Source organism: Pedobacter suwonensis, from assembly GCF_044762335.1.
In the GTDB taxonomy this organism is placed as follows: Bacteria; Bacteroidota; Bacteroidia; order Sphingobacteriales; family Sphingobacteriaceae; genus Pedobacter.
Window position 1 is genome coordinate 1 of record NZ_JBIWEB010000009.1, and the last position, 115343, is coordinate 115343.

Here is a 115343-nt window from a genome sequence, read left to right on the forward strand (position 1 = left end):
CCTTTTTGCACAACAACTTCTGCTTTTTTCAAGCAACAACTCTGGGGGTCAATTTGAAATTGGCGAAAGGGGGTCAAATTTATTGGTATATGCACTCAACCCACCAATTAAGGCTGAAACTTGTCGCCATAAATTTATGCCATTAGGTTATCAAAGAAAAAAATCTATTCCCATCATATTGGCAATTGTACGTGCCAATTTGTAAGGACTGATTAAGCCATATATTTCCTCGCTTTGTAAAAATTTACCGGCTTGGTAAGCGGAAGCGTTTTCAATGGTTACAGAAAATCAATTAATTTTTTTCAAAAAGCTATCCCGGTAGGTAAGCCCGATGGTGCCAAAACCACCATATGTTTCATGCCCATTCCTACATCGTTTTTGTAAAATATTCGTTGCGCCTGCCATTATCGTATGTTGTTCATTACAAGTGTGTATATTCATATCATCAAACATTAAATCGTTTTACCGCTAACCAAATACATCACATCTATAAACATTAGTGTTAACTATGAAAAAGAAAATTACCATTGAGCCAGTAGAATTACATTCCTACGGACTAAAATTGAGCAACAAAAAAAGACTCTTAGCAAGCATTTTCGCTTTCAGCTGTTTATTTACTGCCTGTAAAAAAGATCAAACAGACATCGCACTGTTATCACCTGAAAAAAGTGCTCTCAACGCAACATCCAATACGGTGGCAGCCCTTTCCATACCTGCTAAAAGTGAGGCCTTATTGGCCATGCAGGTTTATAACAACCATTTTTATAATCAATACGGCACATACGGGCCTTCATATAAGGCATATTACTGGAAAGATGATAACCATACCGGCAGAATGGATTTCTGGACCCAGCAGGAAGCGATTGAAATGCTGATAGATGCCTATAATATCAATCCCGGCACCGATTTAAAAGATAAGATTTCTTATTTATACAATGGCGTAAGAGATGGTTATGGTTTACTATGGACCGACAATAAATTTAATGATGATATTGTTTGGGGAGCCCTGATGTGTGTAAGGGCTTTTAAAATAACCAATGATGGCGGCATGCTGGATATGGCAAAAAATAACTTTAACATGATGTGGAACCGCGCCTGGGATACCCAATCGTTAGGTGGTGGCTTATGGTGGACTACCGATAATCAAACTAAAAATACCTGCGTAAATGCGCCGGCAGTGATCTGTGCGATGCTGCTATACCAGGCAACAGGTGATGTAAGTTATAAAAACAAGGCTAAACTTATTATGGATTGGATGGTGAACAGACTTTACGATTCATCAAGCGGTGAAGTTAAAGGGGCGATTAACAAGGCCGGTACCATTACCGAGGGTGCGCTTTCTTATACACAGGGAACTTTTATTGGCGCTTGTGATTTATTACGTGCTGATTTCCCTGCAATAAACTACCTGGCGATGGGTACCAAAGCGATGGATTATGCACGCAACAGCCTTTGTAATACGCCCGGAGGAATTTTAAAAGATGAGAATGGCATTGCTGATACACAGGGCATGAAAAGTATTTTTGCACGCTGGGCCTGCCTTTTTGTAAAAAATACGGGTACAGCAAGTAATTACGGGCCCTGGCTTGATGCTAATGCAGCACAGGCATGGTCTATCCGCAATAACCAGGGCCTGATGTGGAATATATGGGGAACTCGCACGCCGGAAAGCACACGTAACGCTTTTGAAACTACCTGCGGCGTTGCGATGGTTAACGGTATTTACTATTATCGTTAATGATTAAGGCGTAATAAAATGCAAGGGCTACGGCGCCCGCTGTAATGGTACAGCGGGCTAGCGATGCGATTATTGAGCTACATCAAATCTATGGAAGTTTGGATTAATTATCGCCGGACAGGGATGGCGCTTTAAAGCTGATGCGCTTGAGAAAATATAACAGCACTTTTTCTCCCTTCTCCCTGTCCTCCGCTTTGTATTGAATGCTTCCTGATATTCCCTTCGATCCTTTTCGGTCGGAAATAAAGGAACTGTAGTATTCATCACCGTTCTTAAGCGACATGATCAGGAACCTGGTATTGTTAATCTTGATGAGCTCCGCCCTGTTGATATTGGATTTTAATTAGATTGCCTGAAGTTCATTTTTTTTTTAAATGAATAGCGGTTAATGAATGATTAACCACATTAATATCAGTCATTAAATACACACATATAATATCAAAAAAAAACTAGTAGCGATTTCTTTTGCGAACATACACTCCTCATAAAAAAACTTACAGTAATATAACAGGTTAAAGCTCTTGATTAAGCCCCACCCCGGCATTGCTAAAGCCTTCTTTAGCCCGAGCATTGCTAAGCAATTGCCTGAAACAGATTTGAGAAATAGGTTTTTAGAGAATATACAGCCCTTGCTTCCATTGCGAACAATAATGGGTTTGAATATATGAGGAGGTTATAATATCATTTAAAAAATATGATGAAAGGCACTGAAGGAAGAAAATGGCCGGTTTAAACTAAATGTTTCCGTAAAAAAAGGTTTAATGAAATGTGGTTCAGAAGCTGCATAGTCAAAAATAAATCATGGCCGCACTGCTGTTTTTTATACTTAGAAGATAGCGGGTTTATACACCTCCTTAGCTGCTAAACCCCTAATCATTTCTATTTACAATCCGGTAACCAGACCTTTATCGTACCCATAATGATCTATTTTGACTTTAATTCTGTAATGATCTCGGCAGCTTTTTGTGCGTAGGATTTATCAAGGAACTCGTTGTTATACCAGAACTCCAGCTGATCTACTATTTGAGGCAGGTAGCGGTAAAAACGTTTATCTACATTGTCTTTTAAGATTTCGTCTGCTTTTAGCTTATCGCCTAACAATCTCGCAATCATCACTTCATTTGCCCGGTTAAAATGTTCATACAAGCAAATTTTCCATTGGTTATAACCCTGCTCACTCATCTGCTTTTTAATGGGCTCAAATAAAGGAGCACTGGCACTGATGATTTTTTCATCAACCAGATCTATTGCCGGATTGACAAAGGCATGCCCAAATTCATGGACGGCTATGGTGCGTAAAGATAAACTATTGTCAAAACCAAGTTTCAGCTGCTTGATATCATCAACTTCTTTTGGTTGGTTAGTGCTTGCAAATATATTTCCTATTGTATTTTGACTTCCTACCGCAAAACCGGAACTGAAGGGCATGGTTAAACTTGGGTAAAGCACATAATGTTCTACCTCTTTTCCAAAAAGATTCTCCATTTCTACAATGAAGTTTGAGGCAGGCATGTTCAACTTAATTTCTTTCTGGACAGTTTCATAATAAGGCTTAAAATCCACCAAAAATTTCTGAAAATTTATTTCCAGGAAAAAGCTGTTAAATGCAGCTGTAAATCTTTGTGCATCTGACAAACTGGAAAAGGATTTCATAAAACGGTTATCTTTTTCTACTGTGGCATTCGGAAAATCCGGTAGACTCATAACAAAGTTTGCATAATGCGCATAGAAATCTTTATCGAAATAGGTTTTGATCACCTTTAGATTTTCTGATTTTAAAAATGATTTAAAGGTGTTGGCTATTTTGGTAGTTAGGGCATAAAGCGCTTTAACTTTTACGGGTTGACCATTAATTTCAAATGACTGGTCATCAGAAAAGCCTGTAAAATCATCATAGTTTGCTAAAACATAACTCAGTGCCAATAATTCGATATTGGAATTATAGCGAACCTCAATATTTTTTTTAGTAAATTGAGGATAATTTAACCGAAAAGAGCCTTTGGCGTGGTTTCCTGCCAATTTTATCAGCAGTTTATTTTTTAAATCCAGCTTATGGTGGCTAACCGGATTAGGATGAGTTAACCTTTTCTCATTAGCAAAAAGCTGTAATGATCCCGAAGTTGTAGCCAGTTTAGCATTAAGATATAATATGTGATCTTTATGAGGGGGAAATTTTAGCTTTTCATTCCCGCTAAAATCCTGAAACGTTGCCTCCCACGATTGTTGGGTTTGCTTGCTATTCCACTGCTTGCTTACCGTACACGCAGTGAACAATAATGAACCTGATAATAAGGATAAAACTTTTTTTAACATGGTTTGATCATCTTTTACACAAAAATCAATGTTATAACCTTCCAGGCCACTACACTTTAGTGTAAATTTACATTAACACGAACATAGACCTGAATAAACATCGGGGCAGCACCTTTTAACAAAATACAAAATTACAATCATTAACGGGGCTGATCAATACCGAATCGAAACCAGACGTCAACTAAAACCGGCCAATAACCACCAGACCTGTTATGGAATTCCCCACTTTACCGCATCCTATGTAAAACCTCAGCCCATGAAAAACCTGCAATTGATTTTGACCGAGCCATGCTTACAGCAATGGAGCGAGATTGAGCAGCCAGACGGCAAACATCACTGCAGCAAATGCGCCAAACACATCGTAGACCTCACTACCAAATCTGATACGGAACTGGCAGAATTTTTCAGACATAAAAGCGATAAGGTATGCGGGCGCCTGCTGGCCAGCCAGATGAACCGTAACCTGTTAAGCCCCTCTGCAACGCCAGGCTGGCAATGGCTCATGCCACTTGCCCTGGCCGCACTGGCCATCAGCCCGGCACAGGCACAAAAGACACAGCCGGCGGTGGTGCAAACCGCAGTACCGCATAAAGACGCTAAAGAAACCACACCATCATCTGCCAGCCTTAATACCTTACCAATCACCGTAAAAGGAACCGTAGTTGACCAAACAAATGGCAAAGCACTTGCCCAGGTAAAAGTAAGGAAGATAGGAGAAGAAGACGCATTGGCGATAACGGATTCCCTTGGCAGGTTTGAGTTAAACCTGGCTGATGGCGACAAGCTATCCAAATTCATCATCAACCTGCCAGGGTATAACCCCATGGAGACTTATCTGAATGATAACATGGTGATCAGACTAAGCGCCGAGAGAAGGATCATGCTCGGCGGTATATCGACAATCTCCCTGAACAGATCACCACTTTATCTGATCAAAGCCGGCAATAAAAGCTGTACAATCGAAGCCACTAAATTTGGTGAGCTATCGCCAGACTGGATTGAAAAGATAGAAATACTCAAAGATGCAAAGGCTACGGCCATTTACGGCGCAAAAGGCGCTAACGGTGTGATCTTGATCGAAATCAAAAAAGCCTACCGGAAAAAGATCAGGTTTTCGAAATGAACACGGCCCGAATCTTAGAGACAGATAAACGAAACCTGGTATTTGTTTTTCAAGTCTTGTTAATATTGATTTAAACCTCACAGCTGTTTTTTATTTTAATAACGGGAGGTGACCTTTCCGGCGGATGTATAACAGTAAGTTACCGGCTAAATTAAAATATTAAATGCTTTGTTATACTTCATGAATCTTTGATGAGCGTTAACATTCTTATGTGAAGTATTTTCTATTATTTCACTTCCAAACTAAATCTGCATTCCGGATGCACGATTAAATTGGTGTATGTAAGTGATTTCGGGTTTTGCCAAACCTACTTGGCTAATTGCTGTTGCTAATGGTATACAATGGCTAAGTAATGGAGAAAAAGAACAATACCAATACGATACGGGTAAAGGGTGCGCGGGAACATAACCTGAAAGATATTTCTGTTGAGATACCCCGGGATAAACTGGTGGTATTTACCGGCGTTTCCGGATCAGGAAAATCATCACTTGCATTCGGTACACTTTATGCCGAGGCGCAACGGCGTTACCTGGAATCTGTTTCGCCTTATGCCCGCAGGCTTTTTAACCAGATGGATGTACCGGAAGTAGACGCTATAGAGGGATTGCCCCCCGCAGTTGCCTTACAGCAGCAGCGGTCAGGAACCTCCACCAGATCGTCAGTTGGTAGCGTAACCACTTTATCGAACCTGCTCAGGATGCTTTTCTCCCGAGCGGGAGACTATCCTCCCGGTCAATCCATCATTTATGCCGAGGGTTTTTCTCCGAATACACTTGAAGGTGCCTGCAGCGAGTGCCACGGTATGGGCAGCGTATTTGAGGTGAATGAGCAAACCATGGTACCCAACGATACGCTGAGCATCAGGGCAGGCGCCATCGCCTCCTGGCCACGGGCATGGCAGGGCCAAAACCTGCGCGATATCCTGGTATCGATGGGTTTCGATGTGGATACGCCATGGAAAAAATTGCCAAAAAAGCAAAGGGATTGGATACTGTTTACTGAAGAAACGCCTACAGCGCCCGTTTATCCTGGCCTTTCGCCAGAAGAAACCGCTGTAGCGGTTGCCAAAAAGCAATCGCCGGATTATATGGGTACCTTTATTGGTGCGCGCGCTTACGTATTGAAAACCTTTGCATCAAGCCAGTCTGAACTGATGAAAAAAAGGGTTTCGAAATATATGATCAGCAAGGCATGCCCGGTTTGTGAGGGCAAGCGGCTAAAAAAAGAAGCACTGTCTGTAAAATTTAAGGGCAAAGATATTGCGGAAACTGCCGGATTAACATTAGCTGAACTTTCTAAGCTTTTTAGTGAACCTGCCTCGAATAAAAAGGAGGTAAAACAGGAAGAAAAACAGCTGGTGATACAAAGAATTGCGGCTGACATATGCGCCAGGATCAGTGTGATGCTGGAGCTGGGTTTGGGTTACCTTACCCTCGACAGAAGTACCCCTACCCTTTCGCCGGGCGAGTTACAGCGCCTGCGTTTATCAACCCAGGTACACTCCAATCTTTTCGGTGTGGTTTATGTGCTTGATGAGCCCTCGGCCGGATTACACCCGGCAGATACCGAAGCTTTGTTAAGCATACTGGAGAAATTAAAAAGCGCAGGGAACAGCATATTTATAGTGGAACATGAAATTGAGGTGATTAGGCGCGCAGACTGGATTATTGATGTAGGGCCCGGTGCAGGGGCGCAGGGCGGGCAGATTATGTACAGCGGCACGGTTGCCGGGCTGAAGAAAAACACCGCCTCTGTTACCGCAAGGTTTCTTAACGGCGCTGACAGCCGTACCGAGCACCAGCCCAGAACACCCAAAGGGCAGCTCTGCTTGCGGGGCGCTACAAGACACAATTTGAAGAATGTGGACGTTGACTTTCCGCTGGGTGTGATGACCACGGTGACGGGAATTTCGGGCTCGGGAAAAAGCAGCCTGGTGAGCCAGGTACTGGTGGAGTTACTTGCAAAGCAATTGGGAATGCCGGCTGAACCCGATAGCGAACTTAAAGATGAAGGTGCTTTAGCAGATAGCGCAAAGCCGGTGGGAGGAAAACTAACGGGCGGGGCCGGGCAGCTAAGCAGATTGGTGGTAGTAGATCAGCGCCCCATCGGCAGAACCCCCAGATCAAACCTGGCTACCTATACCGGAATTTTTGACCACATACGCAAACGCTTTGCCGACACACCTGCGGCCAGAAAAAAGCGCTACGATGCCGGACGCTTTTCTTTTAACCTGGCCAAGGGCCGTTGTGCCAATTGCCAGGGCGAAGGCTTTGTAATGGTAGAACTGCTGTTTTTACCGAGTGTATATACCCCCTGCCCGGCCTGCGGAGGCACCCGGTACAACCCCGAAACTTTACAGGTAACCTATAGCGATAAAAACATTGCGCAGGTTTTGGAAATGACGGTTGAGGAGGCCTGCCACTTTTTTGATGAGGACCAACACATTTACCAGGGCCTGAATGTGGTGCGGGAGGTTGGCCTTGGTTACCTGAGGCTCGGCCAGTCGGCCACTGAACTATCTGGCGGGGAGGCGCAGCGCATTAAATTAGCAACTGAACTGCAAAAAAATAATAAAGGCTCTTCACTGTACATCCTTGATGAACCCACAACGGGACTCCACCCGGCTGATGTGGAGCTGCTATTGTTACAGCTGAACAGGCTTGTAGATAGCGGAAACACCGTAATTGTGGTGGAGCATGATATGCAGCTAATTGCGCAAAGCGACTGGGTAATTGATATTGGCCCCGGGGCCGGAAACGAAGGCGGAAAGGTGGTGTTTGCAGGCCTTCCCGAATCGCTATGCGAAAACCCGGATAGTAAAACCGCCAGGTACCTGAAGGCGTACAAAAACCAGTAATCCCGGAAAAATCCGTTTTCAGATTAAAAAAGCGGGTACCACCAGAATTAATATCGATGATATTGTTTTTAAAGGCACAGGTGACCCGGGTATTATGTTAGGCGCACCGGATACCGACCCAACAGACAATGGCAATACCGGAACTGCTGCACCGGGCAGAGGTACGCCTGATGCCGGTGCAGATGCACCACCAGCAGGCGGCGACAACTCAAACCTGTTGTTTGGCAATCCTTCTGGTGCACAGGCCAATATTGTCTCAGCAGAAAATTACCTGATTGATCAAAAATATTATGTAGAGAGCTATAGCATGACCCGCGGTATACCGAATTGGGTAAGCTGGCATTTAGATCCAAATAATTTTAACGGGGCTGTAACCAGGAAAGATGATTTCGCTTCTTTTACCGGCCTGCCGACCAATTGGTACCAGGTACAGAGCAACAGCTACTCGGGTTCGGGTTTTGACAGGGGGCATAACTGCCCAAGCGGCGACCGTACCAGTTCCAGCGGCGCCAACTCGGCCACATTTCTGATGACCAACATGATCCCGCAAGCACCAAACAATAACCAGAAAACCTGGGAATCGTTTGAAAGTTACCTCCGTGCGCAGGCCTTAAACGGGTATGAGGTTTATGTAATGATGGGTAGCTACGGCACCGGCGGCATTGGCTCAGCAAGCGCATCGGTAATCAGTACCATCAACAATGGCAAAGTAACCGTTCCGGCCAATGTATGGAAAGTGGCCGTACTGTTAAAAACAGGCGATAATGATTTAAGCCGCGTAACGCCATCGACCAGGGTAATTGCCATTAATACGCCTAACGTAAATACCATTGGTGCCAACTGGAAAGATTATATTGTAACAGTAAGGGATATTGAAAGCGCAACGGGCTATAACCTGCTTTCTAACCTGCCGCAAAATATCCAGGATGTGGTGGAGAAAGTGAAAGACCCGGGTAACTAATTTAAATAAGATAAACACCCAAAAGCATAAGTGCATTCAATACCATAACAGCCGTATCCCTAAAAAAGATGCGGCTGTTGTTGTTTTGGAGAATAAACAGCCAAATGGTTTTGCTATTTGCAAACCGTATATCGAACCTGACCTGCCTTTAACACATGGCGCCCGGCAGTAATTGCCGTTACATACACATGCTGCCTGCTTATTGACGATTTATGCCATGTGCTGCGGGTAGCAGGCTATAACACCGGATTTAACGCCTGAGATTCAGCACCTGTAATACAGCAGGTTCCGCATTCCTGCATACCAAATTAAAAAAACCTATCCCTTATTTTATTGTTAACCATAAAGCTTAGTTAACAAAACCACTATGGAAACAGATCCGCAGCACCCGCATCCCGAAGGGATGGAAACCCATTTAATTACCCTGAAGATAAATGGAAAACACGATAGCATCAATATCCGCCCCTGGGTGAGCCTGTTAGACTGCTTACGTGATCATTTGGATCTGACCGGAACGAAAAAGGGCTGTGACCACGGGCAGTGCGGCGCCTGCACCGTAATATGTGATGGAAAACGCATTTTAAGCTGCCTGAGCCTGGCGGTGATGAAAGACGGGGCAGAAATTACCACGGTGGAAGGAATTGCAACGGAAAACGGCCTTCACCCCCTGCAGCAGGCTTTTATAGACCATGATGCCTTCCAGTGCGGCTATTGTACACCAGGGCAGCTGTGCAGTGCTTTAGGCCTTTTATCGGAAGGCAGGGCCTCCTCGCGTGAGGAAGTGAAGGAACTGATGAGTGGCAACCTTTGCCGTTGCGGGGCCAATGTGGGCATTATAGATGCGATTATGCAGGTAAAAAGCGGAGGAAGTGATGAATAGTTTCAAGTTTCTCACCGCGCCCGATGTTCCTGCTGCCATCCAGCTTACCGATGATCAGCCCCTAGCTGCTTTCATTGCCGGCGGCACCAACCTGCTCGACTTATGGAAGTACAATCTCGTTAACCCTACAGCGCTGATCGACATCAGCCAGCTGGCCGCGCTCTCAGCATTGCGTGAACTCGAAAATGGAGGGTTTAGGCTGGGTGCTGCTGTAAAGAACGCCGAAACCGCCTACCACCCTATCATCGAATCCCGATATCCCCTATTATCAAAGGCCATACTGGCAGGTGCTTCGGCGCAGATCCGCAACATGGCCAGTAACGGGGGCAACCTGCTGCAGCGTACGCGATGTTATTATTTTTATGACCACCAGGTACCCTGCAACAAAAGGGTACCGGGATCGGGCTGTCCGGCCAGGGAGGGTTATAACCGGATGCATGCTATACTGGGTGCTAGTGAAGCCTGCATTGCCGTGTTCCCATCGGATATGTGTGTAGCATTGGCCGCACTGGAGGCCCGGATAAATGTAACGGGTATAGATGGCGAACGCAACCTGGCATTTTCAGATTTCCACCGCCTGCCCGGCGAAAGGCCCGAGCTTGACAACAACCTGAAACCTGGTGAACTGATTACCTCGATAGATCTGCCCGAAAAAGGCTTTCCGCTGAACTATTCCTACCTCAAACTCCGCGACCGCCACTCTTATGCTTTTGCGCTGGTTTCGGTAGCTACCGCACTTGAAATGGATGGCCCTACCATTAAGGAGGCCAGGATTGCCCTTGGCGGGGTGGCCCACAAACCCTGGCGTTCGCTGGAAGCGGAAGAATTTCTCCGCGGAAAAACGGCATGCCGGGAAAACTTTGCGGCGGCGGCAGATATGATCCTTCAGGGAGCGATGGGACTTGAATATAATAATTTTAAGATTAAACTGGCAAAAAATGCCATTATACGCAACGGCATGATGGCACTCGATCCGGATGCACAGCTTCCAGGCGCACAACCCTCCTTGTAATCAAACACCTAACAAGATCAACATGAATACTAATAAAAACGTAGGCCGGCCGATTAGCCGTTTGGAGGGAAGGGAAAAAGTTACCGGAGCGGCCAGGTATGCTGCTGAATACCCATTGGAAGGCCTGCTCCACGGCTATGTGGTGAGCAGCCCGATTATCAAAGGAAAGATTGTGGAAATTGATACCACGGAAGCCACGGCCATACCGGGCGTGGTGGATATCCTCTCGCACCTCAACCGGCCCAAACTGGCCTGGTTCGATTTGCAGTATACCGATATGGACGCCCCTCCGGGAACCGTGTTTAAACCACTCTATGATGAAAACATCCTCTACAATGGCCAGCCTGTTGCGCTGGTGGTTGCCCGCGACTTTGAGACGGCCAGGTATGCATCCACCAGAATAGTTTTCCGTTACCAGCAGGAACCGCACCAAACGTGTTTGGAAAAACACCTGGATAAGGCCAGAGCGCCTAAAAAAGGATTGGCTACCGCACTTAAACCACCACCCCCGCCGCCAACAGGGGATTTTGAAAACGCGTTCGAAAACGCGGCAGTAAAGGTAAGCGCCACATACCACCACGGCACAGAACACCATAACCCCATTGAACTTTTTGCCACCACAACCCTTTTTGAAGGGGATGGAAAGCTGACCATTTACGATAAAACCCAGGGCACCATCAATAACCAGCTTTTTATTGCCAATGTGTTCGGACTCCGTTATAAGGACGTAAGGGTACTTGCCCCGTTTGTGGGCGGTGCATTCGGTTCGGGGCTCAGGCCACAGTACCAGTTGTTCCTGTGTGTAATGGCAGCCCTGCATTTAAAAAGCAATGTACGTGTGGTACTGGACAGGAAGCAGATGTTCTCTTTTAGCCACAGGCCGCCGGCGGTACAACAGATGCGTTTTGCCACCGACATTAACGGAAGAATTACCGCACTTGGCCACAGCACTTTTGCAGAGACCTCGAATTTTGAAGATTATACCGAACCCACCTCCAACTGGAGCCATAAACTCTACCCTGCCCCCAACACGCTTTTTGAACATCAGGTTGTACCATTGGACGTTTATACCCCGATGGATATGCGCGCACCCGGTGGTAGTACGGCACTCCATGCCATTGAATGCGCCATGGATGAACTGGCCTATAAGCTTAAGATAGATCCACTGGAACTCCGCCTGCTCAACTATTCGGATATTGATCCATCGGCAGGAAAACCATATACCAGCAAAGCGCTCAGGGAATGCTACCTGGAGGCGGCAGCAAAATTCGGATGGGACAAACGTAGTGCTGAACCACGTAGCATGCAACGCGGCAACAAACTTGTTGGTTACGGCATGGCGACCGGGATCTGGGATGCCTTCCAGTTTCCCTCGAGGGTGCAGATTATGATCAACAGCGAAGGGAAAATGGTGGTTGACAATGCCACTACCGACATTGGTACGGGAACGCTAACGGTAATGACTCAGATTGCAGCAGATGAACTGGGACTGGAAATGGCTGATGTGGAATTCAGGTACGGGGACAGTAAAAAACCTTTTTCGATGTTTCAGGGCGGATCAGCGATCACCTCATCAACAGGGGTTGCCATTGTGGTTGCCGCCAGATCGATGCGTAAAAAACTTTTAAAAAAGGCTGCGGAGATGGACGGTTCCCCTTTTAGGAAGGCAAAGGAAGAAGAAGTCGTTTTTTCTTCGGGCCATATCCATCTTAAAAATGATCCGGCCATCAAAATAAGCCTGAAGGACATTGTTGCCTTTAATAAAGGTGCGGCCATTAAAACCACAAAAATGGGCAGGCCCCACATGCTCAAACTGCGGAAATACAGCCTGGCCACACACAGTGCTTCGTTTGTGGAGGTAGAGGTTGACCGCGACCTGGGAACCATCACCCTCACCCGGGCAGTAACCGCTGTTGCGGCGGGGAAAATCATCAATCCCAAAACAGCTAAAAGCCAGATCCTCGGCTCAATGGTATGGGGTATCAGTAAGGCACTGCATGAGGAATCGATTATGGATCCGCAGCTTGGCAAATACATCAATGCCAACCTGGGAGAATACCATATCCCCGTACATGCCGACATTGGTGAACTTGAAGTGATATTTGCCGATGAAAAGGACAACCTGATCAATGAGCTGGGCACCAAGGGTGTTGGTGAAATCGGATTGGTAGGCATGCCGGCCGCAATCTCCAATGCCATTTACCATGCCACCGGCAAACGTATTTACAAACTTCCGATCCATTTCGATGAACTGATCTGACCGCTGGCGAGAACGCCACGGAAAAGGATAGCGAAAGTGACAGGATATGGATAGCAAGAGACTGAAGGATTAAATGGAAAGAAATGATATCAAGGCCGGGCGTTTGCACCAACCCTTAAGAAACGACCGCTGTTAAAGACCTTTTCATTTTTTAAACCAAATCAATAAAAATGAGTATACAGAACATAGATTACCTGAGTTCCCTTTTAAATGCAGATGAGCTGAACTCACTTAAAAAAGCGGCAGAACGGCATTCGCAGCAGTCGAATATGGATTTCAAAATCGTTTCTGTTGACGATAAGATGGTAGAAATAGAGACCAGTCAAGGGGAGACCGCCTCAGGAAAATACGCTACCCAGCAGGTGCTACTGAAAAGAACAGCAGAACTGTTCAAAAAAAGGCTATCAGGATTGGAGCTGCAGATCACGGCAAATGCTGTTCTACCCTCTCCGGCCGATGTGGTTGATGTTTCCTGGATTGATCAGAAAATGCAGGAAAAGGGACTGCGGATCAAGCAGATTGCCTTTGAAACCGGTATTGACCGCGAAAGTATTTCGGACTGGGTAACGGGTAAAAAAGCTATGGGCAAAACCGTTAAGGCGATGTTTTATTTTTACCTGTCGAGATAATTTGCAGATCAGCCAATCCAAACGGAGAAATTAAACCAAAAAACCTATACAATTGATCAAAATGAAAGAACAAGGCAAAAGCATCCAGCCGTTTGAGATGGATATCGATCAGGATGGTGATCGTAAAATAATCAGTATACAGGAGGAAAACGGTGTATTTGAGATTATTCATGAGGGAAGGTTGATCGGTGCACTCAAGCCACCAGGGGAAGAATGGCAGCTACTTGATTATAGGGAAATTACCGGGAAGATTGCATTGTTTGAACCTGACCTTGAAGCCGAAAAAAAAGGGATCGAACTGCACTCACCCCTGGTCAATCAGATCGTTGGTGAAATCGAGAATCACCTGAAATAGCCGCTAAGTTATCGTAATAGTGGCCAGCTTGACCGGAATACAGTTTGGAGGCTTTGATTAATAAAAGAATATCGGAGCTACTGGAGATCAACCTGGAATTTAACCGGCCGGAACGATTATATAAAAAGAGTTTAGCAACGATAAACGTGCATCATATTGCTATGGCAAATTAGAAATTCAGGAAAGACATTAAAAAAGGTGATGATAAATACTCTGCAACAATCAACACATTTTGAATGGATATTGGCCTGTGCTACCTTTACTCGCCAAAGAGAGATTGCAGCTTAAAAATTAGTCGGGATGAGAAGATTCGAACTTCCGACCTCCAGCACCCCATGCTGGCGCGATACCTGGCTACGCTACATCCCGTTTAACAATTCAAGCGACCGCAAATTAAAATAAATACATCAATATCTCTTAAAATTCCGAAAAAAATGTTGGATCAACCAAACCTCAATAAGTCCATTGAATCCATCGAATCAAACGCCATCGATAATCATGAAATGGTCTGCCAAACGCTTCATACCTGTAAAGATTTAGTAATTCGGTAACAGGATTAGCTTTGTAAACGGCTAATTATACCTGATGCGAATAAACATGAATGACCTTCCCTTAAAACGCAATTATTTAAGCTGCGTAACGGCTTCGACAAGGATAATTGCCATTAATACCCCTAAAAGCAAACCCTATCGATACCGATTGGTAAGATTATATCGCAGCGGTAACCTGCTTTTTAACTGACCACGAAGTATTCAGGATATATGGAGCAAGCTAAAAACCTTGATAGCTCATTTAAACCATATAGAGACCCAGGCATAAGCAGAAAATCATAACAGTAGCATTACCACATCTTTCAGGCCTCCGCCTTTTGTTGTTCGCAGCAGTCGTAGCGAGATGCGAAGACCAAAACGGAGGGAAGAAAAATAGTATCCATAAATATTAACGTAATTATATTACTGATTGACTTCTTGTAGGCAACCTAAAAAAATCAGAAAATATCACAAAAAAAATTACTGTATAGTTCACTATTCATAGCTGGTAATCGCAAATCTTAAAATTGGAGTAATTGTGTCAACACAATTTAAATTTTCTCACGTTTCTACTTCACTATCACTTTGTTCAAACATAGGAGGTAATTCCTCATAATAGCCAGGTTTTAGCTTATCAAAATCATCGCCAGTTAACGCAACACTATATTCGAATAAATCGAAATTAAAAGTGAAGGGTATCTCATTGTCAAAAAATTCTTTGTGTTTATTGTACAGGTCTGGTTCAATAAAGTAACTCATTGCGTCATCAAATAAAAATCTTTCATTCGTGATTTGATCGAAAAAAAGTTCCTCGAACTTTTTGTAAGAAATATGAGAGATATTAATAAAGCCAAATACAAGATCTGATCCATTTAAAACGACCTCTAAATGAACCTGGTAATAATATTTTTTTTTCACCATCTTATATTTTTGACTTGCGCCCTCATTAAATGTAAATTTAGGTTGTTAATATATTTTATTCAAATTAAACATCAGTGTACCCTACTTATCTTAATTCCAACTGATATCACTGTAGAAGCATCGGCACCAAGGCCAGGCTAAAGTAGATTTTTAAAGTAAAATCACCTAACGCATTACCAATCTGGTCTTAGCCAAAGCGTAAGAACTAGTTATAGTAATCATTTTTCATTTATTAATTTTTGTTCTTTATGTTTGAACCTCAATTAAGTACTGACATCCTTTAAAACATCTTAACATAAATGTCTTATTCATAGCCAAAAAATGTCAGAATTCAAAACATGGTTAAAGACAAACTCCTCAAGCTGGCAAATTCAATGACGCAGAATGTCAACCCAGTAAAACCATGATAGGCTAAATCAATATATAATGAACAAAGAGCAATTATTTTGGGATTGGTTTAAAGCAAATGAAGCCAAGTTTTTTTTTCTTAATCAGATTAGTGATACTGATGAGAAGGAGAGGATTTTAGAAGAATTTCTTCATCATCTACACAAATATTGCGACCAGTTGTTTTTTGAAATTGGTGGTCATCCAAATGACAAGCAAGACCTCATTATTACTGCAGAAGGTAACAGCGCTCTTTTCGACAAAGTTGAAACACTTGTAAATCAAGCACCTTTGTTAGAATACTGGAATTTAATTGCGCTTAAACCAGCTATTGGAAATGGTACCATTGAATACAACGAGATTAAACTTGATCCACATACAATATACTTTATCCCGCTAAGCAGTAATGCTTCAAAAAAAATCGGCATAAGACTTTATATAGAGGATTATGACCCGGCTAACCTAAAGGATTTTTTAACCGCGGCTTACTTACTCTTAGACAACATTTTAGGAGAACGGTCAAACGCATTACATGTTGGCCATTTAGAGATTGAAAGTCTCAATGTTCATACGAAAAGAGAAGAATTAATAGAACTCGTCAAACTTCCTAAGTATATTAAATGGAAGAGGGCTCAGGCAGAAACCTAACAACGTGAGCGATTTTTTATTTCATCCAATAGTGTGAGAAAAATGTTTTTTATCAGAGAATCCTGCATATCCCAGACCGATGCATGGAGTTATATCACCATCAGCGATATCTGATGAAAATTACGCAACGATTTGGTCCTGGTGTTCCCGTTATCAGCAATGATTTAAGATTAACTGAAAGATGCCCGGAACTCAACCGGAGTGAAATCGGTTTTACTTTTAAATAATTTGCTAAACGACTGGGGATAGTCGAATCCCAGCGCGAAAGCAATTTCCCCAACGGTAAGTGTGGTGGTGGAAAGTTTTTCTTTTGCTTTTTCAATGATCTTCCCGTGGATGTGCTGCTGTGTATTCTGACCCGTAAGTGCCTTCAAAATTCCACTTAGGTAGTTGGGAGAACAATTGAGAACTGACGCAATATATTGTACGGTTGGCAATCCTTTATTGATGATGTTTTCATCATTAAAATAGTCGTCTAAAATTTTTTCCAGTTTATCCAGGATTTGACTTCCGGATATTTTGCGGGTAAGAAACTGACGCATATAAAAGCGGTTTGAATAATTGAGGAACGATTCAATCTGAGAAATGATGATCGACTCACTGAAGGTATCGATGTGTGAATGATATTCCTGCTCAATATTCCTGATAAAACTTTTCAATACCATTTCTTCTTTTTCAGAAACAAACAGTGCTTCATTTACCGCATAGTTGAAAAACTCATATTTTTTGATGGCCTTGGCCAATGGATTTCCCCACAGGAAATCAGGGTGAATGAGCATCATGCTTCCTGCACTCCTGAAGTCATCATCTGCTTTGAATGAAAATACCTGATTGGGAGATATAAAGAATAATATGCCCTCATCGAAATCGTATTTTTGCTGCCCATAGCCATACTGTACATCTCCGGCCTCCACCTTTTTGAGCGAGATCATATAAAAATCGAACACTACCCTGATACTTTCCTCGCTCCTGTAGGGTGTGATTTCAGCGAGATCGATCACACTGATCATAGGATGTTCAGGATGGCCGATACCAAGTATTTTATGATATTCCTTGATGGTTTTTATTCTGTAGGGTTGTTGTAAATTCATTCGGGTAGCTTACAAGTTTTAAAGATAAGATTATTCCACATTAACTTTTTCAAAAGTCAGCCCGCGGTTTAATCCAAAGAAAGAAAGTCCCCAAAAACCTTTGATATTGAGGTCACCACTTTTGGTAATGGTGAGATAAGAATCATAGGTATTTCCCTTTTGTCCGTCATAATCATAGAGCTTTCCCTTCCAGCTGTTCTTTTTATCGTTGAAAGTAATGTCTGTTAATAACAAAATTCCGACTAAGGGCCGTTTACGTTTTTCTTTATCGGGATTATTAACGTCTAAAACAGGTTTACCTTCATGATCGAGAGCATGTTTTAGATAGGTTAACCTGCCATAATAATGGTTACCGCTTTTATATATCTGTACATTGCCCTCTTTTACCGGACTGTACCATACCCCAACAATATCATCGGCTTTTGACTGTGAAAATAACATGGTAGAAAAATTTAGAAAGAGGATGGTTATAAATAACTGTCTCATTGTTCGTTATATTTTAAGGCGAATGCTTTTGCAAAATCATTTATTTTTGTTTTACCCAAAATAGCTGGCCTGTTTTTGAAATAATCCTCAAACAGACTACCATTATGCATCGCCGCATTCATTTCGGTAAATGCTTTGGCTATTTCAGCCGATGCCCCGATTTGCATAAACGCATCAGTCATTTGCCTGTTACTGATCAGCACCCATTTTAGGTATGGCTTTCCAATGGCTTTTCCTAAAGCAGTGGCTATTTCCTGACAGGTAAGTTCTTCACTGGCAACATACCTCACTTTCTTTCCTGCTCGAAGAGCACTAATCTCCCCGGCAATAGCGAATGCAATATCTATGGGCGATACCCAGGCGATTTTGTCGGTTCCACCATAATTAGACAATATAATGCCTGAATATCCTTTGAAAAGACCTTTTAAACCATAATGCCTAAGGTAAAGTAATTTGCCGATAAAACCTTTCAAAAAGCCTTTGCCCTTAACCATATCCATAAAGGCGTACAAATTATAATCGAAAGAGCCCGGGCGAAGATGGGTAACAACTACATCCTCAGGAAGTTGTTTAAAAACGCTTTCTGCAATATGATGAAAAACCAGAACCCCAGCCCCGGTGGGCCTTTCAGCACCCACACTGCTCAGCTGTACTACTCTTTTTATCCCCGCGTTTTGAATCGCCTGAACATAATTTGTGCTGATGTTAAGTGCCTGCTTCTGATAATCAAGCGTTTGATCCCCGAAAAAGTTAAAGGGCGGAAGCATACAGTAGGCGGCATCATGACCATCAAAGGTTTTAGTTAAAAAAATGGGGTCCTCTAATTCTCCGATCGCAGCCTTTGCACCCAACTGCTCTATTGCTGCTTTCCTCTCGGCTGAGCTGCTGACTACGGTAACCTGATGCCCTTGTTCAATCAACAGCAACACCAGCGGTTTACTGACATTTCCTAATGAACCTGTCACGACTATTTTCATATTAATTTAATATTTATTTCCAATGCAAAGCTCAGTCAATTGAATTGAGCCAACGTATTCAAATCCGCTTTTCTTGTGTTCAAAAACACGCTGATACACTTTGCAGCGAAATACTGAATGCTAGAAATCGTCTGAATAACCCTGATGCAACTACTGGTTGCGTTTCCACCAGTCGGCCCTTTTAAAAACAGACGTACCCAGTACCCGCCCCCGCCGCCCCATCAGCCTGTCCCAATCAGCATCTGGTGCAAACCATGCGCTGACCCTTGAAAAATCAGGGCTGTTTTCCCCTTCAAGTTCACTCAGTTCTTCCATAAACTTATCCCTAAAAGCGATAAAATCAATCCGTGTATCGTCTGTATGTTCCAGAATAGCCTTTACCTTGTTCAGGTCATCAAACAGCGCATGCAATTCAAATGCTTCCCAGTAATCTGCTTTAGATAAACCAGGTTGAGGTTTTTTGTTACCGAAAAACGAATTGAACATAGGGCGTAAAACCAACAGTATGAGCAATAAGATGATGATTTCCATGATATCCGGTTAAGAAAGCAGATTCAATATTCGTGGTTTTTGCAGTCAACACCGCCAATATAGTTCTGATTTTGCCTTTAACATTCCAGCCGGCAGGTTTGGCCACAGCATGATAAGTTTGCCAGGCTAACTAACATGCTGGTCTTAGCAGCGATTTGTTGACCGAAGATGAAGATGATAAAAAATATTTCCCAGCTCATCTTTTGATGCTAAAATAATCAGGAAAATGCTCCTTTGTTGTTCCTTAAACCAAAAAAATGATAATTTGCAACATCAGATGCCAGCTCCGGCGGTTTTCTGGAAAAAACTGTTAATTAAAATCATGAAAAACTGGATGTGGATAGTAATAGGACTGGTGATTGTAGTAGCCGTATTTTACCTGATCAGATGGAAAAATGCTGGTGTGCTGGAACGCAATAAAGTGCCATTGGATCAGGCGTACCTGGATTTTCAGGAGATTAACGAACACTACCAGTCAAACCTGTTTAAAATCGAAAGACTTTGTACCGTAGCGATGCGCAGTGCCTCATCACCTGAGCCTATACGTGTATTCCCGACTGTAAATCAGCAACTGATTATTGATGCGGATCCTGAGGTAGACGAAGAAACCAAACATGATTACCGCTATTATAAACTGGATCAGCAAGGAAAGCTGGTAGATTCTATTTATATCAGATATGAAGGTTACTGGCCAAAATTTATAGACCGTTTTATGGTTTTCAGTAACGACCAAAAAGCCTATTACACCACCTGGCCGCTGGATGGAGATACGACCCGGCATCATTTTGTTAGCTTAAACGCCGACTTTAGCTGGCCAAAAGATAAGATTGATCAAAAAATCAGGGCGGTTAAAAAAAGTGGTAATTATTACTTCTTCAGTGCTTTCAGGGATCATGGAAAAGACTTTAGATGGATGGCGTTTTACGAACAGCAGCAATGGTATATGCTTTGGGAAAAGATGCCGGGTTATACGCAGGTTGCTGATGAGGATTCGGGCTATCGTTATCGTTCAGATGTGTTTCATACGGGAACACCCGATCCGGTGATACCTGAAGACGTGAGGCTGATACATTTCTACCCTGAAGAAAAAATGGAATATAAACACGTAATTGGAGGAGGAGCGCTCCCTTCTTCAGCTACGAACTGGCGTGGCAAAGGTTTTTTTTCAACTGATATTGCCGGCAGGAATTTTTCTTTCAAGGTAGATCAGCTGGTGGTGGAGAAAGAAAAATATGACAGGTTTAAAACGCGTTTGTATACCTTGGCGGAACCAGGCGGGGCGGCCCGGATTTACGAGCCCGCTTTTTACCGTTCGGAACATGGTTTTGCGCTTTATTCCGGTAATTGGGATGAACTTTATATCATCAAACCTCAACAATAACTTATCTACGCTGTGCCAACAATAGGGATTGGAGGATTTTCCTGTTGAGCTGATAAATGCCTGCCATCAACTGTAAATCTCAAATAAGTCTTTACCCGAGCTTTATATAACTTAAACACCTTTCGAATGGGTTTTGGCTGGCGTCAACTTACGAACCAGTGGATAACGCCAATTCCCGAGCCTGACGAACTGTTGATATATTGCTCCATGGTATAACCCATAATAGAGTACGACATCGTTCTAGCCGAGCCGTCACCATCAGACAGTATTAAATTGAACAATTATACAACACGAACAACAGCGTGTAAGCTGTGGTTAAGCCTTCCAAAGAGCAGGCTAACTTAAGATTTAGCGGGAACAGTATACCAGCACTAAAAATAGGTCAACTTACTCAAAATCTCCTCCACCGAAAACTTAGCCCCACACACAAACTCATCGGCCGCACCATAATAAATGGTCAGTTCATCGCCATTAATCAGGTGGCCATTGGTAAATACCACCTCGCCAAAAAAACCATGCAATTCATAATCTTCCTTTGGGATCATAATCGGGCTTTCGGTTCTGGCCAGTACTTTAGATGGGTCATTCAAATCCGTTAAAAACGCGCCTAAAGCATACTGGTGTTTTTCGTTGGCACCATGGTAAATTTCGAGCCAGCCGGCTGCGGTTTTGATGGGTGCGGCCCCGGCACCTACACGGGCACTATCCCAAAGGTTGGCCCTGGTTTTAATAATACACTGGTGTTTGCCCCAATGGATGCCATCTGGCGATTCGGACAGCCAGATATAATTGCCACCCAACGCTACGCTGCTGGGGCGGTGCAGCGCATAAAATTTACCATTAATCCGTTCTTCAAACAGGGCACAATCCTTATTGTGCGGAGGGATGATCATGCCATGATGCTCGAATTTTTTCCAGTCTGTTGTGGTTCGCAGCCCTACGCCCACGCCATGGGCCGAAACCGCGGTATAGGTTAAATAATAGGTTTGGCCAATTAAGGTTACACGGCAATCTTCAATGCCAAAGGTTTCATCTTTGCGTTCGCCCTGTAACAGCGGGTAACCTTCGGGTTCATAAAAATGAATACCATCATCACTGCACACCAGCCTTAAATGTGATAGGGTAGTTAAATAATCGGCGCCTTTATAATTAATTATCCTGGGGTCGGTGGCATTTAGTTGGGGATCGTTTTCTTCAACGGCCAGAATTTCAATGCCAGCTTGAGTTAGAATAGGAAAAGAGATGATACCAGGGCTTTGTTTAGGTCTTTCGGCTACCCGGATGAGTAACCATATTTTCCCCGCAAAAGTGAAAACACCAGGATTGAGTAAACAGGCAATTTCCAGCCCTGCCCTGCTGGGTGGTAAATTTTGAGGGATAAGTATGGGATTTTGTGTAAACCGTTGAGCGATATCGGCCATAAAAAAAGATTTTTAAAAAATACAGGCGACCAAAAAATTGATCGCCTGTATTTGCTAATGAATGGATATTATAAGGAGTTGATCCACTTTACCAGTTCGTCTCTTCCTTTGCCTGTTTTTTGTTGCAGCCTGCCCAACAACTCATCATCCTGCCCCTCATCGTGCTTTAAATCGTCGTCAGTTAAATCAGCATAGGCTTGTTTAACTTTCCCTTTTATTTCGTTCCACTTTCCTTTCAATTCTAACTTATCCATAGCCGTATTTTCTTATAGTAAATATGATGTATTAATATATAACTTAACAGTTTCACCGCTGCTTTGTTTGGTTTTTTAGCATAATACACAAACAATCAGCCTATTTCATCTTATTCCCCTAGGTTTTATGTATGTTTTTAATTATATTAAGGGTATTATTTGTATCCATTACTAAACATTACTAACTAAAACCAACAATTTGATGAAAAAACTACTCTTTAGTATGATTTTATCTGTCGGATTAATTTCGTTTGCTTTCGCTCAGGGCAAAGTTATTACCGGGAAGGTAACGTCGGCCTCGGGACCAATTCCGGGTGTTAGCGTATTTGTAAAAGGCTCGCCAGCCAACGGCACACAGAGTGATGCCACCGGGGCCTTTAAATTAACCGTTGCAAACGATGCTAAAACGCTTGTTTTTAGTTTTATCGGTTACAAAATCAAAGAAGTGCCCATTACGGGGCCAACACTAAATGTAAACCTGGAAGAGGAAAATAATACCTTATCTGATGTGGTTGTGGTGGGTTACGGTACACAGAATAAACGGGATGTAACGGGATCAATTGCAAAGGTTACCGCAGCTGATTTTAAAGACAGGCCCGTACCTACAATTGAAGGCGCACTTCAGGGTAAAGCACCTGGTGTTTTCATCAACTCGGGCAGTGGCAAACTGGGCCAGGCACTTCAGATCAGGGTAAGGGGTATTTCTTCTATTTCGGCAAGTAACCAACCCTTATTTGTAATTGATGGCGTTCCGATTGTAAGTGAAGCATTGGGTACCTATACCGAAGCCGATAACCCGCTTGCGGCGATAAGTCCGGATGATATCGAATCGATGGAGGTATTAAAAGATGCGGCTTCTGCAGCTATTTATGGAGCAAGGGGATCGAACGGGGTAGTACTCATTACCACAAAAAAAGGAAAGCAGGGCAGAACCAACATTGATTTTGGCTATTATGCCGGATTTAGCGACCCTACAAAAAAGGGGCAGTTTTTAAATGCCGACCAGTACCGCCAATTGCTTGATGCATCTTTTAAATATAACAATTATGATGATGGTGACTATGCCAATGCCGCAGAGATGTGGAAAGATTATACCGGTACTGATGACTGGACAAGCAACAACAATACGAATTGGGTTAACGAAGCTTTTAGAAGAGGGCATACACAACAATATAACCTGAACATTAATGGCGGTGATGCAAAAACCCGGTTCATGTTATCAGGAAACTTCAATAACAATGATGGAATTATTGTGAGCAACCGCTATGTACGTACCGGTGGACGCTTAAGTGTAGACCACACCGTTTCTAAAATTTTAGACGTTGGCGGATCCATCAATGTTTCAAAGGTAGATAACTATCGTATCCCTACGGATAACGCCTTTTCTAATCCCTTACAACTAAACGCCTTACCCCCTATCCAGCCGGTACGTGATGCATCTGGTCAGCTAAATGGTTCTACGGTTTATTACAACAGCTTAATCGATTATGATAATGGCAAAAACCTATCAACCACTTACCGAACCTTTGCAAATGCTTATGCAAGCTTAAAAATTACGCCAGACCTGGTTTTGAGAAGTGAATATGGTTTTGATTTTAATAACCTGGAAGAAGAACAGTTTTTAGGGTCGAAAACACAGGACGGTGGTAGTACAGGTGGTTCTTCAACTGATTACATGGCCAAATCTATCAACTTTAACACCAACAATACCCTTAACTACACCAAAACTTTTAGTGAAAAACATAACTTAAATGTATTGGCTGGTTTTGCCTTTCAGGATACAAAATTCAGGTATTCATCGGTAACAGGAACCACTTTACCATCAGACAGTTTTACCAAAATTGCAAGTGCGGCGGTAATTGCTGCAGGAGAATCTTCAGAAACGAGGCATACTTTTGTTTCTTACCTGGCCAGGGTAAATTATAAATACGAAGATAAATACCTGTTCAGTGCATCGATAAGAACGGATGGTTCATCAAGATTTGGTGTAAACAACAGATATGGAACTTTCCCCGCACTTTCGGCAGGCTGGATTATTAACCAGGAAGATTTTTTACAAACCAGCACCTGGCTAAGCCTGTTAAAATTAAGGGGCAGTTATGGTTTAACCGGTAACGCCGAGATCGGTGATTTTGCTTCGCGTAACTTGTACCGTGGCGTTAATTACGCAGGAGTTGGCGGTACGCGCCCCAGCCAACTGGGAGACCCGAACCTGAGCTGGGAGAACACTACAAATTATAATATCGGTTTAGATTTTGGCCTATTCTCCGACCGGATTTCGGGTACTGTTGAATATTATAAAAAGAAAACAACCGATTTATTGTTAAATGCCCCGATTGCCGCAACAAACGGTTTTTCTTCAATTACACAGAACATTGGCGATATGCAGAACAAGGGTTTTGAATTCTCTTTAAATACCAGGAATTTTGTTGGAGAGTTTAAATGGTCTACCTCTTTCAACATTTCGTTAAACAGGAATAAGGTTTTACGCTTAGTGGATGACCAACCGATTTATACAGGTGGAAGATTTTTGGGCAGAGTGGCCGTTGGAGAACCTTTAGGTTACTTTTACGGAAAAGCTTATGCAGGTGTAGACCCGGCCAATGGTGATGCCCTTTATTACATTGATGCATCGAGAACAGCTACTACCAACGACTATTCCCTTGCGCAAAACCAAAAACTGGGAGACCCGAACCCTAAATTCTTCGGGGGTTTTGGAAACCACTTTTCTTTCAAAAACTTTGATCTGGACGTTCAGGCACAGTTTGTATCCGGCAATGATATTTATAACATGGCAGGCGTTTTCCAATCAGCCAATGGCGATTATTTTGACAACCAGACCATTGATCAGTTAAATTACTGGACACCTACCAACAGGAATACACCTATCCCACAACCGAGGTTTGGTGAAGGAAATGGAACAAGCCCCTCATCCAGATGGATTCAGGATGGCTCTTACCTCAGGATAAAAAGTGTGGTTTTTAGTTATAATATCCCTAAAACATTTGCCAATAAATATAAATTACAGAATGTTAAATTATTTGCATCAGCCCTTAATCTGTTTACCATAACCGGATATAAAGGTTACGATCCTGAAGTAAATACCCCTAGCGGTGGCAATCTCCAGTCTGACAACATCCAGCTGGGCCACGATTTTTATACGCCACCACAGGCAAGAACCATTACTTTCGGCGTAAACATTGGCTTATAAAACATTGAGTATATGAAAAATTATAAAAATATATTGGCTGGATTTTTCCTTTTGTTAAGTATATCCAGCTGCAAAAAGCAATTAGAAATAGATCCCAAACAGAACATCGACGCCAATGTGGCACTCAATACCACAGCAGATGTTCAGAATGCCTTAATAGGTGCATATACTTTTATGGCCACAGGAGATCTTTATGGAAACAACCTTGTATTTATACCAGATCTGTATGCCAGCGACAATTACCTGACCTGGCGTGGCACTTTTACTACCTACCGCAATATTGCAAGCAAGGCCATCGTAGCAGATAATGCTGATGTACGGAGAACCTGGATCACCGCTTACAGTGCCGTTAATACCGCAAACATTGTGCTTTCTGCATTAAATGTAGTTAGTGATGCCAATACAAAAAACGTTATAGAGGGCAAAGCATTGTTTATCAGAGGCATTATGCACTTTGAATTGGTAAGATTGTTCGGTTTACCTTATGATGCCAGCGGATCCAACACCAACCTTGGCGTTCCTATCATGACCAAAGCAGTAAAAACCATAGATAATGTAACCAATTCGGTGGCTAGAAACACAGTTGCCGAGGTTTATGCTGCAGTGGAAAACGACTTAAAATCGGCCATAACAAAATTGGCTTCAGTTGATGATCAATATGCAGCAAAAGCTTTTTTGGCCAGGGTTTACCTGCAGGAAGGAAAATATGCTTTGGCAAGAGATGTCGCAAATGATATTATTACCAACAGTCCATACCGCTTAATTACCAATTCACTTGAAGCACCGTTCAGGACCAAAAACTCAAGTGAGGGTATTTTTGAAATCAAACAGAACGAACAAAGTAATGCAGGTACCTCTAACGATGGATTGGCAACTTTTTATGCCAGTTACCAAAATGCTACCGGTGGAAATGTAGGCCGGGCTGATGCATTGGTAAACACCACATTTTACAATTCGTTTGAAACCGGAGATAAAAGGCAGACAGAAATGATTTACGAAGGCACCGGCGCCAGAACAGGCTTTTTCACTAAAAAATGGTATAGCTTTTATGATAACATACCAGTTTGCAGAATTACCGAGCAATACCTGATCCGGGCAGAATGTAATTTTAGGTTAGGCACGAGCATTGGCGCTACCGCTGCTGATGACATTAATACACTGAGAACTCGGGCCGGATTGGGAAATGTGGTTCCAACCCTGGATATTATTTTAAACGAACGAGAAAAAGAACTGGATTATGAAGGTTTCAGGCTGCATGATTATAAACGTACCAAACGCACTATCGGTACTTTTGCTTATGATGATCCTAAATTGGTTTTCCCGATTCCTGATCGTGAAATAAATGTAAATAAAGCTTTAAAACAAAACCCGGGTTATTAGATGAACTGCTTATAAACCAAAGCCTCCGGATGTAATTCCGGAGGCTTTGTTGTTAAATTGTTTTTTATTAAAGTTTCTTCGCAGCTTCAATAATTTCTTCTACCACACCCGGATCAAGCAAGGTAGAAGTATCGCCTAAATTGCTGGTATCGCCTTCGGCAATCTTGCGTAAAATCCGGCGCATAATTTTGCCCGAACGTGTTTTAGGTAAACCAGACACAAATAATATTTTATCAGGCTTGGCAATCGCACCAATTACACGCGTAACGGTCTGTAATATATCTTTTTTAGATAATTCTGCTTCGCCATGCATATCAGGATAAATCACAAAAGCATAAATGCCCTGCCCCTTTACATCATGCGGATAGCCCACCACGGCGCTTTCTACCACCCCAGCGTGCATGTTAATGGCATTTTCTACCTCTGCGGTACCAATTCTATGCCCCGAAACATTTAATACATCATCAACGCGGCCGGTAATCCGGTAATAACCATCCTCATCGCGCAAACAGCCATCCCCGGTAAAATATAAATTCTCGTAAGTAGAGAAATAAGTCTGCTTGCAACGCTCGTGGTCGCCATAAGTGGTACGCAACATACCTGGCCACGGGAACTTAATGCAGAGATTTCCCATCACCCCGTTTCCTTCAATTTCATTGCCGTTTTCATCTACTAAAATGGGCTGGATGCCAGGTAAGGGCAAGGTAGCAAAACTGGGTTTGGTTGGGGTTACGGTTGCTATAGGTGAAATCATGATTCCGCCGGTTTCGGTTTGCCACCAGGTATCCACAATAGGCGCTTTGCCATGTCCGATCTTCTCATCGAACCAATGCCAGGCTTCTTCGTTAATCGGCTCTCCTACCGAGCCTAAAACACGGATAGAGCTTAAATCTTTGCCATTAAGCGGATCATCGCCATAACTCATTAAAGAACGGATAGCCGTTGGTGCCGTGTATAAAGTATTTACTTTGTATTTTTCTACAATATCCCAGAAACGTGATGGTGTAGGGTAAGTGGGGATACCCTCGAAAAGCACCGAAGTTGCACCCTGCGAAAGCGGTCCGTAAACAATGTAGGAGTGCCCGGTAATCCAGCCGATATCGGCCGTACAGAAATAAACTTCGCCGGGTTGATAATTAAATACATTGGCAAAGGTATAGCCCGCATAAACCATGTAACCGCCACAGGTATGTACCACACCTTTGGGTTTGCCTGTAGAACCTGAAGTATACAAAATGAAGAGCATGTCTTCAGCATCCATTTCCTCTGCTTCGCAGATATCGTTTACGTGCTTCACTTCATCTTCCCACCATACATCACGTCCTTTCAACATCGAAACAGGCGTACGCACATGGGTTAACACAATACATTTCTCTACGGTTGGACAGCCGATCAATGCATCGTCAATTACATCTTTTAAAGGAATCTGTTTGTTGCCACGGTAAGAACCATCAGCGGTAATCACCACTTTGCATTGCGAGTCGTTAATCCTGTCGGCAATGGATTTGGCAGAGAAGCCGCCAAAAATAACCGAGTGTACCGCACCGATGCGCGCACAGGCCAAAACAGCGATAGCCAGCTCGGGTACCATGGGCATATAAATGCAGATACGATCGCCTTTTTTGGCACCATTGCGTTTTAACACATTGGCAAAACGGCAAACACGCTCATGCAACATTTTATAGGTATAGGTAACACTTTCTTCTTCCGGGTTGTTCGGTTCCCAAACAATGGCTGGTTTATCGCCATTGACAGCAAGGTGCCGGTCCAAACAATTTTCGGTGATGTTAAGCTTTGCCCCTTCAAACCATTTGATATCGGGTTCGTTAAAGTTCCAGGATAATACCTTAAACCAGGGTTTGCGCCATTGGAAGTTTTGCGCCACTTCGCCCCAAAACTGCTCAGGGTTTTCTACGCTTTTCTTATAATCTTCTTCGTATTGCTTAAAAGAGGTAATTTGCATCGCTAGTTTTATATTTTTGGATTTAGTGGCAGCTAATTTAACTAAATAATACCAATGAAAAATAGTCTTATCGTATCAAAATGGAGATCAAATGTTAAGCAGACTGTTTATTTAAAAGCTGATAATTTAAATATCCGGAATAACGAACATGGCATGAACCTTTACCGGCTGCAAATATTAATTATAAAAAAATAATTAGCTAGGCTATTGCTGTTTACAATTATTATTCAGATATTTGCAAACTCTTAAAAAAATTAAGCGGACGATATTAACAACTATATTTACAAGTCATGTCAAGAGTTTGTGATTTAACAGGAAAAAAAGCAATGGTAGGTAACAACGTTTCTCACTCGAACGTTAAAACCAAACGCAAATTTTACCCAAACCTACAACTTCAGAAATTTTATATTCCTGAAGAAAACCGTTGGATTACGTTGAAAGTTTCTACTTCAGCGATTAAAACCATCAATAAAGTGGGCATCAGCGAAGCAATTAACCGTTTCGTAAAAAAAGGATTTTTGTAAAAACATTAACTGTTGAGATTAACAGTTTTCAATTTATATTAAAATGGCAAAAAAAGGTAACAGAGTTCAAGTTATTTTAGAATGTACTGAACACAAAGAAAGTGGCATGCCGGGTATGTCTAGATATATTTCTACCAAAAACCGTAAAAATACTACTGAAAGATTAGAATTGAAAAAATTCAATCCAGTATTGAGAAAAGTAACCGTACATAAAGAGATTAAATAGGTTAAGATAAAAGACCAAAGTTTAAAGACTAAAGCATTTGCAAGTCTCAAATCTAATGTCTGATATCTCAAATCTAATAAAATTATAAAAACATGGCAAAGAAAGTAGTTGCAACCCTTAAAACAGGTACAGGTAAAGAATATTCGAAAGTAATTACAATGGTAAAATCACCAAAAACCGGTGCTTACTCATTCAAAGAACTTATCGTACATAACGACCACGTAAAAGATGCTATCGCATCTAAATAAGGTTAATATTTTTTAATATAAAATATTACAGGCCGTTCCGTTTTTAACCGGAAGGGCTTTTTTTGTTATATCAAATTTAGATATGGGTTTATTCGATTTTTTCAAAAAGAAAGAAACTGCGCCTGAAGCTCAGGAAGCGCTGGATAAAGGTTTAGAGAAAACCAAAGACGGTTTCTTTAATAAAATTACCAAAGCTGTTGCCGGTAAATCGACTGTTGATGATGAAGTTCTTGATAACCTGGAAGAGGTTTTGGTTACTTCTGATGTGGGTGTAAGTACCACCTTAAAAATCATCAAACGCATTGAAGAGCGTGTAGCCAAAGATAAATACCTGAATACCGCTGAGCTTAATTTTATCCTTCGTGATGAAATTCAATTACTGCTATCCGAAAACAACAGCAATGATTTCCGTCAGTTCGAATATGGCGATCATAAACCCTATGTAATTATGGTAGTTGGCGTAAATGGCGTGGGCAAAACCACCACTATTGGTAAACTGGCACATAAACTTAAAGAATCGGGTTTAAAAGTTGTTTTAGGCGCAGCCGATACCTTTAGGGCTGCAGCCGTTGACCAGATTAAACTTTGGGGCGAACGTGTTGGCGTAAGGGTGGTGGCACAGGCCATGGGCTCTGACCCTGCTTCGGTTGCTTTCGATACCCTGCAATCGGCCGTGGCCAATGGCGAAGATGTGGTGATTATCGATACCGCGGGACGTTTGCACAACAAAATTGGTTTGATGAACGAGCTGGGAAAAATTAAACAGGTGATGCAAAAGGTAGTACCAGGTGCGCCGCACGAAATTTTATTGGTATTAGATGCCTCTACCGGCCAAAATGCCTTTGAACAGTGCAAGCAATTTACCGAAGCTACCGATGTGAATGCGTTGGCCATTACCAAATTAGATGGAACAGCAAAAGGCGGTGTGGTGATCGGGATTTCTGATCAGTTTAAAATTCCGGTTAAATATATTGGCGTTGGAGAGAAAATAGGCGATTTACAGCTTTTCGATAAAAAAGATTTTGTGAATAGTTTGTTTAAATAGCACTTCGTGTATGATTCCACTGATTTAGGGGATCACACGGATTAGTAGATTTCATCGATTTTATATAGATTTAATAACGATCAAATATAAAAAAGATACGCTAACACAAAAGATCATCGGCTGCTGTTATGAAGTTCATAATCAGTTAGGACCAGGTTTTTTGGAAAAAATATATGTGAATGCATTAAAAATTAAACTCAAACAAAAAGGTTTAAATTACATTGCAGAAAAGGAATTTAATGTAATATTTGAAAATATTATTATTGGGAAATTCAGATCCGATCTTTTTGTTGAAAATAAGGTAATTGTAGAATTGAAATCCGTTACGGGGTACCAACCTAAGTTATTTCAAAGTCAACTTATATCATACTTAAAAGCCAGCAAAATTAAAACAGGATTATTGATTAACTTTGGCAACACAAGCTGCGAAGTAAAAAGACTGTCCGTTTAAATAATATATCATCGGTATTTCACCTGATCGGTGTAATCATTTTATATCGGTGCTATTACACATAACATGAATACCAAAACGATAAAAAAAACAACAATCAAACAACCTAAAATCAACGTGATTACCTTAGGCTGTTCTAAAAACATATACGATTCGGAAGTATTGATGGGCCAGTTGCGCGGCAACAACCTCAACGTTACCCACGAATCAGACAAAATGGGAAAAGATGATATCGTGGTGATTAACACCTGCGGTTTTATTGATAATGCCAAACAGGAATCAATTGATACCATTCTGCAGTTTAGCGAACTGAAAGAAGCCGGCAAAATTGGCAAAGTGGTGGTTACGGGCTGCCTTTCTGAGCGTTATAAACCCGAACTGGAATCGGAAATTACCAATGTAGATGCCTTTTTTGGCACCAACGATTTACAAAATATTTTGCACGAGCTGGGCGCCAATTACAAACATGAACTGATTGGCGAACGTTTGCTCACCACCCCATCACACTTTGCCTACTTCAAAATTGCCGAGGGCTGTAACCGTCCATGCTCGTTCTGCGCTATTCCTTTAATGCGTGGCAAACACATGAGTAAACCGATGGAAGAATTGGTTAACGAAGCTAAAATACTGGCTAAAAACGGCACTAAGGAATTAATTTTAATTGCGCAGGATCTTACCTATTATGGCTTAGACCTGTATGGCGTGCGCAAGCTGGATGAGCTGATGCGTCGCCTGTCAGATGTACCGGGTATCGAATGGATCCGCCTGCAATACGCCTACCCTTCTGGCTTCCCAATGGAAATTTTGGATGCCATGAATGAGCGCGACAATATCTGTAAATATCTGGATATGCCCTTACAGCACATTACCGATAACATGTTAAAATCAATGCGGCGCGGCACCACTAAGCAAAAAACCATTGACCTGGTTAACCAGATCAGGGATAAAGTACCAAATATTGCCATGCGTACCACTTTAATATGCGGTTACCCTGGCGAAACAGAACGCGATTTTGAAGAAATGGCGGCATGGGTTGCCGAAACCAAATTTGATCGTTTAGGCTGCTTTACTTACTCGCATGAAGAAAAAACACATGCACACACATTGGTTGACGACATCCCTGAGGAAGTAAAACAACAAAGGGTAGACGATATCATGGAAATCCAGCAGGGCATATCATTTGATATTAACCAGGAAAAATTAGGCAAAACCTTTAAAGTACTGGTTGATAAAAAAGAAGGTGATTTCTTTGTAGGGAGAACCGAATTTGACTCGCCGGAGGTGGATAATGAAGTGTTGATCGATGCGGCAACAGGTTACGCCGCTAACGGAAGCTTTGTTAATGTGAAAGTTGACAGAGCCGAAGATTTCGATTTGTACGGAACGATCGTTTAAAAAAATATAGTCAACAAAAAGTCCTGAATGTTAACTTTTGGGACTTTTTTAAGTTTACGGTATTTTGTAGCGAAAAACCAGGTTTATCCGTTTAGGCTAAAAACCGAAAAACCATGAAAAAAATTCTGATTGTTCTCTCCCTCCTCTTTATCATCAATTTGGGCTGTAAAAAAGAAAACATTGGCGGAGGTGGATTGTGCGCCTGTTCGCCAATAACTCCTCCTCCTCCTTTAAGCCTGGTAATTAAAAATAATGCAGATGTTGATTTACTCAATCCAAAAACAACAGGTTACTTTGATAAAAGCCAGATACAGCTTTATGCAAGGGATGCAAACAATGCGATCAAACAGATCAGTTTTGAGATACGTCAGCCTTTTACTTATACTGCTAATCTGAAATTGGATTACTACCAGCTTATCTCCAGCGAAATACCCTATTTAGCCAAAAGTGCTGATCAAACTTTCTATTTAAAACTAGGCGACAATATGCTCTACGAGCTTAACCTAAAAGTAACCAACAACATAGTAGATAAATTATTGATTGATAAGAAAGAAGCACTGAAGGAGTTTCAAACAGGAAATAATTCTTATCCAGACGCTATTTTCAGGTTGAAAATCTCATAGCTTTAAGTAGTAAAAACCTCTTTACACAAAAAATCCCGGTCTTGGACCGGGATTTTCGTTATGATTTAATTCTTAGAAGCTGGCCTGTTTTTAATCTGACTAGGTTTTAACCAGATTTTAGCGCCTTTAGCGTTTACATAGTATTTCTCGTTCTTTCCATTGATATAAACATCAGAACCATCTGGCGCCATTTTACCTTTCCAGGTTTTATCAGCTACCTTCGAACTACCTTTTACCGCTACTTCAGCCGTTTTATTTCCTACTGATTTGGCACCTTTACCAATGGCTTTCCCGGTTTTGTCTAATGCTTTACCTACCTCAGTTTTTTTCTCTTGTGCGTTTACGCTAAGGGTTACACCGCCAAATAAGGCCATTGTTAATAAACCCATTACTAATTTCTTTTTCATGACAGCTATATTTTTTATTTAAACTGATAACAGTTGATGGTAACATTTGTTTTATTTCTGTTACATGAGTAGAGATAAAGTTTTAAATATTATTTTTTGACCATATAAAATCAAGTGTGCGTGATAGGAAAGGGTGATGTCAGCTAAAAAGCAGCAAGCCCTGATTTACAAATAATTTTTATTCTTTTTCGGAGCGCAAGGCTTGTAGCAAAGATTAAAGCCTGTTCCCGTGCTTCGCTGTATCCCTCGATGCGCTTCGGGGATGCCGCTACGCCCGGGGCTAAAAACTCAGTTGATGCGAAGAACAATGTCTAAACTTTCAATACCAGGCAAAATACTTCTTGGTTTCTTATTCTGTCTCCCGTTAAATAAACCTTATTGAAGCGGCTATCCTTTTTGGTGCGGAAACAAAAATATACCTACAAATCCTCACAAAAAGATAATAGCGGAAAGAAGGACTCCAATAACCGAAAGGCAAAGAAACTTGCTTTACAATGATTTTTATCCTTTTTTGGAGCGCAAGGGTTGTAACAACGATTAATGTCTGTTCCCGTGCTTCGCTTTATCCCTCGCCGCGCTTCGGGGATGCCGCTGCGCCCGGGGCTAAAAACACAGTTGCTGCGAAGAACGAAGTGCAAGATGGCTGATAATCTGCAAAGCTCAGGTTGGTTTTTCACACTGTCCCCTGTTCAATAAACCTTATTGAAGCGGCTATCCTTTTTGCAGCACAAACCCAAATGCTCCCTCTAAACCTTCGCAAAAAGATAACAGCGGAAAGAAGGACTGCTGTAACCGAAGAGCGGCGAACCCTGATTTACAAATCACTTCTATTCTTTTTTGGAGCGCAAGGGCTGTAGCAACGATTAAAGCCTGTTCCCGTGCTCCGCTATATCCCTCCGCCGCGCTTCGGGGATGCCGCTGCGCCCGGCCCGGGGCTAAAAACTCAGTTGATGCGAAGAACAATGTCTAAACTTTCAATATCAGGCAAAATACTTCTTGGTTTCTTATTCTGTCTCCCGTTAAATAAACCTTATTGGAGCGGCTATCCTTTTTGGTGCGGAAACAAAAATATACCTACAAACGCTCACAAAAAGATAATAGCGGAAAGAAGGACTCCACTAACCGAAAGGCAAAGAAACTTGCTTTACAATGATTTTTATCCTTTTTTGGAGCGCAAGGGCTGTAACAACGATTAATGTCTGTTCCCGTGCTTCGCTGTATCCCTCGCTGCGCTTCGGGCATGCCGCTGCGCCCGGGGCTAAAAACACAGTTGCTGCGAAGAACAATGTATAAACTTTCAATATCAGGCAAAATACTTCTTGGTTTCTTATTCTGTCTCCCGTTAAATAAACCTTATTGAAGCGGCTATCCTTTTTGGTGCGGAAACAAAAATATACCTACAAACGCTCACAAAAAGATAATAGCGGAAAGAAGGACTGTACGAACCAAAAAGCAGCAGGCCCTGATTTACAAATAATATTTATTCTTTCTTTCAAGCGCAATGCAACAATCGGCATTAAAACTATTGCCCGGTTACTTGAATCTAAAAAGTAAAGCTAATCTTTATTCTATTTAACTCAATTTCTCGGCTAACAACTTCATTTCGATCTGTGGGGACCGTTTCTCGTAAATAATGTTATGAACGGCCTTACAAATTGGCATATCTACATGATACTCCTGGTTTTTGATGTGCATACATTTAGCAGCATAATAACCTTCGGCAACCATATTCATTTCCAGCTGAGCCGATTTTACCGTGTAGCCCTTGCCCACCATATTACCAAAGGTACGGTTGCGGCTAAACTGCGAATAAGCCGTAACCAGCAAATCGCCCAGATAAGCTGATTCTTTAATGTCGCGGTCTATTGGGTGAACCACATCTACAAAGCGTTTCATTTCGCTTATGGCATTACTAATCAGCACAGCCTGAAAGTTATCGCCATAACCTAAGCCATGGCAAATACCACTGGCTACCGCGTAAATATTTTTTAAAACCGCAGCGTATTCGGTACCGAAAATATCGTCAGAAACATTGGTTTTGATATAGCGTGTACTTAAAAGAGAGGCAAATGCAGCTGCTTTTTCTACATCGGTACAAGCTATGGTAAGGTAAGATAGTTTTTCAAAGGCTACCTCTTCGGCATGGCAGGGACCGCTTACCACCAAAATATCATGGTACGGGATGTTGTATTTCTCGTACAAAAATTCACCGATAATCAGGTTATCTTCCGGCACAATACCCTTAATGGCTGAGACTATTTTTTTGCCTTTTAAATCATCTGGTGTTATGGTAGAAAGTGTTTCTTTTAAAAATGCAGCGGGTACATTTAAAATCACAAAATCAGCCGATTCTATAATCGATCGTATATCGGACGAAATATGGTCATGATTGAGCTTTAACTCAACAGAACTGAGGTAATGCGGATTGTGTTTAAATTTTTTAATGTGCTCGATGGCTGTTTCATTACGCATCCACCAAAAAATCTCTTTTTCAGACAAATTATCTGCAAGCATTTTAACGATAGCAGTAGCCCAGCTCCCGCCCCCTATCATTGCTATTTTAGGTACCATGAATATATAAAAGGTTTTAGGTAAAAGATGTAAGGCAAAGGGTGTAAAACTTAAGGTTTAAAGCGAATGCCTTAAACCCTAAACCTTACACCCTAACCTTAGGAATACACCTTAAAGACGGCAAGTTACTATTTCTTACAGACATTTACGAGAAAAGTGTGAGGCGGACAGGCAAAACCTTACACCTCACACTTTTAGCCTTATACCTTAAAAGGCTACTTCTTACCGTCTTTGCTGAACAATTGGTCTTTAGCAGTTTTTTCTACCACCATTCCATCTTTCAATTTGTTCTGAATAGCCGAATACGGACCGGTTACAATTTCCTCACCGGCTTTGATACCCGATTTTACAATGATAAACTGATCGTTCTGGATACCGGTAGTGACCTCTGTTTTTTTAACTTTTTTACTCTTGGCATCGTAAGTATAAACATATTGCTTTACCTTTTTGTCAGTCAGTTTCGATTTCTGCTTATCGGTATTTTCCTGGTTGCCCTGATTATTGTTGTCGCCCGATTTCGCATTATCAGTGAAAACCGCCTGAATTGGAATGGCCAGTCCGGTTAACGACTCACTTTCAATATCAACCGTTGCCGACATGCCCGGGCGGAAAATAGACTGTTGCTTACCCTCCATTTCTTCGCTGATGCGGATTTTTACCGAGAAGTTGGTCACCTGATCAACAGAAGTAGATGTTGTGGTTCCGACAGCTGTTGACGAACTTGCAATTTCGGTAACCACACCTCTGAACTTTTTATCAGAAAAGGCATCCACTTCGATCGAAGCTTTATCGCCAATTTTAACACGGGTAATGTCGTTCTCGTTTACATCAACATTCACCTCCATTGATGAGAGGTTAGAAATACGCATAATTTCGGTACCCGCCATTTGCGAAGTTCCCAGAATACGGTCGCCAAGTTCTATTGATAGTTTAGATACTACACCATCAACTGGTGCGTAAATAGTGGTTTTGGCCAGGTTAGCACCTGCTTCTTTAACATTTGCACCCGTTTGCTCTAAAGTAAATTTGGCACCGGTTACATTCTCTTTGGCACTGGCTAAATTGGCTTTAGCAGTTAAAAATGCTGCTTTGGCTGCATCGAACTCTGAAGCTGAGATCACCTTTTTATTAAAAAGCTCAACATTACGTTTGTAGGTAGCTTCTGCATTGATAAAATTAGCTTGATTTTGGGCAAGTTGTTGTTGCGCCGCGGCTACACTGGCTTTTTGCGCGTTAAAAGTAGCTACCGTTCTTTCATAACCCGATTGCAATACATCCGGACGTACTTTACAAAGTAATTGGCCTGCTTTAACAACATCACCTTCTTTTACCTTTAATTCTACTACCTCACCGGATACCTCAGAACTCAATTTAACCTCGGTTTCCGGCTGGATTTTCCCGCTTGCCGTAACTGTTTCCACAACAGTTTTATCTGATGCTTTTTCGGTAGTTACTTTTTCGGTTTTGTTTCCACCGATCACGCCGGTCAGTTTTAGCACCACCAGAAGGGCTACGATAGCAACTACGGTAATAATAATATGCTTCAGTTTCATAATTTGTATTGTATTTCGTTTGTTTCGATAATGTTGTAATATTTAAAGGTTGAAAGGTGGATCATCCTGGCTATCCGCTCAGCTTTGGTCTTTTACCTTTAAGCTTTGTTCTTTTAGCTTTAACCTTTCAGCTTTGGTCTTTAGTCTTTTAGCTTTAACCTTAAAAAACAATCTGTTTGCCCAAATAGTAATCAATTACCTTGGCCCTAAATAATAAGTCGTATTTAGCCTGGATAAAGTCAATCTCTGCTTTATTTCTATTGGTTTGCGCTGTACTATAATCAAGTGAATTAACAAGGCCAACATTATAACGTTGTTCCACAACATAAAAAGCATCCTTTTGGGCATTAAACGCATTCTGCGTTGAACTGTAGCGACTTTCGGCAGCCCTTAAATCAGTTGTCGCTTGAAAAATAACTTTATTCAAATTATTTTTGGCCAATTGCTCCTGCGTTAAAACATTGTTATAATTAATTTTCGCTCTCCGCACATTTGACCTGGCAGTAAAACCATTAAAAATAGGGATCTGCAAACTCATTCCAATACTTTGACCTAAGCGTTGATTGATTTGATCAGCAAATGAGGATTGTGGAAATTGACCACTGTAGTTGAATTGATAAGAATAAGAAGTATTTAATCCAGCTCCCAGACTTAGCGATGGGTAATACGATCCTTTTGCAACAGCTATCGCTTGCTTTGCAGCCAATGAACGCAAACTGGCCAGTTTGACATCAGGAAAGATGTTTAACGCATTGTTATAAATTTCCTCTGCACTTTGGTTTGTGGGCGCTGTTTTAACATTATCAATCAGCGGCGCTTGAACAACGAACTTTTGATTAGGCTGCATTTCCATGAGCTGTCCTAAAGTTAAGTATGAAATGGAAAGCGCATTTTGTGCATTGGTTAAATTTAATTCAGCCGTAGCCACTTGAGATTTCGCCTGCGATACATCCGCAAGGGTCTTATTTCCTGCATCTAATAACGCATTCTCCCTTGCTAAAGTTTTATTAGCAATATCCAGCTGTTCTCTAGATGCCCTTTCTAAATCGGTATTGTATAAAACCTGTAAATATGCCGTAACAACATTTAGAACTAAGTCATTTTTTATTTTTTCGACATTACTTTTGCCAACTTCGAAGAGTGTTTTATTCTGCCGAATCTGATTAACTTTAGCAAAGCCTCTAAATACATCAACATTTGTACCTAGGTTTGCACTGGTAAATAATGAGGTTTGATTGGTTACCTGAAAGGTTGTTTGATCCAAACCGCGACCAAACGTCAACGTTGGACTTACAGAAGCATTAAGGTTCGGATAAAGCGCATATTTAGATTGTGTTAAATCCTCATTTGCTAATGCTGCGCTGAATTGAGCCTGTTTAATCGTTAAGTTATTATTTAACGTGTTTTCAACCGCTTGTTGAATGGTGATAACCTGCTGCGCATTTACATCAACAGCAAAGTTCAATAATAATACTAAAGCAGATCCGGTAATTAACTTTTTATTGGTAAACATCTTCATAATTTGTTTCGATTCTAATATAAACAACTTTTAATCATTTCAATCTGTTCAGGCATTTACTAACTTTGAAGCTAAATGTACCTGATCAAATCACCGCTTCTGCTAAAATGGTATTATCCATCGCTGTTATGGAATAAATCCCGCACCGAAAAAGTTATTTATCTGACCTTTGACGATGGACCTATACCCAATGTTACAGATTTTGTATTAAAAACTCTGAAAGTCTTTAATGCTAAAGCTACTTTTTTTTGCATCGGCGATAATATTGTTAAACATCCCGGTGTTTTCGAACGTGTAAAAACCGACGGGCATGCCATTGGCAACCACACTTTCAATCATTTAAAAGGATGGAAAACCGATGATGAAACCTATCTGGAAAACACGCTTAAGTGCCAGGAACTTACACAATCTAACCTTTTCCGCCCACCTTATGGGAGGATCAAAAAAAGCCAGATTCGTAGTTTAGAGCTTGGAGCTTGGAGTTCGGAGTCTAACGCGCCAAACAACCCACAACTCACAACTCATAACTCCAAACTCGACATCGTCATGTGGGATGTACTCAGCGGCGATTTCGACATTAATCTCTCGCCCGAAAAATGCTACCAGAATGTGATCAAACATACCGAAAACGGTTCTATCATAGTTTTTCATGATAGCTTAAAAGCATTTGATCGTTTAGAATATGCATTGCCCAGGGTTTTAGCCTATTTTACCGAAAAGGGTTTCACTTTCGCTACGCTTTAGCGATTGTTGTGCCAATTCAGGCATGCCTGCTCCAGTAAGTTGAAACAGGATTTCTGTCAGATTACCAATGAGAAGCTGTTCGAAAACGGACAAAACTGTACGGAATTGAACGATTAACTAAAGTAAGCGAACTGTTCCCCTAAACTGTATACAACAATTTAACCAATCTAGTTGTTTAGAACAATTCCAAATTACGTAATCACCTACTCATGTCCGATAAAAAGATTGCTTTTTATTATTTTTGTTCCATCCAAAAAATTCACTTTTTTGGCCTATAACCACAAATTAATCACAATTAATAGTATTCTTTGGGAAAGTGTATTAATATACAACACTCCGCGAAAAAGGATAAATAGCTAAGATGAGTATTTATAACGATTATATTAAAGAGATTGAAGAACGTAAAATCCAGGGTCTTCATCCTAAACCTATTGATAGCGCCGAATTATTAAGCGAAATTATCGATCAGATCAAAAATGTAAATAATTTTAACAGGGCAGATGCTGTTAATTTTTTCATATACAATACCTTGCCGGGTACCACGGCCGCAGCAGGTGTTAAAGCCCAGTTCTTAAAAGAAATTATTGCAGGTGAAACTGTTGTTGCAGAGATTACACCTGATTTTGCTTTCGAGCTCTTATCTCACATGAAGGGCGGTCCTTCCATTAAGGTTTTGTTGGATATTGCCCTGGCAGACAATGGTGATAAAGCCAAAAAAGCTGCCGATGTGCTTAAAACACAGGTATTCTTATACGATGCGGATACCGATCGTTTAAAAGAGGCTTACCACAACGGCAATGCCATTGCCAAAGAAATACTGGAAAGTTACGCCAAAGCTGAATTTTTTACCGGATTACCTCCTGTTGCTGAAGAAATTAAAGTAGTAACCTTTATAGCAGGTATTGGCGATATTTCTACCGATTTATTATCTCCGGGTAACCAGGCGCACTCGCGTTCTGATCGTGAATTACACGGCAAATGCATGATTACACCAGAGGCACAACAGGCCATTAAAGACCTTCAGGCACAACATCCAGATAAAAGCGTGATGCTGGTAGCCGAAAAAGGTACCATGGGCGTAGGTTCTTCACGTATGTCGGGCGTAAACAACGTGGCCCTTTGGACAGGCAAAAGATCAAGTCCTTATGTGCCATTTGTAAACATTGCACCAATTGTTGGTGGCACCAATGGTATTTCGCCTATTTTTTTAACCACGGTTGATGTGACAGGTGGTATTGGTATCGACCTTAAAAACTGGGTAAAGAAAACCGATGAGAATGGAAATGTAGTGCGCAATGAAAATGATGAACCGGTTTTAGAAGAAGTATATTCAGTAGCTACCGGAACGGTGCTTACCATTAATACCAGAACCAAAAAATTATATAACGGCGATCAGGAGCTGATTGATATTTCAAAAGCTTTAACGCCGCAAAAAATGGAATTCATTAAAGCGGGTGGCTCTTACGCCATCGTTTTTGGCAAGAAAATCCAAACCTTTGCGGCCAAAACTTTAGGGATAGAAGCTCCGGTTGTATTTGCTCCGGCTAAAGAAGTATCTGTTGAGGGTCAGGGTTTAACTGCTGTAGAGAAAATATTTAACAGAAATGCGGTAGGTTTAACACCAGGTAAGGTTTTACATGCCGGTTCTGATGTGCGCGTAGAAGTAAACATTGTAGGCTCTCAGGATACTACCGGTTTAATGACGGCTCAGGAACTAGAGGCTATGGCTGCAACGGTGATTTCACCGATTGTTGACGGTGCTTACCAGTCAGGTTGCCACACGGCATCTGTATGGGATAAAAAAGCACAGGCGAACATCCCAAAACTGATGAAATTCATGAATGATTTCGGGGTGATTACGGCGCGTGACCCTAAAGGTACTTATCATTCAATGACTGATGTTATCCATAAAGTATTGAATGATATTACAATTGATGAATGGGCAATCATCATTGGTGGCGATTCACACACCCGTATGTCAAAAGGTGTGGCTTTCGGCGCCGATTCTGGTACAGTGGCGTTGGCACTAGCTACCGGCGAAGCCTCTATGCCGATTCCGGAATCAGTAAAAGTAACTTTCAAGGGCGAAATGAAAGCACACATGGATTTCCGTGATGTGGTACATGCCACACAACTGCAGATGCTGCAACAGTTTGATGGAGAAAACGTATTCCAGGGCAGGATCATCGAGGTACACATCGGAACTTTACTGGCCGATCAAGCCTTTACTTTTACCGATTGGACTGCCGAAATGAAAGCAAAAGCTTCGATCTGTATTTCGCAGGATGATACTTTAATCCAATCGCTGGAAATTGCGAAAAACCGTATCCAGATCATGATTGACAAAGGTATGGACAACCATAACCAGGTGCTTCAGGGATTGATTAACAAAGCAAACAAACGCATCGAGGAAATTAAAACCGGTATTAAACCCGCTTTAATGCCTGATACAAATGCTAAATATTATGCAGAGGTAGTAATTGACCTGGATTTAATCAACGAACCTATGATTGCCGACCCTGATGTGAACAATGCCGACGTTTCTAAACGTTATACACATGATACCATCAGAGATTTAACTTTTTACGGTGGTGATAAAAAAGTAGACCTTGGTTTCGTTGGTTCTTGCATGGTACATAAAGACGATTTGAAAATCGTTTCACAATTATTAAAAAACGTAGAGAACCAAACCGGTAAGGTAGAGTTTAAAGCACCACTGGTAGTGGCTGCTCCTACTTACAATATTATTGATGAACTGAAAGCAGAAGGCGACTGGGAATACTTACAGAAATACTCAGGATTTGAGTTTAGCGATGCCTTGCCTAAAAGTGTAGCGCGTACCGAATACGAGAACATCATGTACCTGGAGCGCCCTGGGTGTAACCTTTGTATGGGTAACCAGGAAAAAGCTGCTAAAGGTGATACTGTGATGGCTACTTCTACCCGTTTATTCCAGGGGCGGGTGGTAGAAGACAGAGACGGCAAAAAAGGGGAATCATTACTGGCTTCTACCCCTGTTGTGGTTCTTTCAGCTATCCTGGGTCGCATTCCAAGCATCGAAGAATATAAATTAGCAGTAGATGGCATTAACTTAACCAAGTTTACCCCTATTTCTACAAAACAATAAGAAACAAAAAAGCATATTATTTGTTAACTTTTAGAAAAGGCTATCGGAGAAAATCTGATAGCCTTTTACTTTGCATAAATAATTGCATAGAATGGTTTTAAATAAGATATTATGACAAATCTCGAAAATAAATCTGTTTAAAATTGTTTACTTTAGAGAGTACCTTATTGATAATAATTATAAAAATTTAAGTATGGCTTTTGATATAGACATGATTAAAAAGGTGTATGCAAACTTCGGTAGCCGCGTAGAGGCTGCACGTAAAGTTGTGGGCAGGCCTTTAACATTATCTGAAAAAATATTATATGCACACCTTTGGGATGGAGATCCTAAAAAGGCGTTTAAGCGTGGATCTGATTATGTAGACTTTGCACCAGACCGCGTAGCGATGCAGGATGCTACCGCGCAGATGGCTTTATTGCAATTTATGCAGGCGGGCCGTCCGAAGGTTGCAGTGCCTTCTACTGTACATTGCGATCACTTAATTACAGCCAAAGAAGGCGCGGCCATAGATTTACCTCACGCCAAAACAGAAAGTGCAGAAGTTTTTGATTTCTTGTCATCTGTATCCAACAAATATGGTATCGGTTTCTGGAAACCAGGCGCTGGTATCATCCACCAGGTTGTACTGGAGAATTATGCTTTCCCGGGTGGAATGATGATCGGTACCGACTCGCACACGGTAAATGCCGGCGGTTTAGGCATGGTGGCTATTGGCGTTGGTGGTGCTGATGCCTGTGATGTAATGGCGGGTTTACCATGGGAACTAAAATTCCCTAAATTGATCGGTGTAAAACTAACCGGTAAATTAAACGGCTGGACGGCTGCTAAAGATGTAATCCTAAAAGTAGCTGGTATTTTAACGGTAAAAGGTGGTACAGGAGCCATTGTAGAATATTTTGGCGATGGCGCTACCTCCATGAGCTGTACAGGTAAAGGTACCATTTGTAATATGGGTGCCGAAATTGGTGCAACAACTTCTACCTTTGGTTACGATGAAAGCATGGAGCGTTACCTACGTGCAACCAACAGAAACGAAGTGGCAGATGAGGCGAATAAAATTGCCGCTTATTTGACCGGCGACGCTGAAGTTTATGCTGATCCTGAAAATTATTTTGATCAGGTGATCGAGATTGATTTAGATACTTTGGAGCCTTACTTAAATGGTCCTTTTACACCAGATTTAGCTACCCCGGTTTCGCAAATGAAAACGGAAGCAGAAAAAAATGGCTGGCCATTAAAAGTAGAATGGGGCTTAATCGGTTCTTGTACTAACTCTTCTTACGAAGATTTATCAAGGGCAGCTTCTATTGCTAATCAGGCTATTGCTAAAGGTTTAACCACCAAAGCGGAGTTTGGCATTAACCCGGGATCTGAGCAGGTACGCTATACCGCAAACCGTGATGGTTACCTAAAAACTTTCGAAGATTTGAATGCAACAATATTCACCAATGCCTGCGGTCCATGTATTGGTATGTGGGACCGTACAGGTGCAGAGAAAGCTGAAAAAAACACCATTGTACACTCATTTAACAGAAACTTTGCTAAACGAGCCGATGGTAACCCGAATACTTTCGCTTTTGTAGCTTCGCCGGAAATGGTGGCAGCCATTGCCATTTCGGGTAATTTAGGATTTAACCCATTAACAGATACCTTAACTAACGATAAAGGTGAGCAGGTTAAATTAGACCCGCCTACCGGCTATGAATTGCCAACCAAAGGTTTCGCAGTAGAAGACGCAGGTTTCCAGGCACCAGCAGCTGACGGCTCCCAGGTACAGGTTTTGGTTTCGCCAACTTCGCATCGTTTACAATTGTTAGATCCGTTTGCGCCTTGGGAAGGCACCGACCTGAGAGGGCTGAAACTCCTGATCAAAGCTAAAGGTAAATGTACTACCGACCATATTTCTATGGCAGGCCCATGGTTAAAGTTCCGTGGCCACCTGGACAACATCTCTAATAATATGCTAATTGGTGCGGTAAACTATTTCAATGACAAAACAGATACCGTTAAAAACCAGTTAACTGGCGAGTATGGTCCGGTACCAGCTACACAACGCGATTATAAAGCTGCTGGTTTGGGCTCAATCGTAGTGGGCGATGAAAACTACGGCGAAGGCTCATCACGTGAGCATGCAGCCATGGAGCCACGTCACCTGGGCGTACGTGCCGTATTGGTAAAATCTTTTGCCCGTATTCACGAAACCAACCTCAAAAAACAAGGTATGCTGGCCTTAACTTTTGCCGATAAAGACGATTACGATAAAATTTTAGAAGGTGATACGGTAGACATTTTAGGCTTAACCGATTTTGCTCCTGACCAACCGTTAACACTGGTATTACACCATGAAGATGGTACTACAGAGCAGTTTGCTGTTAACCATAGTTATAATGCACAACAAATTGAGTGGTTTAAAGCTGGTGGTGCGTTGAACATCATCAGGGCTGAAGCAGCGGCTAAGGCAGCGTTATAGTCTGAAGTCCGGTGTCGGAGGTCCGAAGTCCGCATGTAGGATATCAATCCCGTTTTGACTTAACAAAACGGGATTTTTTGTTTTCATAAAAGAATCGTTCTCTCGACTGAAACGCAGTGAAACGGAGATCTATTTAATTGGATTTAGCTTCGCTGATCACTTGTCTTGTTCTGAACTTTCTTACCAATATAACGGCCGCATAGCTAATGGCCGTTTCTTTTCGCTAACCATGTTAGGAATTCAGTAGTTTTTACCCACCTGCACTTGCAGACAGAGCGAAGTCTATCTATACAGATTTCTCGACTCCGTTGCACTCCGCTCGAAATGACGTTCCTCTTGAAGCTTATACTGTTCATTTTAACTCCGTTGTTTTTTTAAAAATGGTTGCCAGTAGTTACGATGGAATAGATAACAAGATAAAATCTACTCAAACTCATATCCACAATCATAACAATGATGGCACTTATTGGCTTTAATTGGGGTAGTAAAAGTTAAAAAAGCTAGTATAGTAGCCCAAAGACTATATTTTTTATCGGTTGCCATACCATAGCCTACGTTGGTAGAGCCGCATTTTTCACAAACGGTTTTACCTTCGACTGATTTTTCTTCACCGGTAATTTCATCTGACGATTCAAAATCCAAACTATTGTCTTCAGCCAACAAAGCATTAATGGCTTCCACATCCCGTTCAAAAACAATGAGTTTAACACCGCCAATGGCCTGGTTATAGAGCGGCTGGATTGTAGAAACATTTTCGTCGGCCAGGAAACAGGCAAATCCACTATCTTCGAATTTGGCTTTTATGATATTGGCCTCCATCGGGTTGTAATAGGTGCTATAAACTACGGTTCTATCATCCATATTCCAAACATAAGAATTTGTTTTATAATCAGAACGGCTGAAAATCAATTATGTTTTGAGAAATTCTTTCCACCAGTAGCCCGAATCTTTAATGGTACGTTCCTGGGTTTTAAAATCATTGTAAATCAACCCAAACCTTGCTGTAAAGCCCTCTGCCCATTCAAAATTATCCATTAATGTCCAGGCCATGTAACCCGCGATATTTACTCCTTCATTTTTTAGCTTGAGCAGTGCCGAAAGGTAAAGTTTAAAATATTCTATCCGTTCTGGATCATTTACACGCTTATCAATCAATTTATCATGGTAGGCAGCGCCATTTTCGGTAATGATAATATTTTTGATCGCCGGATAGGCTGCAAACTGTTTTACAATATTGTAAAAGCTATCGGCATTAATTTCCCAACCCATTGCCGTATGCGGTTTTTTTCTGCTCTTGGCTTTCACTTCCCAGGCCTGGATGACAGGGATGAAAGCATTGTATTTCACCGTTAACGGAAAATAGTTTTGAAGACCGACAAAATCAAAGTCGAATTTCATCCTTTCCTGCAATCGCCAGGTACCATACTCAATCTGGAATTTTTCAAGTACATCCCAATCTGCCGTAGGAAAACCCATGCCTAAGGTAGGCTCTACAAACAAACGGTTCATCAAACAATCTATCCGCTTTGCAGCCAGTACATCATTATCGCTTTCGGTGTAAGGGATTATTTCTGAGCAGGAATATGTAGTTCCGATGTTAGCATTGGCCACCTCGGCGCGTAAAATTTTGCCGCCCTCGGCCTGTGCTAAAGCCGTATGCAATACTGCAGGAAAAAAATTGGTCAAGCCTGTTTTCCCCGGCGCATGTATTCCAAGCATATAACCCAAAGAAGTATAACCAAAAGGTTCATTCAGTACGATCCAGTTTTTTACTTTATCGCCATATTCTAGTGCACAGATCATAACAAATGCATTAAAGGCTGCATTAATGCTAAAGCTCGTCCATCCACCCTCATCTTCTAAGGCCTGGGGCAAATCCCAATGATAGAGTGTAACATAAGGTGTGATTCCTTGTGATAAACATTCATCAATAAGATGATGGTAAAAACGGATGCCTTCCTCGTTTACTTCTCCTCTTCCATTGGGCAAAATCCTTGCCCAGGCGATAGAAAACCTAAACACTTTAAATCCCAGATATTTAACGAGCGCAACATCTTCGGCATAACGATGATAAAAATCGCAGGCAGGATCTAATTTATGGTTCTTTTTAATCTTGCCGTTTTTTGCCGTAAAGGTATCCCAGATGGATGGGCCTTTACCGTACTGTGTTGCTGTACCTTCTATCTGCGCCGCAGCAGTAGCTACTCCCCACAAAAAATCCGATCCAAAATCACTTGCTTTAACCATTGTTTACCGATTAATTGCCGTAAGTTGCGAGTTTAATATTAACAAATCATTAACAAGCAAAATGATTCGAAATAAAAACAATTTTTAATATTTTTACCCATGCGCTACTCCTTCATTTCTTTTCTATTGGTATCATTAAATCTCGCTGCCTTTGGAAAATTTGCACCACCTCTTAATGATGAACTGATAAATGCCGTAAATATTACCAATACGAGTGCATATTGTAGTGCGGATGCCGAATTTAACAATTTAGAAGCTACAGCAAGTAACCATAATAAAGCCCTAAACTGGCCATCAGTTGGAAAAGATGTATGGTATAAGTTTACCGCATCCAAGTTTGATGTTAATATTTCTGTTAGCGGAAAAATTGATGCCGCTAGTAAAAATACCCTGATTGCCCCATTGGTGGCCCTATATTCTTTTGATGCGGCAACAGGCTCGATAAGCGAGCAGGCTGGCTCGCAAGCCACATCAAATAATGTTATTTCATTATACAAAGGCGCTTTAACAGTGGGCCAGGTATACTATGTTAGGGTAAGTGCAGCGAACGATGCTACCGGTACCTTTAAACTTTGTATTGATAATTATTTCCCACCCATACAACCGGGGCAAGATTGTGGAACCTTCTCGGTACTATGCACAAAAGAAACCTTTACACAGCTTAATGTAACGGGAGCAGGAGCTAACAATCAAGAATCGGCCGGAACCTGCCTGGGTAAAGAATCTAACTCCGCCTGGTATATGTTTAAAGCTTCCAAGCCCGGTGATTTGACTTTTATTATCACGCCGACGGTAACCTCAAATGATATTGACTGGATTTTTTATGATTTAGGTATAAACGGAGATTGCAGTAAAGTAAGTGGCGCAACAGCTATACGTTGTGCATCGGGCAGTGGTGTAGATTGCAGTCCTTCTTATTATAAAACCGGCCTGAGCATGACGGAAACAGATTTAACTGAAGCATCAGGATGCCCTGCTGGCCAAAATGGCTTTGTGAAATACGTAGAGCTCGAACAGGATCATGTTTATGCGTTACTCATCGATAATTACTCGGGAGGGAATAATGGCTTTACTTTGGAATTCGGGGGCACGGCAGATTTTGCAGGGCCAACCGCGGAGATCGATGTTAAAAAACTAAATCCATGTACCAACAGCCAGACGTACATTTTTGAAAGCAGAGCATCAAACTTTGCTACCTTAAAATGGTCTTTTGGCGAAGGGGCAAGCCTGACTTCTGCCACCACAGCAGGACCATTTACCGTAACATACAGCACTCCGGGAGAGAAAATTGTGGTTTTAGAAGCCAAAGGTACAAACGGTTGCAATGTAGTGACCACGCAAACTTTTATTGTAGCAAATACACCTGAAAAACCAGCAATAAGTGCGTCAAATGTTAATTTATGCCAGGGAGATGTACTAAAATTGAGCACACCTTTTTTAAATTTAGCCAGCTACCACTGGTCAGGCCCAAACAATTTTAATTCGACAAGCCAAAATCCCGAAATTCCGGCAATCGGACCTGAGATAGCTGGTACCTACAAGCTTTATGTTCAGGTTGGGGATTGTGTGAGTGAGATAAATTCGGTGGAAATCTTATCGGTTGATTTAAAACCTGAAGCAATGTTTTCGATTGAGGTGAATAATAAGTGCGAAACCGATCAATCCTTTTCCTTTATCAATGCCTCTAAAAATTATACAAAGCTTACCTGGGATTTTGGCCAGGGAATAAAAAGCCAGGTTGCCACGGGTAACGACAGCAAAACAATAAACTTTACTAACCCTGGACTTAAAACAATCACGCTAACAGTTGAAACCAATAATGGCTGCCTATCAACTTTTAAAAAAGACATTTTAGTAGAAGTGAAGCCGGAAAAACCAGAAATAACTATTAATCAACCTGCTTTTTGTTTAAAAGATATTATAAAATTATCGGTACCGGCACAAGATGGGATCACTTATGCGTGGACCGGGCCAAACAATTATTCTGCCAGCACAAATGCCATTGAAATTCCGATAACAGATTTTAATGTGGCCGGAGAATATCAGGTTGTATTAACATCAGGATCTTGCAGTTCTGCCCCTGCAACTATCGTCATTCCGGCTATTGCCAGAATTCCAATTGCTAACTTTTATACCGAACCCTCTTTTAATGTAAAATTTTCAGCGCCTGTACCCATAACATTTACCAATACCTCAGTTGACGGGGATTTTTATGAATGGCGTTTTGGTGACGGTTTTAGCTCCTCGGAAAAAAGCCCAACCCATATTTATCAAACCGATGGAATATTCCGAATTACGTTAACTGCATTTTCCAAAAACGGATGCTCTAATTCGCTCACCCAGGGCGATCTGATTATCAAAAAGAATACATCTACATTTGTTCCTAATGCATTTTCGCCAAATGGTGATGGGATTAATGACGAACTGGTTATTGGTGTAACCAACCTCAAAAAATATAACATTCATATTTACAATCGCCTTGGCACCCAAATATTCTCTACCAATAACATATTTGAAAATTGGAATGGCACTTATAAGGGTAACGAACTGCCAGTTGGTGTTTATTATTACATCATTTCTGGCCTTGACTTATCAAATAAAAACATTAAATATTCAGGCTCAATAACATTAATCAGGTAACTTGTCAAAATACGGTAACTTGTCAAAATACCTTCATTCGATCTAAAGCTGGATGATGGAAAAAAATATTTTCTTAGTGCCAGATGGTAACATCAGGCGCACCAAAATTAGACACCACAATTATCATAATTCACAACTATTAAACAGCTAATTTTGAACGAATTCAGCCTGGCTTTCTTCATTCCTTAACGGATAAGTTCTCATGCTGATAATGGTAATTAGAAACGTAGGTCCATAGGTAATCACAAATTCATCAATTGAAAGGTACCTTAATTTTCCAAATAACAACAGATACACTAAAAAGATGATAACTGACGCAACAAAGGCTTTAACTGCAATAGTGCGTTTATTATAAACTATCTTAGTTTTACCATCAATCTTCCTCATGTTAAATAAAAGTGCACAAAAAGTTAATATAAGGAATACGCCAGCGTCCTTTATATCAAGATTAACGTTGAAATTATAGTTTGCAGATACAAGCGACAGCAGATTTATATACCCCATCATAATGACAAAAGTGATAGGCAGGCAAAACAATAAAGTAGTTAATGTTACTTTTAAAGAATAATTGAGTGCTTGTTTCATAGCGTGTTTAATTTAGATTGAGCTTAGATGCACTAAGATACAAATTCTCTGATTTTTTCGCTACGTTTTTAGTACAGTCTGGTTTTAAGCGGCCTGACTGATCAAACTATTTTTGCTACAAGGCAAGATGGTCAGATCTTACACCACTTACAACCGGTAAAATCTGGAATCATTTATCAATCATCCAGCTTTAATCCAATCTCTTTCAGCAAAATAGCGGCATTAAAAGTTTTGCACGGACCGTGTTTTAACAGATAATCAAATCTCATTTCTCCATCTGTAATCTGGATATCAAAATGGAAATTCCGGACTGCTTCGGGATGATCGATAATCAGATCAGCCAGTTGCAGGTCGTGGGTAGCAAAAAGTGCAGGCGTGTTTTCAGCAATCAGCTTTTGGATAAAAACCTTTGATCCTAAATATTTATCGCGGCTGTTGGTGCCCCGAAGCATTTCATCAATCAACACAAAAGTGTCTTTATCTTTTACCACATTATCCAAAATCATCTTCAAACGGTTCAGTTCTGCTTTAAAGGTAGAGGTACTTTCGTTCAGCGAATCTTTAATCCGCATATAAGTATTGATGGAAAAAACAGCTAATTGCATTTTTTGGGCGCAAACCGGCGCCCCTGCATAAGCCAGCACCATATTAATGCCCAAAGTGCGCAGAAAAGTACTTTTACCTGCCATATTAGAGCCTGTTACAATATCAACAGTTGGTTTGGACTCCACCCGAAAATCGTTATTTACCCTTACCTCCTGATGAATAAGCGGATGACCAATATGAGTAGTAGCCAATGCAAACTGATCGGTAATGACCGGAAATACCCAATCTGGCTGATTATAAGCCATTGTAGCCAGCGAAATCAATTCTTCAAAATCGCCCAGATGGTCGAGTGCAGTAATTACATCTTTTGAAGATGATTGATACCAATTATCTAAATGAATACAGCATTTTAAATCCCAAAGTAAAAGCGCATTGAGTACACCTCCCACAATGATATTTAGCCTGGCATCAAAATTTTCGATAATCCTTGTTAAAGATCTAATCTCCTTACTAACCGGAATTTTCGAATCAAGTAAATTTAGTATGTAGCTGCTTTTCCAATTTTGGCTTTCTGTCCATAAAATGGCCCTTGCATATCCGTTTAGCTGGTTCGAACTTCCGCCGAAGCTATAAAACACTTTGTTTATTTTTGAGCCCAGCAATACGTTCCACCCAATATGGATTACAACCAAAAGCGCTAAAACTTTCCAGAAAACACTACTTACCAAAATTGCAGTCAGTATCATAGCAATAGAAATATAAGGCACCAGCCTAACATAAAACCGTATAAAAGATCCTTTAACAAAGCTCAGCTGTTCACCCAACTGGCTTTTTAGCTGCACTTTGATCTGCTCTATTTTTTCAGGATCGTAGCCATGCAGGTTAGCCCTAAACCTATAGGTTTCTGCTATATTATGTTTTATTTCTTTTATGGCTTCCTGCCGGAGCAATATCCGATCCCTTGTCGTTTTCCCTGAAAAATTTTTAGCCAGCAACCTGATGCCGGTTTTGGTACTGCAACGGTTGGTGAGCGCAAACAGTGATGAGGCACCAAAAATATCAAGATCGGATGTATAAGGATGCTGTTCAGCCTCGAATGCTTTACCATGGTCATATCCGTTAGGGGTACCATGCAGCATGTTCCATTCGTTTTGATAAACCCATAAGAGTTGTTTTTTATAATCGATTTCACGATCCAACCGGCTTTGTCTGCGCACTACAAATGCAAAGGCAATAACCGGCAGTACTAAACAAATCTGGATTAACGTGCGCAGGTTGTCGTCTGCTGAACGCAGCAGCAAAACAAAAAATAAAATTTCGGCCAGAAACAAGCCTATACGCAATAAGGAAAGCTGATCGATCAGTTTTTTTGTTCGATCTATATGGGCAGTAACCTCATTGATTTTCTCCTGGTAACCGGCTATTATGGCGTCTTGTAGTTGCTGCATAAACTTTATTTTGTATATATTTTCGAAGGTATCAGATCGATAGATTGTCTTTTTTGTTACAATTTCTCTAAGTTTGAATTTCAAAATCCTAAAGATAGGCAAATTATTAAATGAAGATTACCCTGATCGCCATTGGCAAAACTGAAGATAAATATTTAATTGAAGGAATTGAGAAATACATCAACCGACTAAAACATTATATCAACTTTAGTTTTTTAGCCATACCTGATGTAAAAAATGTTAAAAACCTGAGTGAAGCGCAACAAAAAGCAAAAGAGGCAGAATTGCTACATAAGCAGATCAATAATGGCGATATGGTAATTTTACTGGACGAGAATGGAAAAAAATATTCATCGGTTGAATTTTCCAGCTATTTAAACAAACAGATGATCGGCAGTGTTCAACATTTGATCTTTATTATTGGCGGGCCTTACGGATTTGACGACAGCATTTACAAACGGGCAAATGGCTTAATCTCACTATCTGATATGACTTTTTCGCACCAGATGATCAGGTTGTTTTTTGTGGAGCAGCTTTATCGCGGATTTAGTATCTTAAAGGGGGAACCTTATCACCATGCTTAGGATGGGAAATGTCTAAGGTCTGATGTGCGACTAGAATAAGATATGGAAAAAGGAAATATAAATCATCATTAAATAAAAAGACACTATGTTATTAGATAAATATAAAAGGGAATACAGGTACAAGAGCCGCCAGGGCGGCAGCAACAAATACTTATGGATCAGTATTATCATTTCACTGATTATTGGTGGCTTGATCTGGTATTTCGGTTAGGCGCATAAAAAAACACCAGACAAATTGCCTGGTGTTTTTTTATCTCCAGTATTATAGCTTAAACGCCTTTTTTACTTGTCATATTAGCTTTTTTAGCAGGAGCTGAAGTTTTAGTAGTTGCTTTTGCGCTGGCTGCTGCCTTAGCACCAGTAGCTTTTACTTTTTTATCGCCTGCTTTTTCTTCAGCTAATTTAGCTTCTGCAGCCGGAGCCGGAGTTTCAGGTGCCTCTTCCGTAAACAATGGCAAATCTTTTAAAAGGTTATACCAGGTAATGATTTTTTTCATATCTGAAGCATAAACTTTTTCCTGATCATGCCCGGGAGCAACTTCCAAAAAGAAAGCGCGTAAATCGCCTTTAAGATCCGGAGTACTTCCTTTAGCAGAAATTTTGGCAAAAATATCAGCCAGTTTAATTTCTTCTTCTTCGCCATATACCGTAATATCTTCTAACGAAGCTAATTTTGTGTTGGTGATGTTGGCTACAATTTTAGTTTTTTGCGCATCTAAGCCTTCTAAAATATAACCTACCTTATTTTGTCCGACCAGTTTAAATAAACCTGGTCTGCCAGATACGGCAACAATTCCTCTTAAGTTCATATTTTTTTTGAGATATGAGATTCGAGATATGAGACATGAGAAATCACTCAAATCAAATAACTAAAACTCCTTGTTCAATTATTAAATGAGAATTGGACATCAATCAGAGCAATCAAGTCTCAAATCTAATGTCTCAAATCTCGCATCTATTTTTAATCTTCTACAACTTCAATATTTACAATCTTATCACCCTGACGAATATCATCAACAAGATCTACATTTTCGATAACTTTACCAAAGCAAGTGTGGTTACGGTCTAAATGAGCAGTATTGGCTCTGCTATGACAGATGAAAAACTGTGAACCACCAGTATTACGGCCAGCATGTGCCATCGATAAAACACCACGATCGTGATATTGATTTTCACCATCCAGTTCGCAGTCGATTTTGTAACCCGGGCCACCAGTACCTGCTAAATGTGCCTTAGCCGGATCTTTTGAATTCGGACATCCGCCCTGAACCACAAAGTTAGGAATTACACGGTGAAAAGTTACGCCATCGTAAAAGCCCTCTTTAGCTAATTTTTTAAAGTTTGCAACGGCTTTAGGCGCATCGTTATCGTAGAATTCTACGGTCATATCACCTTTTTCTGTTTTTATTATTGCTTTACTCATATCAATATCGGTACTAATTTTAAATTTTGTCCGCCAAAAAATTTTATAATTTTTAGTAAAGGGCAAAAATAACAAAATTGTATAACTTATAACATCATTAAATTTTTCTATCCAGTTTAAATGCGGTATTTTAGTGTTTTAAGCTACCGATTTGATAAAGAAATATTATATCCTGTTAATCTGCCTGCTTTGCTCTTTAGGGCTAAGGGCTTCTTCCCTATTAATTTATATGGATGAGGACCAAAAAAACCACTTAAAAGCTTATGGCATTGCCTATTGGACCATCAGTAAACAACTGGAGGTGGATTGGCTTTTAAATTATCGTGGCGGAAGTTTTTTAATTAAATACAATAAAATAGTTGAAGATGAGCTTAAAATCCGCGGCGTATCTTATGAAGTAATGGCCGATGGAAAGGTAACCAACCTGCTAAACGAAATCAGCGATCCTGCTGTGAATATGGAAATGGTTAAACTGGAGAAAACGCCCAAAATTGCCGTTTACTCTCCAAAAAGTAAATTGCCCTGGGATGATGCTGTTACACTTGTTTTAACCTATGCAGAAATTCCATACGATGTGATTTACGATGACGATATTCTTCAGGATAAACTAAGCAAATACGATTGGCTGCACCTGCACCATGAAGATTTTACAGGTCAGTATGGCCGTTTTTGGGCTAACTTCAGGTATGCTACCTGGTACCAGGAAGATGTTAAAAACCAGGAAACACTGGCCAAACGTATGGGCTATAAAAAAGTTTCGGAAATGAAATTAGCCGTAGCCAAACACATTAAAGAGTATTGTGCCGGTGGCGGTTTTTTGTTTGCCATGTGCTCTGGTACCGACAGTTTCGACATTGCATTAGCTGCGGAAGGTGTAGATATCTGTGCCCAGATGTTTGACGGGGATGCCGCAGACCCGAATGCACAATCGAAGCTTGATTTTAACAAAACCCTTGCTTTTCAGAATTTCAGGCTGGATAACAATCCTATGAATTATGAATTTTCGGATATTGATGTCACCCAAACCCGTACACTTAACCAGGCCAACGATTACTTTACCTTATTCGATTTTTCGGCCAAGTGGGATCTGGTACCAACTATGCTTACACAGGATCATGACAAGGTAATTAAAGGATTTATGGGGCAAACCACTGCCTTTAAAAAAAGCCTGGTGAAAACGAGTGTAACCGTTCTGGGCGAGAATAAGGGTGCAGCAGAGGTACGATATTTACATGGCGAAATCGGCAAAGGTCAGTTCACTTTTTACGGCGGACACGATCCGGAAGATTATCAGCACGCGGTGGGCGATCCGCCAACAGACCTAAGTTTGCATCCAAATTCGCCCGGCTACCGCCTGATCTTAAACAATGTACTTTTTCCGGCAGCTAAAAAGAAACCTCAAAAAACTTAAACTTTCTTAAGTAACAGTTCGGCATGCCTGCGCTTGAAGTCAAAAAGAAATTTATTCTTGCTGTATTCCTATTATGTATACAGTAAATGGTTATTCTTATTAGTTCTGAACTAGACCGTAAATACACCCAATCTTCACTAAAATTATACTGATAGCCAATAATTTAGCTCATAAATTGTAACACACTTGATACTTTGGCACAGCTTTTGGATATGTACTGACAATTAACAACAGGGTAATACCTGAGATTTAAACCAGATTTTTATTAAAAAAAATATCATGAAAAAGTTATTATTAAGTGCTTCAGTAGTTTTATTAGCAACAGGTGCTTTTGCTCAAAACACCATGACAGGAAGTGATGCGAGATTTGGAATAAAAGCCGGAGTAAACCTGGCAAGATTTCACGCAAGTGGTACCGATGGAAGTACATCATTCAACGACAGTGCAAAGGATAATGTTGGGTTTAATGTTACCGCATTTGCTGATTTCGGTGTAGGAAACAATTTTTTCATCCAACCGGGTGTGTCATTGCAGAATAAAGGTACCAAATTTGAAGAGACAAGAACAATTGGTGGCGTTACCAATACAACCACTAACAAAGTAAATTTGATGGCTATTGAAGTTCCTGTAAACGCGGTATTTAGAATCCCTACAGGTGATGCTGGTGCGGTACAAATTTCAGCAGGTCCTTATGTTGGATTTAACATATCAGGAAAAAACAAATTTGAGACGGTTACAACTGGTGGCTCTGCTGCCGGAACAGTATCTGATGAAAATGATTTAAAATTTGGTTCAACTACCGATAAAGACTATGCATCTACGGAGTTTGGTGCCAACTTCGGTTTAGCATACCGCACTACATCTGGATTTCTGGTAGGTGCTAATTATGGTTTAGGTTTATCAAACCTGGTACCTAAAGATTCTAGATCTGGAGACGGTAAATTAACTAACCGTGTATTAGGCTTCACAGTAGGTTATTCATTCTAGAAATAAAGATCATTAAAGAACAAAACCCTTCTCCGTTTATAACCCGGGAAGGGTTTTTTATGTGATTAATTTTGCTGACCTGTTTAATCGTAGAAATTCCAGCTTACCCCAAATTTCAATAAGGCATCTTGCATAGGGTATCGGTTTACCGTATAGTAACCCGGTTGGAAAAGGCCTTGATTTACAAAATCATATTTAACAAAAATATTGGCCCTCTTCAAATTAGCCTTAAAAAAGACATCAACTATTGGTCTTGACGGCAGGTTTGTTGGATTGCGCTCATCAATATAAAATTGAGCTGTAGCCGGTGAATACAAGTAATTTGCATATTCAGAGTTATACCTTACATCAAATCCTACATTGGCCTTTAATACTTTGAAAAAGGTATTATCAAAATAAATACTGTTATAAGTATAAAAATCAGGTGTTCTTAATACGGCATTTTTATCTGTTTTCTGATAAGCGACATAGTTTTCCATCACAAATTTACCAAACCTGGTTTTCTTAGATACATCCACCCTAATTAGGCTAATATCGGCAGTAGTCTGTTTTGGTAAAATAGCAGTTGTGCCATTAGTATGATCTGCAGCAAAATAAAGATAGTTGCTGGTTAAGTAATATTTGGCGCCTGCAGTAAAACCATACCGATCATTAATGTAATTGAAGGATAAATTGGCAATTTTGGTATTCTTAAAATCGTTGTCTGTCCACTGGTAATGATTGCCATGGTAATAATTAAAAATAGCCGCCGGAGTTTGGTTCTGCGCATAAGCCCCCAACTCAATCCTGCCAATGGTTTTGCCTAAAAGAATTTTACTTTTCGCTTCATATAAATAATCGCCGGCATTTTCGCCCTGCAAAATTTGCTGTACATCTAGATTGAAATCTATGTTATTACAAAACCGATAACCCGCCGCACCTAAAATGGTGATGTTTTGATATGCAAACCTGCTTTGTTCATAACTGGTGCCATCTTGCTTTAAGCCCAGGTATTCATGTGTATAATAATCGTGCCTTACACCCGCATCAACCTTTAATTCATTTTTTATAACCGAACTATTTTTTGGCCTTAAAAAGAAACTGTAAATAAATTCATTCTTGATGTGTTTTACATGGGTAGAATCGTCGGTATATACCGTACTCGCCATTCCGGGAGGCAGCACATTGTTCGGATCAGCTCCGTTTTTATAGAAATCATAACTATCTTTATTATATTCAAACGTATAGGAAACCTTATTGGTAGGCAAAACCGCATTATTAACATTTACAGAGGTATCTATCCTGCCTACATAATAGGTTTGTTTCAAGAATATGGTATTTTTCCGGTATAGATTTCTCGCGTCAGCTAAGTTTATAGGCTCTGCCTCTCTTGAAATTTTAGAATAGTTAGGTTCGAATAACCCTGTAGCTACTGTAGAACCATTCTCATAGGCGCGCATGGTGTTGAAAATTGCCGATGCCCACATATTATAACGTTTATTGGGCGACTGATACCATGAAAATATGGCAACATTCAAGTTATCGCCACGCTGCCTGGAATAAAAACCCTTGGAATCGCCACGGTTAAAATTGACCCCAACGTTCCAGTTTTTTTTAATATTCTGTGTATGTACAGCCCTGAAAAGCTGCTCTTTTTGGCCCGCACTTATAAAGTATAAGCTGGTAAAGGGCGTTCTTGCCTGATAGTAAATGATATCATCAGGTGTTAAAGCATAATAATCAAGAGAATGAAAACCTACGTCAAAACCAATACGCTTACTGGGTTCGTAAAGTAAGGGCCTTGCCGAAAGCCCCATATTACCATTGTTAATGGTTGGATGGGCGGGCTGTAAAAGCGGACTATAGTTCTGAATATTAACCGTTGAGGTGTCAAGCGGCAATAGCACAATGCTATCTTTTGTTAAAGACAGCTTGGTAAAACGAATATATTTCGCGGTAAAAACTACAGAATCTTTGGCGCCATCCAGCTTCTTCCTAACTGAATCGAGTTCTTTATTGGTACCAACACTTGTTTTTAGATCTTGTGCAAAGGCTTTGCTTAAGCCTAAAAGCAGGAAGAGAAAAAAACAGATCTTAACAGCTTTATGCATCTTATAGTTCAGAAATTAAGCGGGTTAAAATCTCAGTCATCTTAGGTTCGGCTTTGGCTGCCGCGGCTAAAATTTCATCCAGGTCAAAAGGTTGCAGATCTTCCGGAAAACCTTCGTCTGTAAGTACCGAAATGGCAAAAACAGGCAAACCAGCATGGTTGGCCACAATAACTTCTGGCACCGTACTCATACCTACTGCGTCAGCTCCAATTAAACGCAGGTAACGGTACTCAGCTTTTGTTTCTAAATTAGGTCCGGAAACTGCAACATATACACCTTTATGACATTTGATATCAACACTTTTAGCGATTTCCAAGGCTTTGGCTATAATATTACGCTTATAAGGCTGGCTCATATCCGGAAAACGCGGGCCCAATTCACTTTCGATCAAACCACGCAACGGATTATCCGGCTGTAAATTGATATGATCGTCGATGATCATCAAATCGCCCTTTTTAAATTCGGGATTTAAGGAACCCGCAGCATTAGACACAATTAAATTTTCAATACCCAAACCTTTCATTACCCTAACCGGAAAAGTGATCTGTTGCATGCTATAGCCTTCATAGTAATGCAAACGACCTTGCATGGCTACAATTTTCTTCCCGTTTAATTTCCCAAAAATGAGTTTCCCGCTGTGGAACTCTAAAGTAGAAATAGGAAAATTAGGGATATTAGAATACATCAGCTGATGTTCAATTTCGATTTCTTTTACCAGACCACCCAGGCCAGTGCCTAAAATAATACCTATTTCGGGCTTAAAGTTCTCTGTTTTGCGTTTTATATATTCAACGGTTTCTTCTATTGCTCTTAACATAATTTAAAATGAGTTCGTCAAAGGTAATCTTATCTTCTTCAAATAATTCAACCTCTATGGGTAAATAATATATAGGTAAATCTACCAGTAAATCTTTAAATCCGGTAGCTCTTAAACGTTTGCTATCCTTTTCTGTTGTGATAACAATTTTATCTTTTTTATTGCTGGCCATAAAAGCCGATTTAAACTTCTTAAGATCATCATTTTTAAAAGCATAATGATCAGGAAATTTTTCGTGTTTAATGGTTCCGGTGTATTTTTCAAGTTCTTCTATTAATGGATCGGCATTTGCGATTCCGGTGAGCAGGAAAATTTCGAAATTTTTAACCGACTCTAGTGTTTGGCGTTCGTTCTGGTATAAATGGATCAGATCGCCATATTTTAAGTAAGAATGTAGTACAGGCTGATCTGCATTTGGCTGTAATTCATTTACCGATGCCTGTTGGGCCACATGCAATAAAGGCACGGGCGATTTGGTAACCAAAAACACATCGGCTCTTTTGCGCGAGGAGAAAACATCCCTTAAATTACCTGCAGGCAGCAAAAACTGCAAAGTGCCTAGTTTCCTAAACTCAAACAGCAAAATATTTAATCCAGCCCTAATGGCGCGGTGCTGAAAAGCATCATCCAGAATGATCACATCATGATTGTTTTGCAACTGTTTTACCCCTTTTACCCGGTCTTCGCATACCGCCACGGTAACGTGCTTAAATTTCTGGTAGTACTGTAAAGGTTCATCACCAATTGTTTCGGCAGTGGCATCATCATTGGCCAGGATAAAACCTCTGGTTTTCCGCCCATAACCCCGGCTTAAAATAGCTACTTTATAGTCCGAAAGCAACCTGACGAGGTATTCGGTAGTTGGTGTTTTTCCAGAGCCGCCAACAGCGAGGTTGCCCACGCAAATCAAAGGTAGGTTGAATGATACACTGCGCATGATTCCCCAATCATAAAGCTTTTTCCGTAGTGTAATGGCCATGGCATAAACCAATGAAAAAGGAAGCAATAAAAGGCGTAAATAATTAACTAGCATAGTATCGTGTTTTCAAAATTACTGATTATTTAAAAAAGAACGGCATTGCTTTAGGCAATGTCCTTAAACTGAACCTTTGCCGTTTAAAAATGTTTGCTGAATAATACCCACTCGGAAACTACTATGGTTTAAATTGATGAGGTTATATTTTATTTTTATACGCCCTTTTTCACAAAAAACATAAATAAATATCTTCAAATGAGTAATTAGTAGCTGGCCAGTTATTTCCCATTCTTATATAACCGTGTTGGCCCTACTCACACCCCGTATTTTACTATGGATCGATAAGGCAATAACCTGCTGGAGGGAAATTTTATCCGGATAAAAACACGTTTGTAAAAGAGCGTAAACAGAAACGCTAAACAAGAAACGCGCAGATGGCAACATCTGAAAGCACATTAAACGATTAGATGAAAGTAGCCTACATCGCATTAGCACATTGTACAGCTGGCTTGCAAAGCCCGGTATTTACTCTACATTTCCTTCTGTGATTAAAAACAACAAACGGAACAAATAGCGCATTAAAACGTTATATTAGCATTCCGTCTTATTTTATGCAGGCCGAAACAGAAATTTTAATTATTGGGGGTGGATTGGCAGGCTTAACTGCAGCACTTCACCTGAATAAGGTGGGTTTAATGGTTACATTGATCGAGAAAGATACTTATCCCCACCATAAGGTTTGCGGTGAATATATTTCGAACGAGGTAATTCCTTATTTTAAATGGCTCGGACTGGATATCGAAAGCCTCGCACCTACATTCATCAGCGACCTGCTTTTTACTTCAAATCTAAGTAAAAGTATACAAACTAAACTGCCACTGGGTGGCTTTGGTTTGAGCAGGTATACGCTCGATCATTATCTGTATAGCGAACTGATCAAAAGAAAGGTAAATATTGTTCATGACCGCGTTGTAGAAATCAGTTTTGCCAACAACCAATTTACAGTAGCCACTACAAACCATACCTTTAATGCTGCTTACGTAATTGGTGCATATGGAAAAAGATCTTCTATTGATATTAAATTAAACCGGCCTTTTATGAGCAAGCAATCGCCTTACCTGGCTGTTAAAGCACATTACAAAGGCAATTTCCCTAATCATCTGGTTAGTCTCAACAATTTTGAAGGCGGTTATTGTGGTGTTTCAAAGGTTGAAAACGAACGGTTAAATATTTGTTACCTTGCAAATTATGAGCACTTCAAAAAACACAAAAACCTATCTGGCTTTCAGGAAAACGTACTATATAAAAACAGGTATCTAAAAGATATTTTAGAAAATGCGACCAGCTTATTCGACAATCCATTAACCATTAGTCAGGTTTCTTTTGAACGTAAAGACCCCGTGTACGACCATATTTTAATGGTTGGCGATACTGCAGGCTTGATCCATCCGCTTTGCGGTAATGGTATGGCTATGGCCGTTCACGCTGCAAAAATTGCTTCAGAACTTTTGCAGCAAAGAATAGATGGCAAGATCAGTTCGCGTGTGGCACTGGAAGCAAGTTATACCGCATACTGGAACAGGGAATTTAAAAGCCGCTTAAAAATGGGAAGAATGTTAGCCACCTTGCTGATAAACACTCAATTAGAAAGCTTAGCGGTAAATACATTAATTAAAATGCCATTTTTGTTCCATAGCATAATAAAAAAAACACATGGCAAGCCCATCACAATATCATCATAAATGCCAGTAAACACCGAATTCAGAAGCACAGCACCAGAAATTATGGATGATTTCGCCATGGAGGGCGAAATATTGCGCGATGCGCTCGACAAAATAGCCAGCATTAATCAACTTCTTGGTGGCAATAAAGTTACCCTGGCAGGAGTTAAAATGTTAATCGCCAGCAAACCATCCGATCAGGTTTTCCGTATTACCGATATTGGCTGCGGAAATGGAGACATGTTGCGCACTTTGGCTGATTACGCAAAAAAGAAAGGTTTGCATTTTATTTTAAAGGGAATAGATGCCAATAAATTTACAATCAGTCATGCGCAAAGTTTATCAACCAACTACCCTAATATAACCTATGCCTGCAGCGATATTTTTGATGATTTAAGTAAAACAGAACCTTGCGATATTATGCTTTGCACTTTAACGCTTCATCATTTTAAAGATGAAGAAATTATAAATCTGTTACAGAATTTTAAAAGATCGGCAACAATGGGGATTGTAATAAACGACCTGCAGCGAAGCGCAATAGCCTATTACCTGTTCAAGGCGCTTTGTTATGTTTTCAGGTTAAATGATATGTCGAGAGAAGATGGATTAATATCCATTTTACGTGGATTCAAAAGGGCAGATTTGCTAAAGTATACAAAACAATTAAACCTAAAATCAAGTTCCATAAAATGGAAATGGGCTTTCCGCTACCAGTGGATAATTAAAACAACATGAGCGTAACCATAAAAGCAGTAAGTAAAGCCTTACCAGCATACTCGCGGTCAACCGCCGACATTTTACCTCTTTTAGATAGCTGGCTGATCGATCAGGATGACCGCTTCATCAGAAAGGTAAAAAAAATTTTTGAAGGCGCTGCGGTAGATAAAAGATACTCGATCATGGCGCCCGAAGATGTTTTTAGTGATTTAAGCTTCGAGGAAAGAAACGACATTTATGTGCGCGAAGGCATAAAGCTAGGAGCCGAATGTTTGGAAACCGCACTCGAAAAAGCCAGTTGGCAGGCACAGGATTTAGATTACATCATTACCGTAAGCTGCACAGGAATCATGATTCCATCTTTGGATGCTTATCTGATCAATCTGCTTAAACTCCGTCAGGACATTGTTCGTTTACCCGTAACCGAAATGGGTTGCGCTGCTGGTGTATCGGGTATGATTTATGCGAAGAATTTTCTGAAAGCTAACCCAGGCAAGCGTGCAGCGGTGATTGCGGTAGAATCGCCCACAGCAACCTTTCAGTTAAACGATTATTCGATGGCCAATATCGTTAGTGCGGCCATATTTGGTGATGGTGCTGCCTGTGTATTATTAAGCTCGGATAAAGAAGATACCGGGCCGGAGATTCTGGCAGAAGAGATGTACCACTTTTATGATGCAGAGGAAATGATGGGCTTTAAACTCACCGATACCGGACTGCAAATGGTACTGGATGTAGCCGTTCCTGAAACCATTGCTAATCATTTCCCGGATATCATCCATCCATTTTTGAAGAAAAACGGGTTCGAAATCAATGATATCAATCATTTAATCTTCCACCCGGGCGGAAAAAAAATTATTCAGACTGTTGAAGAATTATTCGGACAGCTTGGCAAAAATATAAACGACACAAAAGAGGTATTAAGGCTTTATGGAAACATGAGCAGTGCTACGGTTCTTTATGTTTTGGAACGGATGATGGATAAAAAACCGATGCCGGGAGAAAAAGGGCTGATGTTAAGCTTTGGCCCAGGTTTCTCAGCACAACGCATACTCCTACAATGGTAAAGTTTATCCACTCAATAATCTGCTCATGACAACAGAAGAAATACTAGCTCAACTGCCTTATGGTAAACCGTTTCTTTTTGTTGATGAGTTACTGCACGTTGATGAAAGTGGAGCTAAAGGCACTTACACCTATGCTAAAGACCTAGCCTTTTATAAGGGCCATTTCAAAAATCACCCCGTTACGCCAGCAGTAATCCTTACTGAAACCATGGCGCAGATCGGCTTGGTTTGCCTGGGCATTTACCTGCTTAAAGGGATTGGAACTGATCAAAATATATCCATTGCCATGACTTCAAACGCCGTTGATTTTTTAAAACCTGTTGCACCCGGCGAGCAGGTGACGGTTACGAGCGAAAAAGTGTATTTTAGGTTTAATAAACTCAGCTGTAAGGTAAAGATGGAAAATGCAGCCGGAGAGGTAGTTTGCAAAGGAAATATTTCTGGCATGTTAATTCCGAAAGAAAATGGATAATAGAGTGGTCATTACGGGTTTAGGGGTATGCGCGCCCAACGGCACTACTATTAATGAGTTTTCTGATGCCATAAAACAGGGTATTTCTGGCATTCGGCACCAGCCGGATCTGGAAACCTTAAACTTTTCCTGTCAGATAGCTGGTAAACCATTGCTTAGCGAAGAACGGATCAGCCAATATTTTACACCGCTTGAATTGCGGAACCTAAACAGTACAGGTATTGTTTACGGTGTTATTGCTGGTTTAGATGCCTGGCAGGATGCAGGCCTAACCATCGAAAATAATGACGAACCCGACTGGGATAGTGGCACCATTTTCGGAACAGGTACTTCCGGTATAGATAAATTTAGATGGGCCATTAACAAAATAGACGCGCTCGAAATTAAAAAACTGGGCAGTTCAGTCGTGATCCAAACCATGGCCAGTGGCGTGAGTGCTTTTATCAGTGGGAAACTGGGCTTAGGCAACCAGGTCAGTACCAATTCATCTGCCTGCGCAACAGGAGTCGAAAGTATATGGCTGGCCTGCGAAAGAATTAAAACCGGTCAGGCTAAAAGAATTTTAGCAGGAAGTACCAGCGACAGCGGACCTTATATTTGGGGTGGTTTTGATGCCATGAAAGTTTGTACTTATAAGCATAATGATGCACCTGAAAAAGGTAGCCGCCCGATGAGTTCAACAGCAAGCGGCTTCGTGCCGGGAAGTGGCGCAGGTGCTTTGGTATTGGAATCGCTTGAAAGTGCATTGGCTAGAAAAGCTAAAATTTATGGCGAAGTACTTGGTGGTCATATCAATTCGGGCGGTCAGCGGGGTTTAGGCTCCATGACCGCACCAAACCCTACAGCAGTACAACGCTGTATCCAGGCTGCATTAAAAAATGCGGGTATTGAAGCACAAGAAATCGACTTGATTAACGGCCACCTTACCGCGACTACTAAAGATGCGCTGGAAATAGAAAACTGGAAAGTAGCCCTACAGTTACCTGATGGTAATTTTCCATACATCAATTCTTTAAAGGGTATGATTGGTCATTGTATTGCAGCATCCGGGAGTATAGAATGTGTGGCCTCGATACTTGAGCTTACAGAGGGTTTCATCTTTCCCAATATTAATTGTGAAGACTTAAACCCAGATATTACTGTTTTAATTGACGAAAAATGTATTCCGCAAACCCTAATTCATCAGCCCATTAATATTTTAGCGAAAGCCAGTTTTGGTTTTGGCGATATTAATGCCTGTATTATTTTTAAAAAGTATCCACATGAATAAAGAAGAGATTATCGAAATCCTGAAAACAATTATCGAACCTTACAGTGAAGAGGTAACCGCCCTGGCTCACATCGACGAAAATACCGATTTTATAAATGATTTAAAAATAAATTCGGCCAACCTGGTTGATATTGTCCTGGATGTTGAAGAAAAATTCAACATCGAAATAGATAACGATTCGATGGCTAAAATGCTTACGGTAAAAGCTACAACCGAAATTATCGCTCAAAAACTGGAAGCACATGCTGGGTAATGACATTGTTGACCTGGATCTGGCCAAAATTCAAAGCAACTGGCGGCGTAAAAATTACCTCGATAAAATTTTCACTCCAAAAGAACAGTCATTGATTACATCTGCAAATAATCCTGATGAAATGGTTTGGCTATTGTGGAGCATGAAAGAATCGGCCTATAAAATCCATAACCGCAAAACGGGCATCCGCGATTTTGCACCGAAAAATTTCAGCTGTACCATCCATGCAGACAGCTATGGAGCGGTCAGTATTGACAACTATACCTATTTCACCAAAAGCAATATACAAACAGCGTTTATACACACCATAGCTGCGCCTGTTTACAATAAACTGGAAAAAATTAAAGTAGCTATTTACGAATTACCTGATCACCCAAATGATTACAAAAGCACCCAACCTGCTTCTGTAAGCCATCATGGGCAGTATTTGGCTTTGGTATATTAATAAATTCTTGTTTCATCTGTAATTACAGACAAGTGTCAATTGGCAACAACCGACACCACAACAAGTTGGTAACAACCAACACCACGAACAAACCGACACGACAAGAAACACCATTAACGCGTCATTTAAACAGCCAAATTTTAACCATAATAAACCTATAATTAACCCATATTATCATTCCTTTAGACAGTCAAACGTTTACGCTGTTTTCTTTACAGAATAATGGAATGGCCTACCCCAAAAAGCATTATCTTTGCACAAATCATAAAAAATAAAATATGCTTAAAGGATTTTTTAACATACCTACCCCGGTTAACGAGCCCATTAATAGCTATGCACCAGGCACAAAAGAGCGTTCGCTTTTAAAAGAGGCTATTGCCGAGGCGCGTGCTAAACAATTGGATATCCCGATGTTTATTGGCGGAAAAGAGGTACATACTCAAAATAAAAAGAAAGTTGTAGTTCCACATGATCATCAACATGTACTGGCTACCTTTAGTTATGGTGATAAAAGCCATGTAAAAGCAGCCATAGATGCTGCTTTGGCTGCCAAGACAAATTGGGAAGCTTTAGCCTGGGAACATAGAGCTGCTATTTTTATGAAAGCTGCTGATTTGTTTGCTACAAAATACCGGTACCAGATTAATGCGGCAACTATGCTTGGGCAAAGTAAAAATGCCTATCAGGCTGAAATTGATGCTGCTTGCGAACTGGTAGATTTCTTGCGTTTTAATGTCAGTTACATGCAGGATATTTATGGTCAACAGCCACCGGTATCGCCAAATGGCATGTGGAACAGAACGGAACAGCGACCTTTAGAGGGGTTTATATTTGCTTTAACTCCTTTCAATTTTACCGCAATTGCTGGTAATTTACCTGCTTGTGTAGCCATGATGGGCAATGTGGTGGTTTGGAAACCTGCCGATACGCAGGTTTATGCGGCTAATGTAATTATGCAGGTTTTCCGCGAAGCAGGCTTACCTAACGGCGTAATTAATCTTATTTTTGCAGATGGACCTGAAGTTGGCGATGTAGTTTTTAATCATGCTGATTTTGCAGGCATCCACTTTACAGGCTCAACAAAAGTTTTTCAGGAAATTTGGAAAACAATTGGAACAAACATCCATAAATACAAATCATATCCACGCATCGTTGGAGAAACCGGTGGTAAAGATTTTATCCTCGTTCATCCAAGTGCGGATGTTGCTGCTTCAGTTACTGCAATTGTTAGGGGTGCTTTCGAATATCAGGGACAAAAATGTTCTGCAGCCAGCCGTACTTATATCCCGAAAAGCTTATGGCCGGAGATTAAAAAATTAATGATCAGAGATTTAGCATCATTTAAAGTGGGCGGAACAGAAGATTTCGGTAACTTTATTAATGCCGTTATTGATGAGCGTTCTTTCGATAAATTGGCTAAATATATCGATCAGGCTAAAAAAGATCAAGGTGTAGAAGTTATTGCCGGTGGCAACTATGATAAGAGCAAAGGGTATTTCATCGAACCTACCGTTTTAGTAGTTGACGATCCGAAATATACCACCATGTGTGAGGAACTTTTTGGTCCGGTATTATCTGTTTACGTATACGAAGATCAGAAATTTGACCAGATTTTAGAAATAATCGACACCACATCACCCTATGCCTTAACGGGAGCTATTTTATCACAAGATAGATATGCTATAGAAAAAGCCAGTTATGCCTTGCGCAACGCTGCTGGTAATTTTTACATTAACGACAAATGTACAGGTGCCGTAGTTGGGCAACAACCATTTGGTGGCGCAAGAGGCTCGGGTACAAATGATAAAGCCGGGGCAATGATTAATTTATTGCGTTGGGTTTCTCCACGTACCATTAAAGAAACTTTTAATCCTCCAACTGATTATCGTTATCCATTTTTGGCAGAAGACTAATAAAATATAAACATGATATCGAAACCTCCGGAATGTCCGGAGGTTTTATTTTTACAGGAATGGCCGCTCTGGTTCCTGATTATCCGGAGAGAATTAAATTATCTTATTGTTCACTGCATAAGAAAGTGCTTCTACGATATTGCCAACACCAAAATTCTCGAATATTTTTCGTCGATAGTACTTTATGGTATCAGGAGATACAAATATCTTATCGGCGATCTGGTTAATGGTTAAACCTTGTGCATATAACCGTAAAACTTCGATTTCGCGATCACTAAGTTTTGGTTTCAGTTGTTTGCTCCAAACCTGTTTTGCTACATCAAGCTTCCAGATCTGATCGGAGCCATGTTTATGGATAGCAGCATTGCCTTCCGTTTTACTTGACGAAATGGACACCACGCAAACAGCTTTCCACATCTTTCCCGCTGCATTCAGAAAAAGCGGGGTAAGCTTATGGTTAATCAAGGTCGTTTTTCCGCCTTTATTCAGCAAATGAAAATCGTAAGTAATACTGTATAACTTTTTTTCTTTAAAGGGTATTTTCTCAAAAAAATCAAATCCCGATTCGTTAATTAAATTCAAGAGATGCAGATCATTTTCAGGCACGTTATTCATATAAAAATCATACCCTAAGGCCATTACTTCAGCTACACTATGGCCACATAAAAAAAGTGGATTGCTAGATACATATTCGAATTTCATTTCTGCATAATCGATCACATACAAGCTTTGATAGGTTAATTTTTCGAAAGCGCTGATGGCTTCCAGATAATTATCCAGCTGGAGTATATCTTGAGAAGTGATATTGTCTATTTTGTTTTTGGTAAGTAACCCTCTATGCTGATCAGCCTTCATGACACTACTAAAGTAGCAAAATTACACTAAAGTGTAATCATCAATCAGATTACATTTCTGAATTTTGTTGCATAGCACAAATCAATATGGCAGCAGAAAAACTATCTAAGCTGGATTTTTCACAATTAATTAAAAATCAGGCAAAATTAAAAGCTATAATCATAGCAGGTACAATTGTTTGGCTATTTCTAATGGCCTGCGTGGTATACCTGTTCATATTTAAAACAAAATCGGCTATTCCATTTATAGCCATTCTCACTGCTATACCCATCGCATTCTTACCGGCTATTAACAGCCTTATTGAGACTAACAAGGAAATTAAATTACGCAATAAATGATGATAACTGTAACCTGTATCAGCTGCAACCAGGATATACCTGAAAACTATTGTCCAAGATGTGGTGAACCAGCCAAACTCAAAAGAATCGACTGGCATTATATTCAGCACGAAATAGAGCACGTGTTGCATTTGGAAAAGGGAATATTCTATACCATTAAAGAATTATTGATCAGGCCCGGGCAAACCATCCATAAGTTTATATCCAGTGATAGAAGCAGACTGGTAAAGCCGGTTGCATTTTTAATCATAACCTCTCTAATTTACACGCTGATTAATCATTTTTTCCATATTGAAAAAGGCTACTTTAATTTTGATCAAACCAACAATGCAGCCGTAAACCCAATTAATGAATGGGTCCAGGGCCATTATGGTTATGCCAATATTATGTTAGGCGCATTTTTGGCACTATGGCTGAAACTTCTTTTCAGAAAATATGCTTATAATTTTTTTGAATTGCTGATTCTTTTGTGCTTCCTTCAGGGAATGGGTATGCTTATGTTCTCGGTTTTTGCCACAATTGAGGGACTAACCCATAAACACCTTTTGCAGTATTCCGGTATGCTGTTTATCGTTTACTTTTCATGGGCTGTAGGGCAGTTTTTCGAAAAGGGCAAATACATCAATTATCTGAAAGCTTTGGGTGCTTATATTTTGGGTGTAATCACCTTTACGTGCTGTACGCTGATATTAGGAATACTGATCTATACCATTACCAAACATTAACATCGCTTTGTCTATTAAATTAAATCAGGTTCCGCAACATATAAAAAGCATTTTAGTTCCGGTCTTTTAATTCAGGAAGCTAAAGCCAAAACATACCGAAAATAAAAGCGGCTGTATCATATGACACAGCCGCTTTCGCTAACAACTAAAAAATGGCTTAATAATGTTGTCTTTATCCCACCTGGAAAGCAGGCGCAACATCATCAACGCAGGTACATGTTACCTTCATGTCTTTAATAATTCCTGTTTTTAAACTGTACACCCAGGCATGTACTGCCAGTTCCTGACCATTGGCCCAGGCACTCTGCACAATTGAGGTATTGGCTACATTAGCAGCTCCTTCAATGGCATTTAATTCCACTAAACGGTCAAATCGCTGATCAGGATCTTTGATCGTTGCCATTTCGCGTTCATGGGTACGATACACATCGCGGATATTTCTCAACCAGTTATCGATAATTCCAACCTGTTTATTGCCCAATGCCGCTTTTACGCCGCCACAACCATAATGGCCACAAACGATAACGTGTTTGACCTTTAATACATTAATGGAATAATCGAGCACAGAGAGTAAATTCATATCGGTATGCACCACTACATTGGCGATGTTCCTGTGTACAAAAATATCACCCGGTTTAGTGTTTGTAATCTGGTTTGCAGGTACGCGGCTATCAGAGCAACCGATCCACAATACCGGTGGACTTTGACCTGCTGACAATTTATCAAAAAATTCAGGATCACTATCAATCGTATCTCTAACCCAATCTTTATTACCCTGTAACAAGGCATCATAAGTAATATCTTTCGTTTCTATTGTTTTTGCGCACATAATTATAATTTGTTAATTTCTTCTTCTACTTTAATATTTAATTTGGGTACTGTATAATGCTTTTGTATGTTCTCCAAGGTTACGATAATACCTTTTGTGTAGGCATTATGTTTGTAGTTATGAATGGTTTCCAATACATCAGGATCGATATACCTGGCATTTGAACCATCAATAATTACATTTGTTTCTTTTGGAATATTCGTTAAAACCACCTGTATTGCTGCTTTATTTAAAAAAGAAACCTCTTCTGCCAGTTTAATTCTGATATTCTTTTTATCGCCCTCATTCGTAATCCTGTAAAAGAATGGGTTACGCATATTGGTCCGCAGTAAATAAAAAATAGAAACCAGCATACCAATGGCTACGCCTTTTAACAGATCGGTAAACAATACCGCCAATACCGTAACCACAAATGGTACAAACTGGTCCCACCCTTTATGATACATATGTTTGAACAGACTGATTCTTGTAAGCCTATATCCGGTTACTAAAAGAATAGCCGCCAAACACGATAACGGAATCATGTTAATGAGTCCGGGAATAAACAATAGCGACAATAATAACCAGATACCATGAAAAATAGCCGACATTTTGGTTCTGCCACCAGCGTTTACATTTGCAGAACTCCGCACGATTACAGATGTCATAGGTAAACCACCAACCATCCCGCTGGTCATATTTCCTATCCCCTGTGCAATCAGCTCCCGGTTTGTTGGTGTTACACGCTTAATCGGATCAATTTTATCTACCGCTTCGATACTGAGCAAAGTTTCCAGGCTTGCTACAACCGCAATGGTAATGGCCACGATGTACACATTTTTATTGGCCAGTTGTGAAAAATCGGGCATTGTAAATAGTCCCAAAAATTCACCGAAGCCATTTACTACCGGGATTCTCACCATTTGATCGGTCCGTAATGGATAATCTGTTCCGGCAAAAACCAGGGTTCCCAGAATCCCTAAAGTAACCACTACCAATGGTGCAGGTACAACCGCCAGTTTTGGAAACTTTGGCCACAAAATCAGGATAGCTACCGATAATAAACTGATAACCACCGCAGCCAGACTAAAATGGCTTATTGCTGCGGTAATTGCAGAAAAAGTATTTTCATGATCCTGTTGAAAGAAACCTTCGTCACCAGTAAAATCGGTATCAACACCCAATGCATGCGGTAACTGTTTTAAGATTAAAATCAATCCGATTGCGGCAAGCATCCCTTCAATCACACTCGAAGGGAAGTAATTACCAATAGTTCCGGCCTTAACCAGCCCTAAAATCAACTGGAACACCCCTGCCAATACCACAGCAAGTAAAAATGTAGGATAGCTTCCCAGCGAGGTTATTGCACCTAATACAATAACCGTTAAACCTGCTGCAGGTCCGCTAACACTTAACTGCGAGCCGCTAAAAGAGGCCACTACAATTCCACCTATGATTCCGGTAATTAAACCAGCAAATAGCGGGGCGCCAGAAGCCAGGGCGATCCCCAAACATAATGGTAAGGCCACCAAGAACACCACAATACTTGAGGGTAAATCTTTCTTTAGGTTCTTTTTTAGAAAATATTTTTTCACATCCGAACCTGAAAAGGCCGGGTTAATTTTTTGCATAATGATAATGATCTAGTAAATTTTAACGAATAAAATCGTAGGGGATCAAAATATTCCGCACAAAGCATTTATGTATTGCATAAATTTAATATAGCAACAGCGCTCAATGGCATTGAGCAGGTGATTTACCCCAAATAATTAAAACTAAATCAAGTTAGGCGGAGGTGTTGGAACAGTGGGGTGATATGGGTCGACATATCTTTTGAAATGCTCTATAAAACTGCTCTTCAAAAAGAAATGACTGGAAGAGAACTCATAAGAAAGGATAGGATGATTCAGCTCGGTGAGTTTGAAATCAGTAAATTTTGCGGTGTCTTTGGCGGCATCTTTACCGCCTTCATGCTCTAACTCAATTTGCATGATAACCGCATTCATCATTTCCTTATCAATACTTGTATAAAATACAGGTGCACCGGAAATGCCCATCTTCGCTATGAAGATGACCATAAATGCAGCAACAATTAAATACTTGTATTTCCTTAAAAACATTTAAAATTCTAACGCTGTTTTAATTCCTATGCTTACAAAAATAAACGGATAATTGGTTTTTCAATGCATCGGGCTGTAAAAAAAATGTAATTTAAGTAAAACGCTGATATCCTTCAGGCAGAAACAAGGTTCTTTATCAATTTTGGGAAACAGTTGGTTCTATTATTATCGGTCAGCTAAATCCTGCCATCCGCTAAATCTTTCTGGCAAAATTAGCCGTAAATTCAAATCAGCCGAAGCCAAAAAGGATATTGCTTCTGTCAGGTTTAGTTTACTAAGGTTTGTTTCCAGGCACCGGCCCGAGTTAAATAAACCTGATTGAACGGACGCCAATTTCCTTCAAATTGGCTAGAGGGAAAGCGGGACTGAAAATGCCAAAAGCACAGTACCGTTCATTCCCCAATTACTAATGTTTTTCTTTTTTTGGAAATGAAAGACAGCATTTCAAAGGTACTGTAGCCCCGCCATCCGCTAAATCTTTTTGGTAAAATTAGCTGTAAATTCAAAATCAATCGAAGCCAAAAAGGATACCGCTTCTGTCAGGTTTAACTAACAGAGGTTTGTTTTCCAAGCACCAGCCTGGGTAAAATAAACCCGATCCGATAGCTATCGGATGCCGGGAAGAGCTTCCGATCCTTCATCGGAACCTGTACCAAAAGCGGGGCCATACCTGCCAAAAACAAAAAACCAACCGTTTCCTGATCATATCAACTACTCTACCTGAAAATGCTAAATACACAGTACCGTTCATTTCCAATTCATAAAAACATAATTTATTTTTAGTAAATGAAAGGACAGTATTTCATAGGTACTTTAGTCCTGCCATCCGCTAAATCTTTTTGGCAAAATTGGCTGTAAATTCGAAATCAATCGAAGCCAAAAAGGATACCGCCCCTGTCGGGTTTAGGGAACAAAAATTGTGGTGCTTCGGTAAATAACACCCCACCAGACTTGCATTACCGATAGTAATTTTTAATTTTAAAATCTCATAGCTTAGCCATGGATAAAAAAATAGCATTACTTAGAGATAAAATAAACCAGGCCAATCTTGGCGGCGGACAGGCCCGTATCGACAGTCAGCATAAAAAAGGTAAACTTACTGCCCGCGAGCGCATTCATTTTCTAATGGATGATGGCAGCTTTGAAGAAATCGGCATGATGGTTACCCACCGGAGCACCGACTTTGGCATGGAACGCGAAAAATATCTGGGCGATGGTGTGGTAACGGGTTATGGAACCATTAACGGCAGGTTAACCTATGTTTTCTCTCAGGATTTTACTGTGTTTGGTGGTTCACTATCTGAAACCCATGCAGAGAAAATTTGCAAGCTGATGGATATGGCTATGAAAAACGGGGCTCCGATAATCGGCCTAAACGATAGTGGTGGTGCACGTATCCAGGAAGGTGTTGTTTCTTTGGGTGGTTATGCCGATATCTTTTATAAAAATGTGCAGGCTTCCGGCGTAATCCCACAGCTGTCCGCAATAATGGGCCCTTGTGCAGGCGGAGCCGTTTATTCGCCAGCTATCACCGATTTTATTTTGATGGTAGAAAATACGTCATACATGTTTGTAACCGGCCCGAATGTGGTTAAAACAGTAACACACGAAGAAGTAACATCTGAAGAATTGGGCGGTGCAAGTACACATGCAACAAAATCAGGCGTTACCCATTTTGCCTGTGCCAATGAAATTGAGGCCATTAACCATGTTAAGAAACTTTTAAGCTATATGCCTCAAAATTGTGAGGAAATAGCCGATCATTTACCTTACGAAACAGCCGATGAAAACCGGCCACAACTTAACACACTTATGCCAGAGAATGCTTCACAACCTTACGATATACGTGAAGTGATTGAAAGTGTGGCCGATACTGATAGTTTTTTAGAAGTACATGCTGCTTATGCAGAAAATATTGTGGTGGGTTTTGCCCGTCTGGCCGGCAGAAGCATCGGTATTGTAGCCAATCAGCCTGCTTACCTGGCAGGGGTTTTAGACAGCAATTCTTCGGCTAAGGCCGCACGCTTTGTCCGCTTTTGCGATTGCTTTAACATCCCATTGCTGGTATTTGAAGATGTTCCGGGTTTTTTACCAGGCACAGATCAAGAGTGGAACGGCATTATTACAAATGGTGCCAAATTGTTATACGCCTTTAGTGAGGCCACAGTACCACGCATTACCGTAATTACCAGAAAAGCGTATGGAGGTGCCTACGATGTGATGAACAGCAAACATATTGGTGCAGACATGAATTACGCCTGGCCAACTGCAGAAATTGCCGTAATGGGGGCTAAAGGTGCAGCAGAAATTATTTTTAAACGCGAAATCACCGCAGCAGAAAATCCGGAAGAAAAATGGCTCGAGAAAGAAAAATTATACTCAGATATCTTTGCCAATCCTTATCGCGCTGCTGAACGTGGTTTTATTGATGAAGTAATTGAACCTGCCCAAACCCGTACCAAGTTGATCAAAGCATTTAAAATGCTGGAAAATAAGGTGGTGAACAACCCGAGAAAGAAACATGGAAATATACCTTTGTAAGGATGGAAGATGGATAAGGTAAAATGGTAAATGGATTAACTCTACCATCATCCATCTTACATTATTACATCTTACTTATTTAATCCCATCTTACATCATTACATCTTACATCAACTTACATGTTAAAAAAAGCAGATATCCTCCTCATGGCATTTTGCACAGGCCTCATTGTTGCAAATATTTATTACTGCCAACCTTTGGTCATCTTGATTGCAAAAGATTTTGACCTTGCCGAACCCGTTGCCGGGAAGATTACCTACCTTACCCAGATTGGTTATGCTTTAGGTCTTTTCCTCTTAGTGCCACTGGGCGATATGTTTGAACGCAAAAAGCAGATTCTCGTAATTACCGGACTTGCCATTTTTGCTTTACTTATAGCGGCAGTTTCACAAAGCTTTTTTATACTGGAAATGGCATCTGTATTCATCGGTGCCTGCTCTATTGTACCTCAATTAATATTGCCATTGGCAGCCAATCTAAGTTCCGATGAGAATCGTGGCGCCAACATTGGAATGATTATGAGCGGTCTGCTGGTTGGCATTCTGGCTTCACGCGCAGTAAGTGGCAGTATCGGCTTTTGGCTAGGCTGGCGGGCTGTATATTATATGGCTGCAGGGATTTGTGGCCTGCTTATTTTTTTAATGGCCAAGCGCTTTCCGCAAAGTTATCCTCATTTTAAAGGCTCTTATAAAGAACTCATGCGTTCGATGTTTGGTTATATCAAAACACAACCTGCCTTAAGGGAAACTTCGATTATTAATTTTCTGGCTTTTGCCATTATCAGTGCTTTCTGGACAACCATGGTATTATTCCTTGCTAACCCGCCCTTTAATTTCCAAACGTTGCAAATTGGCCTATTTGGAATTGCAGGAGCAGCAGGAGCTTTGGCTGCACCACTGGTTGGAAAATTAAGCGACGGCAACAATCCGCGCAAAAATTTAATGATCGGCTTTATACTGCAACTCATCAGTATCGCTTTGTTTTATTTTACAAACAGCCATTTATACCTGTTTGTAATCGGTATTGTTCTGATCGATATTGGCCAGCAAGCAATACATGTAACCAACCAAACCCGAATTTATACCCTAATACCAGAAGCCAGAAACCGGCTGAACACCATTTTTATGTCGGTTAGTTTTATTGGTGCCAGCTGTGGCTCGGCACTGGGTTTATGGCTTTGGGACCAGGGCGGATGGAATTTATTCTGTTATGGAATGACAGGCATCATTATTCTTAACATATTAATTTATCAGTTTTACGGAAACAAAAAATCACAATTTAAATAACCTTTACAAATTTTATGAAATCTAAAAACGCAATCAAAGCATTTTCAGTATTACTCGTTTTCATGACTATTGTTGGTAAAACGAAGGCGCAGGACAGTACAAAAGTAGAGCAACCAACAGAAGTAAAGTCGCTTAACAAAATAAGGCTTAATCTTTTGGGCATAGGTTACGAAAGAGAACAAAAAGTAGGTAAAACAACTTCGGTTTATTTTGGCGCAGGAGCCGAAGGTGCATTTATTTACCAAACCGAGTTTACAATGGATAACAATTATAATATTAGTGTCAACACAGAAACAGATTTCAAGGTTTACCCTTCATTGAATGTAGGATTCAGGCACTATTACAATTTTAACCGGAGAGTTAAAAAGGGTAAAAGAACCATTAACAACAGTGCCGGTTATGTTGGCCTTGATGTATTAACAATCATCCCTACCCAAAGCAATACTTTGTACGGTTCACAGATCAATATTATGCCTCAATGGGGTTTTCAAACCTATGTCGGGAGAAAAATTAACTTCGAGTTATCTCTTGGCCCACTTGCGGCCATAAATAAAATCGATACCTATTATGGAATTGGCGGCCGGATAGGTTTTAGCTTTTTATTATAATTATGGTTCAAATTGAGCAGATATTTCCCTCGCTAACCTGGCGGATCAGGCATGAGGCCATGTATCCGGACTTACCTTTTGACAGCGTAAAGCTTGCCAGCGATTTTGATGGCATCCATTTTGGATTATACCTCGATCATAAGTTAACAGGGGTAGTTTCTCTATTTTATGAAGGGACTGTATATCAATTCCGTAAACTGGCCATCTTACCTGGTGCACAAAAAATGGGTTTGGGTTCACAATTAATGACCTATATCCTTGATTTTTGTAAAATTCAAAAAGCGACAAAACTATGGTGCAATGCACGTGTAAATGCTAAGGAATTTTATTTTAAATTTGGCTTCCACGAAACAAATAAAACCTTTTTTAAAGATGGTTACGATTTTGTGATCATGGAAAAAGAACTATCATAATAATTAACAAGACGGACAAACGCATCATGCCATGCGCTTTGCCCCATGCTATAAAGCAAATAACATATGGCTAAGAAAAAAGACGAAGAAAAGAAAAAACATGTTGCTGTGGTTACTAAAAAATCGCTGCAGTTTCTTGAAGAATACATCAATAACCCTGCTCCAACCGGTTATGAATGGGAAGGACAAAAACTTTGGTTAAATTATTTAAAACCTTATATAGACGAACACTTTATCGATAATTACGGTACCGCTGTGGGTGTGATTAACCCCAAAGCTGACTTTAAAGTGGTTATAGAAGCCCATGCTGATGAAATTTCCTGGTATGTAAATTACATTACCAGCGACGGCTTAATTTACGTGATCCGTAACGGCGGTTCTGATCATCAGATTGCACCTTCAAAACGTGTAAACATCCACACCGAGAAAGGCCTGGTTAAAGCAGTATTCGGCTGGCCTGCTATCCATACGCGCCATGGCGAGAAAGAACAGGCTCCGGAATTAAAAAATATCTTTTTGGATTGCGGTTGCACCTCAAAAGAAGAAGTAGAAAAACTAGGCATCCATGTGGGCTGTGTAATTACCTATGAAGATGAGTTTATGGTATTAAACGACCGCTATTATGTTGGCCGTGCTTTAGATAACCGTGTGGGTGGTTTTATGATTGCCGAAGTAGCCCGCTTATTAAAAGAAAACAAGAAAAAACTTCCTTTCGGTTTGTACATTGTAAACTCGGTACAGGAAGAAATCGGTTTACGTGGTGCCGAGATGATTGCCCAGCGCATCAAACCGAATGTGGCCATTATTACCGATGTAACACACGATACCACCACGCCAATGATCAATAAAAACGTTCAGGGCGATCTATCAGCTGGTAAAGGCCCTGTGGTTTCCTATGCTCCGGCTGTTCAAACCAATTTAAATAAACTATTGATCCAAACGGCTGAGAAAAACCAGATCCCCTTCCAGCGCCAGGCGTCTTCACGTTCTACAGGAACTGATACCGATGCTTTTGCTTACTCAAATGGTGGTGTACCATCGGCATTAATTTCGCTGCCGTTACGTTATATGCATACTACGGTAGAGATGGTGCATAAAGAGGATGTTGACAATGTAATCAGCCTGATTTATGAAAGCTTATTGAACATTAGCAACGGTCAGGATTTCAGATCATTTAAATAATGGAAAAATTAAATCACCAGAAAATCATGATCAGCACCTTATTAAAGGTTTTGCTTATGATTGTAGTTATCTTTATCCTTAACTCCTGGCCAAGCATTAAACGAAGTTTTATTGGTAACGCACCACCGTTGGATTATTGGCTCGATCATAGCTTTAAAGTGAGCAATATCATCCTTATTTTAGGATTTGGTGGTTATTTTTATTACAAAGATTTAATGAATCAAAAAGAACTGATCGAAAAGGCGAAAGTCTCAGATCAGCATTCAAATTAGTAAATAAGACTAAAATGCTATATCGCGAAAAATCTCTGAATTTTTCTGTATTAAGCATAACTTTTACTGAGCCTGCCAGATGAACCAACATTGTTCTTGTAGTTTATCTGGCAGGTTATTTATTCCAATACAGCCGCATTAACATCCAAATATGAACTTTAAAGCGCCTGCACTGCCAATCATTCAAACGTTTTTCTTTTGATTTAGAGATAATCATAGGTGCGCAGTGTTTCCCGTACATTAATTTTTGTTAATACTCAACATATCTTCACGTAGTTTGTGTAATTTACCTTCATAGTTATCCTTCTTATTATGAACACAAACAAAAAAAATGTTGATCTATCCGTTATTTGTGATGATCACTGGGATGTCGTATTCGACCACCTTCGCCTTGGTTTTTGGGAACTGAGTATAACAACCGGTATACTTCGTTCAACCCGATCTTTTAAAGAGAATTTTGGTTACCCGCCAGATGGCGTTTTAAACTATGAAACCGTTTTAGGCCTAATCCTCCCCGAAGACCTCGATCATGTTCAGGATGAGATAGAGCTTACCGTAACCAGAGAAAAAAACAGCTATGATGTATTGTACCGGATCCGCCGTCCGGATGGAAAAATCCGGTGGATCAAAGCCGATGGAATACTTTCCCAACAGGATGGCGAATCGTTAAAACTGATCGGTACAACACTGGATGTTACCGATTTTAAACCATCCTGATTTACAGGTCATCCAATTCTATCCATACAGGTCCGTGGTCGCTTGTTTTTTCCCATCCCCTAACGTTTTTATCCACTCCTGCTGATTTTAAGCGATCGCTCACCTGAGGACTCAATAAAAAATGATCAATTCTTAACCCGGCATTTCTGCCGTAAGCATTGCGGAAATAATCCCAAAAGGTATATATTGTTTCTGCAGGATATAACTTTCTGATCGCATCTGTCCAGCCTTGTGCAATCAGGTCTTGAAATGCCTGCCGGGTTTCCGGACGGAACAAGGCATCTTCAACCCATCGTTCAGGTTTATAGGCATCGAGTTCGGTAGGAATTACGTTATAATCTCCAGCCAAAACCACAGGGATCTTCTGCGCCAGCAAAGTCGCTGCATGTTTCGTAAAACGCTCAAACCATCTCAGCTTATAATCAAATTTGGGCCCTGGCGCCGGGTTACCGTTCGGAAGGTACAAACAACCAACTACGATACCATTTATCATTGCCTCTATGTACCTGCTGTGTAAATCTTCAGGGTCTCCGTCTAAACCACGCTTCAGTTCGGTTATTTCTAAATTTCTGGCAAGTATGGCCACTCCGTTCCAGCTCTTCTGTCCATGCCATATGGCATTATACCCAGCATCTTTAATCGCCTGTTCAGGAAACTTTTCCTGCGGCGCCTTTAGTTCCTGCAGGCACACCACATCTGGCTGGGTTTCTTCCAGCCAGCGTAAAAGTACGGGCAAACGGCCATTTACACCGTTCACATTATAGGTAGCTATTTTCATTCTATAAATCTTTGCATTAAAAATTCAAAAATAGATGATTGTTGTATTGATCTCAGCCTATTTTAAGCAACATTTTAAACATTAATTAAAGATAATTTAAAATTTGGCATTATCTTGCACCTCATTTAGGTTGACCGTTTAAATAACCATGTTCAAAGCAGTATTAAACAATCGTTCTGCAGAGCCGAAAAACATCCGTTGGTTCTATGATCAGTATGCGCCCATGCTGCTTGGTTATATCAATGGTATTGTGCAAAATCCTCAAAAATCAGAAGATCATCTGGTTGCTATTCTCACTTCATTCGTGAAAGATGTTGTTGTTTCACCAGAAAAAAACAGATTAAATATGTGGCTGGAACTGCGCCAATATGCACAAAGTAAATTAACTTTGTATACAGCTAAAGATCATCCGTCAAATCTTAACCAATCAGTACCTAAAGGTGGGTTGGATGTGTTAGATGATTTACAGAAAAGAATATTTTGTGCAGTGTATTATCACGGAAAATCAATTCGATACCTGGCGACAACAATTGGATGTGATGAAAGCGAAATCCGTAATCAGTTAAAATTATCAATCGATAAAATGAGGAGGGCAAGTGGAAATTAATAAAATCATTGAGAGTGGTTTAATGGAAACCTATGTGATGGGAATTGCCACCGAAGAGGAGGTACAAAAAGTTTTATCACTAAAAACAGAATATCCTGCATTTAAGGCTGCTTTGGAGCAGTTGGAATATGATATGGAAGTATTGGCTCAAAACATGAGTATTGAGCCTCCGGCAGGCACTTTGGCTAAAATTGAACAGGAGATTAACGAAATACAACGCCAAAACCAGGCGGTACAAAACAATTTTAATTCCGAATACAGTTATGATAAAATTCACCAGGAGAATAAACGGGAAAAATATATAGAGGTAGAATCAGAGTCTAACCAAATGCGTGTTAACAAAGCCTGGAAATGGATATTTGTTGCCGTTTTTGTATTGGGCAAGATATTTCTGGCCTTTGCTATTTACTTTTACCTGGAAAACAGACAGATTAAGGAACAGATTAAAGAGTTGAAGATAGAGCTCAAACAAAGGAGCAGGTAATATGCGAAATATAATTTATAAACCTGCCTTTTTAAAACCAATACTAAACTGAAATGTTTAGTTATTAAGATTCATTCATGTTTGAGCGCATGTTTGAGTTTAGATATGGGGATAGGCTGTTGGTCTATCCCTTTTTTATTTCCAGGCATTTTTATTTATCCAATAATGCCTTAACTTTTTGCTGGAGATCGGTGATATCAAAAGGTTTTTCAATGGTGTCATCAGGCAAACAGTTTAAGTTATCCATATTGACTGCAGAAAGCAATATTACCGGCAAAGATGATGTTTCAGCATTATTTTTTAACCTATTGCAAACATCACGTCCATCATGCTGGCCGATAAGGATATCAAGTAAAATAACATCTGGTCGAAAATCAGCTATGGTCCTCTCTAACTCAGACTCATTAGCATTCAAAATACCTTTTATATGATAATGTTCTTCCTCAAAAATTAATTTAATAATATCATGAATGTTCTCGTCATCATCAACTATTAGAATCTTTTTAACTAGCGCGTTGCTCATACGCAACAAATCTAGTTTAAGTGATCTAGTTCGCGCAACGTATTTATACGTGAATTTACCGAATAAACCATAAGGTTAGGCGGCCAAACCCGATTTATAGTTTTTAAGCATCTTTTTAAGAAGACCTCTGGCTACATGTATTTTAGTTTTTACAGTACCCAAAGGGATATCAAGCTCGGCTGCGATTTCGTGATATTTATAACCTTCAAAATAGCGGCAAAAGCAGAACCTACAATCCTCAGGTAAAGTATCTAAGGACTTCTGGATATCTTCCATTATAAACTTGGTGGCACCATTATTTAAAGATGCGCTCGGAATCAGTTGAACAGAGGTCAAATCCTCTTCCTGCTGAATCATTTCGTTCTTACGCTTAACCTTGTAATAATGATTAAGAAAGGTATTTTTCAGGATGGTAAAAAGCCATGCCCGCACGTTACTTCCCATTTCAAATTTTGCCGAAAACCTAAATGCTTTCATAAAGGTATCCTGAACTAAATCAGCAGCATCATCTTCATCATGTGTGTATGCTAATGCACGGTCGAAAAGTGGTTGTTTGTATTGGTAGATGTCGCAATTAAAATTTAATGTATCCATAATTCGTTTTAAGGCTGATGTAAATATTCAACAAACCTCAACTCCTTATGTTATTTGTAGAAATACCCGATTTTTTACGGTTTATTATAAATACTTAAAAAAGGGGCAAAAAACGTTCAAAAATGCTAGTCTACATAACCATTTCGCATGGCAAAACGAACTAGCGATGCGGAATTTTTAGTGCCGGTTTTGCTGATTAAAGCTTCTCTCTGGCTCTCCACAGTACGCCTGCTCAGGTATAATTTATCAGCTATTTCCTGGTTGGTTAATCCATCTGCAATGAGTTTTAGTACATTAATTTCGCGCTCTGTAAAGTTGATTTCCGTATTCAGTTTTCGCGATAGTATATTCAACTGCATATTAAAACGCTCCAAAATGGAGATGCATAAATTAGAGGAAAGGTAGCGTTTTCCCTTCATCACATGCTTTAGGCAAAACAACAGTTCATCTTCCTCAATATCCTTTGACAGGTAAGCAAAAGCCCCTGATACAAAAGCGTTTGATGCATACTTCTCATCATCCAAAATAGATAGAACAACTACTTTTGGGGTGTATTTACGCGCTTTAATCATACTTGCCAGAGCAATCCCATCTAGCCTTGGCATTACAATATCAGATAAAATAATGTCAGCATTTATTCCTTTTTCCAAAAGTTCCAGGACCGCCAAACCGTCTGGTACTTCTGCAACAACATTGATGCCTTCGTGTTTTTCTATGAGCGCTTTAAGTGAGGTCCGGATAATATGGTGATCATCCGCAAGAATAATGTTAATCATAATTCAAATATAACTTACGCCATTTTAAAATTAAAAACGTCTACTTTGGCAGCTCGATATAGAAAGTTGTTCCGGCACCGGTTTTACTTTCAAACCAGATTTTTCCCTGGTGTAAATCTACAATAGCCTTAATGATACCCATCCCAAATCCTCCCGACTCTTCTCCCTTAAGACCTGGCCTCAAAGTTTCTGGCAAGTGGTTAAAAAGTCCGGCTTGTAACTCTTCCGGGATCCCAATTCCGTCATCGGCCACAGTAATCAAAACCGTACTTTCATATTCTTCGGCATGTATATTAATGTTTCCGTAATCAGCAGTAAATTTTATGGAGTTTGAGATGAGGTTATTGATCACCTGTAGAAATTTCATACTATCAAGACGCAGATAAATATGTTCAGCAGCGCAGGTAAATTTGATATGCTTCATTTTGCCGAGCTTTGATCGTTTATAAAAACGAACCACATCTCTGAGTTCCCAAACCAAATCAGCCCGTTCCTTACTGATTTCGACTACAGATGATTTTAAAAATTCCTTGTTAACCATGCTACGTACCAAAAGCAGATTGCGCTCACACATATCCTGAATAAAAGTCAGCGAGTTGATCATCCTCTCATCGCCTGTTTGTGCAACCCCCTCTTTCATTGATGAAGCAATTAATTTGATCATTCCCAGAGGTTCCTTTAAATCGTGCGCCAATACTTCCAAGGTTATATTCTTTCTTGCATTGATCTGTTCGATGTGGATTTGATTGTGGCGCATCACCGTGATGTCCTCTACGGTACCAACTAAAAACTTAACCTCCCCTTCTGTAATAGGAAACACCGATACCCGAACATACTTCTCTCTTTCAGGAAACTGCAAACGGAATTCGTATTTATGTTCCCCATCATCTTCAATACATTCTTTGTAGCAGGCCTTCGCATGAGTCAGATCTTCATGATGCACACTGTTCAAAAGAAGTTTTGGATCAGCCATCAGTTCATCGGTGCTGAGCTCCCAGATGTTACCTAAGGATTTGTTTAAATATGAAAAACTTTCCGTTGAGTAGTTAAAAATGAAATATCCGTCAACAGAGCGGTCTCCGAGGTTACAAAAAAGCTCATTATTCAATTCGACCATGATTTAATGTTTGATAATTTGCCGTTAAATAATATAATTATGATCAGCAGTCACATCTCAAACAGCATAGGAGTAAAAATGTTTGATACTAAAAACAGCCGTTCACCAATTTAAACTATCAACATTTAAACGGAACTTAGCCACATTGGAGATGTTAACATTTTCCACAGGGTGTGCAAAATTATTTGCACCATTAAAACCAACTAATGCCTAAATTGTTAAACATAAAATACAGATAAAAAAGTCCTGTGAGCGGGAGATCCGCGGAGGGCAGGCACAACATAAGGAAGGCACCATTCTTCTTACCAATAGCCATCATATAGGTGGCTATTTTGTTTTTGATACCTGCCCATTCAACATCACTTTTTTACCGGTCTTAGCCGAAATTTTTGCGGCCTCTAAAATGCGCACGACAATTAAATTATTTTCCAGAGACGAAAGATCATTTTTTGGCTTGATTTCTCCTTTTAAAACTGCAGAAAGATAGTTCAGGTGGTTAGCATAAGCAGGTTCCAAAGTTTTGGGCTGATAGATTTCATAACCTTCTTTATTATTTTGCCTTGCCCTGATGTTTTTCTCATTAATGGCTTGCATATATCCCTTTTCGCCGAATACTTCCATATCTTTTATACTAAACGGCCAGTTCCATGAGGCTTCGATAATCCCTGTAGCATGTGAGTACTCCAATAAAATAGTTGCATCATCATCTACCTTAGGATACGTCTCCTTCTTTATTTGATGGGTGATGGCTGTAACCGAAATTGGGGCTTTGCCATCCATTAACCAAGTCATTAAATTAGCACCATAACAGCCAAAATCAACCAGTGCCCCTGCTCCATTTTTATCAGGGTCGGTCAACCATTCCAAAAATTCTTTACTTACGCCGATTTCTTTCGGTCCCTGGTGTCCATCATGTACAATCATTTTTCTGATTGCGCCTATGGTATTGCTTTCTTTTACATTTTTGTAAACCTCTTGATTGCTCGGATACCAGGTGGTTTCGTAATTGGTTAGTAAATGTACTTTATGCTGTTCAGCCAGTTCTGCCATTCGTGCGGCCTCTTTAACCGATATTGCCAAAGGTTTTTCTACCATAACCGATATGCCAAGCGGGGCGGCAGCCTCTACAACGGCTGAATGATCGCTGATGGCATTATAGGCCAGCACCACATCAGGTTTCTTTTTCTTTAACAGATCAGGAAGGTTATTATAAAATATACTGTCAGGTATTTTATAGCGGGTTTTAAATCGGCTAACCAGTACAGGATTACTTTCTGCAATACCAACCACGTTAACTTCGGCCTTTTCGTAGCTGTTCATAATCAGATAAACATGATCATGGTTTAAGCCAGCTATAGCTACATTTAATTTTTGCTGTGCCTTAGTACTCATAAAAAAGAGTAAAAATACCGCCACCAAAGTATTGAACCGACAAAAATATTTTATTTTATGATGAACTGTTTTCATGCTGTTTTCTAAATTGTTGTTTACAAATTATAAATTTATAAAAGGCTTAAGGCTAACACTTAAAAATATTACAAAGTGAAGGATCGGACTCGTTAACCAATGCTACTTTAAACCTTATATTCATTGTCAAAAACATGGCGCAGAATAAAACTACAGAAAACGATTTAAGTGTTACCGATTTTCTGAATACGGTAACAGATGAAACGAAACGGAAGGATTGTTTTAATCTTGCGAATATTATCGCTGAAACAACAGGTTTTAAAGCGAAAATGTGGGGAACAGCTATTGTTGGCTTTGGCAGCTACCATTACAAATATGAAAGCGGCAGAGCAGGTGACGCTCCGCTGGTTGGGTTTTCGCCACGGAAAGATGCAATAGCGCTATACTTATCATCAGGGTTTGAAAAACGTGACGAACTATTGGCTAAATTCGGAAAACACAAGACCGCTAAAGCTTGCACATACGTAAAACAATTAAGCGACATAGACGTGGAGATATTAAAAGAAATGGTCACCAATTCTGTGGCAAGGATTAAAAGTTTATACCCTTAAAATGAAAAATGTAAGGTGGAGATGGAATTAATAGCCAACCCGTTCTTAATAAAGTATCCAGTTAAATCGCTGATTTCGGTTAATACATTGATTGCTTTGGGGACATTCTCTGTTTAATTATCAAAAAAATTATCATCTACAAGAACTCTGTCAAATTCGGATATATAGCGAAATATGCCTCACTAAGAAGTTACGCAGCAATAAGTTAAATTTTACAATATTTGATCATTCCTTATTTCGAATAAAAAACCGGAAATGATTAAAAAACTAAGCTTTTATTTATGGATAGCAGGCACTTGCATTTCGCTTAATTCTGCCGCGCAAGATGCAGTGAACTACCAAACTCCACCAAAAGAAATTGCAGATTTATTGCTGGCTAAACCAACTCCTGGCGTGAGCATAGATGGCAAAGCTGAATGGATCTTATTCAGCGAGCGTAATTCCTATCCTTCGGTAGCAGAATTGGCCATGCCTGAATACAGAATTGCTGGTTTAAGATTAAACCCGAATAATTACTCGCCCAGCAGACAAACCTATATCAACAATTTCAGTCTAAAAAACATAAAATCAAATCAAAATTTTCAGGTAACCGGCTTGCCAAATCCATTATACGCCGGCAACGTTAGCTGGAATCCATCTGAAAATAAGATTGCTTTTACACATACCACGCAAAAGGGAGTAGATCTTTACATCATTGATCTGGCTACAAAAAAAGCGACTAAAATTAATAATGCTTTTTTAAACGTTATTTTAGGGAGTGGTATCACTTGGTTAAATGATCAAACCGTTGTCTACCGTACGGTAACTAAACCAGCCAGTGCTGCACCTACAAAACCATTAATGCCTAAAGGACCCACCATCCAACAAAATTTAGGAAAAGCTGCACCTAGCGCTACTTTTCAGGACCTGATTAAATCACCGTTTGATGAACAGCTATTTGAATTTTATGCCACCTCGCAATTGGTCAAAAATACGGCTGGAGTAGAAGTGCCTATCGGTAAACCGGCTATTTATGGCTCGGTGAGCTTATCGCCGGATAAGAACTATATGTTGGTCGAAACCATCCGCAAACCATTTTCTTATCTGGTTTCGGCATTTGGTTTTCCATCAACTGTTTCCATCAGTGATTTAAAAGGTAAAACAGTTAAGGTAATCGCCGAGTTACCATCATCAGAGGGTACGCCATCTGGTTATGATAATACACAAAACGTGCCCCGCGGTTTCGACTGGAGGGATGATGAACCCGCTACACTGGTTTGGAGCAAGCCGCTGGATAGTGGTCTAATCAAAAAAAATGTTCCCTACCATGATGCAGTTTATGCGTTAAGTGCGCCTTTTACCGGAACCGAGAGAGAATTGTTTAAAACACAGACCCGTTACCGTAGTGTACAGTGGGGTGATGCCAACCTTGCGCTTATTACGGAAGGCCTGCGCAGCAAACAAACCACTAAAGTAAGCCGTTATAATCCTACAACAGGGACGGTAGAAGAACTGTACAGCCGTAACCAAACCGATGCATACGGTAACCCGGGTTCTCCGGTTACGATCAAAAATAAATACGGCCGGCAGGTAATCAAAACGGTTGATAATGGCACGAAACTGTTAATGAACAATGTGGTGGGTTCATCCGAAAAAGGGGATTTGCCATTCCTGGCTAAATTCGACTTAGCTACTAAAAAGAACGAAATTATCTGGCGCAGCGCTGAAGGAACGTTTGAATACGTAAGTGATGTCATTAACCCTGATAAACTAGTTTTAATTACCCGTAAAGAAAGCCAGAAATTAGTCCCTAATTATTTCATCAAAAACCTGTTGCTTCGTATTGCCGACCAGCCTGTTACTAATTTCACTAACCCTTATCCTTCTTTAGAGGGCATCAGCAAACAAAAAATTTCTTATAAACGGGCCGACGGGGTGGATTTAACCGGCGATTTGTATTTACCAAAAGGATACAATAAAGATAAAGATGGTCCGCTGCCAACTTTGATCTGGGCTTACCCACGCGAATTTAATTCTGCTGCTGATGCTGCACAGATCCGCGGATCGAAAGATAAATTCACCACCATTAGCTGGGCCTCCCCTATTTTCTGGGTAACCCGCGGATATGCAGTTTTAGATAATGCCGAAATGCCAATTGTGGCCAAAGACGGTAAAAAACCGAACGATACATTTGTAGATCAACTACAGTTAAATGCCGAAGCCGCAATTAATAAACTGGCCGATTTAGGTGTTGGTGATAAAAAACGTATGGCTGTTGGTGGCCACAGTTATGGCGCATTTATGACTGCAAACCTACTGGCGCACACCAATCTTTTTGCCGCAGGTATTGCCCGCAGCGGAGCATACAACCGTACGCTTACCCCATTTGGTTTTCAGAACGAAGAACGTACGTATTGGCAGGCCCCTCAGTTATATTACGAAATGAGCCCGTTTAGCTATGCTGATAAAATCAAAACACCATTGTTACTAATCCATGGTGATGCTGATGATAATCCAGGTACTTTCCCCATTAATAGCGAACGCTTGTTCAACGCCATTAAAGGTGCCGGTGGCACAACCCGTTTTGTATTTTTACCTTACGAAGCACATAGTTACCGTGGCAAAGAAAACTTATTGCACATGTTGTGGGAGCAAGACCAATGGTTAGAAAAATATGTCAAAAACAAAAAATAATATCTATCTACCTATATCAATCAAAGTGCCCCTATATGGGGCATTTTTTGTTTATTATGCTTCTATGTGGTATCGGATATTTCTATCTGACACTGATCACATTCTGAAATCCAATATTTCAGCTGCCTCTGTCAGCTGTTACCAGCTGACAGCACATTCACTCTATGCCCATTTTTGCTTTGCGCTACACACTTTGCCACTTGCTCTCCGCCCTATGCCATTTCACAGCAAAACCTTACATTTATACAATAAAATTGAACATTCCCGTTACTAATTTGTTAAGCCATTATGGACTACATAGACTATTATAAAATCCTCGATCTAAAAAAAGATGCGACAACAGAGGATATTAAAAAAGCTTATAGAAAATTAGCCCGAAAACACCATCCGGACCTCAATCCCAATAATGAGGAAGCGAATAAAAAGTTTCAGCAAATTAATGAGGCTAACGAAGTTTTAAGCGATCCGGAAAAAAGAAAAAAATACGACAAATATGGTAAAGATTGGCAGCATGCCGATCAGCTGGATGCCCAGCAACAGCAACAGAGACAATACCAATCACAGGGGCAGGCTTATGGTGGGAACAGCTATTCTGGCGGTTTTGGCGGTGAAGACTTTTCTGATTTCTTTTCTTCTATGTTTGGCGGAGGCGGTGGCAGAAGCAGCAGAAATTCGCCGTTCAAAGGCCAGGATTACAGTGCCGATTTACAGTTGAACCTGCTTGATGCCTATACCACACATAAACAAACCTTAACAGTTAATGGCAAACAGGTACGTATTACCATTCCGGCAGGTGTAGAAAACGGGCAAAAGATCAAACTTCCGGGTTATGGTGCACCAGGTGTTAATAACGGCCCTCCGGGTGATCTGTATATCAAATTCAATATTAGCGATGATCCCAAATTTAAACGGAAAGGCAATGACATTTACATTCAGGAAGAAATAGATCTATATACAGCCATTTTAGGTGGTGAAAAAATTGTCGAAACCTTAAATGGCAAAGTTAAACTTAAAGTACCAGCAGGCACACAACCTGATACCACTTTAAGGTTGAAAGGCAAAGGCTTCCCGGTTTACAAAAAAGATAACCAGTTTGGCGATCTGTATATTAAATGGCAGGTTAAGATACCAACCAATTTAAATGCTGAACAAAAAGAATTATTCGAAAAACTTTCCAAATTCTAACCATTATGGAAACTTATCTAATACCAGTAGAAGATATCTGCGCTTATCATCATGTAGAAATTAACTTTATCCATTCTCTGGAAGATTTTGGACTGATCCAGACAACTGTAAAAAAGCAATCTGTCTTTTTGCCCGTTGATGAACTGGGTAAACTGGAGCAGTACCTCCGTTTGGCAAACGATCTTCAGATTAATTTAGAAGGGATTCATGCCGTTTCGCACCTGCTCAATCAATTGCAAGATATGCAACAGGAAATAACAGTGCTTCAGAACGAATTAAATTATTACAGGCAGCTTAACCATCAACAATAAACAACCATTTAGGCCGTATTCTGGATTATATTGCTGAATAAAAAACATAACCTTTCTAAGATATGTTTACTAAATTGCCAGTCTAATTTTAAAAAATGAGCGATCTTTCTCCAAAATTCATCGAAAAAATAAAATCATCTTATGCTCCTTCGGGCTCGTATATTTATTTAGGCGCCGGAATTTTAGATGGACAGGTTTATAGCGAAGCCGAAGTTAATTTATCATTAAAAATGATGAATAGACACGGCCTGATTGCCGGGGCAACCGGAACCGGCAAAACACGAACGCTACAGTTATTGGCAGAGCAACTGTCTGACGCTGGTGTACCGGTTTTTATGTTGGATGTTAAAGGCGATTTATCAGGTTTAAACCAATCCGGTTCAGTTAATCCTAAAATAGAAGAACGGGCACAACAGCTCAATAAAAATTTTTCGCCAACAGGTTTCCCTGTCGAGATTTACTCCCTTTCAGGCAAAATGGGTGCGCAGATGCGTGCAACCGTACTGGAGTTTGGACCTACACTTTTATCAAAGATTTTAGATTTGAACGATACACAGACAGGTGTTTTAGCCGTTATCTTCAAATATGCTGATGATCATAAACTACCTATAATCGATTTAAATGATCTAAAAAAACTGGTATCCTACCTTTCAGAAGGCGCAGGCGCTGCAGAAATTAAAAGCAGTTATGGAAGTATCTCCAGTGCTACCGCTGGTACCATGCTGAGGAAAATAGTGGCAATTGAACAACAGGGCTTAGGTGGTATGTTTGGCGAAAAATCCTTTGATGCCGGAGATCTTTTCGAACGGATTGATGGCAAAGGAGCCATCAGTTTATTGAACATTTCTGATGTTCAGAACCAGCCTGTATTATATTCTACCTTTTTACTAAGCTTATTGGCCGAATTATTCAATACCATGCCCGAAGTTGGCGATTTAGACAAACCAAAGCTGGTATTCTTTTTTGATGAAGCCCATTTATTGTTCAAAAATTCTTCTAAAGCATTTCTTGAGCAGATTGAAACCATTATCAGGTTAATCCGTTCTAAAGGCATTGGTGTTTTCTTTTGTACGCAGGCACCTACGGATGTTCCGGAAAGCATTTTGGGCCAGCTAGGCAACCGCGTACAGCATGCACTGAGGGCCTTTACCCCAAATGATGTAGATGCCCTAAAAAAGACAGTTAACACTTATCCAAAGTCGGATTTTTATCAGATTGACCAAATGTTAACTTCATTAGGTACGGGACAAGCGTTGGTGACCGTATTAGATGAGAAAGGTATCCCGACCGAAGTAGCGGCAACGCTGCTTACCCCGCCAAGGGCGCTGATGGGACCACTTACAGCTGCCGATTTCGATCAGCTCGTACGTTCCAGCCCAATGTACGCCAAATATAAAGATCCTATTGATCCTGAAAGTGCATACGACATTTTAACTAAACGTATTAATGAACAAACTGCAGCAGCAGAAAAAGAGAAACAGGAAGCTGAAGCGCAAAAAGAAAGCAAACCAAAACCTGGAGAAAAGAGTTTAGTAGAACAGGTAATGGGTGCTACCATAACCCGACAGATTGGTAAAGAAATTGTCCGTGGTATATTTGGCATGCTTACCGGTAAAAAAACACGTTCAAAAACCGGTGGCGGACTTTTTGGATTTTAAAAAAACTTATTACACAACAAATTGCTCAAATAACTAATTTCGCAGGTTGAAACTGATGGCGTATTAATTATCCCACATTAAGGTTTCCACCCATAAATAAAATAATAAACAATAAATGAAACCCACCCTATTGATATTGGCAGCTGGTATGGCCAGCCGCTATGGAAGCATGAAACAGATTGATGGTTTTGGTCCCAATGGCGAAACGATTATCGATTATTCAATATACGATGCAATAAATGCCGGTTTTGGTAAAATTGTATTCATCATTAAAGAAGAGTTTTTAGATAACTTCAAATCCATTTTTGATCCCAAACTTGCCGGAAGAATTGAGGTAGATTACGTTTTCCAAAATTTCGATTTAAAACAGTTTGGTATAGAAGAAGAAATTTATAGAGAAAAGCCATGGGGTACTGCGCACGCAATCTTATCGGGCAGAAAAGTTGTTAAAGAACCATTCTGTGTAATTAACGCTGACGATTATTATGGTTTCGATGCCTTTAAAAAAATGGTTGATTTCTTAACTACCGAAGTAACGGACAGCAACTACTCCATCATCGGTTACCAGATCGGAAAAACTTTATCTGAATTTGGTGCAGTTTCCCGCGGTGTGTGTAAGGTAGATGCGGCGGGCAATCTTGAGGAAATTGTAGAACGTACTAAGGTCTATCCCAAAGATGGCAAGATTTTTTATGAAGAAAATGGAGAAGAATTCCCTTTAGCATACGAAACACCGGTTTCAATGAACTTTTGGGGCTTTACACCAGCTGTTTTTAAAATTACAGAAGAAATGTTTAAAGAGTTTGCAGAAGCCAATAAGGACAAACCTAAAGCAGAATTTTTTATCCCGTTAATCGGCGAAACTTTAGTTAAAAACAATACCGCAACCTTTAAAGTAATACCTACTTCGAACAAATGGTTCGGCGTAACTTATAAAGAGGATAAACCTTATGTTCAGGATAGTATTAACCAATTGGTTAAGAACGGAACATACCCGGAAAAACTGTGGGATTAAATTCAGATTCCGAAGCTATATAAGCTTAGGTGTATATCTAAAGAAAATGCCTCAGGTTTTAAAAGTCTGAGGCATTTAAATAAAATAACATAGCAACAAGTCCTCCTTAAGAAGCAGATAGCAGTATTTTTAAACTTAACTCAATTAGTTCTTACATCTTGCGATCAATTTTGGCCTCTTTCTCCAAACGCGATCGTCATGCTGAACTTGTTTAGCATCCTTTCTGCCAGGAGAGATTCTGAGTCGAATATCTACTGAAGATCTTAAAGCCATTTGGTTAATTTAGACTTTTGAAAATATTAAACTGAATATCAATTAGTTGCATAATATAAAAGATGCTTCGCACCAACCATTGCTAAACTCCAAAATAAGGTCGTCATTGCGAGGAGGAACGACGAAGCAATCTATTATGTTAGCATCCATTGCTTTAAAGATTGCTTCCCCGTAAAGTCGGGGCAGGCTGTCGGCTGAAAAAGCCTTCTAGCAATGACGATAAAATACAAAAGCGTCCCTGAATTTAATCAGGAACGCTTTCTATATTTAGATCTTCGGACTTTACGGACCTCAGACTTTCCGACTTTAAGACTATTTCTTATCGTCTTCTTTTACTTCTTCAAAATCAACGTCAGTAACGTTATCGCCACCTTGAGCTTGTCCTTCAGCTTGTGGTTGTTCACCACCCTGAGGCTGCTCTCCAGCTTTGTACATTTCTTCCGATGCCACGTTCCAGGCAGCTTGTAATTCAGCCGAAGCTGCATCAATATCTGCAAAGTTACGTGATGAGTGTGCTGCTTTCAATTTCTCTAAACCAGCTTCAATTGGCGCTTTTTTATCAGCAGATAATTTATCACCAAACTCTTTCAATTGTTTCTCAGTAGAGAAAATTAAAGCATCAGCGCCGTTAATCTTATCAGCCTCTTCTTTTTGCTTCGCATCATCTGCAGCATTAGCTTCAGCTTCTTCTTTCATTTTTTTGATCTCAGCATCAGTTAAACCAGAAGATGCTTCAATACGGATTTTTTGCTCTTTACCAGTAGCTTTATCTTTTGCACTTACGTGTAAGATACCGTTGGCATCAATATCAAATGATACTTCTACCTGAGGCACACCACGAGGTGCTGGTGGAATACCATCTAAAATGAAACGGCCAATTGTACGGTTTTGAGCAGCCATCGGACGCTCACCTTGTAAAATGTGGATTTCTACTGAAGGCTGGTTATCAGCTGCAGTGGAGAACGTTTCCGATTTTTTAGTTGGGATTGTTGTGTTAGACTCGATTAATTTAGTCATTACACCACCCATAGTCTCAATACCTAATGATAAAGGAGTAACGTCTAATAACAATACATCTTTAACATCACCAGTTAATACACCACCTTGAATAGCAGCACCGATTGCTACAACCTCATCAGGGTTAACACCTTTACTTGGCTCTTTACCGAAGAAAGCTTTAACCGCTTCCTGAATAGCAGGAATACGTGTAGAACCACCTACCAGGATAATTTCGTCGATATCGCCTGTACTTAAACCAGCATTTTTCAAAGCAGATTTACAAGGGTCGATAGTACGTTTGATTAAGCTATCAGCCAATTGCTCAAACTTAGCACGGGACAAGGTACGTACCAAGTGTTTAGGACCACTAGCATCAGCAGTAATATATGGTAAGTTAATTTCAGTAGAAGTAGTGCTTGACAACTCAATTTTAGCTTTTTCAGCCGCTTCTTTTAAACGTTGTAACGCCATTGGATCTTTAGAAAGGTCCATGCTGTTTTCAGATTTAAATTCCTGAGTTAACCAATCGATAATGATGTGGTCAAAGTCATCACCACCTAAGTGAGTATCACCATCGGTAGATTTTACTTCGAAAACGCCATCACCCAATTCCAATACAGACACGTCATGAGTACCACCACCACAGTCAAACACCACAATTTTCATGTCTTTGTGTGCTTTATCCAAGCCATAAGCTAAAGCAGCTGCAGTTGGCTCGTTAATGATACGTTTTACAGATAAACCTGCAATCTCACCAGCTTCTTTAGTCGCCTGGCGCTGTGCATCATTAAAATAAGCGGGTACTGTAATTACTGCTTCTGTAACTTCTTGTCCTAAGAAATCTTCAGCAGTTTTTTTCATTTTCTGCAAAATCATTGCAGAAATCTCTTGTGGAGTGTATTTTCTGTCGTCAATTTCAACACGTGGAGTGTTGTTATCGCCTTTTACTACTTTATAAGGTACGCGTCCAGCCTCTTTCGCACTTTCGTCGTAGCTGCTCCCCATAAAGCGTTTAATTGAATATATCGTTTTTGTTGGGTTGGTTATAGCCTGACGTTTAGCAGGCTCGCCAACTTTACGCTCACCGTTTTCTGCAAAAGCAACAATAGACGGTGTAGTACGTTTACCCTCACTGTTTGCGATAACTACAGGCTCATTGCCCTCCATTACGCTCACGCAAGAGTTTGTTGTTCCTAAGTCTATTCCAATAATTTTTCCCATTGTATTTTTATTTTCTCTTTTTAAAGTATTATAATTTCTACTGCTATTAAACAATGCTTGTGCCAATTGGTTTTTGGCAGATAATATGGACAAAAGACTGATAAAATGTAAAAAACGATCCTATTCGATACTGACAGCATGACAGAAAACAGGTAAGATGCAGATGGATTGAAAGGGCAAAGTTTAAAGCTCAGGTATTAGAGCAAAGTACAGATTTCTTAAAATGATTTGAAAATGAAAGTCAGCAGTTCTTCGGAAACACCAGCCCCGCTAACCGCTTTACTCCGTTGCACTACGTATTCGCTATTATCGGGTTTAGTTACAATGGGCCGTAAAAATCCATCCATAATTTTATATCTTTAAAGATGCAATCAATCTGGGGCAATCATTCAAATTAATTTAATCATTTAAATCTGTGTAATCTCTATCATATGCAAATAGCAGCTCAAATCGTAATTGGCTTAGTCGCCTTCATCCACATTTATATTCTTTGGTTAGAAATGTTTGCGTGGACAACCAAAGCACCACAGGTATTTAAAACCATTCCTAAAGACTTATTCGTACCAACAAAAACATTGGCTGCTAATCAGGGCTTATATAATGGCTTTTTAGCAGCGGGTTTAATCTGGTCGTTATGCATAAATGATCATCAATGGAAAATGTACGTAGCTATATTTTTTCTATGCTGCGTAATTATTGCGGGTATTTATGGTGCCGCAACGGCGAGCAAGAAAATTTTGTATGTGCAATCAATCCCGGCATTGGTAGCGCTTATCTTATTACATCTATAACTAAGAATTCAATAGATCGGTCGACGTCGTACCGACCGAAAACCAATATAGGTAATTAGATTTAGAAATAAGTTACCGTTGACAAACTCTCCATAGAATGGCTTCATTCGGAGTATCATCAGGGCTCTTGCCTGAAAAATCGCGATGACGCTCTAAACCTGTATGCGCTCGTATGTCTTATATGGTAAAAATATTTTGATTATCTGTTTTTTACACAAACATCGTCTGGTACAACTATGAAAAAATTAGTTGAACTGCTTAAAAACGGGAAAGAGCCTGTTTTTACTTTGGAATATGTTTAATCACTTTTTATACATACTCGTTGTGGAAATCTCACCAGTTTTACATCGTTTCACAAACCATAAATCAAAATGAAGAAATATTTTATCGCAATCGCATTCTTTGGGATCATTCATGTAGCAAAATCTCAGGACACCAAACCTGCCGAAAGTTTTGAAAAAATAATCAGCCACAATAACTTAATGCTAGATCAACCTGAGGGTTTTGTAAAAACAGAACCTATCAAAAATTCAGCTATGCTATATGAATATGCAGTTATTGATACTTCAAAACACATAGAAATCAGATATGCTATACGTTCTTTAACCGAAAGGGTAAAAGAGTACAAAAAATGGTTGGAAACAAAAAAAGAAGGAGAAATTAGGATAAATCCAAATACTATGCTATCAGCTACACTTATGGCAATAGCAATGAACATAGCCGGCGGATCTAATAAACCGCCTTCGATCCAACAGTTTCCGGATCCAGCTGTAAAAAAGGATTTTAATGCCGACGCAGGATTTTTCACTATAGTTACGCCAACCAAAAATTTCGGCAAAGACTACAAATTCTGTATGGTAGTTGCCATACATAAAGAAGACATTGCTGATGCCTATACGTTTATATTAACCGATGAAATGGAAAATCTTAAAAAATATATCACCCCTACTATTTTTAACGCTTTAAGATTTAAATAATTCCAGCTGCTACGTATACCAAGGATGGCTCGTATTCTTATGAGCCATTCAATAAAAATCCGTGTCCTTGCGATTAAACTACAATGCCAACAATCGCTCCAAATGATGGTAACCAATTCCAAAGTATTCCTTACTCGCTTTAATTTTCTCTAAAACTTCCGCTTTCCTTTCGCTTTCTCCTTTAGCCGTTAAGCTTTCTGCTCTTTTCACCCCAACCACAAGCACATTTTTAGGCGTATGCGCATCAGAAATAAATTCAAACACCTTCGTTTTATAGCCAAAATATTCTAAAATCAGCGCACGTATGCCATCAGTAACCATTTCGGCCTGACGTTCTAAAAAAATACCGTATTTGGTCAAAAAAGAAACATCATTCTTCACTTTGTTTTGCTCAATTTCCCTGCGGATCTGTTTATGGCAACAGGGTGCAACCACAATCAGTTCGGCATTGGCTTTAATTCCTTTATAAATGGCATCGTCTGTTGCGGTATCACAGGCATGTAATGCAATTAAGAGGTTTACATCCTCTGCATGATAATCTTCAATAGTGCCTTGTACAAAATTCAATTTATTGAAAGCAGATTTTATCGCAACCTGGTTACATAAGTCAACCATATCCTGCCTATACTCTACTCCGATCACCTCGCTTTCTAATTTTAAAACAGAATGTAAATAATCATACAGCGCAAAGGTTAAATAACCTTTACCCGAGCCCATATCAGCAACTTTTTTAATGGCTCCTTCCGGCAGCTCTTTTATCAGCGTGCTTAAAATTTCAATGTAATGGTTAATTTGCCTGAATTTATCCTGTGCATTTTTGAAAACCTTACCTTCTGCATCGCTAATCTTTAATTCAGCTAAGTAAGATTTTGAAGCAGGTTTGATCAACCTGGCTTTTTCTTTGTCATGACTGGCAGACGGCACTTCCACATTCGAAGCTTTACCTTTACGTAATACCACTTTTCCATTGTTCAGCTCTTCTAAGATCAGGTCGTTTTCTGTGGTAAACAGGGTAGCTATTTTAAATCCGGTCGTCAGGTAATCCTTAATTAAATCAATAGCCTCATCGATAGCATAGTTTTTTACCACGTCGCGTGTTTTGTAACGATAGGTAACAGCCAGTTTATCTTCACGCTTGATGATCACCTTCCGGATCAGCAATTGTTTTAAAGCGTCCTCTTCCCCTTTATAGTTCCCTAAAGAAATTTTCACAAAACTTTCTTCTTCTAAGCTGGCCTTTAACGCGGCAATAAATGAGTTGATATTTGCTAACACTTAAATGGATTTGAGACGCAAAGATAATCAAGTTTATCCGGAGCTGAACACATAATGAATAATGTAACAATAGAGCGACCATATTAAAAAGATGGAAGAGGAAAAAGGTAATATGGACTGTAATCTTCAAACATAAAAATTGTTAATATTGATTTAAATAAACGAATCACATAATACGATTTACAATAAGTCACAACACCATTATCTATATTGATTCCAAAGTAGCGGAACACTTTTTTTTCAAAAAATTAAACTTTAGATTAGGGTATTTAAATAGCAAATCACAATACATGAGTGACTTTCAGATAAAAAAATCGCCAACCGTTTACGATGCCATTATTGTTGGGTCAGGTGCAGGTGGCGGGATGGCAGCCTATGTACTGGCGCATGCCGGTCAAAAGGTTTTAATGCTTGAGGCTGGTCAAAATTTTGATCCGCGATTAGATTCACATCAATTAAAATGGCCATGGGAATCGCCACGTCGTGGTGCAGGAACCGTTCGCCCATTTGGTGATTTTGACGCTTCTTATGGCGGTTGGGAATTAGAAGGCGAGCCTTATACCCAGAAAAACAAGAGTGAATTCGAATGGTTTCGTTCGCGCATGCTCGGCGGGCGTACTAACCACTGGGGGAGGATTTCTCTGCGGATGGGTCCGGATGATTTTAAGCCTAAAGATGGTTTAACTGATGCATGGCCGATAACCTATGCTGATGTAAAACCCTTTTACGATAAAGTTGACCGCATGATCGGTATTTATGGAACAGCAGAAGGCTTAGAAAATGAACCTGACGGCATTTTTATGAAACCACCTAAACCAAGGTTAAACGAACTTTTTATCAAAAAAGGAGCAGAAAAAGCCGGTGTCAGGGTAATTACCGGTCGCGGGTCGGTATTAACAGAAGCTTTACCCAACAACAATGATCGAGCACCTTGTTTTTACTGTGGGCAGTGTGGCAGAAGCTGTAAAGTTTACGGCGATTTTTCATCCTCATCATGCTTGGTAAACCCAGCGGTGAAAACCGGAAACCTGACCGTGATTACCGATGCAATGGTACGTGAAGTGATTACGGATAAGGATGGTACCGCAAAAGGTGTTTCTTATATAAACCGTAAGGATTTACAGGAATATCAGGTAAACGGCAAACTGGTTATTTTAGGTGCCAGCGCCTGCGAGTCAGCCCGTATATTATTGAATTCCAAATCAACTTCACACCCAAATGGCCTGGCAAACAGCAGTGGTGTAGTGGGTAAATACCTGCACGATTCTACAGGGGCAAGTGTTTCGGGCTTTTTGCCGCAGTTAATGGATCGAAAACGTTATAATGAAGATGGTGTAGGTAGTGTACACATTTATTCGCCATGGTGGTTGGATAATCGTAAACTTAACTTCCCACGTGGTTATCACATTGAATATTGGGGAGGAATGGGCATGCCTGCTTATGGTTTTGGTGGCGGTGTGGCTCAAATGAATGGCATGGTACCTGGCAGAGATGGTAAAATGAAAGAAGCCGGAGGTTACGGAAAATCTTTAAAAGATGATTATCGCAGGTTTTATGGCACTGGTGTTGGAATGGCTGGTCGTGGTACCGCAATTGCAAGAGAAAGCAACTACTGCGAAATAGACCCCAATACGGTAGATAAATATGGAATTCCGGTTTTAAGATTTAACTACAAATGGGATAAAGATGAAATTCTACAGGCAAAACACATGCAGGAAACCTTTCTTTCAATTATGAAGGAAATGGGTGCAGTGGTAACCTCCGAGATCCAGGGTGCAGATACCAATTATGGTTTACTCAATCCTGGAAAAATCATCCACGAGGTAGGTACCATACGCATGGGCGATGATCCTAAAAAGTCGGCACTGAACAAATATTGCCAGGCTCATGATTGTAAAAATTTGTTTGTGGTAGATGCCGGACCGTTTGTACAACAAGGTGATAAAAATGCCACCTGGACCATCTTAGCACTATCTATGCGTACAGCAGAATATATTTTAGCTCAAAAGAAAAAACAGAACATTTAAGCCTTACCATATGAACAGACGTGATTCACTAAAAGCACTAGGTTTAACCGCCATTAGTACAACTGTACTGCTTGAGGCTTGTAAACAGCCTGAAGCAAAAACAGACATTGCTGCACCTGAGGAAAGTACGAAAGAAACAGGCAGGGAACAATGGGAGTTAGACCGTGATAAAAACCTGAAATCAGAGACTTTTTTCACTAAACATGAAATGGCTACAATCACCGTTCTGGCCGATATCATTATTCCCAAAGATGAAGTTTCGGGCAGTGCTTCTGATGCCAAAGTACCAGAGTTCATCGAATTTATAGTAAAAGATATTCCTGAACATAAAACACCTATGCGTGGCGGCCTGAAATGGCTGGATGTGTACAGCTTTAATAAATTTCAAAAACCTTTTATTGATGCCTCTGCAGATCAGCAGATCTCTATTGTTGATGAAATTGCCTACCCTAAAAAAGCCAGGCCAGAAATGCAGGCAGGCGTAGCCTTTTTCAACAGAATGAGAAATTTAACAGCCTCCGGTTTTTACACGACAGAAATGGGCGTAAAAGACATTGGTTATGTAGGCAATGCACCAAACCAATGGGCTGGTGTTCCTGCCGATGTACTAAAACAGTATGGGATGGAGAATGTAAAGATTTGAATTAAAGGAGCGATCATTCGCTCCTTTTTATTTTGTATGCAGATCTAAATATAATAACTGCTTAAATTTCTTCTTTGAATTAACCGGTAGTTTCAAATTACCGCGTTCCGAAATTACGATAGTATAGTTGAAAGTTAGTTCTTGTCCTGAAGCTAACGCGATACTGCCGGTAGTAAAATCCGAAAGCATAGAACTCCCTTTAACATTAATCTGAAAACCCTCGCTTTTCTCATTTGACCAACCATTTACAAAATTATTATTGTTGCTATTAGGCTGATCATCCAATCTTAAATAAAGTCCACGCCACTCATTGCCCACCCAAAAAGCTGGTTTTATCTTCGAATAATTACGTAAATTCCATTTTACCGTATCTGGACGTATATTGCTCTTTTGACCTAATCCACCAAAATATTTCGAATTGGCAATATTAAAAGGAATATGAAAATTGATATTATTAAATTTGACCTGTGCGCCTGAAACATGCACTTTAAACCGAATAACACCGTTAGCATAGGCCTTGCCAAAAACATCCTGTTTCAGGCCCTCAGTTGTACTTTGCGCCCACCAGGTAACAGAGTCTTTTCCGACAGTTAGGAACCTGAATGCAGTTGGAGAAAATTTAAGCTGTTTTTTCGCATCAATATAATAATGAAAATGAATAGGCTCATAAAGTATTTGATGGAGTTTAACGGTACTATCAGAAAAACCACCTACGCTGACCTGTTTTAAAAGGCCATCCGCATTGACCTCAATTTTGCGCTCTCCGAGCAATAAGATTTGACCGATAACTTTCAGTGAATAATAGCTGTCTGGTTGCTGGGCATAAATAGAAAATTGGCTAGTCATGAAGATGAGCATTAGGCTGGCAACGACTTTCATAAGTGTTAGATTTTTTTGCTTCAAGGTAAAAAAAAAGTCCTGCTCTTTCGAACAGGACTTTAATATCCTTAAGTTGAATAAAATTATTCTCCTTTTGGTTCTTCAGTAGCAGGAGCTTCTTCAGCAGGAGCAACTTCTTCAGCAGTTTCAGCTTTTGCTTCAGCAGCTTTAGGCGCAGCAGCTTTACTTCTACCACGACGAGTTGTTTTCTTCTCTTCTTTAACCTCTACATCTTTACCGTAAACTGTATTGTAATCTACCAATTCAATTAAAGCCATCTCAGCGTTATCACCCTGACGATTGTTTAATTTAATGATACGAGTATAACCACCTGGACGGTTAGCTACTTTCTCAGCCACTTCGCGGAACAAAATAGTGATTACTTCTTTATCTTGTAGATAAGAGAAAACTGTACGACGTGAGTGAGTAGTGTCATTTTTCGCTTTCGTGATTAATGGCTCAACATAAGTTCGTAAAGCTTTAGCCTTAGCTAAAGTTGTAGTAATTCTTTTCGCTTTAATCAGTGATGTAGCCATGTTAGCTAACATCGCTTTTCTGTGGCTGTCGGTTCTACCTAAGTGGTTTACTTTTTTACCGTGTCTCATTGTTTTTTGATTAAGTGTATACCGTCTCTGTCTCAGAGGGAATTATACACTGTGAACTAATAGTTAATTCAACGCTTTGCGCTAAGCGCATGGCGCCATGCGTATTATTCTTCGTCTAATTTAAATTTAGACAGGTTCATACCAAATGATAAACCTTTTGATTTTACTAATTCCTGGATCTCAGTTAAAGATTTCTTACCGAAGTTTCTGAATTTCAACATATCAGCAACGTCATAAGAAACTAAGTCAGCCAAAGTACGGATATCAGCAGCTTTTAAGCAGTTTAATGCCCTAACTGAAAGATCCATATCTACCAATTCAGTTTTAAGGATTTTACGCATGTGTAAAATTTCCTCGTCAACTTCTTTGGTTTCTTCTTTTGCCTGAGATTCTAATACCAAATTCTCATCTGAGAATAACATAAAGTGTTGGATAAGGATCTTAGCCGCTTCTTTTAATGCTTCTTCAGGATGAATTGAACCGTCAGTAGAGATATCTAAAACCAATTTTTCATAATCCGTTTTTTGCTCAACACGAAAGTTTTCGATCGTGTATTTTACATTTTTCATCGGAGTATAAATTGAATCGATTGCGATTACACCTACAACAGCATCAGCAACTTTATTTTCTTCAGCAGGTACATAACCACGTCCTTTATTGATGGTTAATTCCACTTCCAAAGTAACAGATTTATCCATGTTGCAGATAACATGCTCAGGGTTTAAAACTGTAAAGTTGTTAGAGAATTTAGTGATATCACCAGCTTTAAACTGATCTTGACCATTAACGATGATGAAAACTTTTTCAGAATCACCTGAATCACCTGTTTTCTTAAAACGAACTTGCTTTAAGTTTAAGATGATATCAGTCAGATCTTCTACAACACCTTTTATGGTAGAAAACTCGTGAGAAACGCCTGAAAAACGAATAGTAGTAATAGCATAACCTTCTAATGAAGAAAGTAAAATTCTTCTTAAGGCATTACCAATTGTTACACCGAAACCGGGCTCTAAAGGACGAAATTCAAATGTGCCATCGAAATCGGTTGATTTCTGCATGATCACTTTGTCTGGTTTCTGAAATGCTAAAATTGCCATTTATAATTTTTTAAATTCGTTATTGAATATATAGTAACATGGAAAAAAGTTAATTACCCTTTTGAGGTAATTAACCAGCTCGTTTATTACTTTGAGTACAACTCGATGATTAAGTTTTCCTTGATGTTTTCAGGAATTTCATCACGTTGAGGGTAGGTTAAGAATTTACCAGTTAATTCACTGGCGTTCCACTCTAACCATGCGAACTTGTTAATTGTTCTGCCTGCAACCGAGTTACTAATTGATTCTAAAGATTTAGATTTTTCACGAACAGCAACCACATCACCAGCTTTTAACTGATATGAAGGAATATTTACAACTTCACCATTCACGGTTACGTGTTTATGGCTAACTAACTGGCGTGCACCAGAACGGGTTGTTGAAATACCTAAACGGTAAACTGTATTATCTAAACGTGCTTCTAACAATTGAAGTAAGTTATCACCAGTGATACCTGCACGTGAAGATGCTTTTTTAAACAAGTTACTGAATTGTTTTTCTAATACACCGTAAGTGTATTTTACTTTTTGTTTCTCCATTAACTGGATAGCATATTCAGATTGTTTTCCTCTTCTTTTTGAAACGCCATGTTGGCCGGGAGGATAATTTTTTCTGTCTAACACTTTATCAGGACCGAAAATTGGTTCTCTGAATTTACGTGCGATTTTTGATTTTGGGCCTGTATATCTTGCCATTTTTTTCTGTTTTTAAAGTATCATCCAACCTGTAGCTGGAGATTCTTAGCTTTAAAATTAATTAAACTCTTCTCTTTTTAGGAGGACGACATCCGTTGTGAGGAAGTGGAGTAATATCTTTGATAGATGTTACTTCAAGACCTGCTACCTGTAAAGTTCTGATTGCAGATTCGCGACCTGAACCCGGACCTTTTACAAATACTTCAACTTTACGTAAACCTAAATCAAACGCAACCTTACCGCAATCTGAAGCTGCTTGACCAGCTGCATAAGGCGTGTTCTTTTTAGAACCTTTGAAGCCCATTTTACCTGCAGAAGACCATGAAATAGTCTGTCCGTTGTTGTTTGTTAAGGTAACGATGATGTTGTTAAAAGTAGCATTGATATGCGCCTGACCAACAGGCTCGATTACAACGATACGTTTTTTTGTTACTTTTTTACTTTTAGCCATTTTATCTTTTAGATATGAGATGTGAGAATTGAGATGTGAGATGTTAACACAAGCCCGGCACTCGCCACCTTATTTTTTAATCCTGATATTCCAAATTTGAGTGCAGATGAAGTTTTTCTCATATCTCACATCTATGATCTCAAATCTATCAATTATTATTTAGTAGCTTTTTTCTTGTTAGCAACTGTTTTTCTCTTACCCTTACGAGTACGTGAGTTGTTTTTAGTACGCTGACCACGAGAAGGTAAACCTTTTCTGTGACGTAAACCACGGTAACAACCAATATCCATTAAACGTTTAATGTTTAACTGAACTTCTGAGCGTAAAGCACCTTCTACTTTAATCTCATCGTTGATCATTGTACGGATTGCTGATAACTCATCATCAGACCAGTCTTGTACTTTTTTGTTTAAATCGATACCTGCCGTAGTTAAAATACGTTGAGCAGTTGTTCTACCGATACCATAGATATAGGTTAAACCGATCTCTCCTCTTTTGTTTCTTGGTAAATCAATACCTGAAATCCTTGCCATATTTATTATTGTTTTGCTGTAATTCCGAACGGCGGGCCACCGTTGTACGGTAAATTACACTATTTTCTAATTACCCTTGACGTTGCTTGTATTTAGGATTCTTCTTGTTGATAACGTAAAGTTTTCCTTTACGGCGAATAATCTTGCAATCAGCGCTACGTTTTTTAATTGATGATCTAACTTTCATTTTATTTGTATCTATAAGTAATGCGTCCTTTTGTTAAATCATAAGGAGACATTTCCAATTTAACTTTATCCCCAGGAAGAATTTTGATGTAGTGCATACGCATCTTTCCTGAAATGTGTGCAATAATCTCATGCCCGTTCTCGAGTTCTACCCGGAACATCGCATTAGATAATGCTTCTCTTATTACTCCGTCTTGTTCAATTGAGGCTTGTTTAGCCATATTTTATTGATTGTTACTTAATTAGCTGCTTCTAAACAGGGTTGCAAAATTAAATAAAAAATTTTAATAATTTATTTTTTTTGTTGTAAAACTTCTTCTATTATAGAAAACGTAGATAAAACATCTGCTTTGCCCTTTTTGATGGCTACTGTGTGTTCAAAATGTGCCGATGGTTTATTGTCTTTACTGGTTACCGTCCATCCATCGTTATGGAATTTAACACCGGCTACGCCTGCATTGATCATGGGTTCTATTGCAATAACCATCCCTTCTTCCAGTTTTGGTCCTGCACCACGTTTCCCATAATTCGGAACCTCTGGTTTCTCATGAAGTTTTACACCAACACCATGACCTACAAGTTCTCTTACTACACCAAATCCATTAGCTTCTGCGTATTGCTGAACAGCAAAACCGATATCACCGGTACGCATTCCAACAACAGCTTTTTCTATACCAAATTCCAGGCAGCGTTGAGTAACGGCAAGTAACTTCTGTTTTTCGACGTCTATCTCCCCTATCGGGAAAGTATAAGCCGAATCACCAAAATAATTGTTTTTAATCACTCCACAATCAACCGAAATAAGATCACCTTCCTGAATTACATATTCGCCCGGGAAACCATGAACAACCTGTTCATTTGGCGAAATACACAATGAGTAAGGAAAACCATTATAGTTTAAAAATGCAGGAATCGCTCCGTGGTCACTAATAAACTCATAGGCCAATTTATCTAACTGGATAGTAGTCATGCCTGCTTTTATCACCTTGGCCACCTCGGCCAGGGTTTTAGAAACAAGCATGGAACTTTCTCTTATTAACTCGATCTCCTCAAGAGACTTGTAATAAATTTTAGACATCCTTTACACTACAGTGCTGCGTTGCTACTTGCAGCAGGAACACCTGTTCTGCCTGTAACTCTACCTGTTTTCATCAGACCATCATAATGGCGCATCAATAAATAACTTTCGATCTGTTGCAATGTATCCAATACAACACCTACTAAAATCAATAAAGAAGTACCACCAAAGAAGTGTGCAAATTCTTGTTTAATACCAAACTTAACCGCAATTGAAGGCAGGATAGCAATGATCGCTAAAAATACCGCACCTGGGAAAGTGATTTTCGAAATGACATCATCAATAAAAGTTGATGTTGCAAAGCCAGGTTTAATACCCGGAATAAAACCACCATTTTTCTTCATATCATCGCTCATTTGGGTTGGATTAACCGTAATGGCAGTATAGAAGAAAGTAAATGCGATAATTAAAAATGCGAATGTTAAGCTATAAGCCAACGAAGTGGTATTGCTGAACTGGATTAACCAGGAACCTTGTAACGAAGGAACAAACTGCATTAAAGCACCTGGAATAAACATTAACGCCTGGGCAAAAATGATTGGCATAACACCAGCAGCATTAACCTTTAAAGGAATGTACTGACGAACACCACCAAACTGGCGGTTACCAACAATTTTTTTAGCGTATTGTACAGGTACTTTACGTACACCTTGAACAATTAAAATGGTAAACATCACCACTGCAAATAAGGCAACGATCTCTAAAACCAATGCAACCGGGCCTCCACCTTCACTGGCCGAACCCACACGTGCGCTAAACTCTTGAGAAATTGCTACCGGTAAACGGGCTATAATACCAACCATAATGATTAGTGATGTACCGTTACCAATACCTTTATCTGTAATTTTTTCACCTAACCACATTACGAATAACGTACCTGCCGTTAATACAAACGTAGATAACACTAAAAATAAAGTATTTGGCAATAAAATAGCTTCTGCAGGAACTTGCGTTTTAACGTAGCCAACAGACTGAACGATTGTGATCGCTACCGTTAGGTAACGGGTAATCTGGTTCATTTTCTTTCTACCACTTTCGCCCTCTTTCTGCATTTTTTGGAAAGAAGGAACAGCAATACCCAATAGCTGCACCACAATCGATGCAGAAATGTAAGGCATTACCCCCAACGCCAAAATAGACACACGAGAGAAAGAACCGCCGGCAAACATATCTAATAAGCCTAAAATTCCCGATTTCTCGTTGTTGCCTAAAGCAGTTGGATCTACACCTGGTAAAACCACGTGAGATACGAAACGGTATACCAAAAGAATTAAGAGCGTAAACAATATACGCTCTTTTAATTCCTGAATTTTCCAGATATTACTTAAAGTAGTAAATAGCTTCTTCATTTAATAATTACAATTTTACAATAGAACCACCTGCAGCTTCAATAGCTTTTTGTGCGGTTGCAGAGAACGCATGTGCTGTAATTTCTAGCTTTGCTTTAACTTCACCACGACCTAAAATTTTAACCAAGTCGTTTTTTGAAGCTAAACCATGTGCTTGTAAAGCAGCAAAATCGATAGTTGTTAAGCTATGTTTTTCAGCTAATGCTTGTAAAACGTCTAAGTTTACACCAACATACTCAGTACGGTTGATTGGTTTGAAACCAACTTTAGGTACACGACGTTGTAAAGGCATTTGACCACCTTCGAAACCGATTTTGGTTTTGTGACCTGAACGAGAACCCGCACCTTTGTGACCACGGGTTGAAGTACCGCCACGACCAGAACCTGTACCACGACCAATTCTCTTACTGTTTTTTGTAGAACCTACTGCAGGTTTTAAATTACTTAAATTCATTTTTTTGAATTTGTGTTGCCCTTCGCTTTCACTAAACAGGTACAACGATTAAACATATATAAAGGTAGTACCGGCTTTTTTCCAATACTACCTTTAAAACTTTTACTAGATTGCTTCGATTGCTACCAAATGGTTCACTTTACGAACCATACCGATAATTTGTGGAGTAGCTTCAACCTCTACACTTTGGTTCAATTTAGATAAACCCAAAGCCTGAACGGTTCTCTTTTGGCGCTCGCTTCTGTCGATAACGCTTTTTACTTGTGTTATTTTGATCTTAGCCATGATATTATCCGTTAAATACTTTGTTTAAATCAATACCACGGGTTTGAGCTACTGTATAAGCATCACGCATTTTAGTTAATGCATCAACAGTTGCTTTTACCACGTTGTGTGGGTTAGATGAACCTTTAGATTTTGCCAATACGTTATGTACACCGGCACTCTCTAATACAGCACGCATCGCACCACCGGCAATTACTCCTGTACCTACTGCAGCTGGTTTGATTAAAACAAAACCGCCTGAGAATTTACCGATTTGCTCATGAGGAACAGTACCGTTTAAAATCGGAACTTTTACCAGGTTCTTTTTGGCATCATCCACACCTTTAGCAATTGCTTCAGTTACCTCTTTCGCTTTACCTAAACCGAAACCAACAACACCGTTCTCGTCACCTACAACAACAATTGCTGAGAAGCTGAAAGTACGGCCACCTTTGGTTACTTTGGCAACACGTTGTATACTAACCAAACGATCCTTTAATTCGATATCGGTGGTTTTTACTCTTTTTATATTAATAGTTGACATCTTACTTTTTCTTCAGATTAAAATACTAAACCAGCTTCGCGGGCACCCTCTGCCAACGATTTTACACGACCGTGGTATAAATAGCCATTTCTATCGAAAACAACTTCTTTAACACCTGCAGCAATTGCTTTTTCGGCTACTAATTTGCCTACTGCAACTGACTGATCGCTTTTGTTTCCAGTACCAGTAAAATCTTTCGATAATGATGATGCTGACGCTATTGTTGTACCGGTTACATCGTTAATTACCTGCGCATAAATCCCTTTATTGCTTCTATATACAGATAACCTTGGACGTTCTTCCGAACCGGTAAGTCTTTTTCTGATCCCTTTTTTAATACGATCTCTTCTTGATAATTTTTTACCTGCCATGATTACTATTTTTTAGATGCTGATTTACCTGCTTTTCTTCTTAACACTTCACCTACAAACTTGATACCTTTACCTTTATATGGTTCTGGTGCACGTAACGAACGGATTTTCGCTGCTACCTGGCCAATCAATTGTTTGTCAATACTCTCTAAAATAATTTTAGGAGTCTGACCTTTTTCTGATTGTGTAGTTACTTTAATCTCTGCTGGCAACTGGAATACATAGTGGTGAGAATAACCCAAAACAAGGTCTAATGTGTTGCCTTGGTTTGTAGCACGGTAACCAACACCTACCAATTCTTGAGTTAATGTATAACCTTCTGTAACACCAACAACCATGTTGTTAAGCAAAGAGCGGTATAAACCGTGTAATGCTTTGTGTTTCTTTTGATCTGATGGACGTTGAACTGTCAAAATTCCATCTTCCTGACTTACAGTGATATCTTTATCAACTGTTTGTGATAATTCACCTTTAGGGCCTTTTACAGTTACCACGTTATCGTTAGATACGGTAATGGTTACACCTGAAGGGATTGTAATTGGGGCTTTTCCTATTCTTGACATTGTGTAGTTCTCCTAAATATTAATAAACGTGACACAATACCTCACCACCAATGTTTAATTTGGCTGCTTCTTTATCGGTCATTACACCTTTAGAAGTAGATAAGATTGCGATACCTAAACCGTTTAATACTCTTGGCATATTTTCAACGCCTGCATACTGTCTCAAACCTGGTTTACTTACTCGCACTAATGTACGAATAGCAGGAACTTTAGTAATCGGATTGTATTTCAAAGCAATTTTAATAGTGCCTTGAACTGTAGTATCTTCAAACTTATAGTTCGCGATGTAACCTTTATCAAAAAGTACTTTGGTGATTTCCTTTTTAAGGTTTGATGCAGGAATTTCTACAACTCTGTGGTTGGCCTTAATGGCATTCCTTACTCTTGTTAAATAATCTGCTATTGGATCTGTATTCATTATTTATTGTTTTTGATAGTGGTTTCCTTTCCCGATTTCACATCGGAATGGGACCTGCTATCGGTTAAAATTCTTTTCTAGTAAATAGACATAAGTATCAAGTATCAAGAAACCAATTGGTTTCGATACTTGATACTCAATACTAGCTACTTATATTACCAAGATGCTTTTTTAACACCTGGTATTTTACCGTCTAGTGCCATTTCGCGGAATGTTACCCTTGAAATGCCAAAGGTACGCATATATCCACGAGGACGACCAGTTAATTTACAACGGTTGTGTAAACGTACCGGAGATGAGTTTTTAGGTAATTTATCTAAACCCTCGAAATCTCCCGCAGCTTTTAATGCTGCACGTTTTTCAGCGTATCTAGCTACCAATTTTTGGCGCTTAACTTCGCGTGCTTTTACACCTTCTTTTGCCATTATTCTGCTGTTTTTTGATTTTTAAATGGTAATCCGAATTGTTTCAATAACTCAAGTGCTTCAACGTCAGATTTTGCCGAAGTTACGAAAGTTATATCCATCCCTAAAATTTTATTGATTTTATCTATATTAATCTCTGGGAAGATGATTTGCTCAGTAACACCTAATGTATAGTTACCTTTTCCATCGAAACCTTTATCGTTAATACCTTTGAAATCACGGATACGCGGTAAAGCTACTGAAATCAAACGATCCAAGAACTCATACATGTTGTTATCACGTAATGTTACACGCACACCTACCGGCATACCTTTACGTAATTTAAAGTTAGAGATATCTTTTTTAGATTGTGCTGCAACCGCCTGCTGACCAGTAATGGTAGTCAATTCTACGATTGTAGTATCCATAATCTTTTTATCAGTAACAGAAAAACGACCTACACCCTGATTGATACAGATTTTTTCCAATTTAGGAACCTGCATTACAGTTTTATACTGAAATTTTTCTTTTAATGCATTTACAACTTCTTCTTTGTATTTGCTTTTTAATCTAGGTGTAGCCATTATTTAATTTCCTCCCCTGAAATTTTAGCAACTCTAACGATTTTACCATCTGCGTTTACTTTACGGCCAACGCGGGTAGCTTTACCTGATTTTGGATCAACCAACATCAGGTTAGAAACGTGAAGAGCAGCTTCTTTTTTAATAATACCACCGTTCGGATTTGCAGCATTTGGCTTAGTATGTTTAGATACTAAATTAATGCCTTCTACAATGGCTCTGTTTTTATCTTTTTGTACTGAAAGTACTTTTCCTTGTTGACCTTTTGAATCGCCAGCAATTACTTTAACTAAATCTCCTGTACGGATTTTAAGTTTTGGTGTATTTACTTTGTTTCCCATTTTATAATACCTCCGGTGCTAATGATACGATTTTCATGAATTGTTTTTCACGTAGTTCTCTCGCAACCGGGCCAAAGATACGTGTACCTCTTGGCTCATCCTGTGCGTTCAATAATACAGCAGCATTATCGTCAAAACGGATATAAGAACCATCTTTACGACGGATTTCTTTTTTAGTTCTTACAACAACTGCTTTTGAAACTGTACCTTTTTTAACATTACCTGATGGTAATGCGCTTTTAACGGTAACAACTACCTTATCACCAATTGAAGCATAACGTTTGCCGGTTCCACCTAACACACGAATTACCAATACTTCTTTTGCGCCACTGTTATCAGCAACGTTTAATCTCGATTCCTGTTGTACCATCTTATTTAGCTCTTTCTAAAATTTGTACCAATCTCCAGTTCTTGTTTTTGCTCAAAGGACGAGTTTCCATAATTAAAACAGTATCACCGATACCGCACTCATTTTTCTCGTCGTGAGCCATAAATTTGGTAGTTTTCTTTACGAACTTACCATAAATCGGGTGTTTTACTTTACGCTCCACGCTCACTACAACAGATTTGTCCATCTTGTTGCTTACCACTAACCCGGTTCTTGTTTTTCTTAATTGTCTTTCCATGTCGACTCTCAAATTATTTAGTTTCAGTAGCTGACTCCGTGTTTTTCACTTTAGTCAACTGAGTGTTTAAACGGGCTATGTCTTTCCTTACTTTTGCAATACGCGAAGGATTTTCGATAGCTGAAATAGTGTGAGCAAACTTTAATTTTGATAAGTTCTCTTTTTCTTCCGCAATCTTAGCTACTAATTCTTCTTTTGAAAGCCCTGTGATTTCTGAATTTTTCATTTTTCTTTTTCTTTTACGTTGAGTGTAGCGGTTATAATAAA

General features: G+C 40.0%; 115 protein-coding genes and 1 tRNA gene. 58 read left to right on the forward strand and 58 right to left on the reverse strand.

Annotated features, from left to right (window positions below; translation table 11 throughout):
* Positions 1-205, forward strand: a 205-nt coding sequence (locus ACIQXP_RS14995) for a hypothetical protein (protein ID WP_387505948.1), incomplete at its 5' end; no start/stop codon positions are given.
* A gap of 303 nt (positions 206-508) precedes the next feature.
* Positions 509-1738, forward strand: coding sequence for a glycoside hydrolase family 76 protein (locus ACIQXP_RS15000; RefSeq protein WP_387505947.1), 1230 nt, complete (start codon positions 509-511; stop codon positions 1736-1738).
* 103 nt (positions 1739-1841) lie between these two features.
* On the opposite strand, the gene ACIQXP_RS15005 is transcribed toward ACIQXP_RS15000, so the two are convergent.
* A complete protein-coding gene (locus tag ACIQXP_RS15005) occupies positions 1842-2021 on the reverse strand; it encodes a hypothetical protein (RefSeq protein ID WP_293744669.1) in 180 nt (59 codons plus the stop codon).
* 641 nt (positions 2022-2662) lie between these two features.
* Entirely contained in the window at positions 2663-4051 is a 1389-nt protein-coding gene (locus ACIQXP_RS15010; RefSeq protein ID WP_387505946.1) for a DUF4932 domain-containing protein, read from the reverse strand.
* A 256-nt stretch (positions 4052-4307) separates the two neighbouring features.
* Between ACIQXP_RS15010 and ACIQXP_RS15015 the strand changes: the two genes are divergently transcribed.
* The 8 genes from ACIQXP_RS15015 to ACIQXP_RS15050 all read left to right on the forward strand — a co-directional run bounded on the left by ACIQXP_RS15015 (position 4308) and on the right by ACIQXP_RS15050 (position 14128).
* Positions 4308-5174, forward strand: a complete 867-nt coding sequence (locus ACIQXP_RS15015) for a hypothetical protein (RefSeq protein WP_387505945.1) — start codon at positions 4308-4310, stop codon at positions 5172-5174.
* 352 nt (positions 5175-5526) lie between these two features.
* Positions 5527-8031 carry an excinuclease ABC subunit UvrA gene (uvrA, locus tag ACIQXP_RS15020; RefSeq protein WP_387505944.1) on the forward strand — a complete coding sequence of 835 codons (2505 nt, stop codon included), beginning with the start codon at positions 5527-5529 and terminating at the stop codon, positions 8029-8031.
* Between the two features lie 94 nt (positions 8032-8125).
* The gene (locus ACIQXP_RS15025) at positions 8126-8992 is read left to right on the forward strand and encodes a DNA/RNA non-specific endonuclease (protein ID WP_387505943.1); all 867 of its coding nucleotides are present in this window, start codon (positions 8126-8128) and stop codon (positions 8990-8992) included.
* 367 nt (positions 8993-9359) lie between these two features.
* The gene (locus ACIQXP_RS15030; RefSeq protein WP_387505942.1) at positions 9360-9872 is read left to right on the forward strand and encodes a (2Fe-2S)-binding protein; all 513 of its coding nucleotides are present in this window, start codon (positions 9360-9362) and stop codon (positions 9870-9872) included.
* Positions 9865-10884: an FAD binding domain-containing protein gene (locus ACIQXP_RS15035; RefSeq protein WP_387505941.1), complete on the forward strand. Its 1020-nt coding sequence runs from the start codon at positions 9865-9867 to the stop codon at positions 10882-10884. The genes ACIQXP_RS15030 and ACIQXP_RS15035 overlap by 8 nt, the downstream gene beginning before the upstream one ends.
* 22 nt (positions 10885-10906) lie before the next feature.
* Positions 10907-13144, forward strand: coding sequence for a xanthine dehydrogenase family protein molybdopterin-binding subunit (locus tag ACIQXP_RS15040; RefSeq protein WP_387505940.1), 2238 nt, complete (start codon positions 10907-10909; stop codon positions 13142-13144).
* Between the two features lie 170 nt (positions 13145-13314).
* Positions 13315-13773 carry a helix-turn-helix domain-containing protein gene (locus ACIQXP_RS15045; RefSeq protein ID WP_387505939.1) on the forward strand — a complete coding sequence of 153 codons (459 nt, stop codon included), beginning with the start codon at positions 13315-13317 and terminating at the stop codon, positions 13771-13773.
* Positions 13774-13834: 61 nt separating this feature from the next.
* Complete coding sequence (locus ACIQXP_RS15050) at positions 13835-14128, forward strand: hypothetical protein (RefSeq protein ID WP_293744681.1); 294 nt, start codon at positions 13835-13837, stop codon at positions 14126-14128.
* Between the two features lie 295 nt (positions 14129-14423).
* On the opposite strand, the gene ACIQXP_RS15055 is transcribed toward ACIQXP_RS15050, so the two are convergent.
* Together ACIQXP_RS15055 and ACIQXP_RS15060 are read right to left on the reverse strand one after the other, a co-directional pair.
* A tRNA-Pro gene (locus tag ACIQXP_RS15055) sits at positions 14424-14497 on the reverse strand.
* A 722-nt stretch (positions 14498-15219) separates the two neighbouring features.
* Complete coding sequence (locus ACIQXP_RS15060; RefSeq protein WP_387505938.1) at positions 15220-15579, reverse strand: hypothetical protein; 360 nt, start codon at positions 15577-15579, stop codon at positions 15220-15222.
* A 426-nt stretch (positions 15580-16005) separates the two neighbouring features.
* On the opposite strand from ACIQXP_RS15060, the gene ACIQXP_RS15065 reads away from it, so the two are divergent.
* On the forward strand, positions 16006-16614 hold the full coding sequence (locus tag ACIQXP_RS15065) for a hypothetical protein (protein ID WP_387505937.1): 609 nt from the start codon (positions 16006-16008) through the stop codon (positions 16612-16614).
* Between the two features lie 170 nt (positions 16615-16784).
* Here ACIQXP_RS15065 and ACIQXP_RS15070 read toward each other — a convergent pair whose 3' ends face one another.
* From ACIQXP_RS15070 to ACIQXP_RS15085, 4 genes are all read right to left on the reverse strand, one after another.
* Positions 16785-17705: a helix-turn-helix domain-containing protein gene (locus tag ACIQXP_RS15070; RefSeq protein ID WP_387505936.1), complete on the reverse strand. Its 921-nt coding sequence runs from the start codon at positions 17703-17705 to the stop codon at positions 16785-16787.
* A 30-nt stretch (positions 17706-17735) separates the two neighbouring features.
* Entirely contained in the window at positions 17736-18191 is a 456-nt protein-coding gene (locus ACIQXP_RS15075; RefSeq protein WP_387505935.1) for a DUF2147 domain-containing protein, read from the reverse strand.
* Entirely contained in the window at positions 18188-19168 is a 981-nt protein-coding gene (locus ACIQXP_RS15080; RefSeq protein ID WP_387505934.1) for an NmrA family NAD(P)-binding protein, read from the reverse strand. Before ACIQXP_RS15080 ends, ACIQXP_RS15075 begins: the two co-directional genes overlap by 4 nt.
* A gap of 150 nt (positions 19169-19318) precedes the next feature.
* On the reverse strand, positions 19319-19699 hold the full coding sequence (locus ACIQXP_RS15085; protein WP_387505933.1) for a hypothetical protein: 381 nt from the start codon (positions 19697-19699) through the stop codon (positions 19319-19321).
* Positions 19700-20033: 334 nt separating this feature from the next.
* On the opposite strand from ACIQXP_RS15085, the gene ACIQXP_RS15090 reads away from it, so the two are divergent.
* Positions 20034-21080, forward strand: a complete 1047-nt coding sequence (locus ACIQXP_RS15090) for a hypothetical protein (RefSeq protein WP_387505932.1) — start codon at positions 20034-20036, stop codon at positions 21078-21080.
* Between the two features lie 371 nt (positions 21081-21451).
* Here ACIQXP_RS15090 and ACIQXP_RS15095 read toward each other — a convergent pair whose 3' ends face one another.
* Positions 21452-22501: a glycoside hydrolase family 130 protein gene (locus tag ACIQXP_RS15095; protein WP_387505931.1), complete on the reverse strand. Its 1050-nt coding sequence runs from the start codon at positions 22499-22501 to the stop codon at positions 21452-21454.
* Between the two features lie 68 nt (positions 22502-22569).
* Positions 22570-22755: a CsbD family protein gene (locus ACIQXP_RS15100; RefSeq protein ID WP_293744690.1), complete on the reverse strand. Its 186-nt coding sequence runs from the start codon at positions 22753-22755 to the stop codon at positions 22570-22572.
* 202 nt (positions 22756-22957) lie between these two features.
* Between ACIQXP_RS15100 and ACIQXP_RS15105 the strand changes: the two genes are divergently transcribed.
* Together ACIQXP_RS15105 and ACIQXP_RS15110 are read left to right on the forward strand one after the other, a co-directional pair.
* Positions 22958-25966, forward strand: a complete 3009-nt coding sequence (locus ACIQXP_RS15105; protein WP_387505930.1) for a SusC/RagA family TonB-linked outer membrane protein — start codon at positions 22958-22960, stop codon at positions 25964-25966.
* Positions 25967-25978: 12 nt separating this feature from the next.
* Positions 25979-27346, forward strand: coding sequence for a RagB/SusD family nutrient uptake outer membrane protein (locus tag ACIQXP_RS15110; RefSeq protein WP_387505929.1), 1368 nt, complete (start codon positions 25979-25981; stop codon positions 27344-27346).
* Positions 27347-27413: 67 nt separating this feature from the next.
* On the opposite strand, the gene acs is transcribed toward ACIQXP_RS15110, so the two are convergent.
* Complete coding sequence (gene acs / locus ACIQXP_RS15115; protein ID WP_293744900.1) at positions 27414-29321, reverse strand: acetate--CoA ligase; 1908 nt, start codon at positions 29319-29321, stop codon at positions 27414-27416.
* Positions 29322-29599: 278 nt separating this feature from the next.
* Here acs and rpmB point away from each other — a divergent pair, with 278 nt between their 5' ends.
* The 7 genes from rpmB (at position 29600) to ACIQXP_RS15150 (ending at position 33821) form a co-directional block, all read left to right on the forward strand.
* Positions 29600-29833 (forward strand): 50S ribosomal protein L28, encoded by a 234-nt coding sequence (gene rpmB, locus ACIQXP_RS15120; RefSeq protein ID WP_025145121.1) that lies wholly within the window; start codon positions 29600-29602, stop codon positions 29831-29833.
* 43 nt (positions 29834-29876) lie between these two features.
* Positions 29877-30059, forward strand: coding sequence for a 50S ribosomal protein L33 (rpmG, locus tag ACIQXP_RS15125; RefSeq protein WP_010599807.1), 183 nt, complete (start codon positions 29877-29879; stop codon positions 30057-30059).
* Positions 30060-30151: 92 nt separating this feature from the next.
* Positions 30152-30307, forward strand: a complete 156-nt coding sequence (locus tag ACIQXP_RS15130; RefSeq protein ID WP_010599808.1) for a DUF4295 domain-containing protein — start codon at positions 30152-30154, stop codon at positions 30305-30307.
* A gap of 82 nt (positions 30308-30389) precedes the next feature.
* Positions 30390-31352: a signal recognition particle-docking protein FtsY gene (gene ftsY / locus ACIQXP_RS15135; protein ID WP_090983894.1), complete on the forward strand. Its 963-nt coding sequence runs from the start codon at positions 30390-30392 to the stop codon at positions 31350-31352.
* Positions 31353-31431: 79 nt separating this feature from the next.
* The gene (locus ACIQXP_RS15140) at positions 31432-31803 is read left to right on the forward strand and encodes a GxxExxY protein (RefSeq protein WP_400454019.1); all 372 of its coding nucleotides are present in this window, start codon (positions 31432-31434) and stop codon (positions 31801-31803) included.
* Positions 31804-31869: 66 nt separating this feature from the next.
* The gene (gene rimO, locus ACIQXP_RS15145) at positions 31870-33198 is read left to right on the forward strand and encodes a 30S ribosomal protein S12 methylthiotransferase RimO (RefSeq protein ID WP_387505928.1); all 1329 of its coding nucleotides are present in this window, start codon (positions 31870-31872) and stop codon (positions 33196-33198) included.
* 113 nt (positions 33199-33311) lie between these two features.
* Positions 33312-33821 (forward strand): hypothetical protein, encoded by a 510-nt coding sequence (locus ACIQXP_RS15150; RefSeq protein ID WP_293744694.1) that lies wholly within the window; start codon positions 33312-33314, stop codon positions 33819-33821.
* A 65-nt stretch (positions 33822-33886) separates the two neighbouring features.
* Here the strand turns inward: ACIQXP_RS15150 and ACIQXP_RS15155 are convergent, their stop codons facing one another.
* From ACIQXP_RS15155 to ACIQXP_RS15170, 4 genes are all read right to left on the reverse strand, one after another.
* Positions 33887-34228 carry a hypothetical protein gene (locus ACIQXP_RS15155; RefSeq protein WP_293744695.1) on the reverse strand — a complete coding sequence of 114 codons (342 nt, stop codon included), beginning with the start codon at positions 34226-34228 and terminating at the stop codon, positions 33887-33889.
* Between the two features lie 1572 nt (positions 34229-35800).
* Positions 35801-36799, reverse strand: coding sequence for an NAD(P)H-dependent glycerol-3-phosphate dehydrogenase (locus ACIQXP_RS15160; protein WP_293744696.1), 999 nt, complete (start codon positions 36797-36799; stop codon positions 35801-35803).
* A 215-nt stretch (positions 36800-37014) separates the two neighbouring features.
* Positions 37015-38352, reverse strand: a complete 1338-nt coding sequence (locus tag ACIQXP_RS15165) for an efflux RND transporter periplasmic adaptor subunit (RefSeq protein WP_090983908.1) — start codon at positions 38350-38352, stop codon at positions 37015-37017.
* 160 nt (positions 38353-38512) lie between these two features.
* Positions 38513-39871 carry a TolC family protein gene (locus tag ACIQXP_RS15170; protein ID WP_387505927.1) on the reverse strand — a complete coding sequence of 453 codons (1359 nt, stop codon included), beginning with the start codon at positions 39869-39871 and terminating at the stop codon, positions 38513-38515.
* A gap of 75 nt (positions 39872-39946) precedes the next feature.
* Here ACIQXP_RS15170 and ACIQXP_RS15175 point away from each other — a divergent pair, with 75 nt between their 5' ends.
* The 3 genes from ACIQXP_RS15175 to ACIQXP_RS15185 all read left to right on the forward strand — a co-directional run bounded on the left by ACIQXP_RS15175 (position 39947) and on the right by ACIQXP_RS15185 (position 46215).
* A complete protein-coding gene (locus tag ACIQXP_RS15175; RefSeq protein WP_293744698.1) occupies positions 39947-40615 on the forward strand; it encodes a polysaccharide deacetylase family protein in 669 nt (222 codons plus the stop codon).
* Between the two features lie 361 nt (positions 40616-40976).
* Complete coding sequence (locus tag ACIQXP_RS15180; RefSeq protein WP_293744699.1) at positions 40977-43742, forward strand: bifunctional aconitate hydratase 2/2-methylisocitrate dehydratase; 2766 nt, start codon at positions 40977-40979, stop codon at positions 43740-43742.
* Positions 43743-43935: 193 nt separating this feature from the next.
* Positions 43936-46215, forward strand: coding sequence for an aconitate hydratase (locus ACIQXP_RS15185; protein ID WP_293744700.1), 2280 nt, complete (start codon positions 43936-43938; stop codon positions 46213-46215).
* A gap of 423 nt (positions 46216-46638) precedes the next feature.
* Here the strand turns inward: ACIQXP_RS15185 and ACIQXP_RS15190 are convergent, their stop codons facing one another.
* Together ACIQXP_RS15190 and ACIQXP_RS15195 are read right to left on the reverse strand one after the other, a co-directional pair.
* On the reverse strand, positions 46639-47076 hold the full coding sequence (locus ACIQXP_RS15190; protein WP_387505926.1) for a putative signal transducing protein: 438 nt from the start codon (positions 47074-47076) through the stop codon (positions 46639-46641).
* Between the two features lie 48 nt (positions 47077-47124).
* Positions 47125-48462 carry a GH1 family beta-glucosidase gene (locus tag ACIQXP_RS15195; RefSeq protein ID WP_293744702.1) on the reverse strand — a complete coding sequence of 446 codons (1338 nt, stop codon included), beginning with the start codon at positions 48460-48462 and terminating at the stop codon, positions 47125-47127.
* Positions 48463-48561: 99 nt separating this feature from the next.
* Between ACIQXP_RS15195 and ACIQXP_RS15200 the strand changes: the two genes are divergently transcribed.
* A complete protein-coding gene (locus ACIQXP_RS15200) occupies positions 48562-51102 on the forward strand; it encodes a PKD domain-containing protein (RefSeq protein WP_387505925.1) in 2541 nt (846 codons plus the stop codon).
* Positions 51103-51249: 147 nt separating this feature from the next.
* Here ACIQXP_RS15200 and ACIQXP_RS15205 read toward each other — a convergent pair whose 3' ends face one another.
* Both ACIQXP_RS15205 and ACIQXP_RS15210 read right to left on the reverse strand, forming a co-directional pair.
* Positions 51250-51687 (reverse strand): hypothetical protein, encoded by a 438-nt coding sequence (locus ACIQXP_RS15205; RefSeq protein WP_293744704.1) that lies wholly within the window; start codon positions 51685-51687, stop codon positions 51250-51252.
* A 176-nt stretch (positions 51688-51863) separates the two neighbouring features.
* Positions 51864-53681, reverse strand: coding sequence for a MutS-related protein (locus tag ACIQXP_RS15210; RefSeq protein WP_387505924.1), 1818 nt, complete (start codon positions 53679-53681; stop codon positions 51864-51866).
* Positions 53682-53791: 110 nt separating this feature from the next.
* On the opposite strand from ACIQXP_RS15210, the gene rlmH reads away from it, so the two are divergent.
* Positions 53792-54265, forward strand: a complete 474-nt coding sequence (gene rlmH, locus ACIQXP_RS15215; protein ID WP_293744706.1) for a 23S rRNA (pseudouridine(1915)-N(3))-methyltransferase RlmH — start codon at positions 53792-53794, stop codon at positions 54263-54265.
* 85 nt (positions 54266-54350) lie between these two features.
* Positions 54351-54476 carry a hypothetical protein gene (locus ACIQXP_RS15220; RefSeq protein ID WP_262987382.1) on the forward strand — a complete coding sequence of 42 codons (126 nt, stop codon included), beginning with the start codon at positions 54351-54353 and terminating at the stop codon, positions 54474-54476.
* Positions 54477-54534: 58 nt separating this feature from the next.
* Here ACIQXP_RS15220 and ACIQXP_RS15225 read toward each other — a convergent pair whose 3' ends face one another.
* Complete coding sequence (locus tag ACIQXP_RS15225) at positions 54535-55074, reverse strand: DUF5606 family protein (protein WP_090983932.1); 540 nt, start codon at positions 55072-55074, stop codon at positions 54535-54537.
* A 152-nt stretch (positions 55075-55226) separates the two neighbouring features.
* Complete coding sequence (locus ACIQXP_RS15230; RefSeq protein ID WP_090983934.1) at positions 55227-55688, reverse strand: peptidylprolyl isomerase; 462 nt, start codon at positions 55686-55688, stop codon at positions 55227-55229.
* A gap of 229 nt (positions 55689-55917) precedes the next feature.
* On the opposite strand from ACIQXP_RS15230, the gene ACIQXP_RS15235 reads away from it, so the two are divergent.
* Both ACIQXP_RS15235 and ACIQXP_RS15240 read left to right on the forward strand, forming a co-directional pair.
* Positions 55918-57099 carry an asparagine synthetase B gene (locus ACIQXP_RS15235; protein ID WP_387505923.1) on the forward strand — a complete coding sequence of 394 codons (1182 nt, stop codon included), beginning with the start codon at positions 55918-55920 and terminating at the stop codon, positions 57097-57099.
* Between the two features lie 279 nt (positions 57100-57378).
* The gene (locus tag ACIQXP_RS15240; protein ID WP_293744707.1) at positions 57379-58086 is read left to right on the forward strand and encodes a porin family protein; all 708 of its coding nucleotides are present in this window, start codon (positions 57379-57381) and stop codon (positions 58084-58086) included.
* 83 nt (positions 58087-58169) lie between these two features.
* On the opposite strand, the gene ACIQXP_RS15245 is transcribed toward ACIQXP_RS15240, so the two are convergent.
* Genes ACIQXP_RS15245 through lpxK form a run of 3 tightly spaced genes read right to left on the reverse strand, consistent with a single transcriptional unit; the run spans position 58170 to position 62026 of the window.
* Positions 58170-60176 carry a putative porin gene (locus tag ACIQXP_RS15245; RefSeq protein ID WP_387505922.1) on the reverse strand — a complete coding sequence of 669 codons (2007 nt, stop codon included), beginning with the start codon at positions 60174-60176 and terminating at the stop codon, positions 58170-58172.
* 1 nt (position 60177) lies between these two features.
* Positions 60178-60993, reverse strand: a complete 816-nt coding sequence (locus ACIQXP_RS15250) for a purine-nucleoside phosphorylase (RefSeq protein WP_293744709.1) — start codon at positions 60991-60993, stop codon at positions 60178-60180.
* Positions 60965-62026: a tetraacyldisaccharide 4'-kinase gene (lpxK, locus tag ACIQXP_RS15255; protein WP_387505921.1), complete on the reverse strand. Its 1062-nt coding sequence runs from the start codon at positions 62024-62026 to the stop codon at positions 60965-60967. The genes ACIQXP_RS15250 and lpxK overlap by 29 nt, the downstream gene beginning before the upstream one ends.
* Before the next feature lie 554 nt (positions 62027-62580).
* Here lpxK and ACIQXP_RS15260 point away from each other — a divergent pair.
* The 8 genes from ACIQXP_RS15260 (at position 62581) to pruA (ending at position 69827) form a co-directional block, all read left to right on the forward strand.
* Positions 62581-63711, forward strand: coding sequence for an NAD(P)/FAD-dependent oxidoreductase (locus tag ACIQXP_RS15260; protein ID WP_387505920.1), 1131 nt, complete (start codon positions 62581-62583; stop codon positions 63709-63711).
* The gene (locus ACIQXP_RS15265) at positions 63712-64425 is read left to right on the forward strand and encodes a methyltransferase domain-containing protein (protein ID WP_293744712.1); all 714 of its coding nucleotides are present in this window, start codon (positions 63712-63714) and stop codon (positions 64423-64425) included.
* Entirely contained in the window at positions 64422-65474 is a 1053-nt protein-coding gene (locus ACIQXP_RS15270) for a type III polyketide synthase (RefSeq protein ID WP_293744713.1), read from the forward strand. The genes ACIQXP_RS15265 and ACIQXP_RS15270 overlap by 4 nt, the downstream gene beginning before the upstream one ends.
* A 25-nt stretch (positions 65475-65499) precedes the next feature.
* Positions 65500-65946, forward strand: coding sequence for a 3-hydroxyacyl-ACP dehydratase FabZ family protein (locus ACIQXP_RS15275; RefSeq protein WP_293744714.1), 447 nt, complete (start codon positions 65500-65502; stop codon positions 65944-65946).
* A complete protein-coding gene (locus ACIQXP_RS15280) occupies positions 65939-67216 on the forward strand; it encodes a beta-ketoacyl-[acyl-carrier-protein] synthase family protein (RefSeq protein WP_387505919.1) in 1278 nt (425 codons plus the stop codon). The genes ACIQXP_RS15275 and ACIQXP_RS15280 overlap by 8 nt, the downstream gene beginning before the upstream one ends.
* On the forward strand, positions 67209-67469 hold the full coding sequence (locus tag ACIQXP_RS15285) for an acyl carrier protein (protein ID WP_293744716.1): 261 nt from the start codon (positions 67209-67211) through the stop codon (positions 67467-67469). The genes ACIQXP_RS15280 and ACIQXP_RS15285 overlap by 8 nt, the downstream gene beginning before the upstream one ends.
* Entirely contained in the window at positions 67459-67914 is a 456-nt protein-coding gene (locus tag ACIQXP_RS15290) for a 4'-phosphopantetheinyl transferase family protein (protein WP_387505918.1), read from the forward strand. Before ACIQXP_RS15285 ends, ACIQXP_RS15290 begins: the two co-directional genes overlap by 11 nt.
* 278 nt (positions 67915-68192) lie before the next feature.
* Positions 68193-69827, forward strand: coding sequence for an L-glutamate gamma-semialdehyde dehydrogenase (gene pruA / locus ACIQXP_RS15295; RefSeq protein WP_387505917.1), 1635 nt, complete (start codon positions 68193-68195; stop codon positions 69825-69827).
* Positions 69828-69920: 93 nt separating this feature from the next.
* On the opposite strand, the gene ACIQXP_RS15300 is transcribed toward pruA, so the two are convergent.
* A complete protein-coding gene (locus tag ACIQXP_RS15300) occupies positions 69921-70682 on the reverse strand; it encodes a response regulator transcription factor (RefSeq protein ID WP_293744719.1) in 762 nt (253 codons plus the stop codon).
* 86 nt (positions 70683-70768) lie between these two features.
* Between ACIQXP_RS15300 and ACIQXP_RS15305 the strand changes: the two genes are divergently transcribed.
* Both ACIQXP_RS15305 and ACIQXP_RS15310 read left to right on the forward strand, forming a co-directional pair.
* Positions 70769-71020, forward strand: a complete 252-nt coding sequence (locus ACIQXP_RS15305) for a hypothetical protein (protein WP_387505916.1) — start codon at positions 70769-70771, stop codon at positions 71018-71020.
* Positions 71017-71745, forward strand: coding sequence for a DUF3667 domain-containing protein (locus ACIQXP_RS15310; RefSeq protein ID WP_387505915.1), 729 nt, complete (start codon positions 71017-71019; stop codon positions 71743-71745). Before ACIQXP_RS15305 ends, ACIQXP_RS15310 begins: the two co-directional genes overlap by 4 nt.
* 172 nt (positions 71746-71917) lie before the next feature.
* Here ACIQXP_RS15310 and can read toward each other — a convergent pair whose 3' ends face one another.
* The 3 genes from can to ACIQXP_RS15325 form a co-directional block, all read right to left on the reverse strand.
* On the reverse strand, positions 71918-72574 hold the full coding sequence (gene can / locus ACIQXP_RS15315; protein WP_090983967.1) for a carbonate dehydratase: 657 nt from the start codon (positions 72572-72574) through the stop codon (positions 71918-71920).
* Positions 72575-72576: 2 nt separating this feature from the next.
* A complete protein-coding gene (locus ACIQXP_RS15320) occupies positions 72577-74184 on the reverse strand; it encodes a SulP family inorganic anion transporter (RefSeq protein ID WP_293744722.1) in 1608 nt (535 codons plus the stop codon).
* A gap of 144 nt (positions 74185-74328) precedes the next feature.
* The gene (locus ACIQXP_RS15325; protein ID WP_378938235.1) at positions 74329-74631 is read right to left on the reverse strand and encodes a hypothetical protein; all 303 of its coding nucleotides are present in this window, start codon (positions 74629-74631) and stop codon (positions 74329-74331) included.
* Between the two features lie 1041 nt (positions 74632-75672).
* On the opposite strand from ACIQXP_RS15325, the gene ACIQXP_RS15330 reads away from it, so the two are divergent.
* From ACIQXP_RS15330 to ACIQXP_RS15360, 7 genes are all read left to right on the forward strand, one after another.
* Entirely contained in the window at positions 75673-77214 is a 1542-nt protein-coding gene (locus ACIQXP_RS15330; RefSeq protein ID WP_293744723.1) for an acyl-CoA carboxylase subunit beta, read from the forward strand.
* A 119-nt stretch (positions 77215-77333) separates the two neighbouring features.
* Positions 77334-78500 carry an MFS transporter gene (locus tag ACIQXP_RS15335; RefSeq protein ID WP_387505914.1) on the forward strand — a complete coding sequence of 389 codons (1167 nt, stop codon included), beginning with the start codon at positions 77334-77336 and terminating at the stop codon, positions 78498-78500.
* Positions 78501-78514: 14 nt separating this feature from the next.
* Positions 78515-79108, forward strand: a complete 594-nt coding sequence (locus ACIQXP_RS15340; protein WP_293744724.1) for a hypothetical protein — start codon at positions 78515-78517, stop codon at positions 79106-79108.
* A gap of 2 nt (positions 79109-79110) precedes the next feature.
* The gene (locus ACIQXP_RS15345) at positions 79111-79521 is read left to right on the forward strand and encodes a GNAT family N-acetyltransferase (protein WP_293744725.1); all 411 of its coding nucleotides are present in this window, start codon (positions 79111-79113) and stop codon (positions 79519-79521) included.
* Between the two features lie 66 nt (positions 79522-79587).
* On the forward strand, positions 79588-80703 hold the full coding sequence (locus ACIQXP_RS15350) for a M42 family metallopeptidase (protein WP_145856982.1): 1116 nt from the start codon (positions 79588-79590) through the stop codon (positions 80701-80703).
* Positions 80703-80975 (forward strand): hypothetical protein, encoded by a 273-nt coding sequence (locus ACIQXP_RS15355; protein WP_293744726.1) that lies wholly within the window; start codon positions 80703-80705, stop codon positions 80973-80975. Before ACIQXP_RS15350 ends, ACIQXP_RS15355 begins: the two co-directional genes overlap by 1 nt.
* 312 nt (positions 80976-81287) lie before the next feature.
* The gene (locus ACIQXP_RS15360; RefSeq protein ID WP_293744727.1) at positions 81288-81692 is read left to right on the forward strand and encodes a PAS domain-containing protein; all 405 of its coding nucleotides are present in this window, start codon (positions 81288-81290) and stop codon (positions 81690-81692) included.
* 1 nt (position 81693) lies between these two features.
* On the opposite strand, the gene xth is transcribed toward ACIQXP_RS15360, so the two are convergent.
* The gene (gene xth / locus ACIQXP_RS15365; RefSeq protein WP_387505913.1) at positions 81694-82470 is read right to left on the reverse strand and encodes an exodeoxyribonuclease III; all 777 of its coding nucleotides are present in this window, start codon (positions 82468-82470) and stop codon (positions 81694-81696) included.
* 148 nt (positions 82471-82618) lie between these two features.
* On the opposite strand from xth, the gene ACIQXP_RS15370 reads away from it, so the two are divergent.
* Positions 82619-83077 (forward strand): sigma-70 RNA polymerase sigma factor region 4 domain-containing protein, encoded by a 459-nt coding sequence (locus ACIQXP_RS15370; RefSeq protein ID WP_387505912.1) that lies wholly within the window; start codon positions 82619-82621, stop codon positions 83075-83077.
* The gene (locus ACIQXP_RS15375; protein ID WP_387505911.1) at positions 83067-83561 is read left to right on the forward strand and encodes a hypothetical protein; all 495 of its coding nucleotides are present in this window, start codon (positions 83067-83069) and stop codon (positions 83559-83561) included. Before ACIQXP_RS15370 ends, ACIQXP_RS15375 begins: the two co-directional genes overlap by 11 nt.
* Positions 83562-83712: 151 nt before the next feature.
* Here ACIQXP_RS15375 and ACIQXP_RS15380 read toward each other — a convergent pair whose 3' ends face one another.
* The 5 genes from ACIQXP_RS15380 to ACIQXP_RS15400 all read right to left on the reverse strand — a co-directional run bounded on the left by ACIQXP_RS15380 (position 83713) and on the right by ACIQXP_RS15400 (position 87963).
* Positions 83713-84084, reverse strand: coding sequence for a response regulator (locus tag ACIQXP_RS15380; RefSeq protein WP_293744903.1), 372 nt, complete (start codon positions 84082-84084; stop codon positions 83713-83715).
* Positions 84085-84159: 75 nt separating this feature from the next.
* Entirely contained in the window at positions 84160-84678 is a 519-nt protein-coding gene (locus ACIQXP_RS15385) for an RNA polymerase sigma factor (protein ID WP_387505910.1), read from the reverse strand.
* A 125-nt stretch (positions 84679-84803) separates the two neighbouring features.
* Entirely contained in the window at positions 84804-85454 is a 651-nt protein-coding gene (locus tag ACIQXP_RS15390; protein WP_293744732.1) for a response regulator transcription factor, read from the reverse strand.
* 40 nt (positions 85455-85494) lie between these two features.
* Positions 85495-86571: a PAS domain-containing sensor histidine kinase gene (locus tag ACIQXP_RS15395; RefSeq protein WP_293744733.1), complete on the reverse strand. Its 1077-nt coding sequence runs from the start codon at positions 86569-86571 to the stop codon at positions 85495-85497.
* 327 nt (positions 86572-86898) lie between these two features.
* Positions 86899-87963 carry a Gfo/Idh/MocA family protein gene (locus ACIQXP_RS15400; protein ID WP_387505909.1) on the reverse strand — a complete coding sequence of 355 codons (1065 nt, stop codon included), beginning with the start codon at positions 87961-87963 and terminating at the stop codon, positions 86899-86901.
* A 209-nt stretch (positions 87964-88172) separates the two neighbouring features.
* On the opposite strand from ACIQXP_RS15400, the gene ACIQXP_RS15405 reads away from it, so the two are divergent.
* The 6 genes from ACIQXP_RS15405 (at position 88173) to ACIQXP_RS15430 (ending at position 95431) form a co-directional block, all read left to right on the forward strand.
* Positions 88173-88589 (forward strand): DUF1801 domain-containing protein, encoded by a 417-nt coding sequence (locus ACIQXP_RS15405; RefSeq protein ID WP_387505908.1) that lies wholly within the window; start codon positions 88173-88175, stop codon positions 88587-88589.
* Between the two features lie 255 nt (positions 88590-88844).
* Positions 88845-91262, forward strand: coding sequence for an alpha/beta hydrolase family protein (locus tag ACIQXP_RS15410; protein WP_387505907.1), 2418 nt, complete (start codon positions 88845-88847; stop codon positions 91260-91262).
* Positions 91263-91550: 288 nt separating this feature from the next.
* Positions 91551-92447, forward strand: coding sequence for a DnaJ C-terminal domain-containing protein (locus ACIQXP_RS15415; RefSeq protein WP_293744737.1), 897 nt, complete (start codon positions 91551-91553; stop codon positions 92445-92447).
* A 5-nt stretch (positions 92448-92452) separates the two neighbouring features.
* Positions 92453-92758: a chaperone modulator CbpM gene (locus tag ACIQXP_RS15420; RefSeq protein WP_293744738.1), complete on the forward strand. Its 306-nt coding sequence runs from the start codon at positions 92453-92455 to the stop codon at positions 92756-92758.
* Between the two features lie 95 nt (positions 92759-92853).
* On the forward strand, positions 92854-94416 hold the full coding sequence (locus ACIQXP_RS15425; protein ID WP_293744739.1) for a helicase HerA-like domain-containing protein: 1563 nt from the start codon (positions 92854-92856) through the stop codon (positions 94414-94416).
* 115 nt (positions 94417-94531) lie between these two features.
* The gene (locus ACIQXP_RS15430) at positions 94532-95431 is read left to right on the forward strand and encodes a nucleotidyltransferase family protein (RefSeq protein ID WP_387505906.1); all 900 of its coding nucleotides are present in this window, start codon (positions 94532-94534) and stop codon (positions 95429-95431) included.
* A gap of 585 nt (positions 95432-96016) precedes the next feature.
* Here the strand turns inward: ACIQXP_RS15430 and dnaK are convergent.
* Positions 96017-97924: a molecular chaperone DnaK gene (gene dnaK, locus ACIQXP_RS15435; RefSeq protein ID WP_090984225.1), complete on the reverse strand. Its 1908-nt coding sequence runs from the start codon at positions 97922-97924 to the stop codon at positions 96017-96019.
* Positions 97925-98355: 431 nt separating this feature from the next.
* Here dnaK and ACIQXP_RS15440 point away from each other — a divergent pair, with 431 nt between their 5' ends.
* Both ACIQXP_RS15440 and ACIQXP_RS15445 read left to right on the forward strand, forming a co-directional pair.
* The gene (locus ACIQXP_RS15440; protein ID WP_293744741.1) at positions 98356-98715 is read left to right on the forward strand and encodes a DUF1304 domain-containing protein; all 360 of its coding nucleotides are present in this window, start codon (positions 98356-98358) and stop codon (positions 98713-98715) included.
* 371 nt (positions 98716-99086) lie between these two features.
* Entirely contained in the window at positions 99087-99692 is a 606-nt protein-coding gene (locus tag ACIQXP_RS15445; RefSeq protein WP_293744742.1) for a hypothetical protein, read from the forward strand.
* Between the two features lie 78 nt (positions 99693-99770).
* On the opposite strand, the gene ACIQXP_RS15450 is transcribed toward ACIQXP_RS15445, so the two are convergent.
* The gene (locus tag ACIQXP_RS15450; RefSeq protein ID WP_387505905.1) at positions 99771-100967 is read right to left on the reverse strand and encodes a class I SAM-dependent methyltransferase; all 1197 of its coding nucleotides are present in this window, start codon (positions 100965-100967) and stop codon (positions 99771-99773) included.
* Positions 100968-101257: 290 nt separating this feature from the next.
* Between ACIQXP_RS15450 and ACIQXP_RS15455 the strand changes: the two genes are divergently transcribed.
* Both ACIQXP_RS15455 and ACIQXP_RS15460 read left to right on the forward strand, forming a co-directional pair.
* A complete protein-coding gene (locus ACIQXP_RS15455; protein ID WP_387505904.1) occupies positions 101258-102994 on the forward strand; it encodes a GMC family oxidoreductase in 1737 nt (578 codons plus the stop codon).
* Positions 102995-103004: 10 nt separating this feature from the next.
* Complete coding sequence (locus ACIQXP_RS15460; RefSeq protein WP_387505903.1) at positions 103005-103637, forward strand: gluconate 2-dehydrogenase subunit 3 family protein; 633 nt, start codon at positions 103005-103007, stop codon at positions 103635-103637.
* A 27-nt stretch (positions 103638-103664) separates the two neighbouring features.
* On the opposite strand, the gene ACIQXP_RS15465 is transcribed toward ACIQXP_RS15460, so the two are convergent.
* From ACIQXP_RS15465 to rpmC, 22 genes are all read right to left on the reverse strand, one after another.
* Complete coding sequence (locus tag ACIQXP_RS15465; protein ID WP_391527783.1) at positions 103665-104516, reverse strand: glycoside hydrolase domain-containing protein; 852 nt, start codon at positions 104514-104516, stop codon at positions 103665-103667.
* Between the two features lie 83 nt (positions 104517-104599).
* Positions 104600-105121 carry a 50S ribosomal protein L17 gene (rplQ, locus tag ACIQXP_RS15470; protein WP_090984029.1) on the reverse strand — a complete coding sequence of 174 codons (522 nt, stop codon included), beginning with the start codon at positions 105119-105121 and terminating at the stop codon, positions 104600-104602.
* Positions 105122-105225: 104 nt separating this feature from the next.
* Entirely contained in the window at positions 105226-106218 is a 993-nt protein-coding gene (locus ACIQXP_RS15475; protein WP_090984031.1) for a DNA-directed RNA polymerase subunit alpha, read from the reverse strand.
* Between the two features lie 86 nt (positions 106219-106304).
* On the reverse strand, positions 106305-106913 hold the full coding sequence (gene rpsD / locus ACIQXP_RS15480) for a 30S ribosomal protein S4 (protein ID WP_090984033.1): 609 nt from the start codon (positions 106911-106913) through the stop codon (positions 106305-106307).
* A 61-nt stretch (positions 106914-106974) separates the two neighbouring features.
* Positions 106975-107364, reverse strand: coding sequence for a 30S ribosomal protein S11 (gene rpsK, locus ACIQXP_RS15485; protein ID WP_039475175.1), 390 nt, complete (start codon positions 107362-107364; stop codon positions 106975-106977).
* Between the two features lie 155 nt (positions 107365-107519).
* Positions 107520-107897: a 30S ribosomal protein S13 gene (rpsM, locus tag ACIQXP_RS15490; RefSeq protein ID WP_010599886.1), complete on the reverse strand. Its 378-nt coding sequence runs from the start codon at positions 107895-107897 to the stop codon at positions 107520-107522.
* A gap of 70 nt (positions 107898-107967) precedes the next feature.
* Positions 107968-108084, reverse strand: coding sequence for a 50S ribosomal protein L36 (gene rpmJ / locus ACIQXP_RS15495; protein ID WP_010599887.1), 117 nt, complete (start codon positions 108082-108084; stop codon positions 107968-107970).
* Between the two features lies 1 nt (position 108085).
* Positions 108086-108304: a translation initiation factor IF-1 gene (gene infA / locus ACIQXP_RS15500; protein WP_010599888.1), complete on the reverse strand. Its 219-nt coding sequence runs from the start codon at positions 108302-108304 to the stop codon at positions 108086-108088.
* A 71-nt stretch (positions 108305-108375) separates the two neighbouring features.
* On the reverse strand, positions 108376-109161 hold the full coding sequence (gene map / locus ACIQXP_RS15505) for a type I methionyl aminopeptidase (protein ID WP_387505901.1): 786 nt from the start codon (positions 109159-109161) through the stop codon (positions 108376-108378).
* A gap of 8 nt (positions 109162-109169) precedes the next feature.
* The gene (secY, locus tag ACIQXP_RS15510; RefSeq protein ID WP_090501111.1) at positions 109170-110510 is read right to left on the reverse strand and encodes a preprotein translocase subunit SecY; all 1341 of its coding nucleotides are present in this window, start codon (positions 110508-110510) and stop codon (positions 109170-109172) included.
* Positions 110511-110517: 7 nt separating this feature from the next.
* A complete protein-coding gene (rplO, locus tag ACIQXP_RS15515) occupies positions 110518-110964 on the reverse strand; it encodes a 50S ribosomal protein L15 (protein ID WP_025145210.1) in 447 nt (148 codons plus the stop codon).
* A gap of 105 nt (positions 110965-111069) precedes the next feature.
* Positions 111070-111249, reverse strand: a complete 180-nt coding sequence (rpmD, locus tag ACIQXP_RS15520; RefSeq protein ID WP_090984037.1) for a 50S ribosomal protein L30 — start codon at positions 111247-111249, stop codon at positions 111070-111072.
* 4 nt (positions 111250-111253) lie between these two features.
* Complete coding sequence (rpsE, locus tag ACIQXP_RS15525; protein WP_010599893.1) at positions 111254-111772, reverse strand: 30S ribosomal protein S5; 519 nt, start codon at positions 111770-111772, stop codon at positions 111254-111256.
* Between the two features lie 17 nt (positions 111773-111789).
* Positions 111790-112143 (reverse strand): 50S ribosomal protein L18, encoded by a 354-nt coding sequence (rplR, locus tag ACIQXP_RS15530; protein ID WP_090501109.1) that lies wholly within the window; start codon positions 112141-112143, stop codon positions 111790-111792.
* Between the two features lie 5 nt (positions 112144-112148).
* Positions 112149-112706, reverse strand: coding sequence for a 50S ribosomal protein L6 (rplF, locus tag ACIQXP_RS15535; protein ID WP_145857023.1), 558 nt, complete (start codon positions 112704-112706; stop codon positions 112149-112151).
* Between the two features lie 19 nt (positions 112707-112725).
* The gene (gene rpsH, locus ACIQXP_RS15540) at positions 112726-113124 is read right to left on the reverse strand and encodes a 30S ribosomal protein S8 (protein ID WP_039475190.1); all 399 of its coding nucleotides are present in this window, start codon (positions 113122-113124) and stop codon (positions 112726-112728) included.
* Positions 113125-113279: 155 nt separating this feature from the next.
* Positions 113280-113549 (reverse strand): 30S ribosomal protein S14, encoded by a 270-nt coding sequence (rpsN, locus tag ACIQXP_RS15545; protein ID WP_039475193.1) that lies wholly within the window; start codon positions 113547-113549, stop codon positions 113280-113282.
* Positions 113549-114115 carry a 50S ribosomal protein L5 gene (gene rplE / locus ACIQXP_RS15550; RefSeq protein ID WP_090984040.1) on the reverse strand — a complete coding sequence of 189 codons (567 nt, stop codon included), beginning with the start codon at positions 114113-114115 and terminating at the stop codon, positions 113549-113551. The genes rpsN and rplE overlap by 1 nt, the downstream gene beginning before the upstream one ends.
* Positions 114112-114450 carry a 50S ribosomal protein L24 gene (rplX, locus tag ACIQXP_RS15555; RefSeq protein WP_090984042.1) on the reverse strand — a complete coding sequence of 113 codons (339 nt, stop codon included), beginning with the start codon at positions 114448-114450 and terminating at the stop codon, positions 114112-114114. The genes rplE and rplX overlap by 4 nt, the downstream gene beginning before the upstream one ends.
* A 1-nt stretch (position 114451) precedes the next feature.
* Positions 114452-114820: a 50S ribosomal protein L14 gene (gene rplN / locus ACIQXP_RS15560; protein ID WP_090886529.1), complete on the reverse strand. Its 369-nt coding sequence runs from the start codon at positions 114818-114820 to the stop codon at positions 114452-114454.
* Position 114821: 1 nt separating this feature from the next.
* Positions 114822-115076, reverse strand: coding sequence for a 30S ribosomal protein S17 (gene rpsQ, locus ACIQXP_RS15565; RefSeq protein WP_010599901.1), 255 nt, complete (start codon positions 115074-115076; stop codon positions 114822-114824).
* A 13-nt stretch (positions 115077-115089) separates the two neighbouring features.
* Positions 115090-115302: a 50S ribosomal protein L29 gene (rpmC, locus tag ACIQXP_RS15570; RefSeq protein ID WP_090984044.1), complete on the reverse strand. Its 213-nt coding sequence runs from the start codon at positions 115300-115302 to the stop codon at positions 115090-115092.
* Between the last annotated feature and the right edge of the window lie 41 nt (positions 115303-115343).

Bases quoted from the DNA above. Each gene is read 5' to 3' on its own strand.
- rpsQ (WP_010599901.1), bottom strand. From the start codon at position 115,076: ATGGAAAGACAATTAAGAAAAACAAGAACCGGGTTAGTGGTAAGCAAC.
- rimO (WP_387505928.1), top strand. From the start codon at position 31,870: ATGAATACCAAAACGATAAAAAAAACAACAATCAAACAACCTAAAATC.
- ACIQXP_RS15260 (WP_387505920.1), top strand. From the start codon at position 62,581: ATGCAGGCCGAAACAGAAATTTTAATTATTGGGGGTGGATTGGCAGGC.
- rpsE (WP_010599893.1), bottom strand. From the start codon at position 111,772: ATGTCAACTATTAATATAAAAAGAGTAAAAACCACCGATATCGAATTA.
- ACIQXP_RS15420 (WP_293744738.1), top strand. From the start codon at position 92,453: ATGGAAACTTATCTAATACCAGTAGAAGATATCTGCGCTTATCATCAT.
- ACIQXP_RS15415 (WP_293744737.1), top strand. From the start codon at position 91,551: ATGGACTACATAGACTATTATAAAATCCTCGATCTAAAAAAAGATGCG.
- ACIQXP_RS15430 (WP_387505906.1), top strand. From the start codon at position 94,532: ATGAAACCCACCCTATTGATATTGGCAGCTGGTATGGCCAGCCGCTAT.
- ACIQXP_RS15040 (WP_387505940.1), top strand. From the start codon at position 10,907: ATGAATACTAATAAAAACGTAGGCCGGCCGATTAGCCGTTTGGAGGGA.
- ACIQXP_RS15325 (WP_378938235.1), bottom strand. From the start codon at position 74,631: ATGGTCATCTTCATAGCGAAGATGGGCATTTCCGGTGCACCTGTATTT.
- rpsH (WP_039475190.1), bottom strand. From the start codon at position 113,124: ATGAATACAGATCCAATAGCAGATTATTTAACAAGAGTAAGGAATGCC.
- ACIQXP_RS15155 (WP_293744695.1), bottom strand. From the start codon at position 34,228: ATGAAAAAGAAATTAGTAATGGGTTTATTAACAATGGCCTTATTTGGC.
- ACIQXP_RS15275 (WP_293744714.1), top strand. From the start codon at position 65,500: ATGACAACAGAAGAAATACTAGCTCAACTGCCTTATGGTAAACCGTTT.
- ACIQXP_RS15065 (WP_387505937.1), top strand. From the start codon at position 16,006: ATGAACAAAGAGCAATTATTTTGGGATTGGTTTAAAGCAAATGAAGCC.
- ACIQXP_RS15185 (WP_293744700.1), top strand. From the start codon at position 43,936: ATGGCTTTTGATATAGACATGATTAAAAAGGTGTATGCAAACTTCGGT.
- ACIQXP_RS15345 (WP_293744725.1), top strand. From the start codon at position 79,111: ATGGTTCAAATTGAGCAGATATTTCCCTCGCTAACCTGGCGGATCAGG.
- ACIQXP_RS15205 (WP_293744704.1), bottom strand. From the start codon at position 51,687: ATGAAACAAGCACTCAATTATTCTTTAAAAGTAACATTAACTACTTTA.
- ACIQXP_RS15080 (WP_387505934.1), bottom strand. From the start codon at position 19,168: ATGAAAATAGTCGTGACAGGTTCATTAGGAAATGTCAGTAAACCGCTG.
- ftsY (WP_090983894.1), top strand. From the start codon at position 30,390: ATGGGTTTATTCGATTTTTTCAAAAAGAAAGAAACTGCGCCTGAAGCT.
- ACIQXP_RS15340 (WP_293744724.1), top strand. From the start codon at position 78,515: ATGAAATCTAAAAACGCAATCAAAGCATTTTCAGTATTACTCGTTTTC.
- ACIQXP_RS15335 (WP_387505914.1), top strand. From the start codon at position 77,334: ATGTTAAAAAAAGCAGATATCCTCCTCATGGCATTTTGCACAGGCCTC.
- rpmG (WP_010599807.1), top strand. From the start codon at position 29,877: ATGGCAAAAAAAGGTAACAGAGTTCAAGTTATTTTAGAATGTACTGAA.
- ACIQXP_RS15305 (WP_387505916.1), top strand. From the start codon at position 70,769: ATGGCAGCAGAAAAACTATCTAAGCTGGATTTTTCACAATTAATTAAA.
- ACIQXP_RS15110 (WP_387505929.1), top strand. From the start codon at position 25,979: ATGAAAAATTATAAAAATATATTGGCTGGATTTTTCCTTTTGTTAAGT.
- ACIQXP_RS15280 (WP_387505919.1), top strand. From the start codon at position 65,939: ATGGATAATAGAGTGGTCATTACGGGTTTAGGGGTATGCGCGCCCAAC.
- ACIQXP_RS15170 (WP_387505927.1), bottom strand. From the start codon at position 39,871: ATGAAGATGTTTACCAATAAAAAGTTAATTACCGGATCTGCTTTAGTA.
- ACIQXP_RS15165 (WP_090983908.1), bottom strand. From the start codon at position 38,352: ATGAAACTGAAGCATATTATTATTACCGTAGTTGCTATCGTAGCCCTT.
- ACIQXP_RS15400 (WP_387505909.1), bottom strand. From the start codon at position 87,963: ATGAGTACTAAGGCACAGCAAAAATTAAATGTAGCTATAGCTGGCTTA.
- ACIQXP_RS15130 (WP_010599808.1), top strand. From the start codon at position 30,152: ATGGCAAAGAAAGTAGTTGCAACCCTTAAAACAGGTACAGGTAAAGAA.
- rpmD (WP_090984037.1), bottom strand. From the start codon at position 111,249: ATGGCTAAGATCAAAATAACACAAGTAAAAAGCGTTATCGACAGAAGC.
- ACIQXP_RS15090 (WP_387505932.1), top strand. From the start codon at position 20,034: ATGTGGATAGTAATAGGACTGGTGATTGTAGTAGCCGTATTTTACCTG.
- ACIQXP_RS15030 (WP_387505942.1), top strand. From the start codon at position 9,360: ATGGAAACAGATCCGCAGCACCCGCATCCCGAAGGGATGGAAACCCAT.
- ACIQXP_RS15455 (WP_387505904.1), top strand. From the start codon at position 101,258: ATGAGTGACTTTCAGATAAAAAAATCGCCAACCGTTTACGATGCCATT.
- ACIQXP_RS15035 (WP_387505941.1), top strand. From the start codon at position 9,865: ATGAATAGTTTCAAGTTTCTCACCGCGCCCGATGTTCCTGCTGCCATC.
- ACIQXP_RS15285 (WP_293744716.1), top strand. From the start codon at position 67,209: ATGAATAAAGAAGAGATTATCGAAATCCTGAAAACAATTATCGAACCT.
- ACIQXP_RS15190 (WP_387505926.1), bottom strand. From the start codon at position 47,076: ATGGATGATAGAACCGTAGTTTATAGCACCTATTACAACCCGATGGAG.
- rplN (WP_090886529.1), bottom strand. From the start codon at position 114,820: ATGGTACAACAGGAATCGAGATTAAACGTTGCTGATAACAGTGGCGCA.
- ACIQXP_RS15360 (WP_293744727.1), top strand. From the start codon at position 81,288: ATGAACACAAACAAAAAAAATGTTGATCTATCCGTTATTTGTGATGAT.
- ACIQXP_RS15445 (WP_293744742.1), top strand. From the start codon at position 99,087: ATGAAGAAATATTTTATCGCAATCGCATTCTTTGGGATCATTCATGTA.
- ACIQXP_RS15475 (WP_090984031.1), bottom strand. From the start codon at position 106,218: ATGGCAATTTTAGCATTTCAGAAACCAGACAAAGTGATCATGCAGAAA.
- ACIQXP_RS15385 (WP_387505910.1), bottom strand. From the start codon at position 84,678: ATGGATACATTAAATTTTAATTGCGACATCTACCAATACAAACAACCA.
- ACIQXP_RS15220 (WP_262987382.1), top strand. From the start codon at position 54,351: ATGTTATTAGATAAATATAAAAGGGAATACAGGTACAAGAGCCGCCAG.
- ACIQXP_RS15025 (WP_387505943.1), top strand. From the start codon at position 8,126: ATGTTAGGCGCACCGGATACCGACCCAACAGACAATGGCAATACCGGA.
- xth (WP_387505913.1), bottom strand. From the start codon at position 82,470: ATGAAAATAGCTACCTATAATGTGAACGGTGTAAATGGCCGTTTGCCC.
- rplR (WP_090501109.1), bottom strand. From the start codon at position 112,143: ATGGCAGGTAAAAAATTATCAAGAAGAGATCGTATTAAAAAAGGGATC.
- ACIQXP_RS15085 (WP_387505933.1), bottom strand. From the start codon at position 19,699: ATGGAAATCATCATCTTATTGCTCATACTGTTGGTTTTACGCCCTATG.
- rpsK (WP_039475175.1), bottom strand. From the start codon at position 107,364: ATGGCTAAAAGTAAAAAAGTAACAAAAAAACGTATCGTTGTAATCGAG.
- ACIQXP_RS15270 (WP_293744713.1), top strand. From the start codon at position 64,422: ATGAGCGTAACCATAAAAGCAGTAAGTAAAGCCTTACCAGCATACTCG.
- rpmB (WP_025145121.1), top strand. From the start codon at position 29,600: ATGTCAAGAGTTTGTGATTTAACAGGAAAAAAAGCAATGGTAGGTAAC.
- ACIQXP_RS15075 (WP_387505935.1), bottom strand. From the start codon at position 18,191: ATGAGACAGTTATTTATAACCATCCTCTTTCTAAATTTTTCTACCATG.
- ACIQXP_RS15240 (WP_293744707.1), top strand. From the start codon at position 57,379: ATGAAAAAGTTATTATTAAGTGCTTCAGTAGTTTTATTAGCAACAGGT.
- map (WP_387505901.1), bottom strand. From the start codon at position 109,161: ATGTCTAAAATTTATTACAAGTCTCTTGAGGAGATCGAGTTAATAAGA.
- rlmH (WP_293744706.1), top strand. From the start codon at position 53,792: ATGAAGATTACCCTGATCGCCATTGGCAAAACTGAAGATAAATATTTA.
- infA (WP_010599888.1), bottom strand. From the start codon at position 108,304: ATGGCTAAACAAGCCTCAATTGAACAAGACGGAGTAATAAGAGAAGCA.
- ACIQXP_RS15425 (WP_293744739.1), top strand. From the start codon at position 92,854: ATGAGCGATCTTTCTCCAAAATTCATCGAAAAAATAAAATCATCTTAT.
- ACIQXP_RS15000 (WP_387505947.1), top strand. From the start codon at position 509: ATGAAAAAGAAAATTACCATTGAGCCAGTAGAATTACATTCCTACGGA.
- rpsN (WP_039475193.1), bottom strand. From the start codon at position 113,549: ATGGCAAAAGAAGGTGTAAAAGCACGCGAAGTTAAGCGCCAAAAATTG.
- rplX (WP_090984042.1), bottom strand. From the start codon at position 114,450: ATGGGAAACAAAGTAAATACACCAAAACTTAAAATCCGTACAGGAGAT.
- ACIQXP_RS15150 (WP_293744694.1), top strand. From the start codon at position 33,312: ATGAAAAAAATTCTGATTGTTCTCTCCCTCCTCTTTATCATCAATTTG.
- rplO (WP_025145210.1), bottom strand. From the start codon at position 110,964: ATGAATTTAAGTAATTTAAAACCTGCAGTAGGTTCTACAAAAAACAGT.
- ACIQXP_RS15210 (WP_387505924.1), bottom strand. From the start codon at position 53,681: ATGCAGCAACTACAAGACGCCATAATAGCCGGTTACCAGGAGAAAATC.
- ACIQXP_RS15175 (WP_293744698.1), top strand. From the start codon at position 39,947: ATGTACCTGATCAAATCACCGCTTCTGCTAAAATGGTATTATCCATCG.
- ACIQXP_RS15355 (WP_293744726.1), top strand. From the start codon at position 80,703: ATGGAAAAATTAAATCACCAGAAAATCATGATCAGCACCTTATTAAAG.
- ACIQXP_RS15180 (WP_293744699.1), top strand. From the start codon at position 40,977: ATGAGTATTTATAACGATTATATTAAAGAGATTGAAGAACGTAAAATC.
- rplF (WP_145857023.1), bottom strand. From the start codon at position 112,706: ATGTCAAGAATAGGAAAAGCCCCAATTACAATCCCTTCAGGTGTAACC.
- ACIQXP_RS15310 (WP_387505915.1), top strand. From the start codon at position 71,017: ATGATGATAACTGTAACCTGTATCAGCTGCAACCAGGATATACCTGAA.
- pruA (WP_387505917.1), top strand. From the start codon at position 68,193: ATGCTTAAAGGATTTTTTAACATACCTACCCCGGTTAACGAGCCCATT.
- ACIQXP_RS15350 (WP_145856982.1), top strand. From the start codon at position 79,588: ATGGCTAAGAAAAAAGACGAAGAAAAGAAAAAACATGTTGCTGTGGTT.
- ACIQXP_RS15320 (WP_293744722.1), bottom strand. From the start codon at position 74,184: ATGCAAAAAATTAACCCGGCCTTTTCAGGTTCGGATGTGAAAAAATAT.
- secY (WP_090501111.1), bottom strand. From the start codon at position 110,510: ATGAAGAAGCTATTTACTACTTTAAGTAATATCTGGAAAATTCAGGAA.
- can (WP_090983967.1), bottom strand. From the start codon at position 72,574: ATGTGCGCAAAAACAATAGAAACGAAAGATATTACTTATGATGCCTTG.
- ACIQXP_RS15200 (WP_387505925.1), top strand. From the start codon at position 48,562: ATGCGCTACTCCTTCATTTCTTTTCTATTGGTATCATTAAATCTCGCT.
- ACIQXP_RS15410 (WP_387505907.1), top strand. From the start codon at position 88,845: ATGATTAAAAAACTAAGCTTTTATTTATGGATAGCAGGCACTTGCATT.
- ACIQXP_RS15265 (WP_293744712.1), top strand. From the start codon at position 63,712: ATGCCAGTAAACACCGAATTCAGAAGCACAGCACCAGAAATTATGGAT.
- ACIQXP_RS15250 (WP_293744709.1), bottom strand. From the start codon at position 60,993: ATGTTAAGAGCAATAGAAGAAACCGTTGAATATATAAAACGCAAAACA.
- ACIQXP_RS15060 (WP_387505938.1), bottom strand. From the start codon at position 15,579: ATGGTGAAAAAAAAATATTATTACCAGGTTCATTTAGAGGTCGTTTTA.
- ACIQXP_RS15390 (WP_293744732.1), bottom strand. From the start codon at position 85,454: ATGATTAACATTATTCTTGCGGATGATCACCATATTATCCGGACCTCA.
- rpsD (WP_090984033.1), bottom strand. From the start codon at position 106,913: ATGGCAAGATATACAGGCCCAAAATCAAAAATCGCACGTAAATTCAGA.
- ACIQXP_RS15330 (WP_293744723.1), top strand. From the start codon at position 75,673: ATGGATAAAAAAATAGCATTACTTAGAGATAAAATAAACCAGGCCAAT.
- ACIQXP_RS15245 (WP_387505922.1), bottom strand. From the start codon at position 60,176: ATGCATAAAGCTGTTAAGATCTGTTTTTTTCTCTTCCTGCTTTTAGGC.
- rpmJ (WP_010599887.1), bottom strand. From the start codon at position 108,084: ATGAAAGTTAGATCATCAATTAAAAAACGTAGCGCTGATTGCAAGATT.
- rplQ (WP_090984029.1), bottom strand. From the start codon at position 105,121: ATGAGACACGGTAAAAAAGTAAACCACTTAGGTAGAACCGACAGCCAC.
- ACIQXP_RS15070 (WP_387505936.1), bottom strand. From the start codon at position 17,705: ATGAATTTACAACAACCCTACAGAATAAAAACCATCAAGGAATATCAT.
- ACIQXP_RS15235 (WP_387505923.1), top strand. From the start codon at position 55,918: ATGGATGAGGACCAAAAAAACCACTTAAAAGCTTATGGCATTGCCTAT.
- ACIQXP_RS15050 (WP_293744681.1), top strand. From the start codon at position 13,835: ATGAAAGAACAAGGCAAAAGCATCCAGCCGTTTGAGATGGATATCGAT.
- ACIQXP_RS15100 (WP_293744690.1), bottom strand. From the start codon at position 22,755: ATGGATAAGTTAGAATTGAAAGGAAAGTGGAACGAAATAAAAGGGAAA.
- ACIQXP_RS15405 (WP_387505908.1), top strand. From the start codon at position 88,173: ATGGCGCAGAATAAAACTACAGAAAACGATTTAAGTGTTACCGATTTT.
- ACIQXP_RS15230 (WP_090983934.1), bottom strand. From the start codon at position 55,688: ATGAGTAAAGCAATAATAAAAACAGAAAAAGGTGATATGACCGTAGAA.
- ACIQXP_RS15440 (WP_293744741.1), top strand. From the start codon at position 98,356: ATGCAAATAGCAGCTCAAATCGTAATTGGCTTAGTCGCCTTCATCCAC.
- ACIQXP_RS15195 (WP_293744702.1), bottom strand. From the start codon at position 48,462: ATGGTTAAAGCAAGTGATTTTGGATCGGATTTTTTGTGGGGAGTAGCT.
- ACIQXP_RS15010 (WP_387505946.1), bottom strand. From the start codon at position 4,051: ATGTTAAAAAAAGTTTTATCCTTATTATCAGGTTCATTATTGTTCACT.
- uvrA (WP_387505944.1), top strand. From the start codon at position 5,527: ATGGAGAAAAAGAACAATACCAATACGATACGGGTAAAGGGTGCGCGG.
- lpxK (WP_387505921.1), bottom strand. From the start codon at position 62,026: ATGCTAGTTAATTATTTACGCCTTTTATTGCTTCCTTTTTCATTGGTT.
- ACIQXP_RS15380 (WP_293744903.1), bottom strand. From the start codon at position 84,084: ATGAGCAACGCGCTAGTTAAAAAGATTCTAATAGTTGATGATGACGAG.
- rpmC (WP_090984044.1), bottom strand. From the start codon at position 115,302: ATGAAAAATTCAGAAATCACAGGGCTTTCAAAAGAAGAATTAGTAGCT.
- rpsM (WP_010599886.1), bottom strand. From the start codon at position 107,897: ATGGCAAGGATTTCAGGTATTGATTTACCAAGAAACAAAAGAGGAGAG.
- ACIQXP_RS15160 (WP_293744696.1), bottom strand. From the start codon at position 36,799: ATGGTACCTAAAATAGCAATGATAGGGGGCGGGAGCTGGGCTACTGCT.
- ACIQXP_RS15005 (WP_293744669.1), bottom strand. From the start codon at position 2,021: ATGTCGCTTAAGAACGGTGATGAATACTACAGTTCCTTTATTTCCGAC.
- ACIQXP_RS15105 (WP_387505930.1), top strand. From the start codon at position 22,958: ATGAAAAAACTACTCTTTAGTATGATTTTATCTGTCGGATTAATTTCG.
- ACIQXP_RS15290 (WP_387505918.1), top strand. From the start codon at position 67,459: ATGCTGGGTAATGACATTGTTGACCTGGATCTGGCCAAAATTCAAAGC.
- ACIQXP_RS15045 (WP_387505939.1), top strand. From the start codon at position 13,315: ATGAGTATACAGAACATAGATTACCTGAGTTCCCTTTTAAATGCAGAT.
- ACIQXP_RS15370 (WP_387505912.1), top strand. From the start codon at position 82,619: ATGTTCAAAGCAGTATTAAACAATCGTTCTGCAGAGCCGAAAAACATC.
- ACIQXP_RS15395 (WP_293744733.1), bottom strand. From the start codon at position 86,571: ATGGTCGAATTGAATAATGAGCTTTTTTGTAACCTCGGAGACCGCTCT.
- ACIQXP_RS15460 (WP_387505903.1), top strand. From the start codon at position 103,005: ATGAACAGACGTGATTCACTAAAAGCACTAGGTTTAACCGCCATTAGT.
- dnaK (WP_090984225.1), bottom strand. From the start codon at position 97,924: ATGGGAAAAATTATTGGAATAGACTTAGGAACAACAAACTCTTGCGTG.
- ACIQXP_RS15095 (WP_387505931.1), bottom strand. From the start codon at position 22,501: ATGGCCGATATCGCTCAACGGTTTACACAAAATCCCATACTTATCCCT.
- ACIQXP_RS15465 (WP_391527783.1), bottom strand. From the start codon at position 104,516: ATGAAAGTCGTTGCCAGCCTAATGCTCATCTTCATGACTAGCCAATTT.
- ACIQXP_RS15225 (WP_090983932.1), bottom strand. From the start codon at position 55,074: ATGAACTTAAGAGGAATTGTTGCCGTATCTGGCAGACCAGGTTTATTT.
- ACIQXP_RS15015 (WP_387505945.1), top strand. From the start codon at position 4,308: ATGAAAAACCTGCAATTGATTTTGACCGAGCCATGCTTACAGCAATGG.
- ACIQXP_RS15300 (WP_293744719.1), bottom strand. From the start codon at position 70,682: ATGAAGGCTGATCAGCATAGAGGGTTACTTACCAAAAACAAAATAGAC.